The 111,985-nt window shown below is 67.0% G+C and carries 103 protein-coding genes; 40 read left to right on the top strand and 63 right to left on the bottom strand.

Annotated elements, in window-relative coordinates; genetic code table 11:
• Positions 1-52: 52 nt before the first annotated feature.
• From PHI64_RS03660 to PHI64_RS03635, 6 genes are all read right to left on the bottom strand, one after another.
• Complete coding sequence (locus PHI64_RS03660) at positions 53-580, bottom strand: MarR family transcriptional regulator (RefSeq protein WP_299878743.1); 528 nt, start codon at positions 578-580, stop codon at positions 53-55.
• 90 nt (positions 581-670) lie between these two features.
• Positions 671-1,504: an aldo/keto reductase gene (locus tag PHI64_RS03655; protein WP_299878740.1), complete on the bottom strand. Its 834-nt coding sequence runs from the start codon at positions 1,502-1,504 to the stop codon at positions 671-673.
• Positions 1,505-1,564: 60 nt separating this feature from the next.
• On the bottom strand, positions 1,565-2,848 hold the full coding sequence (locus PHI64_RS03650; RefSeq protein ID WP_299878737.1) for a hypothetical protein: 1,284 nt from the start codon (positions 2,846-2,848) through the stop codon (positions 1,565-1,567).
• Between the two features lie 555 nt (positions 2,849-3,403).
• Positions 3,404-4,192: an outer membrane lipoprotein-sorting protein gene (locus tag PHI64_RS03645; protein WP_299878734.1), complete on the bottom strand. Its 789-nt coding sequence runs from the start codon at positions 4,190-4,192 to the stop codon at positions 3,404-3,406.
• A 15-nt stretch (positions 4,193-4,207) separates the two neighbouring features.
• A complete protein-coding gene (locus PHI64_RS03640) occupies positions 4,208-5,596 on the bottom strand; it encodes an FtsX-like permease family protein (RefSeq protein WP_299878731.1) in 1,389 nt (462 codons plus the stop codon).
• Complete coding sequence (locus PHI64_RS03635; RefSeq protein ID WP_299878728.1) at positions 5,593-6,300, bottom strand: ABC transporter ATP-binding protein; 708 nt, start codon at positions 6,298-6,300, stop codon at positions 5,593-5,595. Before PHI64_RS03635 ends, PHI64_RS03640 begins: the two co-directional genes overlap by 4 nt.
• Before the next feature lie 140 nt (positions 6,301-6,440).
• Between PHI64_RS03635 and PHI64_RS03630 the strand changes: the two genes are divergently transcribed.
• From PHI64_RS03630 to PHI64_RS03615, 4 genes are all read left to right on the top strand, one after another.
• Positions 6,441-7,370 carry an AraC family transcriptional regulator gene (locus tag PHI64_RS03630; protein WP_299878725.1) on the top strand — a complete coding sequence of 310 codons (930 nt, stop codon included), beginning with the start codon at positions 6,441-6,443 and terminating at the stop codon, positions 7,368-7,370.
• A 101-nt stretch (positions 7,371-7,471) separates the two neighbouring features.
• Positions 7,472-9,811: a transglycosylase domain-containing protein gene (locus tag PHI64_RS03625; protein WP_299878722.1), complete on the top strand. Its 2,340-nt coding sequence runs from the start codon at positions 7,472-7,474 to the stop codon at positions 9,809-9,811.
• Positions 9,812-9,835: 24 nt separating this feature from the next.
• A complete protein-coding gene (locus PHI64_RS03620) occupies positions 9,836-10,498 on the top strand; it encodes a retropepsin-like aspartic protease (protein WP_299878719.1) in 663 nt (220 codons plus the stop codon).
• Complete coding sequence (locus PHI64_RS03615) at positions 10,498-11,370, top strand: ketopantoate reductase family protein (protein WP_299878715.1); 873 nt, start codon at positions 10,498-10,500, stop codon at positions 11,368-11,370. The genes PHI64_RS03620 and PHI64_RS03615 overlap by 1 nt, the downstream gene beginning before the upstream one ends.
• Before the next feature lie 8 nt (positions 11,371-11,378).
• On the opposite strand, the gene PHI64_RS03610 is transcribed toward PHI64_RS03615, so the two are convergent.
• The 6 genes from PHI64_RS03610 to polA form a co-directional block, all read right to left on the bottom strand.
• Complete coding sequence (locus tag PHI64_RS03610; protein WP_299878712.1) at positions 11,379-11,723, bottom strand: hypothetical protein; 345 nt, start codon at positions 11,721-11,723, stop codon at positions 11,379-11,381.
• Positions 11,723-12,781: a UDP-N-acetylmuramate dehydrogenase gene (gene murB / locus PHI64_RS03605; RefSeq protein ID WP_299878709.1), complete on the bottom strand. Its 1,059-nt coding sequence runs from the start codon at positions 12,779-12,781 to the stop codon at positions 11,723-11,725. Before murB ends, PHI64_RS03610 begins: the two co-directional genes overlap by 1 nt.
• Complete coding sequence (queF, locus tag PHI64_RS03600; protein ID WP_299878706.1) at positions 12,778-13,617, bottom strand: NADPH-dependent 7-cyano-7-deazaguanine reductase QueF; 840 nt, start codon at positions 13,615-13,617, stop codon at positions 12,778-12,780. The genes murB and queF overlap by 4 nt, the downstream gene beginning before the upstream one ends.
• Entirely contained in the window at positions 13,614-14,783 is a 1,170-nt protein-coding gene (locus tag PHI64_RS03595) for a lytic murein transglycosylase (protein ID WP_299878909.1), read from the bottom strand. Before PHI64_RS03595 ends, queF begins: the two co-directional genes overlap by 4 nt.
• A 161-nt stretch (positions 14,784-14,944) precedes the next feature.
• A complete protein-coding gene (locus tag PHI64_RS03590; RefSeq protein ID WP_299878703.1) occupies positions 14,945-15,469 on the bottom strand; it encodes a DUF2242 domain-containing protein in 525 nt (174 codons plus the stop codon).
• 30 nt (positions 15,470-15,499) lie between these two features.
• Complete coding sequence (polA, locus tag PHI64_RS03585) at positions 15,500-18,220, bottom strand: DNA polymerase I (protein ID WP_299878701.1); 2,721 nt, start codon at positions 18,218-18,220, stop codon at positions 15,500-15,502.
• A 58-nt stretch (positions 18,221-18,278) separates the two neighbouring features.
• Here polA and PHI64_RS03580 point away from each other — a divergent pair, with 58 nt between their 5' ends.
• Both PHI64_RS03580 and PHI64_RS03575 read left to right on the top strand, forming a co-directional pair.
• Positions 18,279-19,004 (top strand): TIGR00730 family Rossman fold protein, encoded by a 726-nt coding sequence (locus PHI64_RS03580; protein ID WP_299878698.1) that lies wholly within the window; start codon positions 18,279-18,281, stop codon positions 19,002-19,004.
• Positions 19,005-19,051: 47 nt separating this feature from the next.
• Positions 19,052-19,390 carry a DUF2782 domain-containing protein gene (locus PHI64_RS03575; RefSeq protein ID WP_299878695.1) on the top strand — a complete coding sequence of 113 codons (339 nt, stop codon included), beginning with the start codon at positions 19,052-19,054 and terminating at the stop codon, positions 19,388-19,390.
• Positions 19,391-19,461: 71 nt separating this feature from the next.
• Here PHI64_RS03575 and sppA read toward each other — a convergent pair whose 3' ends face one another.
• A complete protein-coding gene (gene sppA, locus PHI64_RS03570; RefSeq protein WP_299878692.1) occupies positions 19,462-21,294 on the bottom strand; it encodes a signal peptide peptidase SppA in 1,833 nt (610 codons plus the stop codon).
• 87 nt (positions 21,295-21,381) lie between these two features.
• Between sppA and PHI64_RS03565 the strand changes: the two genes are divergently transcribed.
• From PHI64_RS03565 to PHI64_RS03545, 5 genes are all read left to right on the top strand, one after another.
• Positions 21,382-21,795, top strand: coding sequence for a CoA-binding protein (locus PHI64_RS03565; protein WP_299878690.1), 414 nt, complete (start codon positions 21,382-21,384; stop codon positions 21,793-21,795).
• Positions 21,792-22,631 carry a diaminopimelate epimerase gene (dapF, locus tag PHI64_RS03560; RefSeq protein WP_299878687.1) on the top strand — a complete coding sequence of 280 codons (840 nt, stop codon included), beginning with the start codon at positions 21,792-21,794 and terminating at the stop codon, positions 22,629-22,631. The genes PHI64_RS03565 and dapF overlap by 4 nt, the downstream gene beginning before the upstream one ends.
• Positions 22,632-22,665: 34 nt before the next feature.
• On the top strand, positions 22,666-23,316 hold the full coding sequence (locus tag PHI64_RS03555; RefSeq protein WP_299878684.1) for a DUF484 family protein: 651 nt from the start codon (positions 22,666-22,668) through the stop codon (positions 23,314-23,316).
• A 160-nt stretch (positions 23,317-23,476) separates the two neighbouring features.
• Positions 23,477-24,661, top strand: coding sequence for a class I SAM-dependent methyltransferase (locus PHI64_RS03550; protein ID WP_299878681.1), 1,185 nt, complete (start codon positions 23,477-23,479; stop codon positions 24,659-24,661).
• A 124-nt stretch (positions 24,662-24,785) separates the two neighbouring features.
• A complete protein-coding gene (locus PHI64_RS03545; RefSeq protein ID WP_299878676.1) occupies positions 24,786-25,298 on the top strand; it encodes a hypothetical protein in 513 nt (170 codons plus the stop codon).
• Positions 25,299-25,304: 6 nt separating this feature from the next.
• On the opposite strand, the gene ruvB is transcribed toward PHI64_RS03545, so the two are convergent.
• The 8 genes from ruvB to PHI64_RS03505 all read right to left on the bottom strand — a co-directional run bounded on the left by ruvB (position 25,305) and on the right by PHI64_RS03505 (position 31,256).
• Complete coding sequence (gene ruvB / locus PHI64_RS03540; RefSeq protein ID WP_299878673.1) at positions 25,305-26,378, bottom strand: Holliday junction branch migration DNA helicase RuvB; 1,074 nt, start codon at positions 26,376-26,378, stop codon at positions 25,305-25,307.
• Positions 26,375-27,475 (bottom strand): AI-2E family transporter, encoded by a 1,101-nt coding sequence (locus tag PHI64_RS03535; RefSeq protein WP_299878670.1) that lies wholly within the window; start codon positions 27,473-27,475, stop codon positions 26,375-26,377. The genes ruvB and PHI64_RS03535 overlap by 4 nt, the downstream gene beginning before the upstream one ends.
• 86 nt (positions 27,476-27,561) lie before the next feature.
• Positions 27,562-28,053, bottom strand: a complete 492-nt coding sequence (locus PHI64_RS03530) for a DUF4442 domain-containing protein (protein WP_299878667.1) — start codon at positions 28,051-28,053, stop codon at positions 27,562-27,564.
• A 12-nt stretch (positions 28,054-28,065) separates the two neighbouring features.
• Positions 28,066-28,656 carry a Holliday junction branch migration protein RuvA gene (ruvA, locus tag PHI64_RS03525; RefSeq protein WP_299878664.1) on the bottom strand — a complete coding sequence of 197 codons (591 nt, stop codon included), beginning with the start codon at positions 28,654-28,656 and terminating at the stop codon, positions 28,066-28,068.
• A gap of 26 nt (positions 28,657-28,682) precedes the next feature.
• Positions 28,683-29,294, bottom strand: coding sequence for a glutathione S-transferase family protein (locus tag PHI64_RS03520; protein WP_299878661.1), 612 nt, complete (start codon positions 29,292-29,294; stop codon positions 28,683-28,685).
• Positions 29,291-29,605 (bottom strand): hypothetical protein, encoded by a 315-nt coding sequence (locus PHI64_RS03515; RefSeq protein ID WP_299878658.1) that lies wholly within the window; start codon positions 29,603-29,605, stop codon positions 29,291-29,293. The genes PHI64_RS03520 and PHI64_RS03515 overlap by 4 nt, the downstream gene beginning before the upstream one ends.
• The gene (locus tag PHI64_RS03510) at positions 29,605-30,291 is read right to left on the bottom strand and encodes an HAD family phosphatase (RefSeq protein ID WP_299878655.1); all 687 of its coding nucleotides are present in this window, start codon (positions 30,289-30,291) and stop codon (positions 29,605-29,607) included. Before PHI64_RS03510 ends, PHI64_RS03515 begins: the two co-directional genes overlap by 1 nt.
• Positions 30,288-31,256, bottom strand: coding sequence for a prenyltransferase (locus PHI64_RS03505; protein WP_299878906.1), 969 nt, complete (start codon positions 31,254-31,256; stop codon positions 30,288-30,290). The genes PHI64_RS03510 and PHI64_RS03505 overlap by 4 nt, the downstream gene beginning before the upstream one ends.
• 204 nt (positions 31,257-31,460) lie before the next feature.
• Here PHI64_RS03505 and PHI64_RS03500 point away from each other — a divergent pair, with 204 nt between their 5' ends.
• On the top strand, positions 31,461-33,863 hold the full coding sequence (locus PHI64_RS03500) for a hypothetical protein (RefSeq protein WP_299878652.1): 2,403 nt from the start codon (positions 31,461-31,463) through the stop codon (positions 33,861-33,863).
• Positions 33,860-35,053, top strand: a complete 1,194-nt coding sequence (locus PHI64_RS03495) for a hypothetical protein (protein ID WP_299878649.1) — start codon at positions 33,860-33,862, stop codon at positions 35,051-35,053. Before PHI64_RS03500 ends, PHI64_RS03495 begins: the two co-directional genes overlap by 4 nt.
• Before the next feature lie 12 nt (positions 35,054-35,065).
• Here PHI64_RS03495 and PHI64_RS03490 read toward each other — a convergent pair whose 3' ends face one another.
• The 4 genes from PHI64_RS03490 to cobA form a co-directional block, all read right to left on the bottom strand.
• The gene (locus PHI64_RS03490) at positions 35,066-35,992 is read right to left on the bottom strand and encodes a transglutaminase family protein (protein ID WP_299878646.1); all 927 of its coding nucleotides are present in this window, start codon (positions 35,990-35,992) and stop codon (positions 35,066-35,068) included.
• A gap of 13 nt (positions 35,993-36,005) precedes the next feature.
• Entirely contained in the window at positions 36,006-38,531 is a 2,526-nt protein-coding gene (locus PHI64_RS03485) for a circularly permuted type 2 ATP-grasp protein (RefSeq protein ID WP_299878644.1), read from the bottom strand.
• Between the two features lie 119 nt (positions 38,532-38,650).
• Complete coding sequence (locus PHI64_RS03480) at positions 38,651-42,031, bottom strand: DUF2126 domain-containing protein (RefSeq protein WP_299878639.1); 3,381 nt, start codon at positions 42,029-42,031, stop codon at positions 38,651-38,653.
• 282 nt (positions 42,032-42,313) lie between these two features.
• Positions 42,314-43,210, bottom strand: coding sequence for a uroporphyrinogen-III C-methyltransferase (gene cobA, locus PHI64_RS03475; RefSeq protein ID WP_299878636.1), 897 nt, complete (start codon positions 43,208-43,210; stop codon positions 42,314-42,316).
• Positions 43,211-43,370: 160 nt separating this feature from the next.
• Here cobA and PHI64_RS03470 point away from each other — a divergent pair, with 160 nt between their 5' ends.
• Together PHI64_RS03470 and PHI64_RS03465 are read left to right on the top strand one after the other, a co-directional pair.
• The gene (locus tag PHI64_RS03470; RefSeq protein WP_299878633.1) at positions 43,371-45,092 is read left to right on the top strand and encodes a nitrite reductase; all 1,722 of its coding nucleotides are present in this window, start codon (positions 43,371-43,373) and stop codon (positions 45,090-45,092) included.
• Between the two features lie 65 nt (positions 45,093-45,157).
• Positions 45,158-45,475, top strand: a complete 318-nt coding sequence (locus tag PHI64_RS03465) for a c-type cytochrome (RefSeq protein WP_299878630.1) — start codon at positions 45,158-45,160, stop codon at positions 45,473-45,475.
• A gap of 48 nt (positions 45,476-45,523) precedes the next feature.
• On the opposite strand, the gene PHI64_RS03460 is transcribed toward PHI64_RS03465, so the two are convergent.
• From PHI64_RS03460 to PHI64_RS03425, 8 genes are all read right to left on the bottom strand, one after another.
• Positions 45,524-46,081: a hypoxanthine-guanine phosphoribosyltransferase gene (locus PHI64_RS03460; protein WP_299878627.1), complete on the bottom strand. Its 558-nt coding sequence runs from the start codon at positions 46,079-46,081 to the stop codon at positions 45,524-45,526.
• Positions 46,082-46,097: 16 nt separating this feature from the next.
• A complete protein-coding gene (locus tag PHI64_RS03455) occupies positions 46,098-46,382 on the bottom strand; it encodes a YqjK-like family protein (protein WP_299878624.1) in 285 nt (94 codons plus the stop codon).
• Positions 46,379-46,762 carry a phage holin family protein gene (locus tag PHI64_RS03450; RefSeq protein ID WP_299878621.1) on the bottom strand — a complete coding sequence of 128 codons (384 nt, stop codon included), beginning with the start codon at positions 46,760-46,762 and terminating at the stop codon, positions 46,379-46,381. Before PHI64_RS03450 ends, PHI64_RS03455 begins: the two co-directional genes overlap by 4 nt.
• Before the next feature lie 15 nt (positions 46,763-46,777).
• Positions 46,778-47,086, bottom strand: coding sequence for a DUF883 family protein (locus PHI64_RS03445; RefSeq protein ID WP_296566668.1), 309 nt, complete (start codon positions 47,084-47,086; stop codon positions 46,778-46,780).
• Between the two features lie 73 nt (positions 47,087-47,159).
• Complete coding sequence (locus PHI64_RS03440) at positions 47,160-50,273, bottom strand: efflux RND transporter permease subunit (RefSeq protein ID WP_299878616.1); 3,114 nt, start codon at positions 50,271-50,273, stop codon at positions 47,160-47,162.
• A gap of 7 nt (positions 50,274-50,280) precedes the next feature.
• Positions 50,281-51,429: an efflux RND transporter periplasmic adaptor subunit gene (locus PHI64_RS03435; RefSeq protein ID WP_299878613.1), complete on the bottom strand. Its 1,149-nt coding sequence runs from the start codon at positions 51,427-51,429 to the stop codon at positions 50,281-50,283.
• Positions 51,426-52,868, bottom strand: coding sequence for an efflux transporter outer membrane subunit (locus PHI64_RS03430; RefSeq protein WP_299878610.1), 1,443 nt, complete (start codon positions 52,866-52,868; stop codon positions 51,426-51,428). The genes PHI64_RS03435 and PHI64_RS03430 overlap by 4 nt, the downstream gene beginning before the upstream one ends.
• A complete protein-coding gene (locus PHI64_RS03425; RefSeq protein WP_299878607.1) occupies positions 52,868-53,575 on the bottom strand; it encodes a CerR family C-terminal domain-containing protein in 708 nt (235 codons plus the stop codon). The genes PHI64_RS03430 and PHI64_RS03425 overlap by 1 nt, the downstream gene beginning before the upstream one ends.
• A 263-nt stretch (positions 53,576-53,838) precedes the next feature.
• Between PHI64_RS03425 and PHI64_RS03420 the strand changes: the two genes are divergently transcribed.
• The 3 genes from PHI64_RS03420 (at position 53,839) to PHI64_RS03410 (ending at position 55,948) form a co-directional block, all read left to right on the top strand.
• Positions 53,839-54,369 carry a YbhB/YbcL family Raf kinase inhibitor-like protein gene (locus PHI64_RS03420; protein WP_299878605.1) on the top strand — a complete coding sequence of 177 codons (531 nt, stop codon included), beginning with the start codon at positions 53,839-53,841 and terminating at the stop codon, positions 54,367-54,369.
• Between the two features lie 37 nt (positions 54,370-54,406).
• Positions 54,407-55,213 carry an AraC family transcriptional regulator gene (locus tag PHI64_RS03415; RefSeq protein WP_299878602.1) on the top strand — a complete coding sequence of 269 codons (807 nt, stop codon included), beginning with the start codon at positions 54,407-54,409 and terminating at the stop codon, positions 55,211-55,213.
• A 207-nt stretch (positions 55,214-55,420) separates the two neighbouring features.
• Positions 55,421-55,948: a Spy/CpxP family protein refolding chaperone gene (locus tag PHI64_RS03410; protein ID WP_299878600.1), complete on the top strand. Its 528-nt coding sequence runs from the start codon at positions 55,421-55,423 to the stop codon at positions 55,946-55,948.
• Positions 55,949-56,240: 292 nt separating this feature from the next.
• Here PHI64_RS03410 and PHI64_RS03405 read toward each other — a convergent pair whose 3' ends face one another.
• The 12 genes from PHI64_RS03405 to PHI64_RS03350 form a co-directional block, all read right to left on the bottom strand.
• Entirely contained in the window at positions 56,241-56,567 is a 327-nt protein-coding gene (locus PHI64_RS03405; protein WP_299878597.1) for a thiosulfate oxidation carrier complex protein SoxZ, read from the bottom strand.
• A gap of 13 nt (positions 56,568-56,580) precedes the next feature.
• Complete coding sequence (locus tag PHI64_RS03400; RefSeq protein ID WP_299878595.1) at positions 56,581-57,060, bottom strand: thiosulfate oxidation carrier protein SoxY; 480 nt, start codon at positions 57,058-57,060, stop codon at positions 56,581-56,583.
• 13 nt (positions 57,061-57,073) lie between these two features.
• Entirely contained in the window at positions 57,074-58,417 is a 1,344-nt protein-coding gene (locus PHI64_RS03395; protein WP_299878593.1) for an FAD/NAD(P)-binding oxidoreductase, read from the bottom strand.
• On the bottom strand, positions 58,414-59,469 hold the full coding sequence (locus tag PHI64_RS03390) for a YeeE/YedE family protein (RefSeq protein ID WP_299878590.1): 1,056 nt from the start codon (positions 59,467-59,469) through the stop codon (positions 58,414-58,416). Before PHI64_RS03390 ends, PHI64_RS03395 begins: the two co-directional genes overlap by 4 nt.
• Complete coding sequence (locus tag PHI64_RS03385; protein WP_299878587.1) at positions 59,469-60,749, bottom strand: NAD(P)/FAD-dependent oxidoreductase; 1,281 nt, start codon at positions 60,747-60,749, stop codon at positions 59,469-59,471. The genes PHI64_RS03390 and PHI64_RS03385 overlap by 1 nt, the downstream gene beginning before the upstream one ends.
• Positions 60,746-61,078: a c-type cytochrome gene (locus tag PHI64_RS03380; protein WP_299878584.1), complete on the bottom strand. Its 333-nt coding sequence runs from the start codon at positions 61,076-61,078 to the stop codon at positions 60,746-60,748. Before PHI64_RS03380 ends, PHI64_RS03385 begins: the two co-directional genes overlap by 4 nt.
• A 545-nt stretch (positions 61,079-61,623) precedes the next feature.
• Complete coding sequence (locus tag PHI64_RS03375) at positions 61,624-62,229, bottom strand: hypothetical protein (RefSeq protein WP_299878581.1); 606 nt, start codon at positions 62,227-62,229, stop codon at positions 61,624-61,626.
• A 212-nt stretch (positions 62,230-62,441) separates the two neighbouring features.
• A complete protein-coding gene (gene pdxH, locus PHI64_RS03370) occupies positions 62,442-63,089 on the bottom strand; it encodes a pyridoxamine 5'-phosphate oxidase (protein ID WP_299878578.1) in 648 nt (215 codons plus the stop codon).
• Positions 63,086-66,058, bottom strand: coding sequence for an EAL domain-containing protein (locus PHI64_RS03365; protein ID WP_299878575.1), 2,973 nt, complete (start codon positions 66,056-66,058; stop codon positions 63,086-63,088). The genes pdxH and PHI64_RS03365 overlap by 4 nt, the downstream gene beginning before the upstream one ends.
• Entirely contained in the window at positions 66,055-69,474 is a 3,420-nt protein-coding gene (locus PHI64_RS03360) for a response regulator (RefSeq protein WP_299878572.1), read from the bottom strand. The genes PHI64_RS03365 and PHI64_RS03360 overlap by 4 nt, the downstream gene beginning before the upstream one ends.
• Before the next feature lie 18 nt (positions 69,475-69,492).
• A complete protein-coding gene (locus PHI64_RS03355; protein ID WP_299878569.1) occupies positions 69,493-70,041 on the bottom strand; it encodes a YfiR family protein in 549 nt (182 codons plus the stop codon).
• 22 nt (positions 70,042-70,063) lie between these two features.
• Positions 70,064-72,118, bottom strand: a complete 2,055-nt coding sequence (locus tag PHI64_RS03350; protein WP_299878566.1) for a TonB-dependent receptor — start codon at positions 72,116-72,118, stop codon at positions 70,064-70,066.
• 96 nt (positions 72,119-72,214) lie between these two features.
• Between PHI64_RS03350 and PHI64_RS03345 the strand changes: the two genes are divergently transcribed.
• Both PHI64_RS03345 and PHI64_RS03340 read left to right on the top strand, forming a co-directional pair.
• Complete coding sequence (locus PHI64_RS03345; protein ID WP_299878563.1) at positions 72,215-73,270, top strand: hypothetical protein; 1,056 nt, start codon at positions 72,215-72,217, stop codon at positions 73,268-73,270.
• Positions 73,267-73,704: a hypothetical protein gene (locus PHI64_RS03340; protein ID WP_299878560.1), complete on the top strand. Its 438-nt coding sequence runs from the start codon at positions 73,267-73,269 to the stop codon at positions 73,702-73,704. The genes PHI64_RS03345 and PHI64_RS03340 overlap by 4 nt, the downstream gene beginning before the upstream one ends.
• 22 nt (positions 73,705-73,726) lie before the next feature.
• Here PHI64_RS03340 and PHI64_RS03335 read toward each other — a convergent pair whose 3' ends face one another.
• Complete coding sequence (locus PHI64_RS03335) at positions 73,727-74,896, bottom strand: PLP-dependent aminotransferase family protein (protein WP_299878556.1); 1,170 nt, start codon at positions 74,894-74,896, stop codon at positions 73,727-73,729.
• Positions 74,897-74,979: 83 nt separating this feature from the next.
• Here PHI64_RS03335 and PHI64_RS03330 point away from each other — a divergent pair, with 83 nt between their 5' ends.
• The 6 genes from PHI64_RS03330 (at position 74,980) to PHI64_RS03305 (ending at position 79,127) form a co-directional block, all read left to right on the top strand.
• A complete protein-coding gene (locus PHI64_RS03330; RefSeq protein WP_299878553.1) occupies positions 74,980-75,414 on the top strand; it encodes a MarR family transcriptional regulator in 435 nt (144 codons plus the stop codon).
• A 163-nt stretch (positions 75,415-75,577) separates the two neighbouring features.
• On the top strand, positions 75,578-75,919 hold the full coding sequence (locus PHI64_RS03325) for a cytochrome c (RefSeq protein WP_299878550.1): 342 nt from the start codon (positions 75,578-75,580) through the stop codon (positions 75,917-75,919).
• Positions 75,920-75,921: 2 nt separating this feature from the next.
• Positions 75,922-77,091 (top strand): cytochrome D1 domain-containing protein, encoded by a 1,170-nt coding sequence (locus tag PHI64_RS03320; protein WP_299878547.1) that lies wholly within the window; start codon positions 75,922-75,924, stop codon positions 77,089-77,091.
• 10 nt (positions 77,092-77,101) lie between these two features.
• The gene (locus tag PHI64_RS03315; RefSeq protein ID WP_299878544.1) at positions 77,102-78,136 is read left to right on the top strand and encodes an Lrp/AsnC family transcriptional regulator; all 1,035 of its coding nucleotides are present in this window, start codon (positions 77,102-77,104) and stop codon (positions 78,134-78,136) included.
• 65 nt (positions 78,137-78,201) lie between these two features.
• Positions 78,202-78,645: an AsnC family transcriptional regulator gene (locus PHI64_RS03310; protein ID WP_366945126.1), complete on the top strand. Its 444-nt coding sequence runs from the start codon at positions 78,202-78,204 to the stop codon at positions 78,643-78,645.
• Complete coding sequence (locus PHI64_RS03305) at positions 78,642-79,127, top strand: AsnC family transcriptional regulator (protein WP_299878538.1); 486 nt, start codon at positions 78,642-78,644, stop codon at positions 79,125-79,127. The genes PHI64_RS03310 and PHI64_RS03305 overlap by 4 nt, the downstream gene beginning before the upstream one ends.
• Before the next feature lie 89 nt (positions 79,128-79,216).
• On the opposite strand, the gene PHI64_RS03300 is transcribed toward PHI64_RS03305, so the two are convergent.
• The gene (locus tag PHI64_RS03300) at positions 79,217-81,157 is read right to left on the bottom strand and encodes an ATP-binding cassette domain-containing protein (RefSeq protein WP_299878535.1); all 1,941 of its coding nucleotides are present in this window, start codon (positions 81,155-81,157) and stop codon (positions 79,217-79,219) included.
• Between the two features lie 135 nt (positions 81,158-81,292).
• A complete protein-coding gene (locus tag PHI64_RS03295; RefSeq protein WP_299878532.1) occupies positions 81,293-81,664 on the bottom strand; it encodes a hypothetical protein in 372 nt (123 codons plus the stop codon).
• A gap of 127 nt (positions 81,665-81,791) precedes the next feature.
• On the opposite strand from PHI64_RS03295, the gene PHI64_RS03290 reads away from it, so the two are divergent.
• The 3 genes from PHI64_RS03290 to PHI64_RS03280 all read left to right on the top strand — a co-directional run bounded on the left by PHI64_RS03290 (position 81,792) and on the right by PHI64_RS03280 (position 83,206).
• The gene (locus PHI64_RS03290) at positions 81,792-82,124 is read left to right on the top strand and encodes a zinc ribbon domain-containing protein YjdM (RefSeq protein WP_299878530.1); all 333 of its coding nucleotides are present in this window, start codon (positions 81,792-81,794) and stop codon (positions 82,122-82,124) included.
• An 86-nt stretch (positions 82,125-82,210) separates the two neighbouring features.
• Complete coding sequence (locus PHI64_RS03285) at positions 82,211-82,777, top strand: hypothetical protein (protein WP_299878527.1); 567 nt, start codon at positions 82,211-82,213, stop codon at positions 82,775-82,777.
• Positions 82,778-82,840: 63 nt separating this feature from the next.
• Entirely contained in the window at positions 82,841-83,206 is a 366-nt protein-coding gene (locus PHI64_RS03280) for a cupin domain-containing protein (RefSeq protein WP_299878524.1), read from the top strand.
• Between the two features lie 118 nt (positions 83,207-83,324).
• Here PHI64_RS03280 and PHI64_RS03275 read toward each other — a convergent pair whose 3' ends face one another.
• The gene (locus tag PHI64_RS03275) at positions 83,325-84,128 is read right to left on the bottom strand and encodes an alpha/beta hydrolase (protein WP_299878520.1); all 804 of its coding nucleotides are present in this window, start codon (positions 84,126-84,128) and stop codon (positions 83,325-83,327) included.
• A 210-nt stretch (positions 84,129-84,338) separates the two neighbouring features.
• Here PHI64_RS03275 and trmA point away from each other — a divergent pair, with 210 nt between their 5' ends.
• The 3 genes from trmA to PHI64_RS03260 all read left to right on the top strand — a co-directional run bounded on the left by trmA (position 84,339) and on the right by PHI64_RS03260 (position 87,141).
• Entirely contained in the window at positions 84,339-85,436 is a 1,098-nt protein-coding gene (gene trmA, locus PHI64_RS03270; protein WP_299878517.1) for a tRNA (uridine(54)-C5)-methyltransferase TrmA, read from the top strand.
• On the top strand, positions 85,436-85,930 hold the full coding sequence (locus PHI64_RS03265; RefSeq protein ID WP_299878514.1) for a hypothetical protein: 495 nt from the start codon (positions 85,436-85,438) through the stop codon (positions 85,928-85,930). The genes trmA and PHI64_RS03265 overlap by 1 nt, the downstream gene beginning before the upstream one ends.
• Before the next feature lie 77 nt (positions 85,931-86,007).
• The gene (locus PHI64_RS03260; RefSeq protein ID WP_299878511.1) at positions 86,008-87,141 is read left to right on the top strand and encodes a sensor domain-containing diguanylate cyclase; all 1,134 of its coding nucleotides are present in this window, start codon (positions 86,008-86,010) and stop codon (positions 87,139-87,141) included.
• Positions 87,142-87,145: 4 nt separating this feature from the next.
• Here the strand turns inward: PHI64_RS03260 and PHI64_RS03255 are convergent, their stop codons facing one another.
• The gene (locus PHI64_RS03255) at positions 87,146-87,472 is read right to left on the bottom strand and encodes a cupin domain-containing protein (RefSeq protein ID WP_299878508.1); all 327 of its coding nucleotides are present in this window, start codon (positions 87,470-87,472) and stop codon (positions 87,146-87,148) included.
• A gap of 100 nt (positions 87,473-87,572) precedes the next feature.
• On the opposite strand from PHI64_RS03255, the gene PHI64_RS03250 reads away from it, so the two are divergent.
• The 4 genes from PHI64_RS03250 (at position 87,573) to PHI64_RS03235 (ending at position 91,666) form a co-directional block, all read left to right on the top strand.
• Positions 87,573-87,974 (top strand): hypothetical protein, encoded by a 402-nt coding sequence (locus PHI64_RS03250; RefSeq protein WP_299878505.1) that lies wholly within the window; start codon positions 87,573-87,575, stop codon positions 87,972-87,974.
• Between the two features lie 386 nt (positions 87,975-88,360).
• The gene (locus PHI64_RS03245) at positions 88,361-88,828 is read left to right on the top strand and encodes a hypothetical protein (RefSeq protein ID WP_299878502.1); all 468 of its coding nucleotides are present in this window, start codon (positions 88,361-88,363) and stop codon (positions 88,826-88,828) included.
• A gap of 193 nt (positions 88,829-89,021) precedes the next feature.
• Positions 89,022-89,804, top strand: a complete 783-nt coding sequence (locus PHI64_RS03240; RefSeq protein ID WP_299878500.1) for a 3-hydroxybutyrate dehydrogenase — start codon at positions 89,022-89,024, stop codon at positions 89,802-89,804.
• Positions 89,805-89,821: 17 nt separating this feature from the next.
• Positions 89,822-91,666, top strand: coding sequence for a VWA domain-containing protein (locus tag PHI64_RS03235; RefSeq protein ID WP_299878498.1), 1,845 nt, complete (start codon positions 89,822-89,824; stop codon positions 91,664-91,666).
• On the opposite strand, the gene PHI64_RS03230 is transcribed toward PHI64_RS03235, so the two are convergent.
• Together PHI64_RS03230 and PHI64_RS03225 are read right to left on the bottom strand one after the other, a co-directional pair.
• Complete coding sequence (locus PHI64_RS03230) at positions 91,653-92,417, bottom strand: EAL domain-containing protein (RefSeq protein ID WP_299878495.1); 765 nt, start codon at positions 92,415-92,417, stop codon at positions 91,653-91,655. The two genes, PHI64_RS03235 and PHI64_RS03230, sit on opposite strands and share 14 nt — an antisense overlap.
• A gap of 117 nt (positions 92,418-92,534) precedes the next feature.
• Positions 92,535-93,401 (bottom strand): LysR family transcriptional regulator, encoded by an 867-nt coding sequence (locus tag PHI64_RS03225; protein WP_299878492.1) that lies wholly within the window; start codon positions 93,399-93,401, stop codon positions 92,535-92,537.
• A gap of 175 nt (positions 93,402-93,576) precedes the next feature.
• On the opposite strand from PHI64_RS03225, the gene PHI64_RS03220 reads away from it, so the two are divergent.
• Positions 93,577-94,176: a cysteine hydrolase family protein gene (locus tag PHI64_RS03220; RefSeq protein ID WP_299878489.1), complete on the top strand. Its 600-nt coding sequence runs from the start codon at positions 93,577-93,579 to the stop codon at positions 94,174-94,176.
• 20 nt (positions 94,177-94,196) lie between these two features.
• Here PHI64_RS03220 and PHI64_RS03215 read toward each other — a convergent pair whose 3' ends face one another.
• Together PHI64_RS03215 and PHI64_RS03210 are read right to left on the bottom strand one after the other, a co-directional pair.
• Positions 94,197-94,574 (bottom strand): hypothetical protein, encoded by a 378-nt coding sequence (locus PHI64_RS03215; protein WP_299878486.1) that lies wholly within the window; start codon positions 94,572-94,574, stop codon positions 94,197-94,199.
• A 22-nt stretch (positions 94,575-94,596) separates the two neighbouring features.
• Positions 94,597-94,917, bottom strand: coding sequence for a DUF1840 domain-containing protein (locus PHI64_RS03210; protein WP_299878483.1), 321 nt, complete (start codon positions 94,915-94,917; stop codon positions 94,597-94,599).
• Between the two features lie 126 nt (positions 94,918-95,043).
• Between PHI64_RS03210 and rarD the strand changes: the two genes are divergently transcribed.
• The 3 genes from rarD to PHI64_RS03195 all read left to right on the top strand — a co-directional run bounded on the left by rarD (position 95,044) and on the right by PHI64_RS03195 (position 97,451).
• Positions 95,044-95,934, top strand: coding sequence for an EamA family transporter RarD (gene rarD, locus PHI64_RS03205; RefSeq protein WP_299878480.1), 891 nt, complete (start codon positions 95,044-95,046; stop codon positions 95,932-95,934).
• Positions 95,935-95,983: 49 nt separating this feature from the next.
• Positions 95,984-96,892, top strand: a complete 909-nt coding sequence (locus PHI64_RS03200; RefSeq protein WP_299878477.1) for an ROK family protein — start codon at positions 95,984-95,986, stop codon at positions 96,890-96,892.
• 142 nt (positions 96,893-97,034) lie between these two features.
• A complete protein-coding gene (locus tag PHI64_RS03195) occupies positions 97,035-97,451 on the top strand; it encodes a hypothetical protein (protein WP_299878474.1) in 417 nt (138 codons plus the stop codon).
• Here the strand turns inward: PHI64_RS03195 and PHI64_RS03190 are convergent.
• The 9 genes from PHI64_RS03190 to PHI64_RS03150 form a co-directional block, all read right to left on the bottom strand.
• The gene (locus PHI64_RS03190; protein WP_299878471.1) at positions 97,435-97,731 is read right to left on the bottom strand and encodes a hypothetical protein; all 297 of its coding nucleotides are present in this window, start codon (positions 97,729-97,731) and stop codon (positions 97,435-97,437) included. The two genes, PHI64_RS03195 and PHI64_RS03190, sit on opposite strands and share 17 nt — an antisense overlap.
• A 111-nt stretch (positions 97,732-97,842) precedes the next feature.
• On the bottom strand, positions 97,843-99,753 hold the full coding sequence (locus PHI64_RS03185; RefSeq protein WP_299878468.1) for a PAS domain-containing hybrid sensor histidine kinase/response regulator: 1,911 nt from the start codon (positions 99,751-99,753) through the stop codon (positions 97,843-97,845).
• Positions 99,750-101,042: an HD-GYP domain-containing protein gene (locus tag PHI64_RS03180; protein ID WP_299878465.1), complete on the bottom strand. Its 1,293-nt coding sequence runs from the start codon at positions 101,040-101,042 to the stop codon at positions 99,750-99,752. Before PHI64_RS03180 ends, PHI64_RS03185 begins: the two co-directional genes overlap by 4 nt.
• A 56-nt stretch (positions 101,043-101,098) precedes the next feature.
• The gene (locus PHI64_RS03175; protein ID WP_299878462.1) at positions 101,099-101,758 is read right to left on the bottom strand and encodes an LUD domain-containing protein; all 660 of its coding nucleotides are present in this window, start codon (positions 101,756-101,758) and stop codon (positions 101,099-101,101) included.
• A 5-nt stretch (positions 101,759-101,763) separates the two neighbouring features.
• Positions 101,764-103,167 (bottom strand): LutB/LldF family L-lactate oxidation iron-sulfur protein, encoded by a 1,404-nt coding sequence (locus tag PHI64_RS03170; RefSeq protein ID WP_299878459.1) that lies wholly within the window; start codon positions 103,165-103,167, stop codon positions 101,764-101,766.
• Between the two features lies 1 nt (position 103,168).
• Positions 103,169-103,930, bottom strand: coding sequence for a (Fe-S)-binding protein (locus PHI64_RS03165; RefSeq protein ID WP_299878456.1), 762 nt, complete (start codon positions 103,928-103,930; stop codon positions 103,169-103,171).
• A 27-nt stretch (positions 103,931-103,957) separates the two neighbouring features.
• Entirely contained in the window at positions 103,958-107,179 is a 3,222-nt protein-coding gene (locus tag PHI64_RS03160) for a CHASE domain-containing protein (protein WP_299878453.1), read from the bottom strand.
• Positions 107,180-107,296: 117 nt separating this feature from the next.
• Positions 107,297-110,521: a type I restriction endonuclease subunit R gene (locus PHI64_RS03155; RefSeq protein ID WP_299878450.1), complete on the bottom strand. Its 3,225-nt coding sequence runs from the start codon at positions 110,519-110,521 to the stop codon at positions 107,297-107,299.
• A gap of 108 nt (positions 110,522-110,629) precedes the next feature.
• The coding region (locus PHI64_RS03150) for an ATP-binding protein (protein WP_299878447.1) at positions 110,630-111,985 on the bottom strand (1,356 nt) is incomplete at its 5' end.

The raw sequence follows: 111,985 nt of genomic DNA, 5'->3' as shown, positions 1-111,985 counted from the left end.
AAAGGCCCAAAAAAAACGGGCGGCAAAGCCCGTTCTGGCTGTAAGGGGCGGGTCAGTCCTTGCGGCGGATGGCCTGGCTGATGCGGGCGCTGACGCCCAGGGTCTTCATCAGGGTTTCGGGTTTGTAGCGGAGCATCTCGTCGGCCAGGCTGCTCATGATCTCGATGAACTTGAGGGTGTCCTCGATGCGTTGGCGGGTGCCTTCTTCTTCATCGGCAATGGCCGGGTTGGCCAGGCATTCCCGCAGGGCCGTGGCGGTCGGGTCGATCTCCCGCTGGCGCCGGCCGGCGACGATCAGCTTGAACAGCTCCCAGACGTCGGCCGAGGTTTCGAAGTGGTCGCGGCGCTCGCCCTTCAGGTGCACCACCCGCACCAGGTTCCAGGACTGCAGCTCCTTGAGGCTGGTGCTGACATTCGAGCGTGCCACGCCGAGGGTTTCGGTGATCTCCTCGGCGTCCATGGGGCGGCCCGACAGGTAGAGCAGGGCGTGCACCTGGGCCACGGTGCGATTGACGCCCCAGCGTGAGCCCATCTCGCCCCAGTGGAGCACAAAGCGTTCGGCTATCGGTTTCAGTTCCATGGCGAACATGGTACGCCGTCAGTTATTTCTGTCAATACAGAAATAACTGACGGATTGGGGTGCCGCTTCGCCGGTGCGGGGTGACGTGTTTCAGTGCCCGAAGCTGTCTGCGTCGAGCATGTCGGGGTCGGGGCGGTCGAGGGTGTCGAGGGCGGCCATCTCGGCAGGGCTCAGGGTGAAGCCGAAGATGTCCAGGTTCTGGGCGAGGCGTAGTGGGTTGGCGGACTTGGGCGTGGCGATGATGCCCTGCTGCACGATCCAGCGCAGCACCACCTGCGCCGGGGTGCGTGCATGGGCGGTGGCGATGGCGGTGATGACCGGGTCGGCGAGCATCGCGTTGCCGCAGCCCAGGGGGCGCCAGGCGCCGGTGGTGATGCCTTTCTGGTGATGGATGGCCAGAAGGTCGTCGCGGTGATGCCAGGGGTCGAGCTGGATCTGGTTGAGGTGGGGCACCAGGCCTTCGTCGAAGAGGCGTTGCAGGTGGGCCGGCTTGAAGTTGGAGGTGCCTATGGCGCGTACCCTGCCCGCCTCCTGCAGCTTCACCAGCCCCTGGAAGGCCTCGACATAGCGGCCCTGGTCGGGGTTGGGCCAGTGCACCAGCAGCAGGTCGATGTAGTCCACGCCGAGCCGGGCCAGGCTGGCCTCGCAGGCCTGGCGTGCACCGTCCACGCTGTGCCACTGACGGTTGAACTTGGTGGTGATGAAGACTTCTTCGCGGGGCAGGCCGGCGCGGCGCAGGCCTTCGCCCACACCGCGTTCGTTGCCGTAGTTCTCGGCGGTATCCAGGTGGCGGTAGCCCAGGCGCAGGGCTTCGGCAACGGTGACGGCGGCTTCGTCGTCGTTCATGGGCCAGGTGCCGAGGCCGAGCAGGGGGACGCGGACACCGTTGGTGAGGGTCAGGCTGGGGGCGAGGGGAACGGTCATGGGGGGCTTCCCGTAAGGCGAGGAGCCAGTGAGACCGGCACCGTTCTGCGCGGTTCCGGGCTAGAAGTAGTAGCGCAGGCTGAGCTGCCAGCCGCGCCGCTCGGGCAGGGCGCCGAAGACGCTGGTGCCGCCGCCGCTGTGGGCCTGCCACTGGAGGGCGTAATCCAGCCGCTCCTGGTGGTAGCGAGCCTCCAGCCAGCTGCGCCGGCTCCGGTCGGTGAGGTCGAGGGTATGCATGGCGCTCAGGTCGAGGCGGGGGAGCAGGGCGTCCTGCCAGGTGCCGTGCACAAATAGGGCCCGCCGGGTGGGCATCTCCTGGGCGCTGGCGGCCCACTGGCGATACAGGGCATAGACCGGCGTGGGGCCCTGGCGCAGGCGCCGCCAGTCGTCCCCGTCCAGTCCGGCGCTGTTGTGGTGGTATTCGGCGGTGAGGGTCAGCTTGCTGGCGGTGGTGTGGGTGAGGCCGGCGGACAGGCGGTTGTGCCAGCCGTTGCAGGAGCAGGGAGCCAGGGCAGGCAGGGCTTGGGCAAGCTGATCGGGGCTGCGCCCGCTGCTGCTTTCCAGGTGTAGCACCGTGGCCGCGCCGACAAGGCTGGTGAGATTCAGGCCGAGCTGGGTGGGCTGGCCTTCCTGCTGGTAGGCCAGCAGCTGGGGGGTGAGGTTGCCGACGCGCTGGCTCAGAACCAGCAGGCCGCGGTGTTGCCGGTTGGTGGCGCCCAGGTCGGGGTTGAGGCCTTCGGGCTCCGGCGCGTGGCCCAGGCCCGGTGACAGCAGTGCGCTCAGGGAGCCGCCCTCCCATAGCTGCTGGCCGCGCAGCATTACGCTGCCCTGGCGGTTTTCCTTGAGGCTGGCGGGGTTGATGGAAACGGCGGCCCGCACCGCGCCGGCACGGAAGTAGTCGGTGGGGTTGTAGCCCGTGGCCACACCGTGGCGAACGTTGATGCGCCCCAGGTCGATGAGGCTGTCCGGCCGGGCGCGCCAGCTCAGGTAGGCTTCCTTGAGGGTGTTGATGGCGTGCTCGCCGTCCCGCAGGGCGGGCTGGCTGAGGTCCAGGCGGTTGGCCAGCAGGGCGCGCCAGCCGGGGGCCAATGTGCCGTCGTACTGGATGTCGAGGGACAGGCGGCGGTTGCTCCGGGTGTCGCCGCTGCCGCGCAGGTGGCTGCTGCCTAGGCCGATCTCCATGAAACGCCGCCAGTCGCTGGGGGCGGCGACCTCGCTGGGTGTGGTGTCAGCGAGCGTCAGGGCGTCGAGGTCGGCGTCCTGGGCGGCCGCCGGGCTGGCAGCCAGCAGCAGGACTACGGCCAGTCCGAGGGTGGGTGGAGAGGTCGGTGGGGCTGGATTCATCCTGTTTCCCCTCTGCACGAGTTCGTCTGACACTCTGGGCTCAGGGATTTTCTCCGTGGGGTCGAATTCATTGGCACTGTTCGCATTCGGTATGTAAACACTATCCCGAGCAGGCCCGCTGGGCTTGGAGAGCCTTGGCTTCCGGGGTGGAAGCGATTTCTGGACGTTCGCCCGAACATTGTTGACTCATTCCGTTTGTTCGGCCGCGAACCGGTGAGCGCTTACGGGACGGTTTTTCGTTCTCTTACGTCACATTGGCCGGGGACTCGCCCCCGGCGGGCGACCTTCTTCTTTGTTGTACGACAAAGAAGAAGGCAAGAAAACGTACCCCGCTGTCGCGCCCCCTTCGGGGGTTCCCTCTTTCCGGGCCCGTCAGGCGGGGTCTGCGCAAACTCGCCCAGCGGGCTCAGACATGCGCAGCCCTTTTCCGCCTGCCGAGCCCTCCAGTCGGCGCGCCAGAGGGGACCGGAAATGCAGGTCATCAACGGCCAGCGCGACTCTCCCGTGGGGTCGAATGAATTCGACCCCACGGGGGGCAGAGGGCGCCGGGCAGGGTCATTCGGGCTTGAAGCGGGGCAGGTAGTCCCGTTGCAGCCAGGCTTCGGGTACCTCGCGCTTGACCCAGTCGGTGTAGCGCATCACGGTGACCCAGTGGGGCTCCAGGCCGTCGATGATCACGGTCTCGGTGGGGCGCTGGATGCCGAAGATGCTCTGATAGCGGCGGTAGTAGGCGGTCTTCAGGAGTTTGCCGCTGTCGGCGTAGAAGCGCGCCTTGAGGGGGCGGGCGGTGCTCAGGTCAACCCACATGTCGATGCGCGCGTAGGTGGCGTCCGGGGTGCTGGCCGACAGGCTGAGGCGGTGGCTGCGGCGGGTCTGGCGGTCGCCGTCCTGGGTGTCTTCCTCGACGGCGCTGGTGGCCTGGTAGTCCCGGGCCAGGTTCACCGTCACCACGTCGCCGTTGGAGGCCTGGCCGAGCAGGCGCTGCTGGGGCGACAGGCGGATGCTGGCCTTGCTGGCCGGGTCGTAGAACCACAGGTCCTTGCCGTTGAAGAGAATCAGCTTGCTGGCGTCCCGGGCCGGGGCCACGTAGCGCACCAGGCTGCGGAACTGCCCGCCGTGGGGGTCGGCCCGGGAGTAGATGGCCAGGGTGCTGCTGTCGGTCTGCTTGCCCTGGCGGTACTCGGTGAGGGTGTTGGTGAGGCCGAAGGGGAAGTCCGGGTTGCGCACCGCGTCACTGGCCACCAGGATCTCCTGGGGGCTGGGCGCCGCCCGGGTGGCGGGGGCGGCCAGCATCAGGCCGGTGCAGGCCAGCACGGGGGCGATGAGATGGCGGAGTGTTCTCATGGGTGTCTTCATGCTTCAGGCGTGGCGCAGGGCGTCGACGATCACCAGGCGGGCTGCGCGGCGCGCCGGCCACCAGGCGGACAGCAGGGTAACGGCCAGCATGCCGGTCACGCTGCCGAGAAGCAGGGGCAGATCCTCTCCGACACGCACCAGGATCAGGTAGGCGTAGGAATAGCCCGGCGGCGTCCACGACCAGCCGCTGTGGTTGATGGCGTAGGCGATGAGCAGCGCACCCAGCACTCCCAGCACCGACCCGGCGATCCCCAGCAGCAGGGCCTCACACACGAACAGGCGGCGGATGCCGGCGCGGCGCAGGCCCATGGCCCGCAGGGTGCCGATCTCGGTGGTGCGCTCCACCACCGCCGTGCTCATGGTGTTGCCGATGGTGAACAGCACGATCACGCCAATCAGCAGGGCGATGAAGCCGAACATGGAGTCCATGAACTCATTGGTCTGCCGGTAGATCGGGTTGAGGGTATCGAAGTCGAGGATCTCCAGGTCGGCGTCCTGAAAGTGCTCGGCCAGCAGCCGGCTCAGCACCTCGCGGGCGGGCGGGATCTGCGCCGTGTGCTTGAGCTGTACCAGGATGGCGGTGACCTGGGGCGTGCCGGTGCCGAAGATCAGGCGCTGGGCCTGGGCCAGGTGCATGGCCATGTACATGTCGTCGAGGGCCTTGATGCCCATGTTGCTGGCCTTGATTACGTTGAGGCTGGCCACGTTGGGCGCGCCCCGGGCGGTGGCGGCGAGCATTTCGATGCGATTGCCGGGGGGGGCGGTCGGGCCGGCCTTTTCTAGGAGCGACAGGGCGGCGATGTCGTCGGGCAGCGCCGCTCCGTCCAGCACGGTGGGGGCAGCTGCCGGCTGACAGTCTGCGGCGTCGAGCAGCGCACACAGCTGAAGCTTGCGCGCCACCCCCGTGCCGACCACCACCGTGTCCTCGGCGGCACCGGCCAGGGGCAGGGGCTGGGCATAGCTCACCACGCCCAGGTCGTTCCACTGCATCATGCGGTTGCGGTCTTCGGGGATCAGGCCGGTGGCCATCACCGAGCGGGACACCCCGGCGGAAAAGTTGCCGGCAATGCCACCCAGCTGCAGGGTGGGCGTGGCAATCACCAGCATGGGGGCCAGCGCCGGGGCCTGGCGGATCCGTTCGAGCAGGCGCGGGTAGTCGGCAATGCCGTAGGCGGTGGGGTTGTCGCCCCCATCGACGAAGTAGCCCCGGCGCTGGATCTGCAGGTGGCCGGTCTGCTGCACGAAGCCGGTCTGCGTTCCGTAGATGATGTTGGAGCGATAGCCGCCGAACAGCAGGATAGCCACCAGGCCCACCACCATGGCGAGCAGGGTGGTGAGGGAGCGGCGGCGGTTGCGCAGCAGGTTGCGCAGGGCCAGGGATACGGTATTCACGCTTGGCCTCTCGTCGTGTCGCGGCCCGCTTCGATGCCGGTGATGCGCCCGTCGCGGATGAAGATGATCTCGTCGGCCTCGGCATGCACCTGGGGGTCGTGGGACGAGAACACGAAGGACACGTCCTGTTCGCGCTGCAGGCGGCGCATCAGGGTGATGATGTCGGCGCCGGTGTGGCTGTCCAGGTTGGCGGTGGGCTCGTCGGCCAGCACCAGCCGCGGCGCGGTGGCCAGGGCCCGGGCAATCGCCACCCGCTGGCGCTGGCCGCCGGAGAGCTGGGCCGGCAGATTGTGCTGGCGGTCCGACAGGCCTACCGCGTCCAGCAGGGCCTGCACCCGGCGGTGGCGCTCGCTGGCGGCCACGCCGGCCAGGACCAGGGGATATTCCACATTCTCCCGGGCGCTGAGCACCGGGATCAGGTTGAAGTTCTGGAAGATGAAGCCGATGTGGCGGGCACGGAAATCCGACAGGGCGTCGTCGGGCATCGACTGCACCTGATGCCCGGCTACGGTGATCTCGCCCTGGTCGGGGGTGTCGATGCAGCCGATGAGGTTGAGCAGGGTGGTCTTGCCGCTGCCCGAGGGGCCGGCCAGCACCGTGAAGGCACCCTGGCGGATGTCGAGGGTAATGTCGCTGAGGGCCGGTACGTCCACCGACCCGAGACGGTAGGTCTTGCCTACCTGACGCAAACTGACCGGATGCATGGCATTTCCTGAAGACTCTGGGCATGGCCGACCCCGGGCCGACCGGAGCGCATCCTACCCAGCGGGCAGAAGGGGGGTATTGTACGTTTCCGACATCGCGGAGGGCTGCCGCGGCCGGCTGCGCTCCCTATACTGCGGGCATGTTCAGGATCGACCCGACCCCCTTCGATGAGCGGGCTACCTCGCTCTCCACCGCCCGTTCCGAGCTGTGGTTGCCCCGCGCTGCCTTGTCGTCCTGCCTGCGCGCGGTGATGAGCCGCGACACCCGCGGCGTGCAGCTGGCCGAGCGCGACCGCTACAACCACTTTCCCGCCACCCCGGTGTGCTCCCTGGTCTGGTACTTCAGCGGCGAGGCGGAGATGCTCGACCCTCACCGGCCTGCCGCCCCCGACACGCCCGGCCGGCCCCTGCCGGACCGCATCACCTTCTGCGGCCCCTTCAACCGGCCGGTGATCAGCCGCAACCCGGGGCCCATGCACGCCATGATATTGATGCTCATGCCCGACGCCCTGGGCCAGCTCACCGGCCTGGACCCGGGCGCCTTCCTCAACCGCATCGTGCCCGCCGCCGAGGTACTCGATGCGCCGTGGATGGCCCTGTGCCGGGCGGTGGATGAGGCTCCCGATGATGCGAGCCGGGTCGCCCTCATGGATGCTTTTCTGACGCCCCGCTGGCAGCAGCTCCGCCCCGACGCGACTTCGCCAGTCCGGGTGTATGCCGATTGGTCGCGCAATCTCGCCCTGCGCGCGTCGGTGTCGGGCTGGGGGCGCAGCGTGCGGCAGGTGGAGCGACGCATCAAGCAATGGACAGGCCAGCCCCTGCGCGAGCTGCGCGGCATGGGCCGTTCCGAGCAGGCCTTCTTCGATGCCGTGGTGGCAGGCCGCTCCGGGGAGGTGAACTGGAGCGACGTGGCCAGCAGCAGCGGCTACGCCGATCAATCCCACCTGTCCCGCCAGAGCCGTCGTGTTACCGGCTTCCCCCCCGCCGAACTGCGCCGCCGCATCTTTGCCGACGAAAGCTTCTGGGCTTACCGCCTGTGGGGTTTCAGCGAGAGCCAGCTGCCTGACTGAGCCCGGAACCGGCGCACGTGGGGTCGAATTCACTCGGCCACGGACGACCCCACCGGGATATGTGTTAAAACCCGTGGCTTCCGAGCGTCACCCTTGCCCCGATGTCTTTGCTCCTCCGCCTGAGGCAGGCTCTTGCCGGTCTGCCGCGTGTCCCTGCTCCCTGGCTGTCCCGTCTGCGTCGCCCGACCCGCCGGGAGCTGCTGCTGGGGCTTGCTGCCCTGCCGGCGCTGCTGCTGGTCTACAGCCTCATCCTGATCCCCTTCACCCCGGGTATCCGCGACATCCGCAAGGCCAAGCTGGAGCAGCCGGCACGGGTGCTGTCGGCCGATGGCAAGGAGCTGGCGGTGTTCAAGTGGGCCAACCGGGAGTGGGTGGGGCTGGAGCGGATCTCGCCCCAGGTGACGGCGGCCCTGATCGCCACCGAGGACCACCGCTTCTACGAGCACCATGGCATCGACTTCTACCGCCTGGGCGGGGCGGCCCTGCATACCTTCAGCGGTGACAAGCAGGGCGGCTCGACCCTCACCCAGCAACTGGCACGCAACCTCTTCCCCGACGAGATCGGCCGGGCACCCACCCTGACCCGCAAGCTCAAGGAGGCCATCACCGCCTTCAAGATCGAGGCTCTGTACTCCAAGGACGAGATCCTCGAGACCTACCTCAACACCGTGCCCTTTCTCTACAACGCCTGGGGCATCGAGATGGCGGCGCGCACCTATTTCGACAAGCCGGCGCGCAGCCTGGACGTGCTGGAAGCCGCCACTCTGGTGGGCATGCTCAAGGGCAACAGCTACTACAACCCGGTGCTCAACCCGGAGCGGGCGGTGGCCCGGCGCAACACCGTGCTGGCCCAGATGGTCAAGCGCGGCAAGCTCGACGAGGCCCGCCTGGCGGCCCTGCAGAAGAAGCCCCTGCGCATCGACTTCGAGCGCCAGCTGGAAGCCCCCGGCCCGGCGCCCCATTTCGCCCAGCAGATCCGCAAGCAGCTCATCGCCTGGGCCGACAGCCACGGGTACAACATCTACGCTGACGGGCTGGTGGTGCGCACCACCCTGGACAGCCGCCTGCAGGCCCAGGCCACCCAGGCGGTGCAGCGCCGGGGCCGTCAGCTCCAGGCCCTGGCGGATCAGGCCTGGTCCGGGCGCAAGGGCTGGGTGGGCAGCCCGGAGCTGGTGGAGGCCCTGGCCCGGGAGTCCAAGGACTATCGTGCCGCCTTGGCCCGAGGCGAGGCCGCCGACGCGGCCCTGGCTCGCCTGCTGGCCGACCGGGCCTTTACCGAGGCCCTGCGGCAGGACAAAACCCGTCTTCAGGTGGGCTTCCTGGCCCTCGACCCGCGGACCGGCCAGGTGCGCGCCTGGGTGGGCAGCCGGGACTTTCAGAGTGACCCCTTCGACCACGTGGCCCAGGCCCGCCGCCAGCCGGGCTCCACCTTCAAGCCTTTCGTGTATGGCGCGGCCTTCGACAAGGGCATGACGCCCGCCGATACCATCATCGACAGGGAGGTGGAGATTCCCCTGCGCGACGGCGAGGTGTGGCGCCCCACCGACGAATCCCCGCCCAGTGGCAAGCCGGTAAGTTTGCGCGACGGCCTGGTGTACTCCCGCAACCGCATCACCGCCCAGCTGATGGACGAGATCGGTCCGGCCCAGGTGGCCCGGTTGGCGAAGAAGATGGGTGTGCGCCAGAGCCCCCTGGAGGAGGTGCCTTCCCTGGCCCTGGGCACCAGTCCCGTGACCCTCAGGGAGATGGTGGCGGCCTACGCCACCCTGGCCAATGGCGGCGGCTACACCGAGCCGGTGCTGGTCACCCGCATCGAGGACCGCAGTGGGCAGGTGCTGGAAGAGTTCGCCCCGGTGGCGCCGGAGGCCGCCCTCGACCCCGGCGTGGCCTACACCCTGCTCGACGTGATGCGTGGCGTGGTGGACCGGGGTACCGGTGCGGCCATCCGCAACCAGTTCGGCCTGCGCGCCGACCTGGCCGGCAAGACCGGCACCACCCAGGACAACACCGACGGCTGGTTCATCCTGATGCACCCGCAACTGGTGGCCGGCGCCTGGGTCGGCTTCAACGATAACCGCATCACCCTGCGCAGCGACTACTGGGGGCAGGGTGCCCGCAGTGCCCTGCCCATCGTCGGCGATGCCTTTCACTACGCCCTCGCCAACCGTCTCATCGATCCGCGCCAGCGCTTCGTGTCCCGGGAGGAGCCCAGCCTGCTGCAGCGCGGCTGGCGCTGGGTGAGCAGCCTGTGGGCCACTCCCGAACCCGAGCCGGAACCCAGGCCTGCTCCCCGGCGTCCCAGACCTCAGGTGCCATCTCAGGCGCCGATTCAGCCGGTGCCGCCGCCGCAGCCCGTGGAGACCGTGCCGCCATCCTCGCCGCCGCCGGCCCCTGACGCTGAGACGGCGCCCGAACCCGCTATCATCCCGGCGCAACAATGAGCCCCGGGGCAAGGAGACAGTCTGGTGGATGACAGGGATCAACAGGAGGCACGGCGTTTCACCCTGCCTGATGAGGAGAAGGAACGCCGCCTGCAGGAGGTGCGGGCACGTCTGCGCGTGGACGGCCAGGCTGCTCCTGTCCCGCGCACTGGCGGCGGTTGGCTGCTGCCGGCCGTGTTCTGGACGGCGCTGATCGGCCTGGGCACCCTGGGCGCCAGCTACTGGCTGTCGGGCAGCAAGGGTGACACCACTTTCCAGGTGGTGGCCGACGGCAGCCTCGAATTGCGTATGGGGCGGGGCGGCCACTATGAGGTGAGCGGCGCGGTGGGCGCCGTGCCCATCCAGTTCCTGGTGGACACGGGAGCCAGCGTCACCGCCATTCCCCGTCAGCTGGGGGAGCGCATCGGCATTCGCGAATGCCCCGCCATTGGCTTCGACCTCAGCGCCGGCAGCGAGCCCGGCTGCTGCCGCAAGCAGACCTTCCACACCGCCAACGGCACCACCGAAGCCTGCGTCGGCCGTGTGCCGTCCTTGCGTTTCGGCCCCTTCGAGGTGCGCAACGCCAGCGTCGCGGTGATGCCCGGCATGGGTGAGCAGGCCTTGCTGGGCATGAACGTGCTGAAGCACTTCAACCTGGCGCAGGAAGGGCGGCGCCTGACTGTTTCACCCGCAGTGGGCGCGCGGTGATGACCACCCCCTGCCGCTACCCCCTGGCCATCGTCGGTGCCGGCGCCCTGGGGCTGCACTTTGCAGCCCGCCTGGCGGCATTCGGTCCGGTGGCCCTGGTGGCGCGCAATGCCGCCCGGGCAGACGCGCTGCGTGCCGGGGTGCAGGTGGGGTCGCGGCTGTTCGTGCCCGAGGTCTTCGCCCCGGGGGCATTGCCCGAAGCCGACTGGGTGATCCTGCTGGTGAAGACCGGCGACACCGCCGGGGCCGCCCGTACCGCCCTGGCCCTGCAGCCGCGGGGCGTGCTGTCGCTGCAGAACGGGCTGGTCGAGGCGACCTTGCGGGCCGAATGCGGCAGCCTGCCGGTGGGCCAGGGCATCACCACCGAGGGCGCGTTTCATGATGGGCTACGAGTGCAGCCTGCCGGGGCTGGCGAGACCCTGCTGCCGCCAGGCTTCGAGGCGGTGGTCGAATGCTTGTCGGCGGCGGGTTTCCGTGCCCGGACGGAGCCCGCTATTGCCGCTGCACGCCTGGCCAAGCTGCTGGTGAATGTGGCCATCAACCCGCTGGCCGCCCTCTTCCGGGTACCCAACGGGGCTTTGCTGGAACCTCCGCATCGGGTGTTGCTGGAGGCCCTGGTGCGTGAGGCCTGGCCGGTGCTGCGGACTGCCGGGCTGGATCTGGACGAAGGCGCGGCACTGGCCCGCGTGGTGGCCGTGGCGACCGCCACGGCGGGCAACCGCGCCAGCATGCTGCAGGACGTACTGGCCGGCCGGCGCACCGAGATCGATGCCATCACCGGCACCCTGCTGGCCATGGCGGAGGCCGGTGGTGTCGAGCTGCCTACCCACCGGGCCGTGTTCACCCTGGTCCGGAGGCTTTCTCAAACCTGAGCGGCGCCTCAGGACAGGTTGTCGTAATCCCGTACGTGGGTGCGGATCAGGAAGCTGCCACCCATCACCAGCACGCCACCGACGAAGGCCACCAGCCCGAAGGCCATGCCCATGAACATGCTCCAGTTGGCCTCGGTATTGAGGCCGTCCGGGTGGTCCACGCCACCGGAGAAGGCGGCGACCAGGTTCTCGAAGGCGGGCACGGCCGTATAGCTGAGGGCGGTCAGGCCCAGGGCGATGAAGACGATGCCGATGAACAGGAAGGGGCCGGGCCGTAGCAGCTTGGTCAGAAAGCGGGCGGGCGGGCGCGGGGCGGCGGGCACCGGAGTGTCCTCGGGGGGCAGGGGCGGCATCAGGCGGCGGGGCCGGCAAACACCGGCTCGGGTTCCAGCTCGACGCCAAAGCGGGTGCGCACATCGGCACGCACGGCGGCACTGGTGGCGATCACGTCGGCGCCGGTGGCGCCCCCGTGGTTCACCAGCACCAGGGCCTGCTTCTCGTAGCAGCCCACCGGGCCCAGGCGCCGGCCCTTCCAGCCGGCCTGTTCGATCAGCCAGCCGGCAGCCAGCTTGACCCGGCCGTCGGGCTGCGGATAGCTGGGCAGGCCCGGGTGCAGGGCGATGAGGCGTGCGTGCTCGGTGGCGCTCACCACCGGGTTCTTGAAGAAGCTGCCGGCGTTGCCGATCTCGGCCGGGTCGGGCAGCTTGCGGCGGCGGATGGCGATGACCGCGTCCGACACCTGCAGGGCGTTGGGCTCGGCGATGCCCCGGGCCTCCAGCTCCCGGGCCACGTCGGCGTAGCCGGTGTTGGCTTTCCACGCCTTGGGCAGGCGGAAGGTGACGGCGGCGATCAGGTAGCGACCCTTGCCAGCCTGCTTGAAGAAGCTGTCCCGGTAGCCGAAGGCGCAGTCGCGCTTGTCGAAGCCGACGGTCTTGCCGGTTTCGAGGTCGTAGGCGCGCAGGCTGTAGAAATGCTCGGCCATCTCGATGCCGTAGGCGCCGATGTTCTGCACAGGCGCGGCGCCGACGGTGCCGGGGATCAGGGACAGGTTCTCCAGGCCGGGCCAGCCCATCTCCAGGGTCCAGCGCACGAAGTCGTGCCAGTTCTCGCCACCACCTGCGCGGACGAAGAAGGCCTCGGCGTCTTCCTGCACCCGGCTGCGGCCGTGGAAGACCACGTGCAGCACCAGGCCGGGAAAGTCGCCGGTGAGCACCAGGTTGGAGCCACCGCCGATCACCAGCCGGGGCAGGCCGGCCACCCGCGGGTCGTCGAGCACGGCGCGCAGGCCGTCCACGTCATCCACCGCGGCGAACCAGGCGGCCCGGGCGGGCAGGCGCAGGGTGTTGAGGCTGTCGAGGGCCACGCCCTGGCGCAGCAGGCTGTCGGCGGAGACGGTGGGATTGCGGCTCATTGTCTAACCTCGGCGATGGGGGCCGGGGCAGATAGACCTGCAGTACGTCGGCAGGGGTTGATGTCCAGCCCGCCGCGGCGGGTGTAGCGGGCCCACACGCACAGCTCGCTGGGCCGGCACTGGCGCAGCAGGTCGGTGTAGATGCGCTCCACGCACTGCTCGTGGAATTCGTTGTGGCGGCGGAAGGAGATGATGTAGCGCAGCAGCCCTTCCCGGTCGATGGGCGCGCCCCGGTAGCGGATCACCACCATGCCCCAGTCCGGCTGGCCGGTAACCAGGCAGTTGGACTTGAGCAGGTGGGAATACAGGGTCTCCTCCACCTCCGGCTGGCCGGCGGCGGCGCGCAGCAGGCCGGGGTCGGGGGTGTAGCGGTCTACCGCGATGTCCAGGGTGTCCAGCAGCACACCCTCGGGATAGCCGATGGCCCGCCGGGGCCGGCCCGACAGGGGCTCCACCTGCACCATCACCGGCGCGCCGGCCGCAGCCGACAGATCCCGCGCCAGGGTCGCCTCCAGCTCGGCCACGCTGGCCACGCTGGTCTGGTTGAAGGCGTTCAGGTAGAGCTTGAAGGACTTGGATTCGACGATGTTGGGCGAATCCGCCGGCACCCGAAAGTGGGCCAGGGCGACCTCGGGCTTGCCCCGGGGGCTGAGCCACGACAGCTCGAAGGCTGTCCACAGGTCTTCGCCGACGAAGGGCAGGGCGCCGGGGGCGATGCCGATCTCGTCCCGCTTGCCCTGGCGAGAGATGGGAAAGAGCAGCTCGGGGGCGTAGTGCTCGGCGTAGGAGACGGCCTTGCCGAGGGGGGAGGCGTCGGGTTGATGGGGGGCACTCATCCACGATTCTCCTTGAGCGCCTTCAACAGCTTCTGCCCCGCCCGCCCATCCACGTTATGCCCCAGGCGCTGCTGTTCGACCCGGATCGCCGCGCGGCTCGCGTCGCCGAGCATGCCGTCGATGGCGCCGATGGCGTGACCGCGGGCGGCGAGCAGGGTCTGTACCTCCCGGCGTTCGGCGCGGGAGAGGCCGGCGTCGTCGGTGGGCCAGGGGGTGGCGAAGGGGCCGCCGCCGCGCAGGCGGTCGGACAGGTGGGCGATGGCCAGGGCGTAGCTTTCGGCGGCGTTGTAGCCGTAGATGGCGTCGAAGTTGCGGAACACCAGGAAGGCCGGGCCCTTGGGGCCGGCGGGCAGCAGCAGGCCGGCACTGCCGTCGCCAGCGAGGGGGCTGCCGTCGCTGCGCTTGACGCCCCGGGCGGCCCAGGCGGACAGGGCCTGTTTGTTGCGCCGGCCGGCGCCGCTGGCGTCGAAGCCGGCGGGCAGGCGCACCTCAAAGCCCCACACTTCGTCTTCGCGCCAGCCGGCTTTCTTGAGGAAGTTGGCGGTGGAGGCGAGGGCGTCGGGGATGCTGCCCACCAGGTCGCGGCGGCCGTCGCCGTCAAAGTCCACGGCCAGACGCAGGAAGGTGGAGGGCATGAACTGGGTGTGGCCGAAGGCGCCGGCCCAGGAGCCGACCATCTGCTCGGCCTTCACGTCGCCGGCATCTACGATCTTCAGGGCGTCGTAGAACTCGCCACGGAAGTAGGCCTGGCGGCGCCCGTAGCAGGACAGGGTGGACAAGGACGTGAGCAGGGGACGGCTGCCGAAGTTGCGGCCGAAGTTGCTTTCCACTCCCCACACGGCGACCACGGTGGCCGGGTCTACCTTGTAGCGGGCGGCCACGGCATTGAGGGTGTCGCCCCATTGTTTGAGCATGGCTTGGCCGTCGGTCACGCGCTCGTCGTCCACCAGGCCGGAGAGGTAGTCCCAGATGGGGGTGCGGAACTCGGGCTGGTAGTCGAGGAAATCCAGCACCTTCAGGTCGGGCTGCAGGCTGGCGGTGAGGCGCTCGTAGCCGGCAGCGGACACCCCCCGGGCCAGGGCGCCGGATTTGAGCTCGGCCACGCAGGGGGCGAAGCGGGCGGGGTCGGGGGTGTCGGCGGCGTGGGCGGCGGAGGCAAGGAACAGCGCCAGTGCTACCCCCTGTAGGGGCGACTTCAGTCGCCCACTGACGTCGAGCAACGAACGGCGCAGAGTATTGCGCGCGGATGGGCGACTGAAGTCGCCCCTACACGTTGCCTCTGCAGGGAGAGGGGTGCCTGTATGAGAGGGGGGCAAGCTGGGCTTTATCATCGGATGAAGGACTGCATCAGGGCGAAGAAGCGCCCGTAGAACTCGGCGTCGGTGACGGTTTCTTCGCCGACCTTGACCAGGGATTCGTTGTTGCCGCCGAAGGGCAGGGACAGGGAGCCGATGCCGGTGACGCTGAGGCCGGTGCTGGCGGAGCCGGCCTTGAGCTCTTCGCGCACCTGGCGGACGTTGGCATAGACTGCAGAGCCTTGGTGATCACCCTGCTCCTCTGCCAGGCAGAACAGGCTGAAGGTGAGCTGGATCTGGGTGCTGCGGTCGGGCTGGAAGTATTTGCGGGCGCGCACCGAGTCCGGCTTGCTCTCGTCGATCAGGTAGCCCTGGCTGAGCAGCGCCCGGCGTCCGGCCTCGCACGCGGCTTCGGGTTTGATCTCGAAGGATTGCTCATAGGGCGAGTCGGGCGTGAAGTTCTCGAGTTTATAGCTCTCGTCCTTGGGCTTGGACGACAAGCTGCTGCAGGCCGCGAGAGCAAAGCTCAGCAGGAAAACGGCAAAGCGGTGGTACATGGGGGAGGGTTTTCAGGTCCGGGTTGGGGCTCAATGGGCTTCGTCCCAGTTTGCGCCGACGCCCACTTCGGCAACCAGGGGCACGGAAAGTTGCGCCACGCCGGCCATCAGTCTTGGCAGCTGTTCGCGGATCAGGGCGACTTCGTCGTCCGGCACTTCGAGCACCAGCTCGTCGTGTACCTGCAGGATCAGCTTTGACTTGACGCCGCTGGCCTTGAGCCAGGCCGAGGTGGCGATCATGGCCTTCTTGATCAGGTCGGCGGCGGTGCCCTGCATGGGCGCGTTGATGGCGGCCCGCTCGGCAGCCTGACGGCGGCCCACCTGCTGGGCGCGGATCTCGGGCAGGTGCAGGCGGCGCCCGAACACCGTTTCGACATAGCCCTGGACCTTGGCCTCCGTGCGGGTGCGCTCCATGTACGCGGCGACGCCGGGGTAGCGGGCGAAGTAGCGGTCGATGTAGTTGGCGGCGGCTACCCGGTCGATGCCCAGGTTTTTGGCCAGGCCGTGGGCGCTCATGCCGTAGATCAGGCCGAAGTTGATCACCTTGGCGTAGCGGCGCTGCTCGCTGGTGACTTCCAGGGGCGTCACGCCGAAGATCTCGCCGGCGGTGGCGCGGTGCACGTCCTCGCCTTCGGCGAAGGCTTTGAGCAGGCCCGGGTCGGCGGACAGGTGGGCCATGATGCGCAGTTCGATCTGGGAGTAGTCGGCAGAAACGATACGGTGGCCGGCCGGGGCGATGAAGGCGGCGCGGATGCGGCGGCCTTCGGGCGTGCGGATGGGGATGTTCTGCAGGTTGGGTTCGGTGCTGGCCAGGCGCCCGGTGACGGCCACGGCCTGGCTGAAGCTGGTGTGCACCCGGCCGGTCTTGCGGTTGACCATCAGCGGCAGCTTGTCGGTGTAGGTGTTCTTGAGCTTGGCCAGGCTGCGGTGCTCCAGCAGCAGCTTGGGCAGCGGGTAGTCGTCGGCCAGCTGGGTGAGCACGTCTTCGTCCGTCGACGGCTGGCCGGTGGCGGTCTTCTTGACCACGGGCAGGCCCAGTTTGGTGAACAGGATTTCACCGAGCTGCTTGGGGGAGCCCAGGTTGAAGGGCTGGCCGGCCAGTTCATGGGCCTGCAGCTCCAGCTCGTGCAGGCGGCGGCCGAGCTCTTCGGAGTGCTGGGCGAGCAGGAAGTCGTCGATGAGCACGCCGTTGCGCTCCATCTCGAAGAGCACCCGGGCGGTGGGCAGCTCCACGTCCCGGTAGAGGGCGGCAAGGGTGGGTTCGGCCTCCAGCTGGCGCGACAGGGCGTGGTGCAGGCGCAGGGTGATGTCGGCGTCCTCGGCGGCGTATTCGGTGGCCCGGGCCAGCTCCACCTCGCCAAAGCCGATCTGCTTGGCGCCCTTGCCGCAGACCTCGGCATAGGTGAGGGTCTTGAGGCCCAGGTGGCGGCTGGCCAGGGAGTCCATGTCGTGGGACTTGTCGCTCTCGAGGATGTAGGACTCAAGCAGGGTGTCGTCGGCAATGCCGGCCAGGGCGATGCCGTGGTTGGCCAGGATGTGGGCGTCGTATTTGAGGTTCTGGCCGACCTTGTGGTGGGTGTCGGATTCGAGCCAGGGGCGCAGCACGTCGAGTGCTTCGGCCAGGGGCAGCTGGGCCGGGGCGTCGGCATAGCCGTGGGCCAGGGGCAGGTAGGCAGCCTCACCTTCGACGGTGGCGAAGGACATGCCCACCAGGGTGGCCACCATGGGGTCGAGGCCGGTGGTTTCGGTGTCGAAGGCGGTGAGGTTGGCGGCGGAGATCCTGGCCAGCCAGGCGTCCAGGGCGGCGCGGTCGAGCAGGGTCTCGTAGCCCGTGCGGTGGGCGCCGGGTTCGCCCGGGGCCTCGATGGCCGGGGTTTCGCCCGCCGCCGGGGCAGGGCGGTGTACGCCCTCTTCCAGCTCCTTCAGCCAGCCCTTGAACTCCATGCGCCGGTAGATGGCCGCCAGGGCGTCCTTGTCGTCATCCCGCGCGGGCAGGTCGGCGGGGCCTACCGGCAGGGGCAGGTCGGTGACCACGGTGACCAGCTTGCGGCCCAGGGGCAGGAAGTCCAGGTGTTTGCGCAGGTTCTCGCCCACCTTGCCGCCCACCTTGTCGGCGTTGGCCACCAGATTGTCCAGGTTGCCGTATTCGGTGAGCCATTTGACGGCGGTCTTGGGGCCGCACTTTTCCACGCCAGGTACGTTGTCCACGGTGTCGCCGATCAGTGCGAGGTAGTCGACGATGAGATTCGGCGGCACGCCGAACTTGGCGGTGACGCCGGCTTCATCCAGCACTTCCTCGCTCATGGTGTTCACCCAGCGTACGCCGGGCTGCACGAGCTGGGTGAGGTCCTTGTCGCCGGTGGAGATCACCACCTCCCAGCCGGCGTCCACGGCCTGGCGGGTGAGGGTGCCGATCACGTCGTCGGCCTCCACGCCCTCTTCCATCAGCAGCGGCCAGCCCTCGGCCTTCACGGCCTCGTGCAGGGGCTCGATCTGGGCCCGCAGGTCGTCGGGCATGGGCGGGCGCTGGGCCTTGTAGTCTGGAAACCAGTCGTCGCGGAAGGTCTTGCCCTTGGCGTCGAATACGCAGGCGCGATACTCCGCCTTGTAGTCGGATTCGAGGCGACGTAGCATGGACAACACCCCGCGCACGGCGCCGGTCGGTTCGCCGGACGAGTTGCGCAGGTCGGGCAGGGCGTGGAAGGCGCGGTAGAGGTAACTGGAACCGTCGACGAGCAGCAGGGTCGGCATGGGCAATCGGGGAGGGCCGGGCACGCCGGGCCTCCCGCACTCCTCAATCAGAAAAACAATGACTGCAAAAGACAAACTTCCCCGGATGGCGCCGAGCACGGCGGCGCAGAACTTCACGGCCAGGGAGTCGTGGCGGATTTTCGGGATTATGGCAGAGTTCGTCGAGGCGACTGAGCGGCTCAAGCCCATCCGCCCGGCGGTGTCCATCTTCGGCAGCGCCCGCATCAAGCCCGATCACCCCTACTACGCCACCACCGAGCGCATTGCCCGGCTGCTGTCGGACGCGGGCTTCTCGGTGATCTCCGGCGGCGGCCCCGGCATCATGGAGGCGGCCAACAAGGGCGCCTACTTCGGCAAGTCGCCCAGCGTGGGGCTCAACATCCAGCTGCCCATGGAGCAGCAGGCCAACCCCTATCAGGACATCTCCCAGACTTTCCAGCACTTTTTTGCGCGCAAGTTCATGTTCGTCAAGTTCGCCACGGCCTACGTGGTGATGCCTGGTGGCTTCGGCACCCTGGACGAACTGCTTGAGGCGATGACCCTGATCCAGACTGGCAAGAGCCGCAAGATTCCTGTGATCCTGGTGCACGAGCCCTTCTGGCGCGGGCTCATTGATTGGTTCAAGGACAGGTTGGTAGAGGAGGGCATGATCAACCCGGACGACCTTGACCTGGTGCAGCTGATTGACGAACCGGAGAAGGTGGTGGATGCCATCTTTGACCACTATCAGAGCCGCGGTTTCCTGCCGCTTCCCGAAGAGCACGAACTGATGCTCAACCTGTAGCCGGACGGCAAAGGGTTACAATCTCGGCATAGCCAGGAGATCACGAAATGCCCCGTGCACCTTACATTGCAGCCCTGTTGTTCGCCCTCGCCGCCCCGGCCTGGGCCCAGCAACCCCCCAAGCTCGAACCGCTCCCCGAGCCGCCGCCCCCGCCGCCAGGCATGGAGCTTGACCAGGCCGCCGAGCCCCAGGTCACAATCACGAAGAAAGGTGAGGACACGGTGGAGGAGTACCGGGTCAATGGTCAGCTCTACATGGTCAAGGTCACCCCGCCGGGGGGCGCGCCCTACTACCTCTACGACGACATCGGCAACGGCGACTTCACCCGCCGCGACGCCCAGGACAGCGGCCTCCGCGTGCCCAAGTGGGTGATCAAGCGCTGGTGAGTCGCTGGTGAGTCATACCCCGTGGGGTCGAATAAATTCGACCCCACGGAATCATTGAATCCGGCGCCTGCTCAGGGCGCCTCGCACAGGCAGTGCAGATACATGTGCCCCGGGTCGTTCCACAGGCGCAGGCCTTCAAGCTCGCTGCGCAGCTTGGCCAGCATGCTGTCCACCAATGACACCTGTGCCCGGGCGCCTTCGGCGTCCTCTCCGTTGTCGAGCAGTTTGGAGAGCAGCTGATCCCGCGGGGACAGCGGTTTCTCCACGTAGCTGACCTCATAATCCTTGATGTGGGCGCGGCTGGCGGCGGCCTTGATGGCTTCGTCGAGCCCGCCAATCTTGTCTACCAGGCCTTTCTCCTTGGCCTGACTGCCCAGCCACACGCGACCCTGGGCCACCTGATCCACGGCGGCCACGTCCATCTTGCGGTTTTTGCCCACCAGCTCGATGAAGCGCTTGTAGCCGAACTCGATGCTTTGCTGGAGCACGCCGGCCACCTGCGGGTCGAGGGGGCGACGCGGGTCGAGGCCGCCGGACAGGGGCGTGGTGCCCACGCCGTCCACCGCCAGGCCGAGCTTGTTCATGGGGCCCGACAGGTCCGGCAGCATGGCGAAGATGCCGATGGAGCCGGTGAGGGTGCTGCGCCCAGCCCATACCTCGTCGGCTGCCATGCTGATCCAGTAGCCGCCGGATGCTGCCACCGAGCCCATGGAGACGACCACCGGCTTGCCGGCCTGGCGGGTCAGATCGAGCTCGCGCCGGATCACCTCGGAGGCGGTGGCGCTGCCTCCGGGGCTGTCCACCCGCAGCACCACGGCTTTGACCGACTTGTCCTCCCGGGCCTGGCGGATCAGCCCGGCCACGGTGTCACCCCCCACTACGCCGGAGGGCTGTTCGCCATCGACGATGGCGCCCTGAGCCACCACCACGCCGATCTTGTCTTCGGGCGGGGTGACTTCATCGCGCATCCGCGAGATATAGGTGCCCATGTCCACGTGCTTGTAACCCTTGCCTTGCTCACCGGCTCCGAGTTGGGCCTTGAGGTGGTCGCGCCATTCGTCGGCTGTCTTCAGGCCATCCACCAGCCCGGCGTCCAGGGCCATGCGGGCCGCGTCCCCACCGGATTCCGCCAGCAGGGCCGCGGTGTCGCCCACGTAGCGGGCCAGGTGGGTGGCGGCCTTGGGGCGGACGGCCACGATGTCGGCCTGATAGGCCTTCCAGGCCGCGTCCAGATAGTCGCGGGTGGCTTCCCGATCTTCCGGCGACATGTCGCTGCGGGTGTAGGGCTCGACAAAGGACTTGTAGGTGCCCACCCGGAAGATCTGCATCTTCACCCCGATCTGCTCGAAGAGGCCCTTGTAGTAGGTAGGAAAGCGCCCGAACCCGGACAGGAAGACGTAGCCGTCCGGACTGACGAAGACTTCATCGCCCTGGGCGGCCAGGTGGTACTGGACCTGGTTGAAGTTCTTGCCGTGGGCATAGACCTTCTTGCCCGTCTTGCGGAATTCGGCCACTGCCGCGGCGATTTCCTGCAGCTTGGGCAGGCCCGCGCCGGCCAGGCCGTCGGTTTCGATCACCAGGGCCTTGATGCGCGGATCGGTGGCGGCGGCGCGGATGGCGCCCACTACGTCCCGCATCAGGATCTGGCGGATACCGTCGCCGCCCTGCAGCACGTTCATGGCGCTGCGCACGGTGCGCTGCTCGACCAGCTGCCCGCTCGGCGCGATCAGCAAGGCCACGTCCGAAGGCAGGGGTGTCGGCCGGGCGGCCAGCCAGCCGGCCACCAGAAAGACCACCACTGCGATGAACAGCAGGTTGAGACTGATCTGCCGAAAGCGGTCAATCGCCCGCCACAGCCCCCCGACAACACTTCTCACGACACCCGGCCGTGCATTCCGATCCATCACACTCTCCAGAACAGGCCCTGCGGCCTGGCGGCCTGTAGCCGCCTCCAAGGTTTGCGGGCACCGCCAATCCGGTAGAATCCCGCCATGTTTGCCAATCCCTCACCCGACCAGATCCGCAGCCTGCTGCAGGAGGTCAAGACCATTGCCGTCGTCGGCCTGTCGCCGCGTCCGGAGCGCCCGAGTTACCGGGTTTCCCGCGCGATGCAGGGCTTCGGCTATCGCATCGTACCGGTTCGCCCGGCTGTTGCCGAAATTCTCGGCGAAAAAGCCTGGGCGAACCTCTCCGAGATTCCCTTCGCCGTGGATATGGTGGATGTATTTCGCGCCGGTGACCAGATCGACCCGGTCGTCGATGAGTGCATCGCCCTGGGCGTGAAGCGTCTGTGGCTGCAGGACGGGGTGATCAACGAAGCCGCTGCCGCCCGCGCCCAGGCCGCTGGCATTACCGTGGTGATGGACCGTTGCGTGTGGCGTGACTACATGGAGCTCGTTGTATGAGCAAAACAATCGCCTTTACCAAGATGCATGGCCTCGGTAACGATTTTGTGATGATCGACGCCGTGCGTCAGGACATCCAGCTCACCGAAGCCCAGGTGCGCTACCTGGCCGACCGCAATTTCGGGGTGGGCTGCGACCAGCTGCTGGTGGTCGAGCCAGCCCAGGCGCCAGGGGTGGATTTTCGTTACCGCATCTTCAATGCCGACGGGGGGGAGGTGGAGCAGTGCGGCAATGGCGCCCGCTGCTTCGCCCGTTTCGTTTTCGACCAGGGCCTCACCGACAAGCGCGAGATCCGTGTCGAGACCAAGAAGGGCATCATCACCCCGCGCCTGGAAGCCGACGGCAAGGTGACCGTGGACATGGGCGTGCCGGTGCTGAACCCCGCCGATGTGCCCTTCGTCAGCGATTCCGACGCCTGGGTGCAGCCTCTCGATGTGGCCGGCACGGTTGTGGCGATCACTGCCGTAAGCATGGGCAACCCCCATGCCGTGCAGGTGGTGGCCGATGTGGACACCGCCCCGGTGGCCGAGCAGGGCCCGCTCATCGAGCACCACCCGCGCTTCCCTGCCCGGGTCAATGCCGGCTTTCTGCAGATCGTCGACGATCACCGCGTGCGGCTGCGCGTCTTCGAGCGGGGAGCCGGTGAAACCCTGGCTTGTGGCACTGGCGCCTGTGCCGCAGTGGTGGCGGGCATCCTGCGCGAGCTGGTGGTGTCTCCGGTCACCGTGGAAACCCGCGGCGGCGAACTCAGCATTGCCTGGAACGGCGTCGGTACTCCGGTGATGATGACCGGCCCGGCGGTCACCGTGTTCAGCGGCACCCTGACCCTCCCCTGAACTCCTCTCGCTTCACCTGCTCCGGCCCCACCCCATGAATCCTTCCGACGTCATCCAGTTCCTGCAGGAAAACCCCGACTTCTTCGACCGGAACTCGACCCTGCTGACCGACCTGACGGTGACCCATCCGCACAACGGGCAGGCCATCTCCCTCACCGAGCGCCAGCTCATCGCCCTGCGCGACCGCATCGCCCAGCTCGAAGACAAGTTCGCCGAACTGCTGTCCTTCGGCGAGGAGAACGACGCCATCGGCGAGAAGGTGCATCGCCTCAGCCTGAGCCTGCTCGAAGCCGAGGACTTCGAGTCGATCCGTACCGCGGTGTATGTGCACCTCAAGGAAGACTTCGCCGTGCCCCACGTGGCCTTCCGGGTGTGGAACAGCGTGCTGTCGCGCAGCGGGCCCGAGTTCTTGCCGGTGGGCGAAGAGGTGCGCTTCTTTACCGGCGATTTGGTCCAACCCTATTGCGGCGCGCCGGCCATCAAGGAGATCAGCAACTGGTTCGGCCCGGCCGGCCGGCAGATCCGCTCGGTGGCCCTGGTGCCCCTGCGCCGGGACGAACAGGCCTTCGGCCTGCTGGCCATGGGCAGCGAAGACCCGGAGCGCTTCTATCCCGAGATGGGCACGCTCTACGTGACGCGCATCGGCGATATGGTTTCCCACATCCTTCGCCGCCAACTCGGGTGAGGCGCGCATAAAGCTACTGCGCAGGCCGATCTTGCGCCTGCGATGCTCGCCGTACTCCAGTACGGCTGCGCTTCTCGGCACAACCTCGACCTGCTCGCTACGCTTTCTGCGCACCTCGAACGCGTGGTGCTTCCTTATTCTAGAAGTTTGGTGATTTCCCATGGCTGATCTGATTCTCAAACCTGGCAGTGACCGTACCGTGGTGCGGCGGCATCCCTGGATCTTTGCGGGTTCGGTGGGCCGGCTGGAGGGCCGGGCGCGGCCGGGGGATACGGTGCTGGTGATGGATTCCCGCGGCAAGCCGCTGGCGCGGGCGGCGTGGTCGCCGGAGTCGCAGATCCGGGCGCGGGTGTGGACCTTCGACCCCGAGCAGTCCATCGACCATGCCTTCATCAAGCGTGCGGTGGCGGCGTCGGTGGCGCGGCGGGCGGCGCATCCCTGGCTGGCCGGGCAGGATGGCGTGCGCCTGATTCACGGGGAGTCCGACGGTCTGCCCGGGGTCATCGCGGACCGCTTCGGTCCGGTGGTGGTGGTCCAGCTGACCAGCGCCGGGGCCGACAAATGGCGCGACGCCATCGTCGCCGGGCTGGTCCAGGCCACCGGCTGCAGCACGGTGTATGAGCGTTCCGATTCGGACGTGCGCAAGCTCGAAGGCCTCGGCCCGGTCACCGGCCTGGCCCACGGCGAGCTGCCCGAGCTGCTGACCATCGTCGAGAACGGGGTGCGCATGGAGGTGGACGTGGTCAGCGGCCACAAGACCGGCTTCTACCTGGACCAACGCGACAACCGCCTGCTCACCGGCCAGCTGGCCGCCGGTCGCGATGTGCTCAACTGTTTCTGCTATACCGGCGGCTTCTCCCTGCAGGCCCTGGCCGGTGGCGCGAAGAGCGTATTGTCGATTGATTCCTCCGGCCCGGCCCTGGTCACTGCTGCACGCAATGTGGCCCACAACCCCCAGCTCGATGCGAGCCGCGCCGAGTGGCGTGAAGATGACGTGTTCCAGGCCCTGCGGGGCTTCAAGGCTGAGGGGCGCAAGTTCGACCTGATCGTCCTCGATCCGCCCAAGTTCGCACCGTCGGCCGCCCATGCCGAACGGGCCGCCCGTGCCTACAAGGACATCAACCTGCTGGGCTTTCGTCTGCTCAACCCCGGCGGCATCCTGATGACCTATTCCTGCTCGGGCGGAATCGGGCAGGAGCTGTTCCAGAAGATCGTCGCCAGCGCCGCTGCCGACGTGGGCGTGGAGGCGCGGATCATCCATCGTCTATCCGCCGCCCCGGATCACCCCATCGGCCTGGCCGTGCCCGAAGGGGAATACCTGAAGGGGCTGGCCTGCCAGGTTTGAGCCACTGCTCAAAGCGGGTAGTCGTCCAGGCGTCAAACCGGGCTGAGGTGTGTATCCTCAAGGGGCTTATGAACAGTTAAAAGTTGTTACTTTCAGCTGTTCCGATCATGCCACGGAGATACAGATGAACACCCCGCAGCCCCACGATTTGGCCCCGATGGCCAACGAAGACCCTGGGGCCCAGGCACGATGCCAGCAACGTATCGCTGCCCTGCTGCTTTCCCGCTACAACCTGCGGTATATGGTCCGCCTGTATGCGGCTTTCGAAGGTGACCTGCTGCTGCCCATCGTGCTTGGCGAGGTGGGCCTCTACAACGTGGGCGGGCTCGGGCTGGACGATCAGGCCCTGGCCGCCATCCGCTGCAGCGACGATGATTTCGGCAAGCTGCCCTTGCGCCCCTGCAACGCCTTCTCGATCAGCTCCTCCACCGGTATCCCGCGGGAGACCGTGCGCCGAAAGGTCAGCCACCTGATCCAGCTGGGCTGGATCGCCCGTGATCAGAAAGGTGGCCTGACCATCACCGCCAAGGCCGCCAACCTGTGTCTGGAGCCCTTCGACCAGGAAAACCTGGCCGATTTCCTCAGCACGGCAGACCGGGTTCGCCTGATCGCCAGCGTCCCGCAAGGCCAGCCCTGAGGCGCGTCAGCCCGCGCCCTCGTCCCACAACTGCCCGGCCTGCCCGGGCGCCTTCAGCCCGAAGTGCTGCCAGATCGACGCCGTGGCCATGCGTCCCCGGGGTGTGCGTTGCAGGTAGCCCTGCTGGATGAGGTAGGGTTCCAGCACGTCTTCGATGGTGTCGGAGGATTCGCCGATGGCGGCGGCCAGGTTGTCCAGGCCCACCGGACCGCCGCCGAATTTCTCCAGCATGGCACCCAGCAGCTTGCGGTCCATCAGGTCCAGACCCAGGTGATCCACGTCCAGCATGGTCAGGGCGGCATCCGCCACTTCGGCGGTGATGCGGCCGTCGGCGCGCACTTCGGCGTAGTCGCGCACCCGGCGCAGCAGGCGGTTGGCGATGCGTGGAGTACCTCGGGCGCGGCGGGCGATCTCGAAGGCACCCGTGTCGTCGATCTCTACTTCGAGCAAGCGCGACGAGCGGCTGACGATGTAGGCGAGCTCCTGGGCGGTGTAGAACTCCAGCCGCGAGACGATGCCGAAGCGGTCGCGCAGGGGGTTGGTGAGCATGCCGGCGCGGGTGGTGGCGCCCACCAGGGTGAAGGGCGGCAAGTCGAGCTTGACCGAGCGGGCAGCGGGGCCTTCGCCAATCATGATGTCGATCTGAAAATCCTCTAGCGCGGGGTAGAGGATCTCCTCCACCACCGGGCTGAGGCGGTGAATCTCGTCGATGAAGAGGACGTCGTGGGGCTCCAGGTTGGTGAGCAGGGCCGCCAGGTCGCCGGCCCGTTCCAGCACCGGGCCGGAGGTCTGGCGCAGGTTGACCCCCATCTCGGCGGCCACGATGTGGGCCAGGGTGGTCTTGCCCAGGCCCGGCGGGCCGAACAGCAGCACGTGGTCGAGGGCTTCGCCACGCTTGCGTGCCGCCTCAATGAAGATGCTCAGCTGGTCGCGGATTTTCTGCTGACCCACGTAATCGGCCAGACGCTTGGGGCGCAGGGCGCGCTCCAGGGCTTCTTCCTGGTTGCTGGCGCGCTGGCCGGTGATCAGGCGGGCGGAAGGGTCAGGGCTGCCGCCCTTGATGTCGTCGGTGTGGATCATGCCTGTCCCTCTTGGGCCGGATCGCTGTCGGCGTTGCGCGGAGTGTTGGTGCCGGCTTCCGCTTCACGCTGGCGGCTGGCCGTCCAGCTGGTGAACAGGGCCTGGCCCAGGGCCAGGAAGGTAGGGCCGAGGAAGATGCCGATGAAGCCGAAGGCCAGCACGCCACCAAAGGCGCCCAGGGCGATCAGCAGAATGGGCAGGCTGGCCGTGCGGCTGATCAGGATGGGCTTGAGGAAGTTGTCCACCGAGCTGATGGCCAGTACGCCCCATAGCACCATGAAGATGGCCCAGCCATTATCGCCCTGCTGATACAGCCAGAAAGCCGCGCCACCCCAGATCAGCGGTGGGCCCACTGGCACCAGGGAGAGGAAGAACACCCCCGCGGCCATCAACAGTGCGCCGGGCACGCCGGCAAGCAGGAAGCCCACCAGGGCTACCAGGGCCTGGGCAGCGGCGGTGCCGACGATGCCGATCATCACTGCCTTGACGGTGTTGCCGGCCAACTCCAGCAGCTCGCCCCACAGCTCGCCGCCCAGGCGTGCTGCGCCACTCTCCAGCTGAGCCTGAATGCGCGCACCGTCCCGGAAGAGGAAGAACACGATGAACAGGACCAGGGATATCTGTAGCAGTCCCTGGCCGACCATGCCGCCGAGGCCGAGGGCGAACTTGCGCGCCGGCTCCACCGCTTGCAGGGCCAGCTTGCGCATCTCGGCCTGGCTGTGGGTGAGTTTGCGGACATAGGCATCCACGTCGCCGCCCACTAACGGAATGTCCTTGAGCCAGGCGGGGGGGCGGCCATCGGATTGTTCGATGAGGCTGCGGACATAATCCACCAGATCCACCGCCGACTCGGTCAGGGACGCGGTGAGGCCGATCATGGGCACCAGCAGCACCGCGGTGAGGAGCAGGGTCATGGTGATGGCCGCCAGCCCGTCCCGTCCGCCCAATCGGCGTAGCAAGGACTGGTAGAGGGGCCAGGTGGTGATGCACACCGTACCGGCAAACAGGATGGCTGCGAAGAAAGGGCTGAGCACGAAGGCGCAGCCGAGGAGCAGCACGGCAGTGATGGCCAGCTGGGCGATGCGTCGGGGTGTCATGGGGGCGAGGTCCGGAACGGAATGCAGGGATTATCCCTGATTCTTCCGCTTCGCAGCATGACTGCCGCCATGGGCCGGAATGACGTTCAGCTAACCGGCTTCAGCCGCACATAGATTGTCTTGTCCACCGTTGCCACCACCTCGCCCTGGCGGTTCAGCACGTCCACCGAAAAGACCGGCTCGTGCTTGTCGCCGCCGGCGGTGGCCTGGCGGATGGCTTCGACCTGCGCGGGCGTGATGCGGAAGGTGGCGTGCACGGTGCCCCGTCCGGGCAGCTTGTAGTCGATGGCCGAGGCCTTGTCCCACACCACGTAGCGGCGCCCCAGCTGGTGCATGATCAGCAGGGCGAAGAAGGGGTCGGTCATGGCATACAGGGAGCCGCCGAAGTGGGTGCCCATGTAGTTGCGGTTGAGCAGGCCCATGCGCATGCGCACCCGGGCTTCGGTGTAGCCCGGGGCGATGTGCTCCACGTGGATGCCGGCGCCGATGAAGGGCGGCCACAGGTTCATGAGCAGGCGCAGGCTGCCGGCCCTCAGCATGACATTGCGCATGAAGCCTTGTTTGAGTTTCTGGCTCATGGCAGCGTTGGTTCAGGCCTTGGACAGGCCCTTGAGGGCCTGGCGGATACCATCCGAGACGCTGACGCCCTCGGGCAGGGCCTTGGTGGCGCCCAAGGCTTCCTTCTCGTTGTAACCCAGGGCCAGCAGGGCGTTCATGATGTCGCTCCGGTCGTTGCCGGGAAGGTTGGTGCTGACGTTGCCGGCCACTGCAGGCAGGGCCTTGGCGAGCTTGTCGCGCAGCTCCAGCAGCAGGCGCTCGGCGGTTTTCTTGCCGATGCCGGGGATCTTCACCAGCCGCCCGCTCTCCTGCAGGGTGATGGCCTGGGCCAGGTCGGCCACCGACAGGCCGGAGAGCACCGCCAGGGCGGTGCGGGCGCCGATGCCCGCCACCTTGAGGAGCTGGCGGAAGGCGGTGCGTTCGTCCTCGGTGGCGAAGCCGTACAGGAAGTGCCCGTCCTCCCTCACGGCCAGATGAGTGGCCAGGGACACGGCCTGGCCGGTGGCGGGCAGGCCGTAGAAGGTGCTCATGGGCACCTCCAGTTCGTAGCCGACGCCATTCACGTCCACGAGAATCTGGGGCGGGTTCTTCTCGGCCAGGCGGCCGGTGATGCGTCCGATCATGAGTGCTTTCAGGGCAAGTGCGTGGGTTAGGAGTAGTCGGCGGCGGTGAAGGCTGGCAGGGCCTCGGCGTTGGCCGCGAGGGCGGCGATGCCCGGGTAGTCACTGTCGGCCACCAGGCCGGGGGCGGAATAGTGGGTGAACCGCCAGGCCACTGCCACCGTGATGTCGGCCTGGGTGGGGCGCTCGCCACACAGCCAGTCGCCGTCGCCCACGTGCTCTTCGAGTACGGCGTAGGTGTCGGCGATCTGCCCTTCAACCCGGCGTAGCCAGTCCGGGTCACGGAATTCCCGCGGGCGCACCTTGGTCTCGTAGACCCGATGCACGCTCTTCTCGGCGGCAGCCAGGCCCAGGCTGGTGATCTGCAGGCAGCGCCGGTACTGGGCGCTGTCGGTGGGCCACAGGCTGTGCCCGGGGGCGGCGCTGTGCTCCAGCCAGGCGATGATCTGGGAGCTGTCCACCATTACCTCGCCGTCGTCCATGACCAGGGTGGGCGCCTTGACGAGGGGGTTGATGGCGTGAAACGCATCGAAGTTGCGAAACACCGACAGAGACTCGTGCTCGAAAGGAATGCCGAGCATCCTGGCGGTGATGAAAGTGCGACGCACGAAGGGGGAATCCAGCATGCCGATCAGTTTCATGGTGAGCCTCCGGGGACAGGTTGAGCACACAGGGCGGCGCTGCGGCGCAGCCGGGAGAGGACGGCGTCGGCCTCCTCGCGACTTTTCACCGGGATGCGGGCCTCGTGGCCGCTCCCCAGGTTGCCGCCGCCGTAATAGATACGGACATCATCGTTGCGGGCTTCGACGTACTGGACGATGCCCAGGTTGATCCAGCGCTGTACCCCGCCATCGGCCGGCACGGGAAACAGGCAGAAGGCGGTGGAGCCGGTGGCTTGAGCGAGGGTGCCGGTGGCCTGCAGCAACAGGGCGAGGAGCAGGACGGCGCGCATCAGGCGACCCTCGTGGCCAGGAAGCCGGCGATGTCCTGCAGGCTGGCCGCCACGGGCACGCCGGCCTGGCGCAGGTCGTCAGCAGGTTGCAGAAGGTCGGGCACCATCACCACTCGGGCACCGGCAGCCAGGGCACCGCGCACGCCGGCATTGGAGTCTTCCAGCACCAGGCAGTTGCCCACGGCCACACCCAGGCGTTCAGCTGCAGCCAGGAAGATGTCCGGCGCGGGCTTGCCACGGGCCACCTCGTCACCGCACACCATGCCATGCACCCGGGGCAGCAGGCCCACCGCGGCGAGCTTGGGTTCGGCCCGGGAACGGCGGGTGGAGGTGGCGACGACGCGACCCAGGGGCAGGGCATCGAGCACGTCGAAGAGGGCATGGACGCCCGGCTTGAGGGGGATGCGGCCCTCGTTGATGGCCAGCTCGTAAAGGCGGCCGAAGGTCTCGTAGAGTTCGGTGGTGGGGTAGTCCTCGCCCAGGTGCTGGCGGATCACCGCCGGGCCGTCCTTGGAGTTGAGGCCGACCAGGGCCAGGCCCACCTCGTAGCGCCAGGGCACACCCAGCTCGGCGGCGGCGTCGGCGACGGTGGCCAGGGCCACCCGTTCGCTGTCCAGCAGCAGGCCGTCCATGTCGAAGATGACGGCGTGTACGTCGTGGGCGGTAAAGGGCAGATGCAGCTTCATGGGGTGGTTCCGGGCCAGCGGCCGAAGGCCAGGGTGGCCGCCAGCAGCAGGCCGTGCAGGTTGGCGGCGAGAATGGTGAGCTTGAGGGCCGGGGCCAGTTCGGCGGGTTCGTGGGCGTGGGCCATCAGGCTGCGGGCGGCGCGGAAGGAGAACACCAGAGTCATGGCTGCAGCGCCGGCCCCCTGGGGCAGGCGGTCGCGTCCGACCATCAGTACCAACCAGGCGTAGGCTACCAGCACCAGGCCGAGGAGCGCCCACTTGGCGTTGTCGGGCCCCAGGCGAACCACCAGGGTACGCTTGCCGGCGGCTTCATCGCCGCGCCGGTCGGGGAACTCGTTGATGAACAGGATGGCCGCCACCAGCAGGGCGTAGGACAGGCCGGCCACCAGGGGCGTGCTCGAAAAGGCACCGCGCTGGACGAAATCGGCCCCCGCCACCACGATCAGCCAGCCCGCCGCCACGGCGGCCTCGCCCAGGCCGCGGCTCACCAGCGCCAGGGGCGGCGCGGTGTAGGCCCAGCCCAGGAACAGCCCGGCCAGGCCGATAAGCAGCAGGCCCGGCGCCGACTGCAGCGTGAGCCACAGGCCGGCCGGTACCACCAGGCCCAGCAGGGCGTAGCCGAGGCGGCTGGTCTCGGCCTCGCTGAGCACCCCGTTCTGGATGAAGCGGCTGCCCCCGGTAAAGGGGAAGAGGCGCTCGGTGTTGGCCGCGTCGGCGCCGCTGCGGGCGTCGTAGTAGTCGTTGAGTACGTTGATGCCGGCGTGGGCGACCAGGGCGAAGAGTACGGTCAGCGCCGCCTTCGGGATGTCGAGCAGAACGCCACTGCCGTGGGCGGTGGCCAGCCCGATCAGGCAGGCGAACAGGGTGACTCCGAGAAAGGCCGGGCGGGTGGCCAGCAGCACGGCGAGCAGCGGTCTGGCACGCAGGCCGGGCGCGGGTTCGGTGGGGTGGAGGGACGGGGGCATCGGCAGGGAGGGCGACGGTGACACGCAATGCTGCGGCGCGACGGCCCCGGGGTCAAGTTGCCGTGACACAAAGTCGTTGCGGCAGCCGCCGGGCGGCCCGCGACAAGGCTCGGCGCAATCGGTTAGCATCGGCGCCTGTCCCCTTCCGCGCTCACCATTGTGGCTTCTGCTGCTCATTCTGCCCCCCGTCCGCTGCCTCCGGCCATGGGTCCGCGCCTTTACGGGGGCGTGGTGGCCCTGCTGGCGCTGGCTGGGCTGGCGGGCTGGTTCCTGCTCTATCCCCTCGATCGCTGGATCGCCGCAGCGTTGCTCACCGCCTGTGGGGCGCTGATACTGGCTCGGCCCGCCAGCAGCCTGATGCTTCTGCCCATCCTGTGGCCCGTGGTGGACCTGGCCCCCTGGAGCGGCCATATTCATGTGAATGAGAGCGACGCCCTGGTGCTCGTCACCCTGGCGGCCCTCGGTCTGCGGGAATGCCTGGCCCCGTCCCCCGTGACACTGGCCGGGCGGGCGCCGGTCAAGCTCAACCTGGGGGCGCTCAGTGTCTTCGGCCTGCTTGCCCTCAGTGTGGTGGTGTCCGGGGCCCGGGGCCTTAGCCCCCTGCCGGCATTCGATGCCGCGGCCCTGGTGGGTTACGGCTCCACCCTCAACGCCCTGCGGATCGGTAAGGGCTTCGTGCTGGCCTTCGCCCTGATTCCCTTCATCCATCTGGCCATCCGGCGGGATGGTGAGGTCGCTCTCGGGCATATCGTTACCGGCTTCACCTTCGGCTTCGCCACCTGCGCCGTGGCCGCCCTGTGGGAGCGCATGAGCTTTCCCGGCTTGGCCAATTTCGCCTCCGACTACCGCAGCACGGCCCTCTTCTGGGAGATGCATGTGGGTGGGGCTGCGCTGGATGCCTGGCTGTGCCTGAGCTTTCCTTTCAGCTTGCTGTACCTGCGCCTGGCTCGCAGCAACCTGGCCCGGGCGGCCGGGCTGGTGGTGATCGCCGTCGGCAGTTATGCCTTGTTCACCACCTTTTCACGCATCGTCTATGCGGCGGTGTTCGCGTCGGCCGTGCTGATCGGGTTGGTGGCGATGCTCCAGCCCGATGCTGGCCACTCAAGCGGGGTGGGGCGTCGTGGCCGGATCGGGGGCCTCGCCCTGCTGGCCGGTGGTGCCCTGGCCGGCTGCCTGCTGAGTTTTCAGGCCGGTGGTTATCGGGGTATGGGGGCCTATGGCGGTTTGGTCATGTTGACCTATATGGGGGGCGGCAGCGTGCATGCCGCCCGGGCCGGTTCTCTGATCACCGGTGTGCTGGCCGGGCTGGTGCTGGCGGGCTTGAGCCTGCTGGCGGCGTGGTGGATACCCAAGGGGCCTTATCTGATCTATACCCTGTCCGCCGGGCTGGCCGGGCTGCTGCTGGTCAAGGGCTTCCTGCACCGCGTACCGCCGGCTCCTGCTCTGGTCACCACCCTGCTGGTGTGGACGGCGGTGAATGTGGTGCTGGTGTGCGCCCACTGGGGTGAAAGTGTGCACCTGCCCGAGGCTCTGCTGGCCGCTGGCTTGGTGCTGGTGGTGCTGGTCGTGCAGTCGGCCAGCCCGCGTCCCTTGTGGGTGCCGCAACTGCACAGCCTGCATGTGGTGGGGGGAGTGCTGGCGGTGGGCGGCATGGCCATCGCCACCCTGGGCAGCTACTACATGGGCAGCCGCCTCGCCAACACCGGGGAAGACCTGCATTACCGCACCACCCATTTTTCCCAGAGCGCCGGCATGGTGCAGGGGCCGGGGGCGGTGCTCTTCGGCCTGGGCCTGGGGCGCTACCCGGACAGCTACTTCTGGAACGTGCCCGACCCGGGCGTGCCCGGCTTCCTGGCCCTGCAGGGCGGTGTTGGCGAGCGTTACATGCGCATCGGTGGCGAGCGCCACACCCTGGGCTATGGCGAAGTCCTGCGCCTGACCCAGCGTGTCTCGGGTAGTCTGGCGGCGCCCTTCCATTTCCGGCTGAGAGCCCGCAGCGACGTGGACATGACCGTGAGCCTGAGCCTGTGTCGCAAGCAACTGCTCTACCCGGAGGACTGCACTGGCAGTGCCGTGAGTCTCAAGGGGGGGGCCGGCTGGCAGGACTTTGAGCTGAAGGAGCGGGACGGGGGCGAGGCCTTCACCCGAGCCGGCTGGCCGCCGCGGCCGGCCAGCCTGGCGATCCAGGTGGATGGCCACGGTCAGGTGGATATCGACGATGTGCAGGCCTTCGATGGTCAACTGCGCCCCTTGCTGCGCAACGGCGATTTTGAGGGTGGGGTGGATTACTGGTTCTTTACTTCCGACCGGGACCACTTGCCCTGGCACGCCAAGAACGTTTTCGTGCATGTGTATGTGGAGCAGGGCCTGTTCGGCCTGGTGAGCCTGGTGCTGGCCTTGCTGGTGGCCACGGTGCATCTGCTGCGGATGCCCACCCGGCAGCATCCCTTGGCGCCGGTGCTGCTGGCTTCCCTGGCTGGCGTGACCACGGTGGGTCTGGTGGATAGCCTGCTGGACATGCCGCGCATCACCCTGATGATCGTGATCGTGCTGTGGCTGGGCCTGAGCCTGCGCCTGCCCCAGCCCCAGCCCCAGCCCCAGCGATGAGGCCGGGTCTGCTGCGCTGGGGCTGCGCCGGTCTGGTTGGCCTGGCCATGCTGGCCGGGTCCGGGCAGGCGGCGGTGATTGCCGTCGGGCCGCTGGAAAGCGTGCGCCGCATTGCCGACGCCGCCCGCCTGGCCCGGGATGGCGACACCGTGCTGATCCAGCCCGGCACCTATACCGGCGACGTGACCGTGTGGCCACAGAAATCTCTGGAGATCCGCGGTGCGGGCGTGCGCCCGGTGCTCGACGCAGGGGGCGCGGTGGCGGAGGGCAAGGCCATCTGGGTGTTTTCCGACGGGCATTTCAAGGTCAGCAACATCGCCTTCCGCGGTGCCCGCGCGGCCGACCACAACGGCGCTGGCATCCGCTTCGAGCGTGGCCGCCTGGAGGTGCGAGACTGCCTTTTCGAGGACAACGAGCACGGTATTCTCACTGCGAACTTTGCCGATGCCGAGCTCACAGTGGCGGACAGCGTGTTCCGGGATGCGCCCCAGGACTCCCGGTCCCTGCACCATCTGCTCTATGTGGGCCGTATCGGGCGTCTGTCGGTGGAAGGCAGCCGCTTCCATGGCGGCTATCAGGGCCATCTGTTGAAAAGTCGCGCCCGCCATAACGACATCCGCTACAACCTGCTGGTGGATGGGCAGGCCGGGCGGGCGTCCTATGAGCTGGAGTTTCCCGAGGGAGGCGTGGCGGTGGTGGTGGGCAATGTGATCGGGCAGGGGGCCGACAGCGCCAACCCCACCCTGCTGGCTTATGGCGCAGAAGGTGGCCGCTGGCCGGAGAACCGCCTGCTCATGGCCCATAACACCCTGATCAGCGAGGGCTGGCGGCCGGCCCTGTTTGCCCGGGTGTGGGGTGACAGGCTGCCTGACGATACCCGTATCATGACGCGCAACAACCTTACGGTGGGTTTCGGCATCTTTACCCTGGGGCTGCCGGGCCGGCACCAGGGCAACTACGCCCTGCCGCCCGGGGCGTTGGATCCGCTGCGGCTGGATTTCACCTTGGCCACCGGCTCGCTGTTGCGCGGCCGGGTAAGCCGGCTGGAGCAGGCGGACGAGGCAGCCCTGCGACCGACGGCGGAGTTTCGCTTTCCGGTGGGCCGCACACCCCTGGTGGAACCGGCGCGCTGGGTGCCCGGGGCCTTCCAGCGGGCAGAGGCGATGCTGACCGGTGTCGCTCCGCCGTGACGGCTGCGATGCTCAGGCCGCCGGCCGGGGAACGGCCTTCTCTCCGTCGGGAATCACCGTGACGCGGACTTCAGGCACCTGGGCCAGGCCGCCGAGGATCACCCCGCGCAGGGGCGATACATCCTGAAAGTCGCGGCCCCAGCCCAGGGTGACGTGACGCACGTCGGGCTGGATGCCGTTGGTCGGATCGTATTCGACCCAGCCGTTCTCCGGGCACCACACCGCGACCCAGGCGTGGGAGGCGTCGGCGCCGATCAGGCGCGGCTTGCCCGGCGGCGGGTCGGTGAGCAGGTAGCCCGACATGTAGCGCGCCGGCACGCCCACCGAGCGCAGGGCGGCGATCATCAGGTGGGCGAAATCCTGGCATACCCCGCGTTTCTTCTTCAGCACCTCGTGCACCGGTGTGCTCACCTCGGTGGCCTTGGCGTCGAAGGTGAAGGTCTTGAAGATCAGCTCCATCAGGGCCCGGGTGGCCACCAGCAGGGGCAGGCCGGGCTTGAAGGCGGCCTGGGCAAACTCGGCCAGCTGGGTATCCCGGGGTACCCGGGGCGAGGCGTAGAGATAGCGCAGGGCGTCGAGGGTGTCGGCGTCGCGGGGTTCGGGGCGGTAGCGCAGGCTGTCGCGCACGCTCTCCCACTCGGGTGAATCCTCGGCCTTGGGCAGCGGCCGGCCGATCACCGTGACGTGGCTCTCGGCGCGTACCAGCAGGCCGTCGTGGGGGGTGTCGAGGGACAGCCAGGCCACCGGGTTGCCGAAGGCGTCTTCGCCCTCGCTGAGCCGGGCCAGGTCGGGTTCGATGGTGATGCCCCCGGATTCGCGGGTCTGCCAGGGCAGCTCCCGGGGGATCAGGTGCAGCAGGTGCTGGGCCAGGGAAACCGGCACGCCGCAGGGGGCGTACTCGGTTTCGTGGATGATGGTGTAGGGAACGCGGCGGGTCATTGGGGAAAGGGCCTCAGGCTGCGAAGGTGGCCTGACCGGCACCGCCCACATGGCTGAAGAAGCGCATGGCCAGGCGGTCGGACAGGGTGCGTCCGGCCCGGGCCAGGTCATCCAGGCGCTTGGCCAGTTCGAGGGTGGCCTCGGCCCGCTCACTCTCGGGGCCGGCGGCCTCCAGGTTGGCCCACGGGAAGTCCTGCAGGGCGGAGAAGCTGGCGTCCAGTTCATCGGTGCCCAGGTCGCCCCCATCCACCTCGAAGTTGCGCAGGTAGTTGGTGAGCATGCGCACCTGGAAGGCCAGGGCATGGGGGTTGGCGCCGTCCATGGTGAGCATGTGGATGGCGGGCAGCAGCTCGGGCTGGGCACGGTAGCGGGTGCGGTAGGTGATGATGGAGTCGCACAGTTCGAGCAGGGCCTCCACGGCCAGCTCGCGCTGCAGCGGGCCGGCAATATCCACGTGGCGCCGCAGGAAGCGCGCCAGGCTGCCGGAGAGGTTGTCGAGACGCTCGATGCGCCGCCCGACGATGTGCAGGCGCCAGCCCATGTCGCGGGTCATGTTGTCCATGGCGAAGCCGGACAGGGACACGAAGGTGGTCAGGGCCTCGTCAAGGAATTCAAGCAGGGCCGAGACGTCGGAGACCCGCCCGCGGGCACTTTCGAGTTCGGCGGAGAGGCGCTTGAGGGCATGCCAGTGGTCGAGGGAGAGGTGCTCCCGGGCCTGGGTGGCACACCAGGTAAGGCGCTGCAGGTTGGCCGCCAGGCCGCTGTCGGAGCGCCGGTCGAGCACTGCGCGAAAGAGATCCAGCTCGGCCTTGGCCAGGGGCAGGGTGGACACTTTCTTCTCCACCAGGCCGGCCCCGGCTGCCAGCTCCAGCATCATCGACAGGGCGCCGGCCCGCTCGGTGCGACGCCCTTCGGAGAGGCGCGACAGGGACAGGCGGGCAAGGCGGGCCACGGCGTCGCAGCGTTCGCCATAGCGCCCGAACCAGAACAGGTTTTCGGCCAGGCGCGACGACAGGGTGCCGGTCTCGTCGATCAGGTCATCGACCCGGATGGTGTTCTGGAGCAGGCTGAAGGTGGATACCGGGCCGTCGGAGAGCACCCAGGTGTCCTTGCTGCTGCCGCCCTTCTGCATGGTCAGGATGCGGGTGTTGTCCACCCCGGCCACCCGGGCCAGGCCGCCGGGCAGCACGCTGTAACCTTCCGGGGTGATCGCCGCATACACGCGCAGGCCCATGGCCCGGGTCATCAGCTTGCGGCGCTGGCCGCCGGACCACGCCGGGGCGCGGGACAGCTTGACCAGTTCCTGGGCGACGAAGGCCGAAGGGTCGGCCTCGATGCGGCGGGTGAGAGCGTCCAGCTGCTCGTCGTTGAGCTGGTCGCCGAAGATGACTTCGCTGCTGCCTCCGGGGAAGGTGGGCTTGATGACCAGATCCTTGATGTTCTTGATCACTTCGGCCCGGGCGGGCTCTTCGCCGCACCACCAGGTGGCGACGGAGGGCATGGCCAGCTCCTCGCCCAGCAGGTGGCGCGAGATGCCGGGCAGGAAGCCGGGCAGGGCCGCGGATTCGAGCAGCCCGCTCCCCAGGGCATTGGCTACCAGTACCCGGCCGGCGCGCACGGCGCTGAGCAGGCCCGGGATGCCCAGGGCCGAGTCGGCACGCAGCTCCACCGGGTCGCAGAAGTCGTCGTCGAGACGGCGCAGGATGGCGTGCACCCGCTTCAGGCCGGAGACGGTCTTGAGATAGACCGTGTCGTTGCGCACGGTGAGATCTTGCCCCTCGACCAGGGGGAAGCCCAGGTAGCGGGCCAGGTAGACGTGCTCGAAATAGGTTTCGTTGAAGGGGCCGGGAGTGAGCAGCACGGTGAGGGGCGGCTCGCCGTCCGACGGAGCCTGGCTGCCCAGGCTGCGCTGCAGGCCGCGGAAGAAGCCGGCCAGGGTTTGAACCTGGAGGTCACGGAACAGGTCGGGGAAGGCCCGGGACACCAGCAGCCGGTTCTCCAGGGCGTAGCCGGCGCCGGAGGGCGACTGGGTGCGGTCGGCGATGACCCACCACTGGCCGTCGGGCGAGCGGGCCAGATCGGCGGCGTAGAGGTGCAGGTAGGTGTCGCCGATGGGCTGGATGCCCTTGCATGGCCACAGGAAGCCTTTGTGACCATGGACCAGCTCGGGGGGCAGCAGGCCCTCGGCCAGGGTAGTCTGTGCGCCGTAGAGGTCGGCCAGCAGCGCGTTGAGCAGGCGGACGCGCTGGCTGATGGCGGCCGAGATGCCGCGCCATTCGTCTGCCGGGAGGATCAGGGGCAGGAGGTCGAGAGACCAGGGGCGATCAGTGCCGCGGGGGTCGGCATAAACGTTGTAGGTGACGCCGTTCTGCTGGATGCCGCGGGACAGCTGGGCAGAGCGGGCCTTCAGGGTGTCGGCACTGACTTCGTCGATGTGATCGAGGAATTCCTGCCAGTGGGGGCGTACGCCGTCTTCTCCGAACAGCTCGTCGTAGCTGTCGGGGCGGTAGGGGTAATGGGCAAGGATCGAGCTGGGCATCCGCAGAAACTAACACTCTTGCCGGCATTCGGGAAATGGCGGAATGCGCAGGGCGCATGCGCTTGGCAGGCGGGAGGGCTTGGCCCTCCCGCCTGCAGGCCGTGTTGGCGCTGCGCTGTTCAGCGCCGCAGATCGAGGGTGAAGGGGAATTCCCGTTCGACCGGCGAGACCTTCACCTGGGGTTCGCCCGGGGTGTGGCCCATGCGGAAGAAGCGCGCCAGGCGCCGGCTTTCGGCCTCGAAGGCGTTGACAGGGAAGGTCTCGAAGCTGCGCCCGCCCGGGTGGGAGACGTGGTACTGGCAGCCCCCGAGGGAGCGGCCGGTCCAGGTATCCACCAGGTCGAAGACCAGGGGCGCATGGGGCGGAATGGTCGGGTGCAGGCAGGACGGCGGCTGCCAGGCCCGGTAGCGCACCCCGGCCACATGCTCGCCCACCGTGCCGGTGGGCTGCAGAGGGATGGTGCGGCCATTGACGGCGAGGAGGAAGCGGTCGTCCGACATACCCGTGGCCCGCACCTGCAGACGCTCGACGGAGGAGTCGACAAAGCGCACGGTGCCGCCAATGGCCCCTTCCTCGCCCATCACGTGCCAGGGTTCGAGGGCGCTGCGCAGCTCGACCTCGATGCCGCGCACGGCAAATTCGCCGATCTTCGGGAAGCGGAACTCCATGTGCGGGGCGAACCACTCCGGCTTGAAGGCCAGGCCGTGGGCCTGCATGTCTTCCATGACGTCGTTGAAATCCTGCTCGACGAAGTGGGGCAGCAGGAAGCGGTCGTGCAGTTCGGTGCCCCAGCGCACCAGGCGCTCGGGGGTGTAGGGGGTTTCCCAGAAACGTGCCAGCAGGCCGCGCAGCAGGAGCTGCTGGGCCAGGGACATGCGTGCGTGGGGGGGCATCTCGAAGGCGCGCAGTTCCAGCAGGCCAAGGCGCCCGGTGGGGCCGTCCGGCGAGTAGAGCTTGTCGATGCAGAACTCGGAACGGTGGGTGTTGCCGGTGACGTCGATGAGCAGGTTGCGCAGCAGGCGGTCGATCAGCCACGGCGGCACGCTCTCGCCGACCTTCGGGAACTGGCGGAAGGCGGTTTCGATTTCGTACACCGAGTCGTTGCGGGCTTCGTCGATGCGCGGTGCCTGGCTGGTCGGGCCGACGAACATGCCGGAGAACAGGTAGGACAGGCTGGGGTGGTTGTGCCAGTAGGAGATCAGGCTGCGCAGCAGGTCGGGGCGTCGCAGGAAGGGCGAATCGGAGGGCACGGCGCCGCCGAGCACGAAGTGGTTGCCACCACCGGTGCCGGTGTGACGACCATCGACCATGAACTTCTCGGTGGTCAGGCGCGAGTAATGGGCCGACTCGTAGAGGTGGGTGGTGCGGTCCACCAGCTCTTCCCAGTTGCTGGCCGGGTGGATGTTCACCTCGATCACACCGGGGTCGGGGGTGATGCGGAAGTGCTGCAGGCGCGGATCGGACGGGGGCTCGTAGCCTTCCAGCACCACCGGCATGCCGAGCTCTTCGGCGGTGGCCTCGATCGCGGTGACCAGTTCGAGGTACTTCTCGAGACTGGACAGGGGGGGCATGAAGATGTGCATGGTGCCGTTGCGCGGTTCGGCGCACATGGCGGTGCGCACGATCCAGTCGGCCGACTTGAACATCTCGGGCTGGCGGTCGGTGGGGCTGAGTTTTTCAGCCTCGCGGGCAGCCTTCAATGCGGCAGCGGCCCGGGCTGCGGCAGAGGAGCCAAAGCCGGCCTCGTCATCCTTGAGAGCGTTGAGCACTGCCGTCTGGCCACCGGGCAGCTGACGGCGGATGGTTGTGTAGTCGGGCAGGGGCGGGAAGGACTGGTGGCTGTCGGTGGGGTTGACGTAGGGGTAGTCGCCTTTGGCCACCCAGGGCTGGGAGTCGAGCGGCAGGCGATAGCCCACCGGGGAATCGCCGGGGATCAGGTAGCAGCGTTCGTCACGCAGGAACCACGGCCCGGTCTGCCAGGTGCCTGTGTAGGCGTTGAGGCTGATCGGCAGTACGTAGCCGACCGGGTTGGGCAGGCCGTGCTCATACACGCGGCGGATGCGGTCGCGCTCCAGGGGGTCGTCCAGACGGGCATCGAAGGGGTCTACGTTGCCCGGCAGACGGCGTTCGCGCCACAGGTAGTAGAAGGCGTCCTCGTAAGCCGGGAATACCCGGCGCTGGTCCACGTCGAGGCGGGCAGCCACACCGGCCAGGAAGGTGTGGGCCTTGTCCACCTTGACGTCGCCGGGGGTGTTGGCGTCGCCGATGAGGTCGGGGTTCATCCACACCGGCTGGCCGTCCTTGCGCCAGAAGCAGGTCAGGGACCAGCGTGGCAGCTGCTCGCCCGGGTACCACTTGCCCTGGCCGAAATGGGCCAGGCCGAAGGGGGCGTACTTGTCGCGCAGGCGGTGATAAAGGTCTTCGGCGCGGACGCGCTTGGTGGGGCCCATGGCCTCGGTGTTCCACTCGGCGCCATCCGGATCGTCGATGGACACGAAGGTCGGCTCGCCACCCATGGTCAGGCGCATGTCGTTGGCTTCGATGTCCGTGTCGATGAGGTGGCCCAGGGCTTCGATCTCGGCCCACTGCTCTTCGGTGTAGGGCTTGGTGACCCGGGGTGCTTCCTTCACCCGGGTGACCTTCATGTGGTGTTCGAACTCGCACTCGCACTCGTCGATGAGGCCGGACACCGGAGCGGCGGAGGACGGGTCTGGCGAGGCGGCCAGCGGAATGTGCCCCTCGCCGGCAAACAGCCCGGAGGTCGGATCGAGGCCGACCCAGCCGGCGCCGGGCAGGTACACCTCGGTCCACGCGTGCAGGTCGGTGAAGTCCACCTCGGTGCCGGAGGGGCCATCGAGGGATTTCACATCGGCCTTCAGCTGGATCAGGTAGCCCGACACGAAGCGCGCCGCCAGGCCCAGGTGGCGCAGCAGCTGGACCAGCAGCCAGGCCGAATCGCGGCACGAGCCGGTGCGCTTGGCCAGCGTTTCCTCGGGCGTCTGCACGCCGGGCTCCATGCGGATCACGTAGCCGATGTGCTGCTGCAGGTCGGCGTTGATCTTGACCAGGAAGTCCACCATGCGCAGCTTGTCGCGGGGGATGGTGTCCAGGTACTTCTGGAATTCGGGGGTGACCTCTTCTTTCAAGCGGTAGGGGGCCAGCTCATGGCTCAGGGCACCAGCGTACTCGAAGGGGAAGTTCTCGGCCTCGGGCTCCAGGAAGAAGTCAAAAGGATTGATGACCGACATCTCGGCCACCAGATCGACCTCCACGCTGAACTCGGTCACCTTCTCCGGGAAGACCAGGCGCGCCAGGTAGTTGGCCTGGGGGTCCTGCTGCCAGTTGATGAAGTGCGGCTTGGGCAGCACCCGGAGGGAGTAGGACAGGATGCGCGTGCGGCTGTGGGGCGCCGGGCGCAGGCGCACGACCTGCGGGCCGAGGTTCACCGGGCGGTCGTACTTGTAGGAGGTCAGGTGATTGAGGGCAACGTGAATGGTCACGGGATACTCCGTTCTTGGGGCTGCGGGTTTCAGGCTTGCCTGGACCTCTAGCAAGCTTCACGCCACCCGGTTTACCCCTCCCGTATTGCACCCGTTTTGCGTTTCTCCAGCCTGCAGGGGGGTTTGGCCGCCGTTATGGGGCATCCGGCGCCCTGCAGGACGTTTCGCGCGGATGTCATGCACCACTGTGGACACCTCGCCATGCACTTCAATGGTGCAATTTCTGGGGCAGGCGGAGTCTTGGACTGACGTTCCTGCCAAGCGGGCCGACCCCAGCCCTGTTTACCTGGCCTCTGCCAGTGTTGCTGGGGTTGTGGTGAACCAGTCCAGGGTTCCGGCCAGGCTCACCACCTCACCGACGATCAGCAGCGCCGGGGGGCGGATGCCCGCCGCCACTGCACGCCCAGGCAGGTTCTCTAGCGTGCCGGTGAGCACCCGCTGGCGGGGCGTGGTGGCGTTTTCCACCAGTGCGGCCGGTGTGCCGGCGCCCCGACCGTGGGCGATCAGCGCGGCACAGTGGGAGGCCAGCTGGCCGACGCCCATGTAGATCACCGCCGTTTGATGGGGGCGGGCCAGGGCCACCCAATCGAGGGCCGATTCCCCCTCCCGGCGGTGGCCGGTGGCGAACACCACTGACTGGGCATGATCCCGGTGGGTCAGGGGAATGCCTGCGTAGGCCGCCGCGCCGCAGGCCGAGGTGATGCCCGGAACCACCTCAAAGGGCACGCCGGCGGCCACCAGCTCTTCCACCTCCTCGCCACCGCGGCCGAAGATGTAGGGGTCGCCCCCCTTCAGGCGCACTACTCGCCGGCCCTCCCGGGCCAGGCGTACCAGCAGCTGGTTGATCTGCTCCTGGGGCAGGGTGTGATGGCCGGATTCCTTGCCCACATAGATTCGTTCAGTGCCAGGCCGAGCCAGATCCAGCACGCCGTCTCCCACCAGGTGATCCACCACCAGCACGTCGGCTGCGCCAATCAGGCGGGCTGCGCGCAGGGTCAACAGCTCGGGATCGCCCGGGCCAGCTCCCACCAGAGCGACACACCCGCAGCGGGGGGCGGGGGGGGTATGTCGGATGGGGCTGGTGCTGGCCCCCCGGTGGCTGCTTAGCAGCGGGTCGATGAGGGCACGCAGGCTGGCGGCTGCGGGCAGGGCGACACGGGCAACGAGGGGGGGGGACATGGGGAACTCCCGGGATCATGACGACCGAAATCTATCAGTGAGCCTGTTTTTTCGTACTTGACCCCAGTCAAGGTGGGGACATGCCTACGAAGCGCACTCTTCGCCCGGAGCGGGAAAGGCCGCTTGGGTATGTGTTGGCTTCATTCAAGGGAGATGGAAGATGAAACTGTGGAAGACCGGAGCGATTGCCGTGGCACTGCTGCCCCTGGCTCTGTCGCAAGCCTTCGCCGAGGACGGAAAGAAGAACGTCACTGCGGCGGAAGTCCAGTACCAGGCGGGCGGCTCACCCCTGGCCAACGTGGATATGTATCAGGACATCAACCCCAAGGCCCCGCCCATGAGCAAGGCGGAGTTCGACAAGGCACGCCAGATCTACTTTGAGCGCTGTGCCGGGTGTCACGGTGTGCTCCGCAAGGGCGCCACCGGCAAGCCCCTGACCACCGACAAGACCCTGGCAGCCGGCACCGACTATCTGAAGGTCTTCATCAAATACGGCTCGCCTGCCGGCATGCCCAACTGGGGCACCTCCGGCGAGCTGACCGATGATGAAGTCGACCTGATGGCCCGCTACATCCAGCAGACGCCGCCGCAGCCGCCCGAGTACGGCCTGAAGGACATGAAGGCGACCTGGAAGGTCATCGTGCCGCCCGAGCAACGGCCGAAGAAGAAGATGAACAGCTACAACATCGAGAACATCTTCTCCACCACCCTGCGCGATACGGGCGAGATCGCGCTGATCGACGGCGACACCAAGAAGATCATCAACGTGGTCAAGACCGGCTACGCGGTGCATATCTCCCGCGTCTCCGCTTCCGGCCGCTACCTGTTCGTGATCGGTCGCGATGCCAAGATCAACATGATCGACCTGTGGATGGCCAAGCCCGACAACGTCGCCGAAATCCGTGTCGGCCTGGAGGCCCGCTCTGTCGAGACCTCCAAGTTCAAGGGCTACGAAGACAAGCTGGCCATTGCCGGTTCCTACTGGCCGCCCCAGTACGTGATCATGAACGGTGACACCCTTGAGCCGCTCAAGATCATGGCCACCCGTGGTATGACCGTCGGCGAGCAGGAGTTCCACCCCGAGCCGCGCGTCGCCTCCATCGTGGCCTCGCACTACAAGCCCGAGTTCGTGGTGAACGTGAAGGAAACCGGCAAGACCCTGATGGTGAACTACAGCAACATCAACGAGATCACCACCAAGGAGATCCCGGTTGCCAAGTTCCTGCATGACGGCGGCCTTGACAGCTCCAAGCGCTACTTCATGATCGCGGCCAACCAGTCCAACAAGATCGGCGCCATCGACCTGAAGGATGGCACGCTGGCCGGCCTCATCGACGTGGGCAAGATCCCGCACCCGGGCCGCGGCGCCAACTTCAACCATCCGAAGTATGGTCCGGTGTGGTCCACCGGCCACCTGGGTGACGATACCATTGCCCTGATCGGTACCGACCCGGTCAAGCACAAGCAGTATGCCTGGAAGATGGTCGAATCCATCAAGGGCCCTGGTGGCGGCGCACTGTTCATCAAGAGCCACCCGAAGTCCACCCACCTGTATTCCGACGCCCCGTTGAACCCGGACCCGAAGATCTCCCAGTCGGTCGTGGTGTATGACGTGAAGAACCTGGCTGCCGGCTACCAGACCCTCCCGATCGGTGAATGGGCCGGCCTGAAGGACGACGGTGCCAAGCGCGTGGTGCAGCCGGAATACAACAAGGCGGGCGACGAAGTCTGGTTCTCGGTATGGAGCGCCAAGAACAAGGAGTCGGCAATTGTGGTGGTGGATGACAAGACCCTGAAGCTCAAGGCCGTCATCAAGGATCCGCGCCTGATCACCCCGACTGGCCACTTCAACGTCTATAACACCCAGCACGACGTCTATTGATCCCGCGTCTGGTACGCCCCGCCTGCCCGGGCGGGGTGCTGACGCCCTTACACAAGGAGAGACCGATGAAGATTGCACTGACCTGTGCCGCGCTGCTGGCCACCCTGAGCAGCGCTTCCGCTCTGGCGGCCGATCCGGCTGCGGCAGCCCAGAAGGCCGGCTGCATGGCCTGTCACACCATGGACAAGAAACTGGTAGGGCCGTCCTTCAAGGACATCGCGGCCAAGTACAAGGGCCAGGGTGACGCCGTGGCCAAGCTGAGCGACAAGGTGCGCAAGGGCGGGGCAGGCAACTGGGGGCAGATCCCCATGCCGCCCAACCCGGCCGAGAAGATCGGCGATGCCGATCTGAAGGAGGTGGTGGGCTGGATCCTGAAGAGCTGAGTGCTTCAGGTCTGAAATGCAAACGGGCCCAGTGGGGCCCTTTGCATTTCAGTGGCCCTTCAGCGCGTAGATGCCCGGTGCGTTGCGCCAGTAGCCCTTGTAGTCCATGCCACCGCCGAAGAGGAAACGGTCGGCCACCTCCAGCCCGGTAAAGTCTGCACGCATGCCCGGGTAGGCTTTGCGATCGTGCATCTTGTGTACCAGCACCGCCGAGTGCACCTCGCGGGCGCCCTCCTGCTTCAGGTAGTCGACGATCGCTGCGAGGGTGTGGCCTTCGTCGAGGATGTCGTCGAGCACCAGCACATGGCGGTCACGCAGGTCTTGGGTGGGGCGGACGCGCCAGTCCAGAAGCGTGCCCTGCAGGGCATGGCCGTAGCGGGTTGCGTGGAGGTAGGCCAGTTCAAGGGGAAAGGGCAGGCGTGGCAGCAGGCGCCCGGCCAGGATCAGGCCCCCGTTCATCACCACGTAGACCAGGGGGTTCTTGTCCTGCAGGCGCACCGTGATGTCGGCGGCGAGCTGGTAGAGGGCGGCATCCACCTCAGCGGGGGTGCACAGGCAATCCGCTTCCTCACGGGCACGGCGGATTTCTTCCAGATCGACGGTCATGGCAGTACGGTGAAGTTCACGGAATCAGGTTGCGGGCACGGCGTAGCAGCTGCCAGCCCAGCCAGCCGCGGCGCGCCCAGCGCAGGGCGGCCCGCGGACGGGCGACCACCATAAAGATGGCCAGGCCAGACAGAAGGGGGGCGTTGTCGCGGGCCCACAGCACGCCGTTCACGACCCGGTCGACGCCGCGCAGCGCGGGTGTGAAGGCCTGGGCATGGTGAATCAGGGCGTCGCGCTGTTCTGCGCTGCGGGCCTGCAGGCGCTGCTTGCGCAGGGCCAGTTCGACGAGTTCGGGCTTCATTCCCGGGGACGCAGGGCTTCCCGGTCCTGGGCGATCTCGGCCAGGCTGGAGGAAAACAGGCGCGAGCCGGAGCGCATCCGAGCGGCTGCACGGGTGGCAGCCCACACGCCGGCGATGAACAGGCCGGTAGTGGCCAGGCCCAGGGCCAGCAGGCGGTGGCTGTCCCAGAACAGCACGGTAAGGAAGGCCATTAGAAAGACCATGCCGAAACCGATGAACAGGGCGGCAAGCACTGTATCGAACAGGAAGCCGCTGGCACGCAGCTTCTCTTCCTTGAGTTCGATGGAGAAGAGTTCGAGCCGGGTCTGGAGCGTGGCCAGACCCGAATCGGCAAGCCCCTTGAGGGACTCACCGAGGCGCGTGGGCGCGGAATCGCTCATCGGACGAGCGGCCGCTTAGCGGCGGTTGACCAGCAGGCCGAGCAGGAAGCCCACGCCAGCAGCCACACCGACGGCCTTCCACGGGTTGTCATGGACGTAGTCATCGGTGGCGCGGGCTGCAGCCTTGGTTTTCTGAACCACGGCGGCCTCCAGATCCTGCAGCTTGTACTTGGCGGAGGTCAGCTTTTCGGACAGACGGCCACGTACGTCGGCCACTTTATCCCCGGCCTGGCCGGCGGTGAGCTTGAGCAGCTCTTCGGTGTCGGCCACGACGGCCTTGAAATCGGAAACCAGTTTTTCCTTGGTGACTTGTGCTTCGCTCATGGTGTGCTCCAGGTGAAAGGCAAAAAAGTGAGTGGGTCGGTGGTCTGCAGCCCCCTGTATATCCGGACCTAGGCTAATCCGATTTGTTCCCCGTGGCAATGCAGGCGGCTTGTCCGGGAGACCCGGGTGTGCGCCGGAAGACCCGCGCCAGCAGGCCTTCCAGGTCATCCACGTAGGTGTACACCGCGGGTACCACCAGGAGGCTGAGCAGCGTCGAGCTGATCAGTCCGCCAATTACCGCGATCGCCATTGGCGCCCGGAAGCTTGGGTCGGCACCCAGGCCCATGGCGATGGGCAGCATGCCGGCGCCCATGGCCAGGGAGGTCATGACGATGGGCCGGGCGCGCTTGCGGCAGGCATCCACCAGGGCATCGAAGCGGTTCAGCGCCACGCCGCCACGGCCGCGACGGGCTTCGATGGCGTACTCGATGAGCAGGATGGAGTTTTTCGTCACCACCCCCATCAGCATCAGCAGGCCGATCAGTGAGGGCATGGAGAAGCTGCTGCGGGTAGCCAGCAAGGCCACGAAGGCGCCGCCGATGGCCAGGGGCAGGGCCGCGAGGATGGTCACCGGTTGGGTGAAGCCCTTGAACAGCAGCACCAGTACCATGTAGATGCACAGCACGCCGATGCCCATGGCCAGCCCGAAGCTGCCGAACAGCTCCTGCATCATCTCGGCGTCGCCGGAGTCGGCCAGGCGCACGCCGGGGGGCAGGTTCTGCAGGGCCGGCAGGGCCAGGGCCTCGTTATAAACCTCGCCCAGTTCGCGCTGGCCGAGTTCGACTTCGAGGATCACGTTGCGGCTGCGGTCCAGGCGATTCACCTGGGCCGGGCCGCTGTCCATGCTGATGCTGGCCACGTTGGCGAGCTGTACCGGGCCATTCTTGCCCGGTACGGTGAGGCGGCCGATGGCGTCCAGGTCGGCACGCACCGCATCGGGCAGGCGCACCCGGATGGGTACCTGACGGCGCTCCAGGTTGAGTTTGGCCAGGCCCACGTCGTAGTCGCCGGCGGTGGCCACGCGCACCGTCTCGCCGATGGCGTCGGCGGTCACGCCCAGGTCGGCAGCACGGGCGAAGTCGGGGCGCAGCACCACCTCGGGGCGCACCAGGCTGGCGCTGGAGGTGATGTTGCCAACCCCCTGCAGGGTGCGCAGGTCGCGGGTGGCAGCCTGGGCGGCGACACTCAGGGCGGCCGGGTCGTCGCTCTTGAGCACCAGGATCATCTTCACCCCCGAGTCGGCCGGGCCGACGGTGACACGTACGCCCGGCAGCACGCCGAGGCGTTCGCGCATCTCCACCTCCACCGCCTGCTGATTGCGGTGCCGTTCGGTGCGATGGCTGAGGGTGACGGTGAGTACCGCGCGGCGCACTTCAGCTGCTGCGCCGGGATTGAAGCCGTCACCGGCCGCGCCGCCACCGATGGAGCTGAACACTGCCTTCACGTCGGGCATCGTGGCGATGGCGGCGCGGGCGGTCTCGGCCGCCGCCCAGGTCTCCTTCAGGGTACTGCCCGGGGGCAGCTCCACGTTTACCAGGGTCTGGCCTCGATCGGCGGGAGGCACGAAGCCGGTGGGCAGCAGCGGGATCAGCATCACCGAGCCGATAAAGAAGGCGATGGCGCCGAGCAGGGTCAGGAGGCGATGGCGCAGGCACCATTGCATGCTGCGCATGTAGCCGCGCATGATGCGGCCTTCCGGGACTTCGCCATGGGCCACCGGGCGCATGAAGTAGGCGGCCATCATCGGCGTGAGCAGGCGCGCCACCACCAGCGAGGCGACGATGGCGAGCACGGCGGTCCACCCGAACTGCTTGAAGAACTTGCCGGCGATACCTGCCATGAAGGCGGTTGGAAGGAACACGGCGACGAGGGCGAAGGTGGTGGCGATGACCGCCATGCCGATCTCGTCGGCGGCCTCCATGGCTGCCTGCAGGGGTGTCTTGCCCATGCGCAGGTGGCGGGCGATGTTCTCGATCTCGACAATGGCATCGTCCACCAGAATGCCCACCACCAGGGCCAGGGACAACAGGGTGACGGTGTTGAGGGTGAAGCCAAACCAGTACATGCCCAGGAAGGTTGGAATCACCGACAGGGGCAGGGCCAGGGCGGCGACGATGGTGGCGCGCCAGTCGCGCAGAAACCACCACACCACCAGTACGGCCAGCAGGGCACCCTCATAGAGCAGCTGCATGGAGCCGTCGAAGTTCTCCTGCACCGCGGCCACGTTGTCGTAGGCGTGGGTGAAGCGCAGCTCCGGGTGGGCGGCCTGTAGTTCGGCCACGGCCTTCAGCACCCCTTCGGTAACGGTGATCTCGCTGGCGCCCCGGGTGCGCGAGACTTCGAAGCCCACCACGGGCTTGCCGTCGAGCAGGGCCACCGAGCGGCGTTCGGCGGTGGTGTCGGTGATGGTGGCGATGCGCTCCAGGCGCACGCTCCGTCCGCCAGGCAGGGGCACGTCCATGGCCGCCAGGGCCTGGGCACTGGCTACCGTGGCGATGGTGCGCACGGCCTGTTCGCCGCCACCCACGTCGCCGCGGCCGCCGGGGGCTTCGAGCTGGGCCCTGCGCAGCTGGCGCGAGACGTCTGCGGCGCTGACCCCCAGGGCGGTCATGCGATCGGCGTCCAGCTCCACGCGCAGCTCGCGGGTCAGGCCGCCCATGCGCTTGACGGCCCCGACACCTTTCACCGCCAGCAAGCGGCGGGTCACGGTGTCATCCACCAGCCAGCTCAGGGCTTCCTCGTCGAGGGTGTCGGAGGTGAGGGTCCACGCCCCGAGGGGCCGGCCGGCGGTGAGAATCTTGGCCACCACCGGGTCGCGCACGTCGGCGGGGAGGTCGGAGCGCACCCGGCTGACGGCAGCGCGGACCTCGGTTTCGGCTTCGTTGGCGTTCTTTTCCAGCTCGAACTCGATGGAGATGCTCACCTCTCCGTCGAGGATGGTGGTGTACATCTTTTTGATCTGGGCCAGGGTCGCAATGCTGTTTTCCAGCTTGCGGGCAACCTCGGTCTCCAGGGTGCCGGGGGCTGCGCCGGGCAGGCTGGCACTGACCGTGACCACGGGCAGTTCGATGTCCGGAAAGTCCTGCACGCCGGACCCCCGGAAGGCCAGCAGGCCGGCCAGGGTGAGCAGGGCGAAGAGGAGGATCGCCGGAATGGGGTTGCGGATGGATAGGGCGGAGAAGTTCATGGTGCGCTCAGCGGTCGGTCGGGGCGAGGGCCTGGACGCTTGGCGGTACGCGCTGGACGAGATCGCCATCGTTGAGGAAGCCGGCGCCGCTGGCCACCACCTGGGCGTCGGGTTTGAGACCGGAGATGATCTCGACCCGCTCCGCATCCCGCTCACCGACCTCGACCCGGGTCTGTGTGACGCGGTTGTCGGCGCCTACCAGGAAGACGTGGTTGAAGCCGTCGCGCATGGCCACTGCCTGGCGCGGCAGGGTCAAGCCGCGGGTCTTGCCCAGGGCGAAGTCGCCACGGGCGAACATGCCGGCCTTGAAGGCCGCCTCGGCGCCATTGCCGGCGCCGGCGGGCAGGTCCACATAGACGAGTGCGTTGCGGGTGGTGGTGTCTACGGTGGGGGCTACGGTGCGCACCGTGCCGGTGACCTGGCTGCCGCCCGGCGCGGTGATGCGCACCTTCTGGCCGGTCTGGACCTGGGACAGCTCGGCGGCGGGCACGTCGGCACGCCATTCCAGGCGATGCTGGCGGATCAGCCGGAACAGCTCCTGCCCCTGGGGCACCACGGCGCCGAGGGTGGCGGCCGGAGAACGGAAGGAGATCACACCGTCGTCACTGGCCAGTACCCGGGTGTGGCGCAGGCGCAGGTCGGCGGCGGCCAGGCTGGCTTTGGCGGCCTTTACCCGGGCGTCGGCGGCGGCCTCGGCGGTGAGGTATTGCTGGAGCTGCTGGGCGCTGAGGGCGCCAGTGCCATCCACGCTGCGGGCCCGGCCGGCGTTGCCGCGGGCTTCCTGCAGGGCGGCTTCGGCTTCGGCCAGGGAGGCGCGGGCCTGGGCCTGGTCGGCGGTGGGGATGTCGGCCGCAAACTCCGCCAGCAGCTCGCCACGCTTCACGCGGGTGCCGACGTTCACCTTCACGTCGATCAGGCGCAGGCCGCCGGATTCGGCTCCGAGGGAGGCCTCCTGCCAGGCGGCGATGCTGCCGTTGGCGGTCAGCCTGCGCTCCAGGTCACGGCTCTCGGGGGTGGCGACGGTGACCGTCAGGGCCGGTTTGGCCGGGTTGGACGCGGTGGCTGCCGGGGCTGCGGGAGCCTCCTCGCCGGAGGAGCAGGCGGCCAGGCAGGTGAGCCCGGCAAGGGCGAGGAGGGTGCGGCGGGCGGCGATCATCGGGCATCTCCGGAGAGGGCGGCTTGGGGTGAGGGGGAATTGGGGGGGGTGGGGGTCGTCCAGCCGCCACCGACGGCCCGGTACAGGGCCACCCAGGCGGCGACGCGCTCCTGCTCCCAGCCGGCCAAGGTGGTGTCGGCAGCGAGCAGGGTGCGACGGGATTCCTCAAGCTCCATCAGGCTGGCAAAGCCGGCGCGCTGGCGAGCCTCGGTGGCGGTAAAGGCTACCCGGTAGTCCCGGGCGGCGCGGCGCACGTCGGCTTCCCGGGTGGTGGCCGCGTCGAGGCGCACCAGGGCTTGCTCCACTTCGGCTACGGCGTCGCGCACCTTCTGGCGATAGCTGCTTTCGGCGGCGGCGTAGGCGGCCTCGGCGGCTTCGATCCGGGCACCGATGCGGCCTCCGTCAAGCAGGGGCATGGACAGGGTCGGGCCGATGGACCAGGTGGTGGCCGACATGCGGTCGCCGTTGGTGTTGAGGCGCAGAGGGGTGATGAAGCCGCTCAGGCTGAGGCGTGGGTAGCGGGCTGCCTGGGCGCTGCCGATGGCGGCGCTGGCGGCGGCCAGGTCGCGTTCGGCTGCAGCGACGTCAGGGCGCTGGTTGAGCACGCTGGCGGGCAGGGCTTCGAGGGCGAAGGCGGCGGGGCGGGGGAAGCGCCCACTGCCACGCTTGAGCTCGACACGCAGCGCGGGTTCGTCGAGGCCGGTGAGGGCCACCAAGGCCTTGATCTGTTGATCGCGTCCGGCGCGCAGCTCGGTCAGGGTGGCGGCCCCGTCTGCGGCGCTGGCGGCGGCCAGGGCCACCTGGGCGGGGGCGCTGAGGCCGGCGCTGCCAAGGGTGTCGATGAGGCGTGCGGTCTCGGCCCGGGAGGCGGCGTCGGCTTCGGCCTGGGCCACCCGGCGCTCCTGGAAGCGCAGCTGCAGGTAGGCGTTGGCGGTTTCGGCGGCCACCGACACGCGGGCCTCGTGCCAGCGAGCCGTGGTGGCGGCAAGGCGGGCTTCAGCGCCCTCCTGGTCGCGGGCGATACCGCCGAACAGATCGATCTCCCAGTTGGCCATGACAGAGGCCTGGCGGGTGGTCTGGAAGGTGGTGGGGGCGCCGAAGGTGAAGGCGGCGCGCTTGGCGGCCAGGCTGCCATCGAGGGTGGGCACTCCGGCCACGCCGGCGCGGACGGCGTCGGAGCGGGCTTCGGCGATGCGGGCGCGGGCCTGGGCCAGGGTGGCGCTCTGGGCCTGGGCCGCGTCGATAAGGCTGGACAGCGCCGGATCGTCGAGCTGGCGCCACCAGTCGGTGAGGGTGCCGAGCTGGCCGTTGTGGGGCAAGGGCGCGTGCCAGCCGGCGGGGGCGGCCAGGGGGGCGGGCTGGTAGTCGGGGCCGACCCGGGGCAGCAGGGAGCAGGCGGGCAGGGCCAGTAACAGGCCGAGAAGGTAAAGGTGGCGCATCAGGCGGGGTCTCTGGAGGTGTCGCGTCGGAGGGCTTCGGCATTGATCATGCCGGCCGCCCAGGTGGCCAGGCGTTCGGCCAGTGCATCGATGGATTCGGGTTGGGCGACCAGCTTGGGGCTGACCTGGTCCACCAGATCCTGGGCGACGAAGAAGTGCATGGCCATGCCGAGTACGGCGTGGGTCAGGCGTAGGGTGTCGGTGTCGGGGGCGTCCAGGCCGAGGCGCAGGCTGATCAGCTGGCTCATGTTGCGAAAGAGGTCGGCCAGATCGTCGTCCATCTCGGTGCCCATCACTCCGCTCGGTTCCACCAGTTCGCGGAAGTGCAGGCGTATCACCAGGCGGATCAGCGCGCCCTGCTTGAGGGGGTGCAGGAAGTTGAAAAAGAAGGCGGCAAGGGCCGCGTCGGGGTCGAGCTGGGCGGCGGCCGGGTCGGGCAGGCAGCCGCGTGCCTGCAGGATGTCTGGCGCGGCCGCGGTGTCGCAGAAGGACTCGCAGAACACCGCCCGGTACAGGCCAGGTTTGTCGCCGAAGTAGTAGCTGATCGACCCGAGGTTCACCTCCGCCGCATCGGCGATCTCGCGGGTGGAGGTCTTCTGGTAGCCCTTGTCGGCAAACAGCTGCAGCGCGGCTTTGAGTAGTCGCTGCCGCGCCTGCGTGCCGTCGCTGCGGGTCGGGGTGTGGCCGGGTGGGGGAGGAACATTCATGGGCCTTGCGCCGCCATGCACGGCGGGTTTAGTCAATCGACTGACTTAAATTAGTCGATTGACTGAAACTGGTCAAGGGTTTGATGGTGCAGGTCGGGTGGGGCGCAGGGCGCTTTTTGCTGGGATCGAGTCGCAAGAGGACAAAAATTGATCGTTTTGTGACTAATCGAAATGACCGGAACGGCCTAGCATGATGAATCGATTTTCCTGGAAACAATAGCCAATCGGAGTCATTTCCCATGAAAAGATTGATCAGATATCTCATGCCGCTGTCCTTGGTGGTTTCGTCCTCGGTGATGGCGGAGTCCTTTCAACTCCAGAGCGAGGACGTCGCGCCTGGAAAGCTCATGGGCAACGCCCAGGAATTCCAGGGGTTCGGTTGCAGCGGCGGCAACAGATCTCCCCAGCTTTCCTGGAGTGGGGCGCCCAAAGGTACCGAAGCCTTTGCCGTGTTCGTCTATGATCCCGACGCACCGACCGGTAGTGGGTGGTGGCATTGGCAGATGGTGAATATTCCGAAGGAGGTCACCAGCCTCGCCGCCGGGTCGGGTGACGCGGCAAAGGGCATGGCACCGACTGGCGCCCTGACCATCCGGAATGACTACGGTGTCACGGGCTTTGGCGGTGCGTGTCCGCCCAAGGGGCATGGCGTGCACCGCTATCAATTCACTGTTTTTGCCCTCCCCGGGAAACTCGATTTGCCGAAGGATGCGTCGCCGGCCCTGACCGGCTACATGGTCCGTGCCAGCGCGCTCGCGTCGAGCACCATCGAGGCTTTGTACAAACGGGATTGATGGCGCGGCCCCCGCCGGCGCATTGGATGAAGAGGCCATGAAAGCACTGATCGATCTTGCAAAGAAAATCGCGGAAGAGCACAGCCCTCTGCCGTACTCGGTCGTGTCATCACTCAAGGAGCAGCGCATCTCCAATGCGCCGGTCATCAAACCGCTGCTGATCTTCGTGCTCGCTGGCGTCAAGCAACTGGGAAAGGACGGAAAAATCGTGTGCCCCAGTGGGACCTTCCTGTTCCTGTCCAGTGCGCCCGATATCGACATGCGGAATGTCCCGGATGGTGAGTATTGCGCCTTGCTGGTCGAATTCGATCACAGTGACTTTGACCAGTTTCGGAACTGGTCTTCCGGGGGCCGTCCGGTTCATTTCCAGGGGGCCATCGACGGGATACTCGAGAAGGCTTTGCGGCAGCTCATCGAATTTCCGGCCTATGCGCCGCCGGCCTTGTGGAGCGCGAGAAAGCAGGAGTTGCTCCGGCTTCTGTATCTATTGGGCCATGAGCAGGTGGGCGCCATCGTCGAGCGCCCCGGCGTCAGCCATCGCCTGCACGACATGGTGATCGAAGATGTCCAGGCGAGCTGGACCATGCGTCGGTTCGCCAGCAGGATGGCCATCAGCGAGCCGACCCTGCGCCGGAAACTGAAGGTCGAAGGCATCGGCATGAAGACCATTGTCAGCCGGGCAAAGCTGGGCTTTGGCCTGCACCTCGTGCAGACGACACTTGAGCCGATTGGCCGCATAGCCGAGCGCTGCGGCTATGCCTCCCAATCGCGCTTCACCGACCGGTTCAAGGCCCTGTTCGGCGTCACGCCCACCGATCTTCGCAAGACCCGCTTCCAGGACTGACTCGGCTTGCAGGGCAGCCTCTACATCGACCGTCGCGACGACTACGGCAAGGACTACGCCTCTCCCGGCCCGGCGAACGAGGCGAGTCAGGCAGCGCCTTTACATAGTTTGTCCATCCGCTAACGGCACTTCACGGGGGGCGCACCGAGAATCCGTCCCATCGTGCAGGTTCTCCATCCGGGAGGGCCCACGCCAAACGGAGTCATCGTGAATACTTCCAGCCCATTGTGGAAAAAGCGTCTCGTCCTCAGCGCACTGGCCGTGATCCTGCCCCTGTCCGCCGTGGCGGATGGCCGTCATTCGGCGTCTTCCCTGCACGGACGTTGCGAAGGGCCGCCGCCCGTGGGGAACGTCGCCCTGTATCCGCATCATGAGATGGGGCGGCCGGGCATGATGCCGCACCTCCCCTTCCTTCATCGTATCGAGTTGAGTGAAGCGCAGCAGGACAAGGTCTTTGAGCTGATGACCGCCAACCTGCCCGCCGAGCGGGCCAAGGCCAAGCTTGCGCGCAAGGCCATGGACGATCTGCGCAAGCTGGGTGCGGCCGATACCTTTGATCCCATCAAAGCGCGGGAACTGGCGGCCACCCACAGTCAGGCCGTGGCGGATCTGCTGGTGATGCGGGCAGAGACCGAGGCCAAAGTGCGCGCGCTGCTCACAACCGAACAGCGCAGCAGGATCGATGCCGCCGAACGTGACGGTGGCGGGCGCTGCGCCCCGGCGAAGCGTTGGTAGGCCGGTGATCTGCCAGCACGGCCGCGGCATGTATGTTCGTCCACGCGGCCACCGGGCGCCTCGCTAGAGGGCAAGAGCGACCCCATCACCGGGCAGAGCCGTCGTCACTCTCCTGCCTGGCGCACCGCGATCATTCCATGTGGCAAGGGGCGCTAAGGAGGTAGCCGTAGGCCGTGAGGGCCTTCACTGGAAGGGGTTGCCCCACAAGCTGTCGGCGATCTCACGCTTGCTGACCTGGGCCTTGCTGCCGACCTTGACCCGACATGGCAGGAGCTTGAATGTGCGCCCTGTTTCAGGACAGGGTGATGGTCTTGCGTGCTTCGAGGGGCGGGTCTTTCTCGTCGGCCCACACCATCACCAACTCACCGCTGTCCCGGGCCGCGAAGGTGAATTCGATGTAGGGGTTCTGGGCGATGCTGATACCCGGTTCCCAGGTGAACAGCAGGGTCTGCCCGAGCCGGGCTTCGAACTTCCTGACGATGTTGCGCGGCCGCAGCCGGCCTGCTTCATCGCTGCGCAGGCCACTTTCCATCTGGTGCTCGATCTGGGCCCGCACGCGCACGATCTCGCCCCGGGCGGGTTTGGCGTTACTGACCCAGATGCGGGGTGGTTTTGCCATTCGAAAGGCCTCCTTACATGCCGCAGCCGCTGGCTGCGACGGTGATGGCCTGGCGGGCCACGAGCACTTTGCCATCACTCATCCGGGCCAGGGCGTGGAGGGTCTGGCTCTGGCTAAGGCGAAGGCGCACGGCGGCTTCGGCGGTGCCTGCGGCCGGTGAAAAGCTGAAGCGGCAGGCCAGGGGTGAGGGGTTGAGCTCGGCCAGCACGATGAGCTCCTTGCAGTAATGGCTTTCCGTGATCGGCAGGGTCACCCACACATGCACGGGGACTGCGCCGGGGTTGTCGGCGAGCACCGGCAGTTCCATCTTGAGGCCGCTCTCAAGCGGCCTGGCTGTGCCCACAAACTCACCCATGGCTCGCTTGAACTCGGCCGGGTTGGGGGCCAGGGGGTTGGCAGGGGGCGGCCTGGACTGGGCCCGGGCGGGGCCGCTGGGCAGCATCAGGGCGCCGCCCAGTGCCGCGCTGCCGGTTACGAAATCACGTCGTTTCATGGTGTGGGTCCGCTCAGATGGCCAGGAAATCGCTGAATTTCTCTTTGATCCAGGCGAAGTCTTCCTTGACGAGGTCTTCGGTGCGGACGTCCATGTCGATCTGGGTCTGGATGACCTTGCCCGAGGCGGGGTCGACTTCGTACTCGAACTTGACCGAGATTTCCTCCTGGGGCTCGGCATTGACCATCATGTAGCACAGGTTGTCAGGCAGGCGTGCGAGCACTTCCTTGCCGGAGACGCGCTCGGCGATGTTCTGGGCCACGATGCGACCGACGTAGTTGGCCACATGGCCGCTCTTCGGGTAGTGGCCGAACTGGTCGGAGATGGCGCCCATCAGGTCACCGACGAAGTACACGCTGTCGTCGCTATGGGCGTGGAAGAGGCGCGGGTGCATGTCGGCCCAGCCGGTGGGCTTGCCGTTGGCGTCCTTGCCGATCAGGTCGGCCTGCCACACCATTTCGGCGGCCTGGTGGGGTGGCATCAGAATCGCGTCGTCGAACCTGAACTCGCCGGCGCTGGTCTTGATGCGCTTGTTGAACGGGTCCAGCTCCTGCACCCGGGCGTTGGGCACGTGGGTGATGATGTCCGGGTAGAGCTCGCGGAAAGCGGTCTGGTAGCCCATGTGGATGGGGGCGACCTTCGGCTTCGGATCGAGGATCAGGATCTTGCCCGGGATGCGGTTCTTCTTGATGTGCCAGGCGATCAGACAGGCCCGCTCATAAGGCGAAGGCGGGCAGCGATGGGGTGGCGGGGGCAAGGTCATGACCAGGGTACCGCCCTTGAATGCCTGGACCTTGCGCTTCAGGGCGAACATCTCGGCGTTGGGGATGTAGGCCGACGGGAAATGGGTGCGGGTGTGGTCGATGGCCCGCTGATCGTTGCCGAACCAGGCCTCGTAGGCATTGCGGATGCCGCCGGAAAGGATCAGGAAGTCATACTCGATCAGGCCGTGGGCTGTGCGCACCAGCTTGCGATCGCGCTCGAAGCCCGTCACCTCGGTCTGCAGCAGGGTGTAGCCGTAGCGGTTGGCCGGGCGCTGCATGTCGTGATTCACGAAATCCGTGTTCACGATGTCGATCAACCACTTGTTGCTCATGGGGCCGGACCAGAAGGTGGGGTTGCGTTCCAGCAGCACCACGTCGGAATTCGGGATGAGCTCGCGCAGGTAGCGCGCCGCGGTCATGCCGCCCCAGCCGCCACCACAGATGACGATGCGCGGTTTCTTGCCCTCGCGGGGCAGGATGCGCGAGGCGGGGGTGAGGATGGCGGGGGCGGCCAGCGACTGCAGCGGCGCGCTGCCCAGGCCCAGGGCGAGGGCCATGGCCGGCGGGGTGATCAGGAAGTTGCGACGATTCATGGTGTATGCCCCCTCTGTGAGTGGATCGAATTTTCGGCCGTCAGGCCGATGTGGCAGCCCAGCAGGATGCCGAGACAGGCCGGAATGCTGGCCAGGGCCAGGGTAGACAGGCCGGAGAGACCCTGGCCGATGGAGCAGCCCACCGCCAGTACGCCACCAAAACCCATCAGGCTGCCGCCGGTCAGGGATGCCAGCAGGCGTTGCGGGCTGTCGAAGCCGGCCAGCCTGAAGGAACGGGTGATCAGGGCGACGCTGCCGGCACCGGCCAGTGTGCCCAGCACGATCATCGGCCCCAGGTTCAGGTCACGCCCGACGGCCAGCTGCAGATACAGAAAACTCTCGGCCACCGGACCGATGAAGCTCAGGGAGCTGGGGGCTGCCGGATCGAAAGGGTCCACATCCACATGGGAGGTGAGCCACCAGCCCAGCGCCACCAGTGCGCCGATCAGGCTGGCGGCGGCGGCCTCCCGCGGGGCCTGGCGCAGGCCCGGGGGGCGCAGCGCAAACCACAGCAGCAGGGCGATCGGCAGCAGCGCCGCGAGCAGGGCGGCCGGTGTGGCGCCCACCCCCGCCAGTTGTAGTTGCGCCGGCAGGGTGGCGGCTTCCAGCTGGACTTGTCCGACGCCCTGGAGTGCCTGGCGCAGCGGCGCGAGGACGCCGGTTAGGGTGGCCTGGGCGGCCAGGCCGAGGCTGGCCAGCACGACCAGGGAACGCAGGTTGCCGCCGGCCAGCAACACCAGGGCGCGGGCACCACAACCGCGTGCCAGTACCATGCCGAGCCCGAACAGGGTTCCACCCGCCAGCACCGCCGGAAGCGCAAAGCTGCTGCGGACAACCTGGGCCCGGGCCGGTTCGATCTCCTGCAGCCAGGCCAGCCCCTGGGTGGCGGCGATGGCGACGGCCAGCGCCAGGGCCCAGGCGCGTAGGGCCAGGCCAGCGCCCTGCTGGTCGCGGGCCTGGCGAAGGCCCCGGAGGAGGCAGAAGTCACCGAGACGCGCGGCTATCCCAAACACGCATCCGAGTATGAAGCCGGCCCCCAGTAGCGTCATCATCAGGCGCCCCAGGTGTCGGTGCAGATCGCGGCGTACCAGCTCGCGCCGTAGGCTGCTTCATCCGCCCGGAAAGCGGCCTCCGCATCGCTGGGGCTGACGCCGCCGGAGCCTGGCACCTCGATGATCCGCCCGTCCTCGGCCCGGTACACCCCCGCCACGGAGATTCCGTAACCGGGGCCGATCAGGCTGTAGCAGGTGTTGGCGTAGAAGGCGGCCGGCGGAGCCCGGCCCAGCAGGTCGGCGGCAATGGTGGCCGCGGCCAGCTTGGCCTGGGTGTTGGCCACAAAGGCTGACTTGGGCATCGGCGCGGCCAGCGTGGCGTCGCCCAGGGCGTAGATACCGGCCACCTGCCGGGTCTCGAAGCTCTCGGCCTTGACTGGCACCCAGCCGCTGGCGTCCACCACGCCGGCCCGTTCGGCAATGAAGCCGGCCTTCTGGGGCGGAATCACGTTGAGCACGGCGGCTTTGTGTACCTGGCCAAAGGCGGTTTCTACCGTCAGCGCCTTGGCATCCACTCGCGTCACCCGGCCATCGTCGGCGAGCCCGACCCACTCGATCATGTCGCCGTACAGGGCCTTCCAGCCCTGCAGGAACAGCCCCTTCTTGGAGAAGTTGTCCTTGGCGTCGAGGAGGAGGATCTTGGAACGGGGTTTGTGCTGCTTGAAGTAATGGGCCACCATCGCCGCCCGCTCATAGGGCCCCGGGGGGCAGCGGAAGGGGTTGTCCGGAATGACCATGACGAAGCTGCCGCCGTCGGCCATGGCTTCCATCTGCCGGCGCAGGAGCTGGGTCTGCAGGCCGGCCTTCCAGGCGTGGGGCGCGAGTAGCGCGGCGGCCTCGTCGTAGCCCGGCAGGGCATCCCAACGCATGTCTACGCCGGGGGACAGCACCAGCCGGTCCCAGCCTAGGGTCTGCCCCGTGGATAGGCGGAGGGTGCGCCGGCTGGCGTCCACGTCGTCGGCCCGGGCATGGATGACGTCGATCCCGGCACCGCGCAGGCCTTCGAAGCCGTGGCCGAGGCTGTCCCAGCTGCGCAGGCCGGCCAGGTAGAGGTTCGAGAAGGGGCAGGTATGAAAGCGCGGGGCGGGCTCGATCAACGTGACCTGCAACTGCGGCGCATGCCGTTTCAGGTAGCGGGCCGCCGTGGCCCCGCCAAAGCCCCCACCGACGATCACCACCCGTGCCGATCCGGCCCCCGCCCGCACCATGGCGGGCAGCGCAAGGCTCGCCCCGCCCGCCGCCAGGCTGCCCAGCACCCGCCGGCGTGTTGGCCCGGTCATTGCGTTCCGCCCTGGGCGAACCACTTCGCCAGCGCCTCGATCTGGTGGGTGTCGTGGCCTTTCATCAGGCGCGTCATGACGCTGCCCGGTGCATCACGGCCGTCGCGAAACGCCAGCAGACGGGCCCGGAGGTAGCCCTCGTCCAGCCCGCGAATGCCCGGGATGGCGCCCTGAGCGCGCCCATCCGGGCCGTGGCAGTTCACACAGCCCCCGGCCAGGACGGCAGCCGTCGTTGCGGGAAGCTCGGCCCCCCGTGCGGGCCCTGCAAGCACCAGGCCCAGGCCGGCGAGAGAAAGGAGTACGGGAGCGACAAGGGAAGGGGGCAGCACCTGGGACCTTTGAAGAGTAGACAAGCCCCCCCTTTCAGGAGGCATGCCGGCGCCCGATGGCGTGGGTGCTGGGCATCTGACTGCCTGCTGCCGGCATGGCGCGGGTGGGGGACGGCGTCGATTGTACCAACGAAGCCGGCCCTCGGCCGGTGGCGGGGTCAGGGCGCCAGGCGCTGCCGCGCCAGTGAGCCGCAGCTGCGGGGAAGCCTTGTGCCGCCATGTCCGGCAAATTTATCCTGCTTTCCTCGGTTGCTCTCTCTGAAACCGGCGCAAACCCAATGGTGGCGGAGGTTTGCACATCCTTGGCCGGGTGACCCGACGGGCGAAGCGAAAAGTAACTCCGGATGCACCGACGGCGGCTGGAGGGGCCGTGGGGTCGAATTTATTCGACCTGTTCACTCCAATCACCGGCGAGCCGCTGACCAAAGTCCGTGGTCGAATAAATTCGACCCCACGGGAGACGCCACGGAGCCTCAAGCGCTATTGAATGAGACCTCGTTGTAACCCTGCGATGCTTTGGATGAATCAAGGTTGGGGCGTCGCTCTCAGTTTGCCTTACGGCGGCGGCGGGCAATGCCCATGGCTGCAAGACCAAGCCCTGCAAGTGCTGGTGTGGGAGGGATTGCGACGGTTCCCATGTCACCAGCAAGAATGCCCACGCCAGCTTCGGTTTCATAGGCCCAGCGAAGGAGCGACTGAGTGTCAGTCCCTTCGTGAAACTGCACCCAGCCGAAGTGATCTGCACCTCCTAGCTCAAAGCGAACGCCATAGATACAAGTACTGCCGATATCGCAACCGGGGACGAAGTTGTCTGTGTAGGCGACGAAGTTATTGATCCAGTCGCTGTCTTGATTAATCAGTGTTCCTGCTGACAGATTGGTGCCTTTGGGGAAAACATTGAGGCCGCTTGCACCAACCATACTGGCTTCGTCAGACATGAAGTGGAAGTCACCATGATCCGTTAGCGTGAAATAACTTGGCAGCGAAGGGAACATGGTGCCATGCGGGTATGTTTGGTCGGACGTCATGTCCCAGCTGATGTTCTCGAATTGAGTGACTTCAGAAATTCCAGATGGAATGAATCCAACAACGTAGGCTTGTGCAGTGATCGATGCGGACATAAGCGCGATTGTTGTGAGGGCTTTTTTCATGGGATGCACTCTGTAGAAAGAAAAGGGGGTGCATATTCCCATTCGCTTGACTTTAGTCCCTCAAGTATCAGTTGGCTGTCGTGTTCTTATTCACATTGACTGTAAGTTGTGGTCTGAGCCGCTAATTCGGGTCCTTATCCTCTGTTGCCGGGTGGCTAGTTGGTAGAACGAAAAAAATTGGTAGTGGGCCTTTGTGATGATTTGTGAATCAATCAGGGCGCCAGGCGCTGCCGCGTCCAGCTGCCGTCGTCGGCGGGCCGGTAGGTGATGCGGTCGTGCAGCCGTGAGCTGCGCCCTTGCCAGAACTCCCAGTAGTCGGGGACCAGTCGGTAGCCGCCCCAATGGGGGGGCCTGGGCGGGGTGAGACCGAAGCGCAGGCCGTACTCGGCCGCACGGGCGACGATGGTGCCGCGGCCAGGGATGGGCTGGCTCTGTTCGGAGGCCCAGGCGCCGATGCGGTGGGTGAGGGGGCGGCTGGCGAAATAGGTGTCGGACTCCTCGGCCGAGACTTTCTCCACCCGGCCTTCGATGCGGACCACGCGCTCCAGCTCGACCCAGTGGAACTGCAGGGCGGCGAAGGGGTGGACGTCGAGTTCGTGGCCCTTGCGGCTGGCGTAGTTGGTGTACCAGACGATGCCGCGGGTGTCGTAGCCCTTGATCAGCACGACCCGGGTGGACGGGCGGCCGTCGGCACCAACGGTGGCAACGGTCATGGCGTTGGGCTCGGGGAGCTGCTGGGCCAGCGCTTCGTTGAGCCAGTTGCCAAACTGGGCCAGCGGGTCGGTGGCCACGTCGTCCACGTCGAGGCTGCCGCGCTCGTAGGATTTGCGAAGATCGGCGAGATTGGGGGCGTCGCTCATGCACGCTGCTCCGGGAGACGGTGATGCCCGCTCGGACCGCTGCCCGGACGCAGGGTTTCAAATTCGCTCGCCGGCACCGCCCGGGAAAACAGGAAGCCCTGGGCGTAGTCGCAGCCGATCTGGCGCAGCAGTTCGCGCTGCAGTTCGGTCTCGACCCCTTCGGCCACCACTCTCAGGCCGAGCTTGTGGGCCATCACGACGATGGCCTCGCACAGGGCGAAGTCGGCGCTGTCGGGGGCCAGGTTGCGGGTGAAGGACTGGTCGATCTTGAGGATGTCGATGTCGAATTTCTTGAGATAGGACAGGGATGAGTAGCCGGTGCCGAAATCGTCGATGGCCACGCCGATACCGGCGTCGCGGAAGCGCAGCAGGGTGTCGCGGATACCCGGATCAGTGCCCATCAGCAGGCCTTCGGTGATCTCGATGACCAGGTTGCTGCCGGGCAGGCCGGCGGATTGCAGGGTGTCGATCCAGCGCAGGAAGGTCTGTTCGCCGGAGTTGAACTGCACAGGTGAAATGTTGATGCTGACCTGGAAGTCGGCGCCGAGGGTGCTGCGCCAGCGCAGGGTCTGGCCGAGCACCTGCTCGAACACCCATTCGCCGAGCTCGTGAATGATGCCGGTATCTTCGGCGATGGGGATGAAGGTGGCCGGGCTGACGAAGCCCTGGGTGACGTGGTTCCAGCGGATCAGGGCTTCGGCCTTGATGATGCGGCCGCTGTCGAGTTCGACGATGGGCTGGTAGTAGACCTCCATCTGCCCGGCCTCCAGGGCTCGCCGCAGTTCGCCGGCCAGGCGCACACGTTGCTCGGCGCTCTCCTGAAGGGCCCGGGTGAAGAAGCGGAAGCAGCCGCGACCGGCGTCCTTGGCCAGGTACATGGCCTGGTCGGCGTGCTTGATGAGCTCGCTGATGCCGGTGCCATCGGCAGGGTAGAGGGCGATGCCGATGCTGGCCGAGACGAAGTGCTCGTGGTCGTTGAGGGCGAAGGGGGAGGAGAGGCGCTCGATGACGTCCTGGGCGATGCGCCCGATGTCGGTGCCGCCCTGCAGCTCCGAAAGGATCACCATGAACTCGTCGCCCCCCAGGCGTGCCACCGTGTCGTAGTCGCGCACGCTCTGGCGGATGCGGCTGGCGGCTTCGACGAGGAGCAGGTCGCCGGTCTCGTGGCCCTGGGTTTCATTCACCTCCTTGAAACGGTCCAGGTCGATGAAGAGCAGGCCGATCACGGTCTCGTCGCGCTGGGCCTTTTTGATCTCCCGCTCCAGGCGGTCGTTGAAGAGGCGGCGGTTGGGCAGCTGGGTGAGGTGGTCGTAGTTGGCCTGGGTCCAGATCAGGTTGTCGGCCTTCTTTTTCTCGGTGATGTCCGAGAAGAGGATGACACGCCGGTGTACAGCGCCGTCGTCGCGGAAGACGGTGCTGACGGTGATCCAGGCGATGAAGTCGCTGCCATCGGCCCGCCGGCTGCACACCTCGCCCTGCCAGCGACCACTGGCTTTCACGGATGCCCACAGATCGCGGTAGGAGTCGTCGTCAAGCTGGTCACTCTGGAGCAGGCGGGGCTCGCGGCCGGCCATTTCGTCCTGGGTGTAGCCGGTGATCTCGCTGAAGGCCGGGTTGATGGTCAGTACGCGGTTGTCGGCGTCGGTGATCATCACCGCTTCGGAGGTGTTGGCGAAGACGGTGGCGGCCAGGTGCAGCTGTTCTTCGGCCATCACCCGCTCGGTGATGTCCCGGTTGGTGCCGCGGGTGCCCAGAAAGCGCCCGCGCACGTCGATGACCGGCTGGCAGACGTGCTCGATCCAGCGCTCCGATCCATCCCGGGCGAGGATGCGGAAGGGGGTGAGGTGGTGGCCGCCGGGCGTGACCCCCTTTTCGTCGTGGCCGAGCCAGATGGGGAGATCTTCCGGGTGAATGATCTTGCGCATCAGATCCGGGTCGCCGATGAAGTCCACCGGGCCGTAGCCCGACACCTCCAGGCAGGCCGGGGAGATGTAGAGATAGAAACCGTGGGGATCGACCCAGTATTCCCAGTTGGGGGAGTACTCGGCCAGGATGCGGTACTTTTCCTTGCTCTCTGCGAGGGCTTCGTTGGCCTCCTGCACCGAGGCCATGCGCTGGTCCACCAGGTCTTCAAGGGAGCGCTGCAGGCGGCTGAGGTCCAGGTGGGTGCGCACCCTGGCGCGTACCTCGTCGATGTCGAAGGGTTTGGTGATGTAGTCGGCGGCGCCGATGGTGAAGCCCTGGACCTTGTCCACCACGCTGTCCACCACGGTCACGAACATCACCGGAATGCGGCTGCCTTCCGGGCTGGCCTTGATGCGCCGGCACACCTCGTAGCCATCCATCTCCGGCATGACGATGTCAAGCAGCACGAGGTCGGGGGGATGGGAGCCGGTGACCAGCTCCAGGGCCTTGGCGCCGTTGGCGGCCACCATGATGCGGTATTCGTCCTGCAGGGCGGTGGCCAGGCCGTGGAGGTTCTCGGGGATGTCATCCACCAGCAGCAGGGCCGGCTTGTCCTGGCGCAGCAGGGCTTCGGCGCCCTGCCCGACGGCGCTGCGCCGGCGGTGGCGGCGCAGTTCGAGCTGGTTGCTGACGCGCAGCAGCAGTAGCTCGGGGTTGATGGGCTTGGTTACGTAGTCGGCGGCGCCCAGGCGCAGGCCGACGGCCTCGTCGGCGGTCTCGGCCAGTGCCGTGACGAAGATCACCGGGATGTCGGCGGTGGCCGGGTCGGACTTGAGCTGATGCAGCACCTCGTAGCCGTCCATGCCGGGCATGCGGATGTCGAGCAGGATCAGGTCGGGGGCCGGCTGTCGGGTGGCCAGCTCCAGGGCCTTGGGGCCGTTGGTGGCGACGATGACCGCGAAGTCGGTGCGCAGGATGCCGACCAGGATGTGCAGGTTTTCGCTGACGTCATCGACAACGAGAATCCGTGGTTTGGCCTTGTCCAGTGTATGGGTGTCGCTCATGTTCGTCCGACCAGTTGCGTGTTCAGGTCATTCAGCAGGGCCAGGGCTTCGTCGATCTCGAACAGATCGATCTTCTCGGCCACGTCCCGGATCAGATTCTGCAGCAGGTTGTCGCCGACACCGCTGCGCAGTTCGGCCAGGGTGACCTGGGCAGCGCCGAGGTCGGTCTCCAGCAGCGCCTGCAGGCGGCTCACCCGCAGGGCGATCTCACTGTCGTTGAGCAGCGCCGCAGCGCCAGGCTCCGCTCCTGCAGGGGTCGCCAGGCTGTCGATATCCTTCATCACCTGCTCCAGCAGGCGGCCCATCAGGGTCAGGGCTTCGGCGTCGGGTGGGCTGCTGTGCTTGAGTGTTGCATCGATTCCGGTGATGCAGGCAAACAGCGCTTCAGCACCGATATTGCCACACACGCCCTTGAGGGCGTGGCAGTACTCCTCGGCGCGCTGCAATGCGCCCTCGGCAATCAGGGCCGTGAGCCGGGCGGGGGCGTCGGCGTAGCGTGTCCGGAAGCGCCGAAGCTGCTTGCGGTAGGCCTCGCTGTCGCCACCGATGCGGTGCACGCCCTGGGCACTGTCCAGGCTGTCGAGGCGGCGCAGGTCGTCGGGCAGGGCCGCCTGGTGGCGGCCGGGGGTGGCCGGGGCAACGGGGATTTGCAGCCAGCGCGCCAGGGCCGTCTGCAGGCGTTCGGGGGAGACGGGCTTGGTGATGTGGTCATTCATGCCGGCGGCCAGACTCTGCTGTTCGTCCCGGGCCATGGCCAGGGCGGTCATGGCGATGATCGGGAGCTTGCGGAAGCGCTCACCGCTGGCCCGCTCGCCGAGGGCCCGGATGCGTCGGCTGGCTTCCAGGCCATCCATCACCGGCATGTGGATGTCCATCAGTACGGCGTCGTAGTTGCGGGCCTGGACCAGGGCCAGGGCTTCCTGGCCGTTCACGGCGCAATCTACCTGGGTGTTCATGCGGAGCAGGAGTTCGGTGGCGAATTCGCGGTTGATCTCGTTGTCCTCCACCAGCAGCAGACGGGCGCCGCGGAAGTCGCAGATACCGTTGCGCAGGGTTTCGCCAGCCTGCTCCTCGAAAAGCCGGCCGCGCCCCAGGCTGGTGAGCAGGGTGTCGAGGAGGATGGACGGGGACACCGGCTTGACCAAAAAGCCGGTGACACCGGCCTGTTCGGCGGCCCGGATCACGTCCTCGCGGCCGTAGGCGGTGACCATGATGACCTTCGGCTTGGGCTGGATGGCCGGGTTGGCGTGGATGCGCCGGGTCACTTCGTCACCGTTCATGGGGGGCATGCGCCAGTCCATCAGGACGATGTCGAAGGGGTGCCCGGCGGTGTCCTGCAGCATGCCCATGGCGCTGGCGCCGTTGGAGGCGACGGCGACGTTCAGGTGGAAGAAGCGCAGCATCTCGGCGAGGATTTCGCGGGACACTTCGTTGTCGTCCACCACCAGGATGCGGATGTCCCGCAGCAGGGGGCTGGCCTGTTCGACCCGCTCGTGCCGGTCGGCGCGGGCGTCCCGGGCGATCTGCAGGCGTACCGTGCAGCACACTGTGGTGCCGCGGCCGGGGTAGGATTCCTCGATCCACAGGCGGCCGCCCATCAGTTCGGCCAGGTGCTTGCTGATGGCCAGGCCCAGCCCGGTGCCGCCGAAGCGTCGGGTGGTGGTCTGGTCGGCCTGGGTGAATTTCTGGAACAGGCGCTGGACCAGTTCCGGCGCCATGCCAATGCCTGTATCGCGTACGGAGAAGTGCAGCATCAGCTCATCATCGGTGCTGGACAGGCTGTGGAAGGCCAGCTCCACCTCGCCTTTCTCGGTGAATTTGATGGCGTTGCTGCACAGGTTGAGCATGATCTGGCCAAGGCGCAGGGGGTCGCCCACCAGCACCGGCGGCAGGGTCACGTCGTAACGGATCAGGAACTCGATGCCCTTCTGCTCGGCCTGCAGGCCGATGGAGTCCTTGAGCTGCTCAAGCACGCTGTCGAGGCCAAATTCGATGGACTCGACCTCCAGTTTGCCGGCCTCGATCTTCGAGAAGTCGAGGATGTCGTTGATGATGCCGAGCAGGGAGTGGGCGGCGCCCTGGGCCTTGGACAGGTAGTTGTGCAGGCTGGGGCTGAGTTCGGCATTGAGGGCCAGGTAGAGCATGCCGATGATGGCGTTCATCGGGGTGCGGATCTCGTGGCTCATGGTGGCCAGGAAGTCCGATTTCATGCGCGAGGCCTCTTCCGCCAGGGTCTTGGCGTGGATCATCTCTTCCAGCGCGTCCCGCTCGGCGGTGATGTCCTCGATCACCCCGACCATGCCGCTGCTGGGGTCGGCCGGGTCCACCACCCGCTGCGACAGGCGCACCCAGAAACGGTGGCCGTCCCGGGTCTGCACAGGCATGTCGCGGCGCAGGGTTTCGCCCCGGGCCAGGCGTTCGGCGCCTTCGTCATGGGTGTCGGTGAGGGCTGTGTCGGGGTCGGCCAGCCAGATGCGGGCGGGCTGCCCGACCTGTTCACCGGGGGCGTAGCCGAAGAGCTCGTCCAGGCGCCGGTTGCTGCGCACGATCAGGCCGTCACGCAGCAGCACGATGCCGACGCTGGCCGAGTCGAACAGGGCCTGCAGCTCGGCGGTACGTTCGGCCACCCGCTGCTCCAGGCCTTCATTGATGGCTTTGAGTTGGCTTTCGTTGTCGGACAGGCGCTGGTTGGTGGTGAGCAGGGCGTGGTTGCGCTCCTCGATGGTCGTCAGCATGTCGTTGAAGACAGTCACCAGGGTGCCGATCTCGTCCTTGTCCTCGGCACCGGCACGGACGCTGTAGTCCTTGCTGCTGGAGATCGTCTGCATGGTGCGGGTCAGGCGTTCGATGGGGCCGGAGATGATGCGCTGCCAACGGGTGGCCACCAGTAGGGTCAGGGCCGCGGTGGCCGCGGCGATCAGGCCGGCGAAGAGCAGGTAATTGCGCCACAGCAGGTCCAGCTCGTGCAGGCTGGCGCGGATGTAAACGGTGCCGATGGGCACGCCGCCCTCCATCACCGGCTCGCTCAGGGTCAGGTAGCCGTCGTCGATGTCGGCGCGGCTCTCGTTGCCGTGCAGAGGCGGAAAGCTGAAGGGCCGTTCCTCTCCGCTGTCGTAGCGGGCAAACACCTTGCCATCGGCGTCATACAGGCAGGCGGCCGTGACCGGCCGCTTCACCTTGAGGGCGCCCAGGGTTTCGATGGCGACCTTGTCGTCGTTGAAAATCAGGGCAGCAGTGCTGCGGTCGGCGATGATGCGGGCGAGGGAGGAGAGGTCGCGTATCAGCTCGTCCTTGACGCGCATCCGTTCGTAGATGATGAAACCGGTGGCCTGGAGTAGCAGGGCGGCGAGGCTGGTGATGACGATGATCATCACCAGCTTGGTCTTGATCTGCATGCCGTCGAAGAGTGCGCGCATGGGCCTCGGGTTTCGTGGTCAGGGCACGGTGCGCGCCAGCTCCAGGAGCTTGGCGCTGATCCGCAGGTTGGCACTGCGGGCCGCATCGGGGTTGATCTCGAGCTTGATCTTGCCGCCCTCCGGGTAGAGCCCGACGATGCCGCCGCCGCGGGCAAAGCCGTCCTGATCGCTGACCGTCAGCACGGCCTGACCGCGCAGGCGAGCCTGCAGCTCGGGCCAGCGTCGTTCGGGGCGGCCCACGTAGAGCACCTGGCACTGGGCCGGTTCAAAGCTGCCGTCGCTGTCGATCTTGAGGGGGCGCTCCTTGACCTGCTTGCCGGCCAGGTCGGCAAGCAGCAGAGTGACACCGTCGTTGCCGGCCACGCACAAGTGCAGAGCGTCGGTGGGCAGGCTTGGCCAGTCGACGAACTTGATGATGTGGAAGACGTAGGCGGCCTTGATCTTGGCTTCGAGTTCGCCTGAAGTGGCCTGGGCCGGCGTCGGGCCGACTGCGGCCAGTGCGGCGAGCCCGCACTGGAGCAGGCCGCGCAGGAGGGGGGGGCGCAGGCGCGGGGCACGGCGCTTCATCGGTGCGGGGGCATGGGGCCGCTCAGTAGCGGATGTCCACGCCAACGAAGGCGTTGAGGCCCGGATCGCGAAAATCGAAGGGCATGCGGTATTGCCGGTCGGTGAGGTTGTTCAGATCCAGGGTCAGGCGGACCTCATGCCGGGTATTGTGGACCAGATCCTTGTACAGCCGGGCGTTGACCAGCCCGAAGTGGCCGAAGCCCTGCCTGCCGGCGCGGGAGGTGCTGTCGTAGTAGCGCCCGACCCAGTGGTAGTAGGCCACTGCGTGGAGGTCGCCGGGCAGGCGCAGGGACACGCCGGCATTGGCCAGTTCGGCCGGCGCGAAGGGAATCTCGGTGCCGTTGTGGTCGACATTGCTCGGGTCTTTGACCCGGGTGTGGGTGCGGGTCAGGTTGGCGAACAGGCTGAGCGTGGTCGAGGGGTTGTAGCGTGCATCCAGCTCGAAGCCCAGGGCCCGGGCGCTGCCGGCGTTTTCGGAGCGGACCTGAGAGGGGGTGGCGCTGATGATGTTGGTGACGATGGCGTCGCCGAGGGTGTTGAGAAAGCCGCGCAGGTCGATGGCCAGCTCCCGGCTCGGCTGCCAGGCCATGCCCAGGTCGCGGCCGATGCCGCTCTCCGGTTTGAGGCCGGGGTTGGGCAGCTCCCCGCTGATGTTCGTTGACGAGATGGTGCCGCCGATCTGCTTGGCCACCGGGGCCATGAAACTGGAGCCGGCATTGGCGTAGAAGGCCAGCCCGGGGGACAGCTTGTAGCGGGTGCCCAGGCTCCACAGGTTCTTGCTCCAGCTGGCGGCGCTGGTGGCCGGGGTGTTGCCGCCGAGGCGTGCGTAGTCGTGCTGGAGGGTGTTGCGCCGGAGGCCGCCGCGCAGGATCCACTGATCGAGCTGGACCTTCTCTTGGATGAAATAGCCGGTGGAGCGGGCCTGGGCGCGGTTCTCGGCCGATACACCCCCGGCCGGGCTGCGCACGTCGGTTTCGTAATCGACCCATTGGGCGTCCACCCCGAGGGTCAGTAGTGCTGCGCCCTGCCCGTGGCGGTGGCTGAGGGTCAGGTCGGCGGGGCGGATGGTCTGGCGGGTGTTCTCGCGGTTCACCAGGGCCAGGCTGGTCGGGTAGTCGTCGTTGGCAAAGTTTCGGTCGTAGCGCCGTTCGCCGTATTTGAACTGGAGGTGCCAGTCGGTGGCGAAGGCGTTGTTGTAGGCGAAGTTGAGGGTGTCGTAGTGGTGCTCGAAATCCCGGTTGGGGCGGCCCATGTTGCCCTGGTGGAAGGTGCGCTGGTAGAACACGGACAAGGTGTGGTCCGGGCGGTCGAGGGCGTAGTTGAGTTTGAGGAAGAACTTGTCCTTCTCGTAGTGCGGTGACTGGGTGGTTTGCAGCCAGGAGCCGGGCATGCCGTAGGGGGTGTAGTCGGCGCGCTCGTGGCCGGCGCTGAGGATGTAGCCAAGCTGTCCGGCATTGCTCTGGGTATAGGCGCTGCCACGGTAGCTGCCCCAGCTGCCCGCACCGGCACTGAAGCGGGTCAGCGGGGTGTCGATGCGGTTCTTGAGGACGAAGTTGGTGGTGCCGGCGAGGGGCGTCTGGTTGCCTACGAAGTCCATCGACAGGTAGTTGGAATACAGCACCGAGGCTGGCCCCTTGTGTACCTCGACGCGCTCGATGGCGGCACTGTCCAGGCTCATGGCGTCTACAAAGGCGTCGATGGGCAGGCCGTCGAGCAGGTAGCTGTTGTATTTGGGGCCCAGCCCGGCATACGACCCCCAGTTGGCATCATTGCGTGACAGTACGTTAACGAACTGCCCAGAAGTGTGACGCAGCAGTTCGGCCAGATTGCGGTTGGGGCTGGGGATATGCTCGATTTCCTCGCTGCGCAGGACGACAATGCGCTGGGTCACCGTATCCGCCGACTGCTCCAGCTTGGTGTCCGTCACCACCAGGTTACCCAGCTGCTCCAGACTGGTGACTTCCACAAAGCCGGCCAGGGGCAGACTCTCAAGGGGGAGGCCGTCCCGGGGCGGGGTTTCCGCCGCGGCGAGGGTGGGTGCCAGCAGCAGGACTGAGGCGATACGAGGGGTCTTCATCCTTGCGATCACGGCCTGGAGCAGGCCTTCGGGAGAGCTGAGGGTGTATAGAAACAAAATGTGACAATAAGCCCTCAAATCTTATCCGGGTATGAAATGAAGATCAAACGGGCGTTTCGGCGTGGCCTGGAGGGGCTTGCTGGGTTTGCTGTGCTGACGGGGTCTGTTGCAGCCACCGCTGCCGATGTACTGCCATCGTGTTTCGGCGAGGCCCAGCCCCTGGTGGTCTCCAGCCAGATGCCCTACGCCCTGGTGACCCTCGCCGGGCGACAGGGCTATTTCGTGCTGGATTTTGGTGCCACCTTCAGTACCGTGGTGCCCGAAGCCTTTTTCGGCCCGCTCAAGCCGCGTCCATTGCCGGGGCTGACCGATACCTATGCCGACTTCAACTTCTTCGGCAGCTGGGGCCGGGTGCGTCTGCCGGCGGGGGGCGCATCCGGCCTGAGCGGCAGCGTGCCCCAGGCGGGCATCATCGGTACCGACTTCCTGGCCGCCCACATCTACACCGTGGATTACCCGCAAGGGCGCCTCCACAGGGCTGGGCGGGGGCGCTTCTGTTCCGATGAAGCCCTGCGTGAGGAGGGCTTTGCGGCCCTCAGTACCCGGGACTATTACGCCGAAGGTCCAGACCGGCTCACCTGCCCCCGGGCAGGCAGCCCGGCCTGCCCCAACGTACCGGCGGTGCCGGTGCGTATCGGCCCGGTAGAGGCGGTGGCCCAGCTCGATACCGGGTACGATGACAGCGCCCAACCTCTGTCGGTGAATATCAATGTGGCGCTCTTTGACGCCCTGCTGAAGGCTGGCGTCCGTCTCCAGCCGCGGCCGGAGATCGCCCTGCAGCTCACTACCTGCCAGCCCGGGGTGACTGAGACGGTGGATGCCTGGCAGCTGCCCCCGGGGAGCGCGTTGGGCTTGGTCGGAACGTCGGGCCGGGTGGTGCGCCGCGAGCCTGGGGTGACCCTGTTCGTCAAGCGCACGCCGCCCGCGGCGCGGGTGTGCGGCGGTATTGGTACCTGGCCGCAGCCGGCGGCCCAGCTGGGGGCATCCTTCTTTGTTGGTGGGGTGCTTGTCGTCGATCCCTTCTCGGCGCGGGTGTGGTTTCGCGAGTCCACCCCCGCTTCCTCTCCCTTATCCGAGCGTGACCGCCCATGAGCTTCAAGCAGATCAAGACCTGGCAGTGGATTCTGGTGGCCGTGGCCCTGGTGTTCGTCGCCGACTGGGCCATCACACGGCCAGATTCCCGGGCGCGGGCGCTCAATGCCGTCCTTGAGGCTACCGCCAGCCCCGCGCTGAAAGCCTACCCCTACCCCTTCCGGGTACTGCGCGTTCAGGAGGACGGCATGGCGGTGATGGGCACGCCGCGCAACTTCGATGTGCCGGCGCGCCGTGTGATCGCTGCGCTCTACCCCGACATCGATGTGAGCAATGCCAACAACCCGGCCTTCGTGGAGGCTCAGCAGACCCTCGCCGCCCGTCAGTCCGAAGCACGAGCCATTGTCGAAGCCCAGCCCGGCATCAAGGGCGTCCAGTGGACGCTTGACCGGGCGTGGCTGGGGGCCAGGGGCATTGACCTGCCGCCCCCCTAGTCAGTCGTGATGCAGCGGCAGCTCAGCCCATGGCCATGCGGCGGGCACAGAGCTCGGCCAGGGTGGCCAGGCCCCGATCGATGTCGGCCTCGCTGGCGTGGCTGAAGTTGAGTCGCAGGGTGCCGCTGGCGGCCGGGTCGTCCGGGTAGAAGGCCTCTCCGGGCATGAAGGCCACCCCCGCCGCGATGGCTTCTGACAGCAGGGTCCGGGTGTCGGTGGGCTTGTGCAGTCGGACCCAGAAGAACAGCCCGCCGGCCGGCGTCTCCCAGCTGGCCAGCGCACCGAAGTGACGCTGCAGCGCGGCTGCAAACAGATCCCGCTTGTGGCGGTAGAAGTCCACCAGCCGAGCCATGCGTGCCGGCCGTTCGGCCGACTCAAGCTGCTGCAGCACCAGCCACTGGCTGAGACGGTTGCTGTGCAGGTCGGCCGCCTGCTTGAGCCGCACCAGGTAGGGAAAGAGCTCCGCCGAGGCGCTCAGGAAGCCCAGGCGCAGCCCTGGCGCCAGGCTCTTGGAGAAAGAGCCCTGGTAGATCCACGGGCTGCGCTTCATGCCCGCCACCACCGGGCGGCGGGCGCAGGTGTCGTACACCAGGTCGCGATAGGGGTCGTCCTCGAACAGGGGCACACCGGCGCCGTCGCAGGCTTCGGCCAGGGTGTCCCGCTCGGCGGCGGTGTAGCAGCGCCCGGTGGGGTTCTGGAAGGTGGGAATGGCGTAGGCGAAGGCCGGCCGGGTGGGGCCGAAGCCCTGTCCGGGCAGAGTCTCGGGGGTGAAGGGCAAAAAGCGCGCACCAAAGAAGCGGAACACTTGCAGGGCGGCCAGATAGGTGGGTGATTCCACTGCCACCGGCGTGCCTGCATCGATGAACAGCTTGCCCACCAGATCGATGCCCTGCTGGGAGCCGGACAGCACCATCACCCGCTCTGGCGCACTGTCCATGCCCAGGGCTGCGAGTTCCTCGGCGATGCGTGTGCGCAGAGCCGTGTCGCCCTCGCTGGCACCGTACTGCAGGGCGCTGTCGGGCGCCTCCAGACCCAGCGTCGGAAAGGTCTCGGCGGCCGGAAGCCCGCCGGCAAAGGAGATCATGCCGGGCCGTTCCACTACCGCCAGGATCTCCCGGATCGGCGACGGGTGCAGATCGCTGACCCGGGCAGAGAGGGAGAGGGCGTGGTGGGGGCTGAGGCCTGCGGACATGAGGGGTCTCCTGATTGCGTGAAGGGATGTAAGTCAATAATATTGACCTATAAATCCTGCTCTTCATTGCAAATAAAGTCAATATGATTGACCTAAATCGTCAGGCGGAGCTGCGCCAGGCCATCGAGCTCCTGTTCCATGCCTATCGCGCCTTTACTGCGCCCCCCGACCGCATCCTGGAAGCCCGTGGTCTGGGCCGGGTGCATCACCGGGTCCTGTATTTCGTGGCGCGCAGCCCGGGCACCACGGTGACCGCCCTGCTGGGGGTGCTGGGAGTCAGCAAGCAGGCCCTCAACGCCCCCTTGCGCCAGCTGGTCGAAGCCGGACTGGTGAATTCCCGTGCCGGCACCCAGGACAAGCGCAGCCGTCACCTCAGCCTTACCGACGCTGGTGCCGCCCTCGAAGCCGAACTGTCCGGCACCCAGATGGCCCTGCTGGAGCAGGTGTTCACCGCCGCCGGCCCGGGCGCCGAGCAGGCCTGGCGGGCGCTCATGGGGAAGCTCTGCGCCCCCGGGTAAGGCAAAGGTTCGCGACGTTCTTGTGGGGGCGCATGAACTCGACCCCACGACTCCTCCCGTCACCCGTGGCAAGGTATCGCTACGGTCGGGCCTTCTTGATACCCATCAATGCTCTCCGGAGTACGACGTCCTACTGTGGCGCCGTATCCCCAAGGAGCCTGTGATGGACCGATCCCTGTTGATTCACGTGACCGTTCTGCTGGGCCTGACCGCGCTGGCGGTCACCTCCGCTCCGGCTGCAGAGCCCGATCCGGCCCGCCAGAAAGACCTGATCCACCTGGTCCGCCAGGACTGTGGCTCCTGCCACGGCATGCGTCTGGCCGGTGGCCTGGGCCCCTCCCTGCTGCCCGAGAAGCTGGCCGATTGGCCGGATGAGTCCCTGGTCGCCACCATCCTCCATGGCCGCCCCGGCACCGCCATGCCTGGTTGGCTGCGTTTCATGAACGAAGCCGAGGCGGGCTGGATCGTCTCCCAGCTCAAGCAGGGCTTTCCGGCCCTCCCCTGATCATGCGTACCCTCCTGATCGCAGTTTCCCTTGCCCTGGGTCTGTCGGCCTGCGCTGCCACGCCGCCCCTGCGCGGCACCGGCGACCTCGGCGTGGTCATCGAGCGCGCTGCCGGCCGCGTGCAGGTGGTGGAACACAGCCAGAACTCCGCCCTCGGTAGCGTCGAAGGCCTGGGCGATTTGTCCCATGCCCACGTCACCTTCTCCCGCGACGGGCGCTACGCCTATGTCTTCGGTCGTGACGGCGGGCTCACCAAGGTCGATCTGCTGACCCGACGCATCGACCGGCGCATCATTCAGGCCGGCAATTCCATTGGTGGGTCCATCTCTCAGGACGGCCGCCTGATCGTGGCCCAGAACTACGAGCCCGGCGGCATCAAGGCCTTCGATGCCGATACCCTCGAACTCCTCGCCGACGTGCCCGCCGAGTACGCCCCGGGCAAGTTCTCCCGGGTGGTCGGGCTGGCAGACATCCCCGGCCAGCGTTTTGTGTACGCCCTGTTCGACGCCAACGAGATCCGCATTACCGACTTCACCGACCCGCGCAAACCCGTCACCGCCCGCTATCCGGCTGGCAAGCAGCCCTACGACGGGCTGGTGACACCGGATGGGCGCTGGTTCCTGGCGGGCTTGTTTGGCGAGGACGGCATCTCCCTGCTCGACCTGTGGCAGCCCGAGGCAGGCGCCCGCAAGGTGCTTGCCGGTTATGGCCGCGGCGAAGAGAAGCTGCCGGTCTTCAAGATGCCCCATCTGCGCGGCTGGTCCATGGCCGCCGGCCAGGCCTGGCTGCCCGCCATCGGGCGCCACGAGGTGTTGGTGGCCGACGCCCGCAGCTGGCACGAGGTGGCCCGGGTGCCGGTAAAGGGGCAGCCGGTGTTTGTGATGGCTCGCCCGGATGGGCGTCAGGTGTGGGTCAACTTTGCCTTTCCCGACAACGAATGGGTGCAGGTGATCGACACCGTGCAAAAGCGTGTGGTGCACACCTTCAGCCCCGGCAAGGCCGTGCTGCACATGGAATTCACACCCCGGGGCGAGGAAGTGTGGCTCTCCGCCCGGGACAGCAATAGGGTCACGGTGGTGGACACCAGCACGTTTTCCGTGCGCCGTGAGCTCCCGGCGGACGCGCCGTCCGGCATTTTCTTTACCGCGCGCGGCCAGCGCATCGGGTTCTGACATGCAGATCATGGATCAAAGTCCGCAGGCGACCGAGCTTGCCCCGGCCGGGGGCCCGTTGCTGGCCGCCGATGCCCTCGATTTTCGTCTGCTCAATGATTTTCAACGGGGCTTTCCGCTGGTGAGCGAGCCCTGGGGCGTGCTGGCCGGTCAGCTCGGCTGCAGCGAGGTTCACGTGATGGCCCGGCTGCGCAGCTTGCACGATGAGGGCAAGATCAGCCGGGTCGGCCCGGTGTTCGCCCCCAACCGCATTGGCGCCAGCACCCTCGCCGCCATGGCCGTGCCCGAGGCCGAGCTGCCCCGGGTGGCGATGCAAGTGAGTGCCTTTCCGGGGGTCAATCACAACTACCGGCGCGAGCACCGCTACAACCTGTGGTTTGTCGCCAGCGCTCCCGACGAGGCAGCGCTGGCGCGCCTGCTGGAGCACGTCGGTGCCGCCACCGGCTGCCCGGCCATCGCTCTGCCTCTGGTCGAGGAATACCACATCGACCTGGGCTTCGATCTGGCCAGTGGCCGGCGCACCCGCCATGCCGTTCGCCCGGTGCCGCGTCAGGCTCTGACCCGCAGCGAATGGCAGCTCATCGACCTGCTCCAGGACGGGCTGCCGTGGACGGTGCGTCCCTTCCAGGCTTTGGGTGATGCGGCGGGGTTGGGAGAGGGCCGGGTGCTGAGCACCCTGTCGCGCTGGCTGGATGACGGCACCTTGCGCCGTTTCGGTGTGGTGGTGCGCCACCGGGAACTGGGCTGGCGGGCCAACGCCATGTGCGTCTGGCAGGTGCCCGAGGCTCAGGTCAGTGCCTTTGGTCATGCCCTCGCTGCCGAGGACGGTGTGAGCCTGTGCTACCGCCGCCGCACCAGCTCCGACTGGCCCTACAACCTGTTCTGCATGATCCACGGCCAGGGGCGGGCCGAGGTGAACGCCCGCCGTGCCGGCCTCGCTGCCCGGGTGGGGCTGACAGCCTATCCCGCCGCGGTGCTGTTCTCCACCGATTGCTACAAGCAGTGCGGCGCCCGCTACCGTGCCCCGCTGGAGCGGGCAGCATGAGCACCGTCCGTCATGGCGAAGCTGATCTGGCGCGCGCTGCCCGGCTGCCAGGGCAGGGCTCCGGGCTGGACGCCCTCGACCGGCGCATCATCAACGCCCTGCAGGGGGGATTTCCGCTCTCCGACACGCCCTATCAGGACGTCGCCGAAGGCTTGGGCATTGACGAGGCCACGCTGCTCGACCGCCTGCAGCGCTTGCTCGACACCGGGGTGCTGACGCGCTTCGGGCCCATGTTCCAGATCGAGCGCCTTGGCGGCCGCTTCGTGCTGGCCGCCCTGGCCGTGCCCGAAGAGCGCTTCGAGGTGGTGACAGCTTTGGTCAACGCCTTCCCTGAAGTGGCCCACAACTACCGCCGCACACACCGCCTCAATATGTGGTTCGTGCTTGCTACCGAAACGCCTCAAGGCATTGATGACGTGATCCGGCGCATCGAAAGCGCCACCGGCCTGCCGGTGTTCGCCTTTCCCAAGCGCCGGGAGTTCTTTGTGGACATGAGGTTGCAGGCATGACGACACGCCCTCCCGACGACCTGGACCGCCGCCTGGTGCTGGCCACCCAGGCCGGCCTGCCCCTGGTGCCGCGGCCCTACGATGTGCTTGCCGCACAGCTTGGCATCAGCCCCGGCGAAGTCCGTGCCCGCCTCGCCGACATGCTCGACAACGGCAGAATCCGCCGCATCGGCGCGGTGCCTAACCACTACGCCCTGGGCTACACCGCCAACGGCATGTCGGTGTGGGACGTACCGGACGAGCGCATCGTCGAGCTGGGCGAAGCCGTCGGCCGCCTGCCCGGCGTGACCCACTGCTACGAACGCCCGCGGGCCCTGCCGGATTGGCCTTACAACCTCTTCGCCATGGTTCACGGCAAGGACAGGGAAAGCGTGCTGGCCCAGGTCGAAGAAATCGCCACCCTGCTCGGCAGCGCCTGCCGGGGGCGGGACGTGCTGTTCTCGACGGCGATTCTGAAGAAGACGGGGCTGCGGATCGGCTAGGAAGCCGCACCCGCCATGCATGCCTCCCCTGGGGGTGCCCGAAGCCATGAGGCGCGGCGCCTCGTGGCCAGGGCGTTTGCTCCCTACCCTCAACCCCCCGCCGCTTCGATCTCCTCCGACAGCAGCAGCCACTGCTCTTCGTGGGTGTTGAGGCTGGCGTCCACCTGGGCCAGTTCGCGCCCCAGTTCGGCGATCTTGTCGGCGGCGGGATTGGCGGAGAGCTGGGCTTCGAGGGCGTGCTTGCGGGCCTGCACATCGAGGATGGTCTGCTCCAGCTTGCCCAGGTCGCGCTTGAGGCCCTTGAGCTTTTCCGGGTTGATGCGCGGGGCGGCAGGGGCGGGGGCCGGTGCCGGGGTGGCGGCGGGTTTGGGGCTCTTGAGGGCGGCCTTGAGGTCTTCCCGGGCGCGGCGGGCTTCTTCCAGCAGGTAGCGCTGGTAGTCGTCCAGATCGCCGTCGAAGGGCTCGACACCGCCGCGGGACACCAGCCAGAACTCGTCACACACCGAACGCAGCAGGGCCCGGTCGTGGGAGACCAGCATCACCGTGCCTTCGAACTCGTTGAGGGCCATGGCCAGGGCTTCGCGGGTGGCCAGATCCAGGTGGTTGGTCGGCTCATCCATCAGCAGCAGGTTGGGGCGCTGCCACACCAGCATGCACAGCACCAGCCGGGCCTTTTCGCCGCCGCTCATGGTGCCGACGGCCTGCTTGACCATGTCGCCGCTGAAATTGAAGGTGCCCAGGAAGGTGCGCAGATCCTGCTCGCGCCCACTTTGGCCGGGGGGCAGGCCTTCGCGGGCCATGCGAACCATGTGTTCGAGGGGGTTGTCCTGGGGGCGCAGCACGTCGAGCTCCTGCTGGGCGAAGTAGCCGATGCGCAGGCCCTTGCCTTCGGTGACGATGCCGGCGGTGGGGGCCAGGTCGCGGGCCACCGTCTTTACCAGCGTGGACTTGCCCTGGCCGTTGGCGCCGAGGATGCCGATGCGCTGGCCGGCCATCACCGATTTGTTCACGCCGCGCACGATCACCGTGGGCGGGGTGCCGGCCGGGGCGTCGTCGGCCGGCGGGTAGCCGAAGCAGGCGTCTTCCATGGCCAGCATGGGGTTGGGCAGGTTGAGGGGTTCCTTGAACTCGAAGGTGAAGTCGGCGCTGGCCAGCACCGGGGCCAGGCGGTCCATGCGGTCCAGGGCCTTGACCCGGCTCTGGGCTTGCTTGGCCTTGCTGGCCTTGGCCTTGAAGCGGGCGATGAACTTCTGCAGGTGGGCGATCTTGTCCTGCTGCTTGGCGTAGGCGTTCTGCTGCAGCTCCATCTGCATCGCCCGGGTGTCTTCGAAGGTGGAGTAGTTGCCGCCGTAGCGGGTCAGCTTGCCGGCGTCGATGTGCAGGGTGACGTTGGTGATGGCGTCGAGGAACTCCCGGTCGTGGCTGATCACCACCAGGGTGCCGGTGTAGCGCTTGAGCCAGGCTTCGAGCCACACCAGGGCGTCGAGATCCAGGTGGTTGGTGGGTTCGTCGAGGAGCAGCAGGTCGGACGGGCACATCAGCGCCCGGGCCAGCTGCAGACGCATGCGCCAGCCACCGGAGAAGCTGTTAACCGGGTTGCACAGCTCGGTGGTCTTGAAGCCGAGGCCGAGGATCAGGGCCTGGGAGCGGGCCTGGGCGTCATGGGCGCCGGCGTCGTGGAGGGCCATGTAGGCGTAGGCCATGCGCTCGCCGTCACCGCTGGCTTCGGCATCGTGTACTTCCTGCTGGGCGGCGACGAGGGCGCTGTCGCCCTCGATGACGAAGTCGGTGGCGGACTGCTCGGTTTCGGGCATGTTCTGGGCCACCTGGGCCATGCGCCAGGCGGCGGGGATGTGGAAGTCACCGCCGTCCTCGTGGAGGGTGCCGTTGAGCAGGGCGAAGAGGGTGGATTTGCCGGCGCCGTTGCGCCCTACCAGGCCGACCTTCTCGCCGGGGTTGAGGGTGACGGAGGCGTTGTCGAGCAGCACCTTGGCGCTGCGGCGCAGGGTGACGCTCTTGAGGGTGATCATGGGGTGAAGCTCCGGTAGGGGTTTGCGGCAGTGTGCGGCGGGCGGATAGGGGAGGACGCGCGGGGAGGGCGTGGCGGAACTCGACCGAATCGGGATGGGCGGAAGGATACGGGCTTTGGGCGCCCTCCGCACGGGTCAATCCGGGGTGCCGGGGCCGTCGAGCAGGCTCTCGCATTCGGCCATCAGGGAACGGGCCAGGTCGGAGTCGTAGTTGGGGTCGAGGGCTTCCATCATCTCGTGAACGGCGTACAGGCCGGCCTCCCGGGACAGGGCGCCGGAAATGCGCCGGGCCAACTGGTCGCTCAGGTCGGAGAGGTGGCGGCGCTCGGCCAGGGGCAGGCTGCGTTTGGTGCGGCTGAGCCAGTCGGCCACCAGGGTGGCCCCCTGGGCCTCGGTGGGCCACTGGCCGTGCTCGTACCAGATGGACAGGCGTTCTGCGGTGAGGGCAAAGATCAGGGCAGCGCGGGTACCGCGGCCGTCGGCGGGGGGAGGGGGCGTTGAACTCATCGGGGGTTTCCAGTCGGGACGGGGGCAACCCTAACACGGACAGCGCCGGGATTTCCCCCTGCCCCGGGAAGGGTTATCCTTCCGGCCCTCAGCCGGCCCCCCGGCCTCCACTCATCAAGGAAAGACCATGAGCAGCCTGCCCCCGTGCCCCCAGTGCAAGTCGGAATTCACCTACGAGGACGGCGCCAACTACGTCTGCCCCGAATGTGCCCACGAATGGCCCCAGGTGGCTGCCGCCGAAGAGCAGAAGGTGGTGCGCGACGCCAACGGCAACGTGCTGCAGGATGGCGACAGCGTGACCGTGATCAAGGATCTGAAGGTCAAGGGTTCGTCGTCGGTGGTGAAGGTGGGGACCAAGGTCAAGAACATTCGCCTGGTGGACGGTGACCATGACATCGATTGCAAGATTGATGGTTTCGGCGCTATGCAGCTCAAATCGGAGTTCGTCAAGAAGGCCTGATCAGGGCGGGCCTGCGGGCCCTGCCCTAAAGCTTTTGTGTACCGTGCCGAAAACCCCGGGAACTTAGTTTGAACCGGGAGACAGACATGACAGCAGCAGACGAACGTCGCGGTACCAGTGCCCATATGCCTGACCTGGACTGGAGCCAGGTGCGCGAGACCGTGCTGATGCTCGAACTTGCCGTGGGTCAGATTGAGGCGGCAATGAAGGAAGGCGGCAGCTCGGTGGAAGTGCTCACCGACTCCTTCACCTCCATGGCCGGTTACATGCGCATGATGGGCTCCGCCCTGGAGCAGTTGCCCGACACGCCGGCCACCGCCCAGCTCAAGGAATCCCTGATCGGCCATGCCGGCGAGGTGGCGGGGCGGGTGCAGAAGTCCATCATTGCCTTCCAGTTCTACGACAAGCTCAGCCAGCGCCTGGCCCACGTGTCCCACAGCCTGGAGGCACTGACCACCCTGGTCACCGACCAGCGCAAGCTCTACAACCCTTTCGAATGGGTGGCCCTGCAGGAGAAGATCCGCGCCAAGTACTCGACCCGGGAAGAGGTGGAGATGTTCAATGCGGTGATGCAGGGCATGCCGGTCAAGGAAGCCCTCAGCAACTACAAGGCCGAGATGAAGGACAAGGGCGACGACGTCGAACTGTTCTGAACGACGGGCAGGCCTTGTGCCTGACGTAAACTCCGGGCCTGATCATCCCTCCCGGTGTCTTTCATGTCTGCCCTCATCCATTTTTCCGATCCTGCCCCCGCTCCCGTCGAAGACCGTCCTGCTCCGGAGCGGTCCGTCGGCACGCCGCCCCGGCGGCTGACCGCCGAACGCTATTACGCCGATGACGGCGCCCTCTCCATGGGCGACTGGACTTGCGAGCCCGGTGCCTGGCGCATCGCCTTTCATCCGGGCCGTCATGAATTTTTCCAGGTCATCAGCGGCCGCCTGCGCATCATCGACTCTACCGGCGAGGCTCGCGAATTCGGGCCCGGTGATGCCGGCATCATCCCGGCCGGCTTCGTCGGTACCTTTGAAGTGCTGGAGCACGTTACCAAGCGTTATGTGATGCTCGACAGGCAGGGCCAGTAGGGGGTGCCCGCGGTGGTACTCGTGTGGGGTTGAATTCATCCGACCTCGGCACGTTGATCATCGGCATGCCGCTCACCACCGTCCGCGGTCGAATGAACTCGGCCCCACAGGGAGGCCCTCATGCCTTCGGCAGGGTGTCCAGCCAGTCTGCCAGCGCAGCGGCGGCGTCCTGCCACTGGGGGTCGAGCATCAGCATGTGCCCCGCCCGCGGAATCACCACCTGGCGGGCCTTCCAGGGCAGGGCTGTAAAGAACAGCATCGAAGCGGGAAATACCGCATCCTCGCCGCCGCCCATCACCAGGGCCGGGATGTCCGGGCGGTGTTTGACGGCCATGAAGGGCAAGGCGACCATTTCGGCTACCGCATGCTCAGACTCGGCCTGGATCATCGGCATGAACTGGAGAACATCCTGGTGGGGCATGTCCGGCGAGAAATACACCTCGGCCATCACCCGCAGGGTGTGCTGGTCGGGGCGCCCGGCGATCACCTTGGGCAGTTCGCTGAAAAAATCCGGCTGCAGCAGTGCCAGGCGGCTGGCTGATCCGCCGGTTCCGGTGGGCGGCACCGGCGCCAGCAGTGCCACCCCGGCGGCACTGGCCCTGGCCAGGTAGAGCTGGACTACCAGGGTGCCCATGGAGTGGCCGATGAGCACTGGCTCGGCCGGAAGGGTGGCGACCGCCTGGGCCACATCGTCGGCGTAGTCGGCCAGTCCGAAGTAGTCGAGCTGATCCCGTCCCTCGCTCTCCCCGTGACCGGAGAGGTCGAGGGCGAAACAGTCATAGCCCCGGGCGTTGAGGTAAGGAATGAAATTGAGCTGCCAGCCCAGGGCGTTGGTGTAGGCCCCATGGACGAACAGCAGGGGCGGTTTGCCGGAGGGCTTGGAGGCAGGATGGGCGTGGATCTTGAGTTTGCGATGCGGCATGAAGGATGGGGGGCAAGGTGAGAGTGTTTTCGAGCGGTGTGCGGGCCCGGTGGTTCCGGGCCGGTTGACGGCCGATTCTGGCACGCCACGATGACAACAGGGCTATAGGGCTGACGCAGCCTCCCCCGGCGCGGCCGACAGGCGTATATTCGGCCCTCCGCTGGCGGCCTTGAGCGCCAGCCCCGCATCGAACATTCACCGTACCACCCCATGTCCCTGCCCCGTATCGATCCTGCCGACTACCCCAGCCAGCTCTCCGCCAAGGTGGACAAGTTCAAGCAGGACTTTGCCGCCTTTGCCGTGCCCGAACCCCTGGTCCATCAATCTGCGCTCCTGCACTATCGTTTGCGCGCGGAATTTCGCATGTGGCACGAGGGCGAGCGGGTGGACTACGCGATGTTCGACAGCGCCGATCCCAAGCGGCCGGTGATCATTCAGGACTTTCCCGCCGTCGCTGCGCCCATTGCCCGGGCCATGCCCTTGCTGCGCGAGCGCCTGATGGCCAGCCCGGCCCTCAAGCGCAAGATATTTCAAGTGGACTTTCTGAGCACATTGAGCGGTCGACTGATGATCACCCTGGTCTATCACCGCCCTCTCGATGCGGATTGGGAAGCCGCCGCTCGTGAGCTGGCTGTCGCCATGGATATCCAACTTATCGGGCGCAGCCGCAAGCAGAAGGTGGTCATCGGCCAGGACTGGCTGCTGGAGGAGTTTGAACTCGATGGTCGCCCCCTGCGCTATCAGCAGATCGAGGGCAGCTTCACCCAGCCCAATGGTGGTGTGAACAGACAGATGCTCGGCTGGGCTTGTCATCAAGTGGCCGATGTGGGGGGCGACTTGCTGGAGCTGTACTGCGGCAATGGCAACTTCACCATCGCCCTGGCGCCCCAGTTCGGGCGGGTGCTGGCGACCGAGGTCAGCAAGTCGTCGGTAAAAGCGGCTGCCTACAATCTGCAAGCCAACGGCGTCAGCAACGTGACCATGGTGCGCATGTCCAGCGACGAGATCAGCGACGCCCTCTCCGGTGGCCGTGAGTACCGGCGCATGCAAGGTGTGGATCTGGCCGGCTACGGTTTCTCCACCCTCTTTGTGGACCCGCCGCGGATGGGTCTGGACGACGCCCCCGTCGAGATGGCCCGGCGCTTTCCGCACATCCTGTACATCTCCTGCAACCCTTCCACCTTGCGCGACAACGAGGCAGCCCTGCACGACACCCATGAGATCCGCGCCGCCGCCGTGTTCGACCAGTTTCCCTACACGCATCACCTGGAATGCGGCCTGTTGCTGAGTCGCCGGCAGGCCGCGTGATGTCCATGGACAGCCTCGACAACGACAGCACCCCGGTGGTCATCAAGGAAGACCGGTTGTGGTGCGATAACGGCTGGACTGCTCGCGTCATCAAGAACCAGGACGACGACGGTTGGGCGGTGGAGATGCTCAAGGACGGCGAATCCGAACCCGCGCTGGTCGGGCCGTGGACCATGGGGCGGGACAAGAAGAACCCCAAGCCCCTTGATGCCGGCGCCTTCCAGACCCTGGTGAAGACCGCCTCCGAAGTGCTGCGCCGGCATGAACAGCACCTCCACGCCCTGCTCCACAAGCGCATTACCGTCAGCACCGACAATGGTCCGGTAAACGTCCTGCTCGATATCGTTCCCGACGACTATGAGCCCTATGCCGTGCTCTCGGCTCGGGATGCCTTCGATGAACTGCTTGCCGAGGTGCGCGTCAGCGCCGGCTTCAAGCTTGATCGCCGCAGTGCCGCCGGATGGGTCGAAAGGGGTTTTGGCGGGGCAGAGTAGACCGCAGCGCACCCAGACAGGATAAGGTTGACCGCATGCCAGCCCTTTTCGGGAGGCCGCAGGAGGCACGCCCAACAATGTCCGAGCCCCATACCGACGACGCCCGCTCCAAGGTGCCATGGCTTGTACGCATGCACTACCGCATGCGCACCGTGGCCTTTGCCATGATGTTCGGCGTCATTGCTCTGCACGTGGGATCGGACACCAAGAGCCCCGCCTTCTGGAGCCAGATGGCCTTGTTGTTCCTTGTCTATCCCCACGCCCAGTACCTGCGCACCCGCCGCCTGGGCGACCCGACTGGAGGCGAGCTGCGTAATCTGCGTACCGACTCGGTGTTCCTCGGCATGGGCGTCGCCAGCATCGGGTTTCCGCTGTGGATCACGTTTTCGGGTCTGCTTGGCACCCTCTCCAACAACACCGCCAACAAGGGCTGGACCGGTGTTGCCGAAACCCTGGTGGCATTTCCGGGGGGCGCCCTGATAGGTTGCCTGCTGTGGGGTTTTCACTTCACGCCGGACACGGACTGGCCGACCACCCTGTTCTGCATTGCCGGCCTGACCCTCTATCTCACCGCCCTCGGGCAGGTCGCCTTCACCCGCATCCAGCGTCTGCGCCTGACCCGCGAGGCCCTGCAGGTGCGCGAACGGGAGCTTATGAACGTCAATGACGCCCTGCACAGGAACCTGCAGGAGATTGACGCGTTGCAGGAGCAACTCCGCGAACAGGCCAACCGCGACCCCCTTACCGGGCTCTACAACCGGCGCTATCTGGACAGTACCCTGGAGAGGGAGCTTTCCCGCTGCAAGCGCGACGGCCATTCCCTGGCCCTCATCCTCATCGACATCGACCACTTCAAGCAGGTCAACGACACCTACGGCCACCAGGCCGGCGACGAAATCCTGCTCCGGCTATCCACCCTGCTGGGCAGCATGGCCCGTGCCGGTGACGTGGCATGCCGCTATGGCGGCGAGGAGTTCCTGCTGTTGATGCCGACGATGCCCCTGGCTTCGGCCCAAGAGCGTGCCGAAGCCCTGCGTCTGTCCTTCGGCAATCTCGAGGTTCCGTTTGGCGACTTCCGGCTGTGTGCCACCTTGTCCATCGGCATCGCCGCCTACCCCGGGCACGGCACCTCGGCGGATGAACTCATCCGCCACGCCGACACCGCCCTGTATCGCGCCAAGCGCCTGGGGCGGAACCGGGTGGAGTTGTAGGGCGTCAGCGCATGCCGCCGGACGGCCCGAACATGGCCATCAGGGTCAGGTCTTCGGTGATGTCGAAAAAAGAGTGTTCCGTGGTGGCGCCCACGAACAGCACCATCCCCGGCCCCACCTCCTGCTCCTGCCCGTCCACGCGCAGCCGCGCCCGGCCTTCGAGCACCAGGTAGAGCTCATCTTCCAGATGAGGCGCCTGCATGTCCCGAGCGCCCGCCGGCAGCCGATAAAGCGCACAGGACATCTGCGAGCTGCGAAGGAACTCGAAGATGGCCGGCTGATTTCCGGCAACCTTGCCTTTGAGCTCATTAAGGTTGAAGACTTTCCACACGCTGAATGACCCCAAAAAAATTATGTTTAAACCCGTGCCGCGATAGTGCCAGACGAGCGCCGGCGGTCAAGCATTTCCTCCGCTTTGCGGAGGCGGGACCGTGAAGCTGGCCGGACTCAAGGCATTCCGACCCGGCGGCACCCTGTTGGTGGTCAGCGCAGACCTGACACTGTGCCAGACGGTGGGCGGGATCGCTCCCGGCCTGGCGCAGGCCGTGGCCGACTGGCACAGGGTGGCATCGCAGCTCGAAGAGGTCTATGCCGCCCTGTCCACAGGCCACGCTCGCCACGCCCACGCCTTTGATCCCAGGCAATGCCAGCCCCTGGCAGAAGGGGGCAGGTGGGTGGCTTTTGCGGAGTGCGGAGCGATCCGTCTGGTCGTAGCACCCGGTGAATGCGTGGCCGTGTCCCTCGAAGACTTGCCGGCCGAAGTGCGAGAGTGGCTGGAAGGGGAGATGGCGGCAGGAAGATTCAAATGGTGCTTTCCACCGAGGTCGGGCTGAGGCGGCTTTAGCTCAGATCAGTCATTATTGACAGGACACCTCAACCGAGGGCGTACTGCAGGTCGTTTGCGGGTAGGGCACGACGGTGGCTGAGCAGGCGGAGGAGCTGCTTGAGGCGGTCGGTGGAGATCATGCGGATGGCAGCGGACGCTGATGCTGAATCGATAGGGCTTTGCCTGGATGCTAGCCCCCATTGCGCTAAAGGCCTGTGATCTGGTTCTGATGACAAAGGGGAATAAGTCACAAGGGGGCGCGCCGGCCTGCCCGGGTTGTGATGTTCTTGCTGCTTGATTCCGGTCTTGAGTTGTTGGCTGTTTTTTTATACAGTTAAACGGATTGCCGTGACTGCCCGCGCCTGATCACCGCGACACCTTAGAAGCAAGCCCATGAATCACCAGACCAGTTTCGAGTTTCCTGTCGATGGCGTTCAGCTGCCGCTGCCTGTCGTGCGCCGGGCCCGGCGGCGGCGGGATGTGTCTGCCGGGGAGGCCGGGGCGCCGTGCCAGCTGGCGCTGGTGGTGTCCGGCGAGCCGATCGAGGTGTGCCTGCCGGTGCGTGTGCCGCCGCCGCCCGATGAGGCGGCGTTCGAGACGCTGGTGCGCAGTTCTCGGCAGGTGGCGGAGCCTGCCGAGCCGCGGCGTGCGGGTGGCCGGCCGCTGCGGGCCGTGTCGGTAACGGTGCGGGGGCGGCAGTGGGAGGTGTCCCTGCGCCTGGTGCCCGATGAGTACGAGCCCCATGCCCTGCTCACGGCCCATGACGAACTCGGCGAACAGGTTGCGGAAGAACGGGTCGTTGCCGATTTCCGGCTGACCGAGGGGGTGGCTCGTAGCTGGATCGAGGGGGACTTCCAGTAGCCGGTCTTGCGTCGGTGATGATCGGCCTGGCAAATTGAGCCAGGACAGGGCGCCAGGTTGGCCTGCCGGCTACAGTCCTGCCGAATCATGCAATCCGCGCCATCCATGCCTGTCCATGTCTTCCTGCCTTGCCCTTCGGGTAGCATCCCCTGTCTGACCGGGCAGGGGCCCGGCGCGAATCGAGGAGATTGAGATGTTGGCAGGCAGGACGGCTTTGGTGACGGGTTCGACTTCCGGGATTGGTCTGGCGGTGGCCCAGGCGCTGGCGCGGGCCGGGGCGAAGGTGATGCTCAATGGCTCGCGGCCGGCGGCGGATGCCGAGGCCCTGCGTGCCGGGTTGGCTGCCGAAACCGGCGTGGAGGTGGGCTACACCCAGGCCAACCTGGCCCAGGGCGCATCGGCTCAGGCCCTGGTGGAGGCCACCATTGCGGCCTTCGGCAGTGTGGACATCCTGGTCAATAACGCGGGCATCCAGCATGTGGCAGCGGTAGATGCCTTTCCCGACGAGACCTGGGATCAGCTCATCGCCATCAACCTGTCGTCGGTGTTCCACACCATCAAGGCGGCGCTGCCGTCCATGAAGGCGCGGGGCTGGGGGCGCATCGTCAACATCGCCTCGGCACACGGTGTGGTGGCCTCGCCTTTCAAGGCGCCCTACACGGCCAGCAAGCACGCGGTGGTGGGGTTTTCAAAGGCGGTGGCGCTGGAAGTGGCCGAGCAGGGCATCACCTGCAATGCCCTGTGCCCGGGTTATGTGCGTACCCCCTTGGTGGAAAAGCAGGTGGTGGATCAGGCCAAGGTGCATAACCTGTCGGAAGACCGGGTAATCCGTGAGGTGATCCTGGCCGCCCAGCCCACCAAGCAGTTTGTCGAGGCTGACGAAGTGGCGGCCTTCACGGTGTTCCTGTGTTCCGATGCGGCCCGTTCGGTGACCGGTTCGGTGCAGTTGATTGACGGGGGCTGGACCGCGAGGTAGCCCCGGGAAAGGCAGGCATGGAAGAGTTCATCGGTGGCTTGTGGCACCGTTTCATTACCCGCGCGGCAACCCGCAGCCACCCCGAGGCGGTGGTGCGCCTGGCCGACATGGAGCGCAGCGCGGGGATTCTCTTCCGTGCCCTGGGGGGGGATGCCGGCCTGCGCGTGGCACCCGCCGCCGAGGTGGAGCACGGCGCACGCCGCAACTGGCTGGCGCGCCTGGCCCACTCCGGTGAAAAGGTGGCCCAGGCGGCCCGGGACGAGGAAAACCTGCGTCTGCCGGCCGAGATTGCTCTCTTCCCCGAGCGCAGCCTCAACCGTGATCTGTATCTCTGGCTGATCGCCCAGGGGGCCGCCCTGCCGGCCGGTGGCCTGTCGGCCGATACCTGGATCGCTGCCAACCAGCAGGCCAGCGCCGCGACCCTGGAAGCCTTTCCGGGCTTTGCTGCGCGCTATCGCCGGCTGGTGGTGGCGGTGCTCGCCGAACGCCCCGACCCAGGCAAGCTGCCGGCCGACGAGGCCACTGCCGAAAGGGCGATCCGCCAGGCCCTGGATGCGCCAGGCAGCGTTGCCGCGCTGCCCGCTGCCCGACGCCCGCCCACACCGGTAGCCCTGTGGCTGTATCCGGCACCCGTGGCCCTGGACAGGCGCCAGTCCGCTGCGGATCCGACCCCGGCCGAACGCCGGGAGGGCGGCAAGTCGGCCGATGCCACCGACCGCCGCCGCCAGGCCCAACAGGAAGACATGCCCGATGGCCACAATGGGTTGATCCTGCCCTTCCGGGCCGAGAGCCTGCTGTCTTTTGCCGAATACGTGAAGGTGAACCGTGGCCACGAAGAGGGTGACGATGAAGACCCGACGCGGGTGGCTCAGGACATGGATCGCATCGCCGTGGCTCAGGATGGTCAGGACACCGCCTCGCGAGTGCGCTTCGACCTGGATCTGCCCTCTGCGGCCCACGACGACATTCCGCTGGAGAGCGGCATTCTGCTGCCCGAGTGGGACTGGAAGAAGCAGGTGCTGAAGAAGGACATGTGCAGCATCACCGTACTTGACCCCCGGGATGCCCAGCCCTGCCCGCTGCCTCCGCGGCTGCAAGCCCCGGCCCGGCGCCTGCGTCGCCAACTGGAGGCCCTTACCCCGGCCCGGCGCTGGCTCAAGAATCAGCCCGAAGGCCCCGAGCTCGACATCGATGCTTGCGTGCGCGCCTACGCCGACCGGCGCACCGGCCACGTGGCCGGCAGCGATGGCGGCTACCTGTCCTGCGAACGACGGGAGCGCGACCTGTGCTGCCTGGTGCTGGCTGACCTGTCCCTGTCCACCGATACCTGGGTCAGCGACGAGCAGCGCGTGATCGACGTGATCCGCGACAGTCTGTGGCTGTTCTCCGAGGCCCTGGGCGCCACCGGCGACCCCTTCGGCCTGTACGGCTTCTCGTCGCGGCGGCGCGAGCACATCCGCTTTCACCGCATCAAGGGCTTCGACGAGAAGATCGACGATCGTATCCGCGGCCGCATCAGCGTGCTCAAGCCCGGCTTCTATACCCGCATGGGGGCGGCCATCCGCTACGCCACACAGATCCTCGCCAAGCGGCCGGAAGCGCTGCGCCTGCTGATGATCCTGTCCGATGGCAAGCCAAACGATGTGGATCACTACGAAGGGCGCTACGGTATCGAGGATACCCGGATGAGCCTAAATGCTGCCCGCCAGGAAGGCGTGCGGCCTTTCTGTGTGACCATCGACAAGGAGGGCCAGGGCTATCTGCCCCACCTCTTCGGGCCCTCCGGCTACACCATCCTGCGTAATCCGGCCGATCTGCCGGCGCGCCTGCCGGCGCTCTACGCTCAGCTCACGGCGGGTTGAGGGGCGCCTTGTCGCAGGCGGTGGCCAGCAGTCCGGCCACGCTGCGCGACAGCTGGCGCACCGGCTCGCTGGCCGGCTTGCCCAGGAGGTAGCCCTGGGCGCAGTTGCAGCCCATTGCGCACAGCGTGGCCAGGTCGCGGGCATCTTCGATGCCTTCGGCGATCACCTGCTGCCTTTGTCGGCGAGCCCCTTCCATCACCCCGGCGAGAGCCTCCCGGCGCAAGGCTTCGGTGTGAATGCGGCGAGTGTGGGGTGGTGCCAGCTTCAGAAAATCCGCCGCCACGTCGGGGCGTCCGGTGGCGCGGCCAGAGCCCAGGGTCGCGAGTTGTTGCCAGGCCTGGTCCAGGCCGGCTGGCGGGGTATTGTCGGCCTCCATGTGCTCTACCACCAGCCGGGCGGCGTCGAGCCCCTCTGCATGGAGCACGGCCTGCAGCCCGCCCTCACGCACCAGGTCGACGATCATGGCCCCGCTCAGGTTGATGAAGAGCCGCCCCGGCAGCCCGGCAGCCATAAAGGTGGAGATAGCACGGCGCACAGCCAGGTGCTCCAGGGGCAGCCCCAGACCGGCATCCCGGGCCACCCGCAGCAGTTGCTCCGGCGTGTGCAGCGGCGAGTCCACGGGGCCGCGCATCAGCGTCTCGTAGCCCAGCACCTCCCGGCGGCGCAGGTCGAAGACCGGCTGGAAGACAAAGCTGAGGGCCTGACAGGCGAGGATGTCTTGGAGGTGGGAGACGAGGCCGCTGAAGTACATGGCGCGTGGACGGAGGGAGCAATGGGTAATACCGCTATTGTTGCCACCGTTCCACGCCAAATGAATGAAGCTTTTGTGAAGACAGCATGATGGGGCAGGCCCTCCCGCCCCGCCGTTTCAGGGTTTGCCGCGGAAGCGCGCCGCCTCGGCGCTGAAGCACTCCACCAGCCAGTCGGCGCTGGCGGCAACCCGGGCCTGGGGGCGGGCATCCGGGTGAATGAGCATCCAGAGCTCCCGGGTCAGTACCGGCTCTGGCCCCCCCAGGCGAACCAGGCTCGGGTCGAGGTCGGCCATGAAACAGGGCAGGATGCCATGGCCGATGCCGTCAGCCACCGCCCGGGCCAGGCCGCGCAGGCTGTTGGAGCGCAGGCGCACCCGGCCTTTGCCCAGCATTGCGTCGAGACGCTGCATCTCCGGCGTGTGCGCCAGGTCCTGGTTGTAGGCCACCCAGTCATCGGGCCGTACCGGCAGGTCGCCCCGGGCGGCGCCGTAGATGCCGAAGCCCACGTCGGCCAGCTTGCGGATCAGGAAGTCGCCGCTGGCCGGGCGGGCCAGGCGGATGGCGATGTCGGCCTCCCGGCGGGCCACGCTGAGGTTGTCGTTGCTGGCGATCAGCGCCACGGCCAGATCCGGATGCCGGGCGTACAGGTCGGGCAGGCGCGGCACCAGGTATTCGCCGATGATGGCGCTGACCGCAGTGATGCGTACCAGGCCGCTCACTGCCTGGTTGCCGGCCTCGGCCAGGCGCACCACCCCGGCCACGTCCTCCTCGATGCGTGCGCTACGTTCCAGCACCCGCGCGCCCACCGGGGTGGGGTGCCAGCGCCCTTCGCCGCGCTCGAACAGTGGCGTGCCCAGCGTGTCCTCCAGGGCCCTCAGGCGTCGGGCCACGGTGGTCTGGTCCACCTTGAGGCTGCGAGCCGCCGCCGCCAGCGTCCCTTCGCGGCCGAGCACCACCAGAAAACGCAGGTCGTCCCAGTTCATCTCGAGATCTCCGTTTGAGCGGTCATCCTGCTTTCCTCAGTTTCAAGTTACCTGCCACCATTCGTGTTTGAGCCTGCATTTTTGCAGGAAAGCGGGGCGTGGATGTCAATTCACGCAGGTTTGGACAGAGAGTAGTCTGTGCCCGCTGCTTCACCAATCAAACAGGAGACATCCCATGACCGCTTCCACCACCCTGCGCCAGTTGTCCGGCCTCCCCGCAGCCCCGTCCCGCCTGTCCGAGTCGGCTCTCATCCTGGTCGATGCCCAGAACACCTACCGCACGGGGGTTATGCAGCTCAGCGGCGTCGAGCCGGCCCTGGATGCCTGCGCCAGCCTGCTGGCCCGCGCCCGCGCCCTGAAGGTGCCGGTGATCCACATCCAGCACGACGCGGGCCCCGGCTCACCCTACGACATCCGGGCCGAGATCGGTGCGATTGCCGATAAGGTGGCGCCCATCGAGGGCGAGCCGGTGGTGGTGAAGAACTACCCCAACTCCTTCGTCAACACCGATCTGGATGCGCGCCTGAAGGCCCTCGGGGTGAAGAACGTGGTGGTGGCCGGTTTCATGACCCACATGTGCATCAACTCCACGGGCCGTGGGGCCTTCAACCTGGGCTACGCGGTCACTGTGCCGGCCAATGCCACCGCCACCCGCCCCCTGGCCGCGCCGGATGGCAGTACCGTAGCTGCCGAAGCCCTGCAGGCAGCTGCCCTGGCCGCACTGGGTGATCTGTTTGCGGTGGTGGTGCCGGACGTGACCGACATTCCCGACTGAACCAGCGCCTGGGCGGTAACTCAGTCCAGCGGCTGCCCGACCTGGTCTGTGCTACGGCGCTGCGCCAGGTAGCTTGGGCCAAGGCGGGCAGTCAGGGCTTCCGCCTGCCTCCAGATGTCCGGATGGTGGCGGAAGCTGTCGCGCAGCTGTTTCCACAGGGGCGAGGCCTTGTGGAGAAGCTCGTGGAGTACCGTATCGAGCAGGTCGAGGGCGTCGGCTTCGGACAACGGGGCGAGGTAGCGTGGGTTGAGGCGCAGGGTGTCGGAATGCCAGCGGTACTGGCCCACCACCCGCCCTGATGCCGGCAGGCGCAGGGTGCACAGGCGCTTCGGAATACCCAGCTCGGGCAGGTGTGCCCTCACCACCTCAAGGGCCAGGTCGATATCGCGCCGGGTCATGGGGGCAGGCGGCCGGTGAGCTTCAAACGCCCCAGGTGACCGGGTGCTTGTCTTTCAGGGAGCGTTCCAGGAGCTCCAGCAGTGGCACGGCGCGCTGGAAGAAGCTGACTCCGCCACCGCCGGGCTTGGCCTCGGTTTCGTCCGTCTCGGCCCTTTCTGCCTGGTGAGCCTTGTCGGCCGCAATCGCGTCCTTCAGGGTGGCGATGGCTGCCGGCAGTTGCTCGACGGTGACGATGCCCTTGGGATCGGCCGGGTCTTTGCCCAGCACGGTGAGCATCTCCTTGCCGTTCTTCTCGAACATGATGACGTCGCCGCTGGCGGGGGATTTGAAGATGATCAGCATGGTAGTGCGTCCTTGCGGTGGAATGGACCCATTGTAGGCTGCCGGCGGGTCTGGAGGAAAACCCCAAGGGCGGAGCGACGGGGCAGGTGATACCTTTTGTTCCCGACTTTCCGCGAAGGTAAACCCGTGGACCCACGTGCAAGCCTGGCCGGTGTGGCCTTCGGCCTCGGAGCCTACGGCATCTGGGGCTTCTTTCCCTTGTTCTTCCGCCAGCTTGGCCATGTTGGCCCCGTGGATGTGTTGTGCAACCGGGCCCTGTGGGGCTGTGTGTTCGTCAGTCTCATCCTCAGCGCACGGCATCATTGGCCAGCAACCCTTGCCGCGGCGCGGCGCCCGGGCACCGTGCTGCGCCTGGGGGTGGCGGCCTTGCTGGTGGGCTCCAACTGGCTGGCTTTCCTGTGGGCGGTGGACCAGCGCCAGGTGGTGGCCTCCAGCCTGGGCTACTTCCTGACCCCGCTGGTAAATGTGCTGCTCGGCATGCTGGTGCTCAAGGAGCGCCTAAACGGCAAGGAGTGGGCCTCGGTGGGGCTGGCCGTGGCGGCCGTCGGTAGCGAGTTTCTGACCCTCGGCAGCCTGCCGTGGATATCCCTGTTCATCGGCGGCAGCTTCGGGCTCTACGGGCTGGTGCGCAAGCAGGTGGCGGTGAATGCCATCTCCGGCCTGTGGCTGGAGACCCTCACCATGCTGCCGCTGATCGGCCTGTACGCCCTGTGGCAACAGGCCCAGGGGCACAGCGTGTTCACGGGCTTTGATGGCCTCACCCAGGGCCTGCTGGCGGCCTCCGGGGTGCTCACAGCCCTGCCTCTGATGCTGTTTGCCGCGGCCGCCCAGCGTCTCAACCTGGCTACGGTGGGCATGCTCATGTACATCAACCCGACCCTGCAGTTCCTCACCGCCATTTTGATCTTCGACGAGCCCCTGCAGCCGGCGCGGTTGCTTACCTTCGGCCTGATCTGGGCCGGGCTGATCCTGTATAGCTGGAGCGGCTGGGAGAAGTACCGGGCGAGCCAGGCTTGAACGGTGGTGGCGGGGCTATCATCGGGGTTTCCCCCTGGATCTTCAGTCCATGCGCATCGGTATCGACCTCGGCGGCACCAAGATCGAAATCATCGCCCTCGACGACGACGGACGCACTCTGGCCCGGCGCCGGGTAGCGACGCCCCGGGGCGACTATGCAGCTACCCTGGCCGTGGTGGCCGGACTGGTGGATGCGGTGGAGGGCGAACTGGGCCGCCGCGGAACGGTGGGGGTGGGTACGCCCGGCGCCCTGTCCCGGCGCAGCGGGCTGATCAAGAATGCCAATTCGACCTGCCTCATCGGCCGGCCCCTGCTGACGGATCTGCAAGGCCTGCTTGGGCGCGAGCTGCGCATCGCCAATGACGCGAACTGCTTCGCCCTGTCCGAGGCGGTGGACGGCGCTGGGGCGGGAGCCGGCGTGGTCTTCGGGGTGATCCTCGGCACCGGGGTGGGGGGCGGCATCGTGGTGCATGGGCAGGTGCTCGATGGGAACAACGGGATTGCCGGCGAGTGGGGACACAACCCCTTGCCCCTGCCCGGGGGCGACGATCTGCCCCTGCCGGCCTGTTACTGCGGCCGTTCCGGTTGCGTCGAAACCTACCTGAGCGGCCCGGGCATGGCTGCCGATCACGCCCGGCAGAATGGTATTGAATTACCCCCTGAGGACATCGTGTCTGGCGCGGCGGCAGGGGATGCCGCCTGCGAGGCGACCCTGCAGCGCTACGAGGCGCGACTGGCCCGGGCTCTGGCCGGGGTGATCAACCTGCTGGATCCAGATGTGATCGTGCTCGGCGGCGGGCTGTCGAACCTGGCACGCCTGTATGCGCATGTCCCTCGTCACTGGGGGAGCCATGTCTTCTCCGATCAGGTGGTCACCCGTCTGTTGGCTGCCGTCCACGGGGATTCGTCCGGGGTCAGGGGTGCGGCCTGGTTATGGCCGGTGAACAGGCCCGGGTGAATGGAGGCCGGCTGAGACAAGCTGTTGCAATCGGTGCAGAATGACACGCTGCGGGTGGCGACAGATTTCCTGGCCGGCGAGCGCCTTCTGCCCATATTCTTGCAGTTCACCGATGTGTTGACCCAATCGAGACCTTGAGCCCATGTGGACCACGCAAGCCCCCGTCTATCGCACCCGTCTCAGCCTGATGACCTTGGTCGGGAGGCTTGCCCTCGCCAATGTCGATGCGGCGCAGCGTATGCAGTATCTGGTGAGCAGGCTGGCCCTGGGGGCCAGTGACAGCTGTCTGCGCAACCATGTGCTGCCCCGTGGGGATGTGCGCTACAGCGCTGACCGGGCTGCACTCGAACAGCGTGTCGGCCTGATGGCGGAAGCCGGCGCCGAGGGCTCGGTGACCATCGTCCGGAGTCTCATCGAGGAGTGCACCCACGCCCATATCCGCTGCATGGAAGAGCTGTTCGGGTTGCGGACGGATGTCGAGCCCTTGCTTCAGCTGGCCTTCTCGGCCAGCACGCGCCTCCCTGTCATGGGTTCTCCCAGTTTCAGCGTAAGGGAATGACCAGCGGCGGAATGCCGATCACCACCGACGGCTGCGGCGTGTAGGCGTAGCGCGGCGGCGGGGCGTAGTAGGGGGCGGGTTGATAGACCACACGCGGGGGGCGGTAGTAATCGCGGTAGCCGTAGTGGCGGTCGTGATGCTTCCAGCCGTGGTGACGTTCTCCGTAGTCGTGGCGATGATGGCGGTCTCGGTCGCCACCGTGAGCGCTGGCGTTCAATGACAGACCGAGCCCGAGGCTGGCCAGCAGGCTGGTGATGATCAGTTGGCGGATCTTGCGCATGGTCCTCTCCTCATACCCCGGATGGGGCGGAACGATTCAAGGATAGCGAGCTTGGGCTCTGTGGATTGGCCGGGTTTGTAAGCAAATCTGTGTCTTCGGGCCGTGCTTTTTTCAGTTTTCGCTGTAGCCCTGGCTGGCATGGTGGGCGGCAATCAGGATCTGCCGCCAGCGCTGGATCGCTTCGGCAAGGGCTTCCCGGGCCACTGGTTTGACGACGTAGTCATTCATGCCGGCGTCCAGGGCGGCCTGGCGCTCCTCGCTCATGGCGTCTGCACTGACGCCGATGATGTACGCTTTGTTACCGTCGGCCCGCAGGGCCTGGGTGGTGGCGATGCCGTCGAGCCTGGGCATGCGGGCGTCCATGAAGATCAGCTCGAAGTCGGCATCCGCGCAGCGTACCAGGGCCTCTTCGCCGTTCTCGGCATAGACCAGATCTTGGGCGCCGAAGCGTTCGAGCATGCGGCCGAGGACCAGGCGGTTGATCGCGTTGTCCTCGACGATCAGGATGCGGGTGCTCTGGCGCAGGATGGGGCGCGGGGTTTCGGGGGCGGTGCTTTCCTCGGTGGCGGCACTCTCCAGGCTCACGGTGAACCAGAAGCGGGAGCCGCTGCCTTCCTCACTGTCCACGCCAATCTCGCCCCCCATCAGCTCGCACAGCATGCGGCAGATGGCCAGGCCGAGGCCGGTGCCGCCGTAGCGGCGGGTGGTGGACATGTCGGCCTGCTCGAAGGGCGTGAAAATGTGCCGACACTTGTCCGGGGCGATGCCGATGCCGGTGTCGCTGACCGTGAAGCGCAGGTGGGTGCGGCCTGCGTCGCCGGGGGTGGCCGCCACATGAATGCCGACGCGGCCGTGGGCGGTGAACTTGAAGGCGTTGCCCACCAGGTTCATCAGCACCTGGCGGAGACGGGTCGGATCGCCGATGAGCACCCGCGGGGTGTTGTCGGTGACGGCTATGCTGAAGTCCAGGGCTTTCTCCCTGGCCTTCGGGCGGAACAGGCGCTCCACGTCGGTCACCAGCTGGCGCAGATCGAAGCAGACCTGTTCGAGGCTCATCTTGCGGGCCTCGATCTTGGAGTAGTCGAGGATGTCGTTGATGATGCCGAGCAGGGCTTCACCGCTCTTCTGGATGGTGCTGATGTAGTCCTTCTGCTCGGCCGAGTGGGGGGCCATTTCGAGCAGCTGGGCCATGCCGATGATGCCATTCATCGGGGTGCGGATCTCGTGGGACATCATCGCCAGAAAGTCGCTCTTGGCGCGGCTGGCGGCGGTGGCGGCATCGCGGGCGGCGATCAGGGCCTGTTCGGCGCGGTGCCGCTCGGTAACGTCGGTGACGCAGAATACCCGGCCGATGACCTCCTCGTCGTGGCGTGCCGGGCGGGCGCTGAGCTCGAAGATGCGGCCGTCCCGCAGGGGGAGGGTGTCGAAGCTCTCGTTGAGGCCCTGGTCGGTGAGCAGGCGGCGCAGCGCCTCCGGCGCCTCGACGGCCCGGATCAGGTGGCCGAGAAGGGCTGCATCGTCGTGGCGGGCCAGCAGGTCTTCGGGAAGTTGCCACAGGCGGGCCAGGCGGCGGTTCATGTTGACCACGCGACCCTCCCGGTCGAGGACCAGGATGCCGTCGGCGGTGGCTTCGAGGGTGGCCCGCAGGCGCGAGGCCATCAGGGCCAGTTCGTCTTCGGCCCGCTTCTGGGCGCCGATGTCGGTGGCCCGTACCAGGATGCCTTCCGGGATGCGCCGGATGTTTTTGCTCGCCGACAGCAGGCTGTCGTCGGCGCGTCGGTACAGGCCCTCCATCACCTGTTCCTCGATGACGCCGCCGGCCCGCACTTCTTCCCAGAAGAACAGGTCGGCCAGGGCGCATTCGATGTCGGTGATGGACATGCCCACGAGGGCATCGGCCGGGTGGCCGAGCAGGCGGGCGGCGGCAGGGTTGGCGGCCAGGATGGAGAGGCTGGAAGGGTCCACGAGCAGCAGGATTTCTTCTGCTGCAGCGAGGAGGACGTCTTGGTAGGCAGCACTCATTGACTGCGCCCCTTCCGAGAATCGGCGTCGAAGTAATAGGTCACCCGCTTGCGCGGGCTGAGGTATTCATACACCTCGGGGGGGAGCTGGATGGGGCGCAGGGCCTTGGCGATGTTGATGTCCGGTTCTTCCTCCAGGTCGAGCATGATGGCTTCGTCCTTGGGGATGTCCGGGTCGTAGACCGTGACCCAGGGGCGCAGGGGCTTGGCCGGGTTGACGGAGGACACCAGGGCGAGGGCGTCGTTGGAGAGTTTGACGACGGTGCCGGGGGGGTACACGCCGAGACAGCGGATCATCACCTGCAGGGCCCGGGTGTCGAACTTGGCGCGGCGCTGGGCGAACATCAGGGACAGGGCTTCATGGGGTGTCATGGCCTTGGCCAGGTCGGCGGGGTTACACAGGTTGTCGTAGTAGTTGACCAGGGACACGATGCGCGCCAAGGGGTCGATCTGATCGCCTTTGAGCTTGTTCGGGTAGCCGCTGCCGTCAGCCAGCTCGTGGTGCTGGGCGATGATGCGCAGCACCGGGTCGGGCAGGCCGATCTGCTTGCCCAGGCGCAGGCCGTAGTCGCAGTGAAGCTGGCGCAGGTTGCGTTCGGGAGCGGTCAGCTCGTGGCGCGGGCGGGCCACCCGGTCGGGAATGTCGTTGAGGCCGATGTCGTGGAGCAGGGCGCCGACGCCGAGGATCTGGCAGTGGGCGCGGGCGAAGCCCAGCTCCTTGGCCAGCATCATCGACAGGATCGAGCAGTTGAGCCCGTGGTAGTAGGTTTCCTCGCCGCCGGCATGTTCGCCGATCACATGGAGGGCCACCTCGGGTTGGTCAAGGAAGGCGGTCACCATCTGGTTCACCAGCTCATCCACCTCTTCCAGGCATTCCTTCGGGCGGGCGAAGAGGTTTTTTCCGATGTTCCGCATCACCCCGGCAGCCTTTACCAAGGCCTTTTCCACTTCGATGACCTGCCGCTTGCGTTGGGCCAGGCGGGCGATGCGCTCACGTTTACTGGCCAGGGCGGCGCTGTTGGCGGGGTCTTCGGTTTCGGTCTCGGGGGGCTGGGCCGGGGCCGGCGGAGCGGCGGTCAGGCCGCGGGGCTGCACGTCGGAGCGATCGGGGTCGTAGCGGAAATGCGTGACCCCCAGCGTGCGCAGGGTTGCCAGTTGCTCGGCCGAGCGGATCTTGAAACTGTTGAAACTGAACGGGTGGCTGAACCAGGGCAGGTCGATATGGATGAACACCCCGACGCATAGCTGGTCGGGGGTCAGGACAAAATCCTGATGTGAAGCAGGCGGCATCGGACGGGGGCCGGTGGCGGACGATAGCTGCTATTTCGGCCCTGAGCGGCGGAAGTTTAGGGCGTAGCCCGGTCTGCATCCGCTACCAGCAGCACGTGTACGCTGCGCGGACCATGGGCACCGAGCTGGATGGTGAGTTCCACGTCGCCGGTGCGGGAAGGGCCGGAGATGATGTTGGTGGCACGGGGCAGGCCGCCGGGCAGGGCACGCAGCAGCGTCCAGGCGTCTTCGAAGTGGCGCACGATGCGCCCGGCCGGCAGCACGATGAGGTGGTGGTCGGGCACGAAATTGAGGGTCGTTGGGCTGTCGGGCCCGGATGCCAGGATCAGGCTGCCGATCTCGGCAATGCCGGCAAGGCAGGGGGTCACCGACATCTGTTCGTCCTGGCCGGCGGGGCCCGGGTGGTGGATGAAGCCGGCGGGCCAGGCCAGCCCGGCCAGGGGGCGGGCGACGGCGGCGCGGGGCGGCAGGCCGTGGGCCTGGCGGTAGGCGTCGACGGCGGCGGGGATGGCGTCGACGCCGCTGACACGGGCCACCGTGCCCGAGCGGCTTTCGAAGCGGGTGACGAAGCGCGCCACCAGATCGTCGTCGTCAACGGCGATGCGGGGGTGGGCCGGGCGGCGTGCATCCAGGGCCGCCGCCGCCGCGTCGGAAAGGGGGCCGCGGCCTAGGGCGGCGCGGATCTGCTGGAGGATGGCGCTACGGGATTCGGGCATGGGGGTCAGGTTTGGCGAGCGTGCCATAGTTCAAGAAAGGTCTTGCCCTCCGGGGCGGGCAGGTCGCGCAGGGCCGTCCAGCCGCTGGCGAAGGGCAGATGCCGCAGACGCCCGTTGCGGCCGCTAAGGCCTTTCAGGGCTCGTGCGGCGAGGCGGTTGGCAAACTGGTAGAGCCCCGGCCGTTCCGCCACGAAACGCCACACGCCGAGGGCACGGCGTTGCACTGGCGGACTGATGCCCCGCTGATGTTGCTGGTGGCGCAGTTCGCGCAGCAGTTCGGGCAGGGGGATGCGCACCGGGCATACCGACTGGCAGCGGCCATTGAGGGTGCAGGCGTTGGGCAGATCGCGGGTGGCATCCAGACCGACAAAGAGGGGGGTGAGCACCGAGCCCATGGGGCCGGGATAGACCCAGCCGTAGGCATGGCCCCCCACCGCACCATACACCGGGCAGTGGTTCATGCAGGCCCCGCAGCGAATGCAGCGCAGCATGTCCTGGAACTTGCCGCCGAGCATCTTCGAGCGGCCGTTGTCCACCAGCACCACGTGGAACTCCTCGGGGCCGTCCACGTCGCCCGGCCGGCGTGGGCCGGTGGATAGCGTGGTGTAGGTTTCGGTCTCCTGCCCGGTGGCGCTGCGGGCCAGGATGCGCAGAAACAGGCTGACGTCTTCCAGGGTCGGCACGATGCGCTCGATGCCGCTGGTGACGATGTGCACCTTGGCCAGGGTCTGGGTCAGGTCGCCATTGCCTTCGTTGGTGACGATGATGGATGAGCCTGTTTCGGCCACCAGGTAGTTGCCGCCAGTGATGCCCACGTCGGCCTTGAAGTATTTGTCGCGCAATACCAGGCGCGCTTCGGTGACCAGGTCGGCGACGGTGGTCTTGCGCGGCCCGCCGTGGGCGGCCTCGAACAGGTCGGAGACTTGTTCTTTCGTCTTGTGGATGGCCGGCGCGATGATGTGGGAGGGCGGTTCCTTGGCGAGCTGAATGATGTACTCGCCCAGGTCGGTCTCGACCACAGTGTAGCCGCGCTTCTCTAGAGCCGCGTTGAGGTTCACCTCTTCCGACACCATGGACTTGCCCTTGGTGATGGTCCGGGCCTGCACCCGCTCGCAGATGCCGAGAATGATGTTGCGCGCCTCCTCGGCGTCCCGTGCCCAGTGCACGTGGCCACCGGCGGCGGTCACGGCGCTGTCGAAGCGTTCCAGATAGTGGTCGAGGTTTTCCAGTACGTGGTTCTTCACGTCGCGGGCCTGGTCGCGTAGGGCCTCGAATTCGGGCAGGGCGGCGACCAGCTCGGCGCGCTTGTTCACGAAGCCCTTGCGCGACTGGCCGAGTGCCTGGCGCAGGGTGGGGTCGGCCAGGGCGATGACGGCCTTTTCCTTGAAGCGGGGGCTGCTCACGTCCATCTCAGTGCTCTCCGTCGCCGATGCCGATGCCGCTGCCGGTGGCCATGCCGGCCAGCACCTCGGCTGTGTGGAAGACCTTGAGCTTCGAGCCCTGACGGCGCAGCCGCCCGGCCATGTTCATCAGGCAGCCCAGGTCACCGCCGAGCAGGGTGTCTGCGCCGGTGGCCGCCACATTGGCCAGCTTGTCATCCACCATGCGCCCGGAGATTTCCGGGTATTTCACGCAAAAGGTGCCGCCGAAGCCGCAGCACACTTCGGCATCCGGCATTTCGGTGAGTTGTAGCCCTTCCACCGAGCCGAGCAGCAGGCGCGGCTGGGCTTTTACGCCCAGGCCGCGCAGGCCGGAGCAGGAATCGTGATAGGTGACGGTGCCGGTGTAGGCCGCGTTCACTGCGGTGACGCCGCACACGTCGGTGAGGAAGGACAGCAGCTCGTGGCTGCGGGCGGCCAGGGCCGCGGCGCGGGGGTGCCATTCGGGGTCGTCCTCGAACAGTTTCGGGTAGTCGTGGCGCAGGGTGGCCATGCACGAGCCGGAGGGGCCGACCACGTAATCGAAGCCTTCGAAGGTGGTGATGACCTGCTTCGCCAACGTTCGGGCGGCGTCGAAGTCACCGCTGTTGTAGCCGGGCTGGCCACAGCAAGTCTGGGCCATGGGCACCTCGACAGTGCAGCCGGCGTCCTCCAGTAGCTGGGCGGCGGCAAAGCCGACGGAGGGGCGGAAGAGGTTCATCAGGCAGGTGGCAAACAGGCCGACGCGAGGCATGGGGAGTCCTGGAAAGAGACAATGTTGTCAGGTGGCGTCTGGCTGGCTTTGATTCAGCCAGCGCAGCAGGGTGATGTAGAGCAGATCCGGGTCTACCGGTTTGGCGATGAAGTCGTCCAGGCCGGCGGCGCGGCAGGCCTGGCGGTCTTCCTCGTAGGCGTTGGCGGTCATGGCCACCATGGGGGTGCGGGCGTAGCCGGGCAGGTTGCGGATCTGCCGGGTGGCTGCCAGGCCGTCGAGGACCGGCATCTGGATATCCATCAGGATCAGGTCATAGGGGTGGGCGGTGGCCATGCGGACGGCCTCCTCTCCGTTGCCGGCCAGCTCGGTGTCGAGGCCGAGCACTTCCCTCAGCATCTCCACGCCCACTTCCTGGTTCACCACGTCGTCTTCGACAAAGAGGATGCGCCGGCCCCGATGGTGGGTGCGCAGAGCCTGCTCGGCTTCCAGGCCACTGGGGCCGTTGGCGGCCGCGTCTTCCGAGCAGGCTGCGGCCTTTTGGAGCCGGACGGTGAACCAGAAGGTGCTGCCCTGGCCCAGGTGTTCGCCGATGCCGATCTCGCCGCCCATCAGCCGAACCAGGCGTTTCGAGATGGACAGTCCGAGGCCGGTGCCGCCGAAGCGCCGGGTGGTGGAGCCATCGGCCTGCTCGAAGGGTTCGAAGATGCGCTGGCGGGTATCGGGCGCTATGCCGATGCCGTCATCGTCCACCTCGACCCGCAGCTGCAGGGTATCGCCCTGTTCGGCGGCAATGTCGGCACGGATGCGGATGCCGCCCCGGGCAGTGAACTTGATGGCGTTTCCGACCAGGTTGAGCAGGACCTGCTGCAGGCGCAGCGGATCGCCCAGCAGGGGCTGGGCGGCCAGGGGCGGGGCGATGTGGATGTCCAGGCTGAGACCTTTGGCGGCCACTTCGGGGCCGACCAGGCTGGCCACATGACCGCTGATCGTGTCGAAGCGGAAGGGGATGCTCTCCAGGGGCATGCGCTCGGCTTCGATGCGGGACAGTTCGAGAATGTCGTTGAGGAGCTGCATCAGGTGCTGGGCGGCCCGCCCCACGCTGGTCAGCTTGTCTTTCTGGGCTGGGTCGGTGTTGCGGCGGGAGAGCATGTGGTTGAGGCCGATGATGGCGTTCATCGGGGTGCGCAGCTCGTGGCTCATGTTGGCCAGGAAGACGCTCTTGGCACGGTTGGCACTCTCGGCGGCTTCCTTGGCGATGGACAGGTCGGCGGTGCGGGCGGCAACCAGCTCTTCCAGGTGGTCCCGATGGCGTTTCAGTTCGGCCTCGGTGAGCTTGCTGGTGCTGATGTCACGGGCTGTGGCGTAGAAATAGCACTGCTCGTCGGTGTGGACCACGGCGGTAGCGATGGCGACCGGGAAGGTGCTGCCATCCTTGCGCCGGTAGGTGGTTTCGAAGTGCTCGCCGCGGCGTAAGTCGAGGTTGGTTCGGTGGGCCGCCCAGCGCCTGGCATCGAGGCCCATGTCCACGTCGTGGATGCGCAGCCGGGTCAGTTCGTCCCGGGTATAGCCAAGCATCTGGTAGGCGGCCGGGTTGACCCGCACGATGTGCCCATCCTCGTCGATCCAGTAGGTGCCGTCGGAGGAGCGATCCACCGACACCATGGTCAGGGCCAGCTCCCGGTTTTTGGCGGCGATGTCGGCGGTCTGCTCTTCGACTTTGCGCTGGATGATGGCGGTGCGACCCGTCATGCCGAGCATCAGGGTTTGCAACAGCGCCGCGAAGAGCAGGCCAACAACGCCCACGGCCCAGGCCACCCAGGGGCGGTTCTGCTGCAGGTAGGCGTCGCTGGCCTGAGTCTCCAGCAGCCATTGGCGGTCGCCGACGGTGAGCGTTCCGCGCCAGTAGCCCCGGCTCGGCGCGCCGGGGTCGGAGGTGTGGCTGCGCAAGGTGAGGGGGCCGGCGGCGGGGTCGCTCAGACTCACTGCCAGCCCGGCCGGCATGGCCCCGGCGAGCGCGGTGTCCACCAGGGTGTCGAGCTGGATCACGGCGACCGCGAAGCCCAGCAGGGGGGCTGGCCGCGGGTCGCCCGGGCGCGGGTGGCGATGGGCGGGGGCCAGCATCAGCACCGAGCGGACCGGCATGGCGTCCTGGACCAACTGAACTGGCGCAGTGACGGCAATGCTGGTGCCTTGCTGCATGGCACGCGCCACCGCGTCCCGGCGCAGGGGTTCTGACTGGAGATCGAAGCCGAGGGCGAAGGTGTTGGTGTCCCTGGACACAATCTGGCTGACCGGCACATGGATGTCCCGCCGGGCTGCGGGCACGCTTTCGCCCGCAGGTGTGCGCTCGTTGATCCGGAAGTTCGGCTGGCCCAGGCGCCGGGCTGTATTGCGCTCGAAGTCGTCGCGCTCGGCGGCCGGCACCGCGGCATTGAAACTGAGGGCGGCGATGTCCGGGTTGTCCTGCAGGATGGACAAGGTGTAACGCTCGAATTGCTCGGGGGAGAGATCCGGGGCAATCTCGATCAGGCGCCGCAGGGCCAGCAGGGCCTCCTGGTGGGCCAGCAGGCGATCGGCAATGCGGTCCTGGAGAGCCTTGGCATCGGCCTTGAGCCTGTCTGCCTGCCCCTGCTCTTCCCAGTGTCCGGTGATGTATATGGCTGTGCCCACACATACCAGGGTGAGCAACATCGGAACGGCCATCTGCTGCAGACGGGAGCGCCAGAGGGGCACCCGCTGCAGCAGCAACGACAGGCACAGGGGCGCGAAGGTGAGCACCCCAAGGGTGTCGCCAACAAACCAGTTCCACCACGCAAAGGCCCACGCCGCAGCTGGCAGTACGCCCAGAGCGGCCAGGCTGACGATGCCGATACTGGCCGACACCAGGCAGGCCAGCGGGCCCCCGATGAGCAGGAAGAGGATCACATGCCGCTCATGTTCCAGCCTGTGCCAGTGCTCCCCCTCCATGCGTCGGATCAGCAGGCGCCCCACCCAGGCTTGGGCCACCGCGCCACAGGCAATCAGGGCGGCGGCGGCAAAGGTGGTGCCGGAGAAGCTGGCACTGCTCAACGCCAGCCCGCTGTTGAGACAGACCGAGCCTAGCCAGATGCCGGGCAGGGCGCGCGCGCCCAGGATCAGGGTGATCGCCAGCGCCAGCCCGGAGGCCGGAAAGATCGGGCTGGCGTAACCCGGCGCGATCGCAAAGATCAGCCCCAGCCCGCCCAGCGCCAGGTAGGCCAGGGCGATGACCGGTGTCCGTCCGATTTCGGCGAGGGTGTGTGGTTTCAAGTGCAGGCGCACGCCGCGGACAGGCGCGGCGCTGGATCAAGTGGTAGCGCCGCCGAGTCTAGGTCAGAACCGGGGCGCCTGTCTTGATCTGTGCCGATTGGCGGTCAGGTTCCGCCCTCAGCAGGCCATCCATGCCTCACCTAGAGCCTTCGCCTGTTGCAGCACCAGCTCCACCGCGCCCTCCTGCTCATCCGGCGGGTATTTGTACTTGCGCAGGATGCGCTTGACCATCAGGCGCAGCCGGGCGCGCACACTCTCCCGCTCCGACCAGTCCACCGACAGGTTTTTGCGCAGGTTCTCGGTCAGTTCGTGGGCAATCTTCTTGAGGGTTTCGTCGGACAGCTCGCGCACCGCCGATTCGTTGTCAGCCAGGGCATCGTAGAAGCGGATCTCGTCTTCCGTCAGGCCTAGCTCTTCGCCGCGGGTGGCGGCAGCGTGGAACTTCTTCGCCATCTCGATCAGCTCCTCGATCACCTGGGCAGTCTCGATGGCGCGGTTCTGGTAGCGCTTGACCACATTGGCCAGCAGTTCGGAGAACTTCTTCTCCTGCACCACGTTGCTTGAGAAGCGGGACTTGATCTCATCTTCCAGCAGGCGCTCAAGCAGTTCCACCGCGAGATTGCGTTCCGGGAGGTTGCGCACCTCGGCCAGAAATTCGTCGTCGAGGATACCGATGTTGGGCTTGTCGAGGCCCACCGCCTCGAACACATCCACCACATCCTCCGACACCACCGCCGAGCCGATGATCTGGCGGATGGCCAGCTCCCGCTCCTCGTCGGTCTTCTTCTTGTGGGTGAGGTCGCGCTTGGTGAGGATCACCTTCACCGCCTGGAAGAAGGCCACTTCCTCGCGCACGGCCTTGGCCTCGTCCAGCGTGCAGCACAGGGTGAAGGCCTTGGACATGGCCACCGCCTGATCGGCGAAGCGCTTCTTGCCGTCCTTGATGCCCAGCACATGGTTGGCCGCGCCCGCGAGACGCCGATGGCCGGCGCTCAGGAAGTCGGCGTAGTCGAAGCCGTGGAGCAGCCCGCGCAGGATGTCGAGCTTCTCTTCCAGCACGGCGTAAGCCTCGGCCGCATCCACCGTCGGGCGGCCGCGGCCCTGGCTGGCGGTGTAGTCCTTGAGTGCAGACTTCAGCTCGTTGGCGATGCCGATGTAGTCCACCACCAGCCCGCCTTGCTTGTCCTTGAAGACGCGATTCACCCGGGCGATGGCCTGCATCAGGTTGTGGCCCTTCATGGGCTTGTCCACGTAAAGGGTATGCACGCAGGGCGCGTCGAAGCCGGTCAGCCACATGTCCCGCACGATCACCAAGCGCAGTGGGTCGGCCGGGTCCTTGAAGCGCTTTTCCAGGCGCTTCTTGACCTGCTTGCTGTAGAGATGCGGGCGCAGCAGGGCCTTGTCGCTGCTTGATCCGGTCATCACGATCTTGATCGCGCCCTTCTCGGGGTCATCGTCGTGCCAGTCGGGCCGGAGTTTCACGATCTCGTTGTAGAGATGCACGCAGATGTCGCGGCTCATCGCCACCACCATCGCCTTGCCTCGCATTTGCCCGATGATGGCCTTGTTGCGCTCCTCGAAGTGGGCCACCAGATCCGCCGCCACTCTGGCGATGCGGGGTTCGGCGCCGACGACCTTCTCCAGCGCCGCCCACTTGCTCTTCAGGCGGGCCTGCTGGCTTTCCTCCTCGTCTTCGGCCAGCTCATCCACCTCGTCGTCGATGTGCGGCAGTTCGTCGGCCTTCAGCGACAGCCTGGCCAGGCGCGACTCGAAGTAGATCGCCACCGTGGCGCCGTCTTCCTTGGCCTGCTGCATGTCGTAGATGTGGATGTAGTCGCCGAACACCGCGCGGGTGTCCCGGTCCTCGCTGGACACGGGCGTGCCGGTGAAGGCCACGAAGGTGGCGTTGGGCAGCGCGTCGCGCAGGTGCTGGGCGTAGCCGACAACATAGGCTGCCCGGGGCTCGGCAGCCATGGGCAGCGACGCTCCTGTAGGGGCGAATTTATTCGCCCATCCGCGCTGATTGGCGGCCTCGCCCTGCGGTACGGACTGCGGGCGAATGACTTCGCCCCTACGCAGCTTGAGCTTCGCCTCGAAGCCGTACTGGGTGCGGTGGGCTTCGTCGGCGATGACCACGATGTTGTGCCGGTCCGAGAGCAGCGGAAAGACGTCCTCGTCCTCGCCCGGCATGAACTTCTGGATCGTCGCAAACACGATGCCGCCGGACGGGCGCTTGGCCAGCAGCCGGCGCAGATCCTGCCGGGTGCCCGCCTGCACCGGCTGCTCCCGCAGCAGATCCTGAGCCAGCGAGAACACGCCGAAGAGCTGGCCGTCCAGGTCGTTGCGGTCGGTGATGACCACGATGGTGGGGTTCTCCATCGCCGTGGCCTGCATCACCCGCGCGGCGAAGCAGGTCATCGTGATGCTCTTGCCGCTGCCCTGGGTGTGCCACACCACGCCGCCCTTGCCCCTGGTGGCCGCAGCGCCGCAGGGCCGCGAGGCCGCAATCACCTGCTGGATCGCCGCCCGCACCGCGTGGAACTGGTGGTAGCCGGCGATCTTCTTCACCAGCCCGCCGTCGTCCTCGAAGAGCACGAAGTAGCGCAGGTAGTCGAGCAGCATTGCCGGGGCGAGCGCGCCGCGGATCAGGGTCTCCAGCTCGTTGAACTCGCCCAGCGGGTCGAGCCTGACGCCGTCGATGGTGCGCCACTGCATGAAGCGCTCGGCATCGGCCGACAGCGAGCCCATGCGGGCATCCGAGCCGTCGGAGATCACCAGCACCTCGTTGTACTGGAACAGGTCCGGCGTCTGGGCCTTGTAGGTCTGGAGCTGCTCGAAGGCCTTCCAGATGTCGGCGTTGGCGTCGGCCGGGTTCTTCAGCTCGATGACCACCAGGGGCAGGCCATTCACGAAGAGCACGATGTCCGGCCGGCGGGTGTGGTGCGGGCCTTTGACGGTGAACTGGTTGATGGCCAGCCACTCGTTGTTCGATGGGTCAGCCCAGTCGATCAGGCGGGCAAAATCGCCCAGGGTTTCGCCGCCACGCTGCACCTCGACCGGCACGCCGGTCACCAGCAGCTGGTGGAAGCGCCGGTTGGCCGACAGCAGCGCGGGGATGCCCAGGTCCCGCACCTGTTGCAACGCGTCTTCCCGCGCAGCGGTGGTGAGCAGCGGGTTGAGGCGGGCGATGGCCGCACGCAGGCGCTCCACCAGCAGCACCTGCTGGTAGCTGCCGCGCTCGGGGCGCTCGCCGTCCGGGGCCAGCTCCGGGCCGCGGAGCGGCGTGTAACCCACCTCGGCCAGCCAGCCGAGGGCTTCCTGTTCGAGCTGGTCTTCAGTCATTAGTGGGAGCCTTCTTAGCAGTCAGCTTGGTGGTTACTTGTTTAGGGTGTTGTTTTTATTGTGTTTTATGGTCTTCTTAAACGCATCCGCCGGTTTGCTAAGCACTTGCTAAGCGTGTTTTTTCTGGACATAGAAGATCTTGTTTCCAGTGCCTTGCCGCTCCAGGAAGCCATCATCCTGGCTCCACTTCTTCAAGTAACGTGATGCCTCAACCTGTGCAGATGCGGAGTCTCCCAAACCGAGCAGTTCGCGCAGATCCGTGTTGGTGATGCGTTTGTGATCGCGTAGATACTCCCGAGCCATCTCTGCGTATCTGACTGGATTGAGACCTCTGGCCTTTGTGTAGGCGGCCTTGCCCTTCAGATCCTTCGCCACCCCTTTGGCAAGATGGAATGTAGCCGATGATGAATAGCCCCGTCGTTCGATCAGGTTCAGTGGAGGGAGGCACATGCCGTCAAGCACGCGACGGGCATCTTCCCGCGAGAGCTGTAGCACCTCTGATGCCTGGCTGACGTCGATGTAATCCTGCCCACGCAGTGCATCCAGCACCAGCAGCTGATCCAGACCGACCTCGGCGCCTTGGCCATCCAGCTTGGCCACGAGGCGTGCGAGCGCCTCATGCGCTCCCTGATTGAAAATCTTCAGCGTCACCGCATGCCCGTCTGTCGTGTATTCAGGGCGCCGTTTGCCGTAAACCAACGCTGATCTGAATATCCGCTTGCGTCCGATGCCGGATGATTCCACCAGACGCAATTTCACCAACGCATTGGCAAGCGTCCGATTCCGAGGCACCGCCTCGTGGCGAAGGATGTTCTCTGGCGTGATGCCATCAATGAACCCGCCCGGGCTGGTGACGACCAGTTCCTGCTTTGAGTGGCGTACCAGAATCTCACCGGGGTGCTGGTAGTCCCGGTGAGTCAGGGCATTGAGCACCGCTTCGCGTACCCCCTCCAGCGGAAACTGGGGAATGCGCAGCTTGAACAAGCCCACCTCGATTTCCTGTTCGGGGTTCAGTGGCCCCTGGAAGATCTGTTCGATTCGTTCAACGGCCTCAAGCAAGGGTAGGCGTTCGATGTCGTTGCGGGCTACGCTCGTTTCGCTGTCGTGCAGCACATAGTGAAACTGCGCCTGGGGGCAATGCGCCGAGAGCACCTCCTGCCGTGCAAACAGAATCATGCCCGCGTGTGTCACCTGGCCTCCCCGAATGCCCTCCAACCCTTGCAGGAACTCGATGTCGGGCAAACCAATGAGGCCGGATGAAGGCGCCTTGCTCCGCAAGATGCGGCGTGCGCGCTCAATCTGAAGTGGGTCGAGGTCTTGAATGGTAAGACCTTTGGCTGGGCACCTCGAATAACCCGAGGTTTTCAATGAATTCCGCCGCGCAACGATGATCGCGACCCAATTCGATTCAATTTCGCTGAGCAAACGCCGCCTTTCCCTGCGGTGTAGCCCCGTTTTTGCCTC

The organism is Zoogloea sp. (assembly GCF_028689785.1).
GTDB lineage: Bacteria > Pseudomonadota > Gammaproteobacteria > Burkholderiales > Rhodocyclaceae > Zoogloea.
Note: the sequence above shows the minus strand (reverse complement) of the source record. Positions and strands in the feature narration are given on the sequence as shown.

Excerpts from the sequence above, each read along its gene's own strand:
- PHI64_RS03355 (WP_299878569.1), bottom strand. The coding sequence starts at position 70,041 with ATGAAGCGCCGTGCCCCGCGCCTGCGCCCCCCCCTCCTGCGCGGCCTG.
- PHI64_RS03315 (WP_299878544.1), top strand. The coding sequence starts at position 77,102 with ATGGATCAAAGTCCGCAGGCGACCGAGCTTGCCCCGGCCGGGGGCCCG.
- murB (WP_299878709.1), bottom strand. The coding sequence starts at position 12,781 with ATGAGCCGCAATCCCACCGTCTCCGCCGACAGCCTGCTGCGCCAGGGC.
- PHI64_RS03435 (WP_299878613.1), bottom strand. The coding sequence starts at position 51,429 with ATGATCGCCGCCCGCCGCACCCTCCTCGCCCTTGCCGGGCTCACCTGC.
- PHI64_RS03325 (WP_299878550.1), top strand. The coding sequence starts at position 75,578 with ATGGACCGATCCCTGTTGATTCACGTGACCGTTCTGCTGGGCCTGACC.
- PHI64_RS03625 (WP_299878722.1), top strand. The coding sequence starts at position 7,472 with ATGTCTTTGCTCCTCCGCCTGAGGCAGGCTCTTGCCGGTCTGCCGCGT.
- PHI64_RS03445 (WP_296566668.1), bottom strand. The coding sequence starts at position 47,086 with ATGAGCGAAGCACAAGTCACCAAGGAAAAACTGGTTTCCGATTTCAAG.
- PHI64_RS03375 (WP_299878581.1), bottom strand. The coding sequence starts at position 62,229 with ATGAAAAAAGCCCTCACAACAATCGCGCTTATGTCCGCATCGATCACT.
- cobA (WP_299878636.1), bottom strand. The coding sequence starts at position 43,210 with ATGTCCCCCCCCCTCGTTGCCCGTGTCGCCCTGCCCGCAGCCGCCAGC.
- PHI64_RS03645 (WP_299878734.1), bottom strand. The coding sequence starts at position 4,192 with ATGAGAACACTCCGCCATCTCATCGCCCCCGTGCTGGCCTGCACCGGC.
- PHI64_RS03615 (WP_299878715.1), top strand. The coding sequence starts at position 10,498 with ATGACCACCCCCTGCCGCTACCCCCTGGCCATCGTCGGTGCCGGCGCC.
- queF (WP_299878706.1), bottom strand. The coding sequence starts at position 13,617 with ATGAGTGCCCCCCATCAACCCGACGCCTCCCCCCTCGGCAAGGCCGTC.
- PHI64_RS03400 (WP_299878595.1), bottom strand. The coding sequence starts at position 57,060 with ATGAAACGACGTGATTTCGTAACCGGCAGCGCGGCACTGGGCGGCGCC.
- PHI64_RS03430 (WP_299878610.1), bottom strand. The coding sequence starts at position 52,868 with ATGCGCCACCTTTACCTTCTCGGCCTGTTACTGGCCCTGCCCGCCTGC.
- ruvB (WP_299878673.1), bottom strand. The coding sequence starts at position 26,378 with ATGATCCACACCGACGACATCAAGGGCGGCAGCCCTGACCCTTCCGCC.
- PHI64_RS03260 (WP_299878511.1), top strand. The coding sequence starts at position 86,008 with ATGTCCGAGCCCCATACCGACGACGCCCGCTCCAAGGTGCCATGGCTT.
- PHI64_RS03520 (WP_299878661.1), bottom strand. The coding sequence starts at position 29,294 with ATGAAACTGATCGGCATGCTGGATTCCCCCTTCGTGCGTCGCACTTTC.
- PHI64_RS03660 (WP_299878743.1), bottom strand. The coding sequence starts at position 580 with ATGGAACTGAAACCGATAGCCGAACGCTTTGTGCTCCACTGGGGCGAG.
- PHI64_RS03385 (WP_299878587.1), bottom strand. The coding sequence starts at position 60,749 with ATGACCGGGCCAACACGCCGGCGGGTGCTGGGCAGCCTGGCGGCGGGC.
- PHI64_RS03200 (WP_299878477.1), top strand. The coding sequence starts at position 95,984 with ATGCGCATCGGTATCGACCTCGGCGGCACCAAGATCGAAATCATCGCC.
- PHI64_RS03555 (WP_299878684.1), top strand. The coding sequence starts at position 22,666 with ATGAATCCTTCCGACGTCATCCAGTTCCTGCAGGAAAACCCCGACTTC.
- PHI64_RS03210 (WP_299878483.1), bottom strand. The coding sequence starts at position 94,917 with ATGCTGATCATCTTCAAATCCCCCGCCAGCGGCGACGTCATCATGTTC.
- PHI64_RS03635 (WP_299878728.1), bottom strand. The coding sequence starts at position 6,300 with ATGCATCCGGTCAGTTTGCGTCAGGTAGGCAAGACCTACCGTCTCGGG.
- PHI64_RS03285 (WP_299878527.1), top strand. The coding sequence starts at position 82,211 with ATGACAGCAGCAGACGAACGTCGCGGTACCAGTGCCCATATGCCTGAC.
- PHI64_RS03305 (WP_299878538.1), top strand. The coding sequence starts at position 78,642 with ATGACGACACGCCCTCCCGACGACCTGGACCGCCGCCTGGTGCTGGCC.
- PHI64_RS03350 (WP_299878566.1), bottom strand. The coding sequence starts at position 72,118 with ATGAAGACCCCTCGTATCGCCTCAGTCCTGCTGCTGGCACCCACCCTC.
- PHI64_RS03395 (WP_299878593.1), bottom strand. The coding sequence starts at position 58,417 with ATGAATCGTCGCAACTTCCTGATCACCCCGCCGGCCATGGCCCTCGCC.
- PHI64_RS03330 (WP_299878553.1), top strand. The coding sequence starts at position 74,980 with ATGATTGACCTAAATCGTCAGGCGGAGCTGCGCCAGGCCATCGAGCTC.
- PHI64_RS03610 (WP_299878712.1), bottom strand. The coding sequence starts at position 11,723 with ATGCCGCCCCTGCCCCCCGAGGACACTCCGGTGCCCGCCGCCCCGCGC.
- PHI64_RS03265 (WP_299878514.1), top strand. The coding sequence starts at position 85,436 with ATGTCCATGGACAGCCTCGACAACGACAGCACCCCGGTGGTCATCAAG.
- PHI64_RS03165 (WP_299878456.1), bottom strand. The coding sequence starts at position 103,930 with ATGCCTCGCGTCGGCCTGTTTGCCACCTGCCTGATGAACCTCTTCCGC.
- PHI64_RS03575 (WP_299878695.1), top strand. The coding sequence starts at position 19,052 with ATGCCCCGTGCACCTTACATTGCAGCCCTGTTGTTCGCCCTCGCCGCC.
- PHI64_RS03630 (WP_299878725.1), top strand. The coding sequence starts at position 6,441 with ATGTTCAGGATCGACCCGACCCCCTTCGATGAGCGGGCTACCTCGCTC.
- PHI64_RS03390 (WP_299878590.1), bottom strand. The coding sequence starts at position 59,469 with ATGATGACGCTACTGGGGGCCGGCTTCATACTCGGATGCGTGTTTGGG.
- PHI64_RS03510 (WP_299878655.1), bottom strand. The coding sequence starts at position 30,291 with ATGAAGCTGCATCTGCCCTTTACCGCCCACGACGTACACGCCGTCATC.
- PHI64_RS03550 (WP_299878681.1), top strand. The coding sequence starts at position 23,477 with ATGGCTGATCTGATTCTCAAACCTGGCAGTGACCGTACCGTGGTGCGG.
- PHI64_RS03320 (WP_299878547.1), top strand. The coding sequence starts at position 75,922 with ATGCGTACCCTCCTGATCGCAGTTTCCCTTGCCCTGGGTCTGTCGGCC.
- sppA (WP_299878692.1), bottom strand. The coding sequence starts at position 21,294 with ATGGATCGGAATGCACGGCCGGGTGTCGTGAGAAGTGTTGTCGGGGGG.
- PHI64_RS03295 (WP_299878532.1), bottom strand. The coding sequence starts at position 81,664 with ATGAGTTCAACGCCCCCTCCCCCCGCCGACGGCCGCGGTACCCGCGCT.
- polA (WP_299878701.1), bottom strand. The coding sequence starts at position 18,220 with ATGCCGACCCTGCTGCTCGTCGACGGTTCCAGTTACCTCTACCGCGCC.
- PHI64_RS03440 (WP_299878616.1), bottom strand. The coding sequence starts at position 50,273 with ATGAACTTCTCCGCCCTATCCATCCGCAACCCCATTCCGGCGATCCTC.
- PHI64_RS03290 (WP_299878530.1), top strand. The coding sequence starts at position 81,792 with ATGAGCAGCCTGCCCCCGTGCCCCCAGTGCAAGTCGGAATTCACCTAC.
- PHI64_RS03650 (WP_299878737.1), bottom strand. The coding sequence starts at position 2,848 with ATGAATCCAGCCCCACCGACCTCTCCACCCACCCTCGGACTGGCCGTA.
- PHI64_RS03405 (WP_299878597.1), bottom strand. The coding sequence starts at position 56,567 with ATGGCAAAACCACCCCGCATCTGGGTCAGTAACGCCAAACCCGCCCGG.
- PHI64_RS03485 (WP_299878644.1), bottom strand. The coding sequence starts at position 38,531 with ATGCCCAGCTCGATCCTTGCCCATTACCCCTACCGCCCCGACAGCTAC.
- PHI64_RS03545 (WP_299878676.1), top strand. The coding sequence starts at position 24,786 with ATGAACACCCCGCAGCCCCACGATTTGGCCCCGATGGCCAACGAAGAC.
- PHI64_RS03170 (WP_299878459.1), bottom strand. The coding sequence starts at position 103,167 with ATGGACGTGAGCAGCCCCCGCTTCAAGGAAAAGGCCGTCATCGCCCTG.
- PHI64_RS03300 (WP_299878535.1), bottom strand. The coding sequence starts at position 81,157 with ATGATCACCCTCAAGAGCGTCACCCTGCGCCGCAGCGCCAAGGTGCTG.
- PHI64_RS03590 (WP_299878703.1), bottom strand. The coding sequence starts at position 15,469 with ATGTACCACCGCTTTGCCGTTTTCCTGCTGAGCTTTGCTCTCGCGGCC.
- PHI64_RS03345 (WP_299878563.1), top strand. The coding sequence starts at position 72,215 with ATGAAGATCAAACGGGCGTTTCGGCGTGGCCTGGAGGGGCTTGCTGGG.
- PHI64_RS03450 (WP_299878621.1), bottom strand. The coding sequence starts at position 46,762 with ATGAGCGATTCCGCGCCCACGCGCCTCGGTGAGTCCCTCAAGGGGCTT.
- PHI64_RS03465 (WP_299878630.1), top strand. The coding sequence starts at position 45,158 with ATGAAGATTGCACTGACCTGTGCCGCGCTGCTGGCCACCCTGAGCAGC.
- PHI64_RS03335 (WP_299878556.1), bottom strand. The coding sequence starts at position 74,896 with ATGTCCGCAGGCCTCAGCCCCCACCACGCCCTCTCCCTCTCTGCCCGG.
- PHI64_RS03340 (WP_299878560.1), top strand. The coding sequence starts at position 73,267 with ATGAGCTTCAAGCAGATCAAGACCTGGCAGTGGATTCTGGTGGCCGTG.
- PHI64_RS03470 (WP_299878633.1), top strand. The coding sequence starts at position 43,371 with ATGAAACTGTGGAAGACCGGAGCGATTGCCGTGGCACTGCTGCCCCTG.
- PHI64_RS03155 (WP_299878450.1), bottom strand. The coding sequence starts at position 110,521 with ATGACTGAAGACCAGCTCGAACAGGAAGCCCTCGGCTGGCTGGCCGAG.
- PHI64_RS03185 (WP_299878468.1), bottom strand. The coding sequence starts at position 99,753 with ATGAGTGCTGCCTACCAAGACGTCCTCCTCGCTGCAGCAGAAGAAATC.
- PHI64_RS03215 (WP_299878486.1), bottom strand. The coding sequence starts at position 94,574 with ATGACCCGGCGCGATATCGACCTGGCCCTTGAGGTGGTGAGGGCACAC.
- PHI64_RS03360 (WP_299878572.1), bottom strand. The coding sequence starts at position 69,474 with ATGCGCGCACTCTTCGACGGCATGCAGATCAAGACCAAGCTGGTGATG.
- PHI64_RS03220 (WP_299878489.1), top strand. The coding sequence starts at position 93,577 with ATGACCGCTTCCACCACCCTGCGCCAGTTGTCCGGCCTCCCCGCAGCC.
- PHI64_RS03195 (WP_299878474.1), top strand. The coding sequence starts at position 97,035 with ATGTGGACCACGCAAGCCCCCGTCTATCGCACCCGTCTCAGCCTGATG.
- PHI64_RS03190 (WP_299878471.1), bottom strand. The coding sequence starts at position 97,731 with ATGCGCAAGATCCGCCAACTGATCATCACCAGCCTGCTGGCCAGCCTC.
- trmA (WP_299878517.1), top strand. The coding sequence starts at position 84,339 with ATGTCCCTGCCCCGTATCGATCCTGCCGACTACCCCAGCCAGCTCTCC.
- PHI64_RS03580 (WP_299878698.1), top strand. The coding sequence starts at position 18,279 with ATGACTGCAAAAGACAAACTTCCCCGGATGGCGCCGAGCACGGCGGCG.
- PHI64_RS03515 (WP_299878658.1), bottom strand. The coding sequence starts at position 29,605 with ATGCGCGCCGTCCTGCTCCTCGCCCTGTTGCTGCAGGCCACCGGCACC.
- PHI64_RS03225 (WP_299878492.1), bottom strand. The coding sequence starts at position 93,401 with ATGAACTGGGACGACCTGCGTTTTCTGGTGGTGCTCGGCCGCGAAGGG.
- PHI64_RS03415 (WP_299878602.1), top strand. The coding sequence starts at position 54,407 with ATGAAAGCACTGATCGATCTTGCAAAGAAAATCGCGGAAGAGCACAGC.
- PHI64_RS03230 (WP_299878495.1), bottom strand. The coding sequence starts at position 92,417 with ATGTACTTCAGCGGCCTCGTCTCCCACCTCCAAGACATCCTCGCCTGT.
- PHI64_RS03365 (WP_299878575.1), bottom strand. The coding sequence starts at position 66,058 with ATGAGCGACACCCATACACTGGACAAGGCCAAACCACGGATTCTCGTT.
- PHI64_RS03490 (WP_299878646.1), bottom strand. The coding sequence starts at position 35,992 with ATGACCCGCCGCGTTCCCTACACCATCATCCACGAAACCGAGTACGCC.
- PHI64_RS03280 (WP_299878524.1), top strand. The coding sequence starts at position 82,841 with ATGTCTGCCCTCATCCATTTTTCCGATCCTGCCCCCGCTCCCGTCGAA.
- PHI64_RS03500 (WP_299878652.1), top strand. The coding sequence starts at position 31,461 with ATGGGTCCGCGCCTTTACGGGGGCGTGGTGGCCCTGCTGGCGCTGGCT.
- pdxH (WP_299878578.1), bottom strand. The coding sequence starts at position 63,089 with ATGAGCGACGCCCCCAATCTCGCCGATCTTCGCAAATCCTACGAGCGC.
- PHI64_RS03240 (WP_299878500.1), top strand. The coding sequence starts at position 89,022 with ATGTTGGCAGGCAGGACGGCTTTGGTGACGGGTTCGACTTCCGGGATT.
- PHI64_RS03495 (WP_299878649.1), top strand. The coding sequence starts at position 33,860 with ATGAGGCCGGGTCTGCTGCGCTGGGGCTGCGCCGGTCTGGTTGGCCTG.
- PHI64_RS03505 (WP_299878906.1), bottom strand. The coding sequence starts at position 31,256 with ATGCCCCCGTCCCTCCACCCCACCGAACCCGCGCCCGGCCTGCGTGCC.
- PHI64_RS03655 (WP_299878740.1), bottom strand. The coding sequence starts at position 1,504 with ATGACCGTTCCCCTCGCCCCCAGCCTGACCCTCACCAACGGTGTCCGC.
- PHI64_RS03455 (WP_299878624.1), bottom strand. The coding sequence starts at position 46,382 with ATGAAGCCCGAACTCGTCGAACTGGCCCTGCGCAAGCAGCGCCTGCAG.
- PHI64_RS03235 (WP_299878498.1), top strand. The coding sequence starts at position 89,822 with ATGGAAGAGTTCATCGGTGGCTTGTGGCACCGTTTCATTACCCGCGCG.
- dapF (WP_299878687.1), top strand. The coding sequence starts at position 21,792 with ATGAGCAAAACAATCGCCTTTACCAAGATGCATGGCCTCGGTAACGAT.
- PHI64_RS03275 (WP_299878520.1), bottom strand. The coding sequence starts at position 84,128 with ATGCCGCATCGCAAACTCAAGATCCACGCCCATCCTGCCTCCAAGCCC.
- PHI64_RS03535 (WP_299878670.1), bottom strand. The coding sequence starts at position 27,475 with ATGACACCCCGACGCATCGCCCAGCTGGCCATCACTGCCGTGCTGCTC.
- PHI64_RS03460 (WP_299878627.1), bottom strand. The coding sequence starts at position 46,081 with ATGACCGTCGATCTGGAAGAAATCCGCCGTGCCCGTGAGGAAGCGGAT.
- PHI64_RS03565 (WP_299878690.1), top strand. The coding sequence starts at position 21,382 with ATGTTTGCCAATCCCTCACCCGACCAGATCCGCAGCCTGCTGCAGGAG.
- PHI64_RS03420 (WP_299878605.1), top strand. The coding sequence starts at position 53,839 with ATGCCGCTGTCCTTGGTGGTTTCGTCCTCGGTGATGGCGGAGTCCTTT.
- PHI64_RS03425 (WP_299878607.1), bottom strand. The coding sequence starts at position 53,575 with ATGAATGTTCCTCCCCCACCCGGCCACACCCCGACCCGCAGCGACGGC.
- PHI64_RS03245 (WP_299878502.1), top strand. The coding sequence starts at position 88,361 with ATGAATCACCAGACCAGTTTCGAGTTTCCTGTCGATGGCGTTCAGCTG.
- PHI64_RS03175 (WP_299878462.1), bottom strand. The coding sequence starts at position 101,758 with ATGCCCGAATCCCGTAGCGCCATCCTCCAGCAGATCCGCGCCGCCCTA.
- PHI64_RS03180 (WP_299878465.1), bottom strand. The coding sequence starts at position 101,042 with ATGCCGCCTGCTTCACATCAGGATTTTGTCCTGACCCCCGACCAGCTA.
- PHI64_RS03530 (WP_299878667.1), bottom strand. The coding sequence starts at position 28,053 with ATGAGCCAGAAACTCAAACAAGGCTTCATGCGCAATGTCATGCTGAGG.
- ruvA (WP_299878664.1), bottom strand. The coding sequence starts at position 28,656 with ATGATCGGACGCATCACCGGCCGCCTGGCCGAGAAGAACCCGCCCCAG.